Genomic DNA, 115,343 nt, shown 5'->3' on the forward strand with positions numbered 1-115,343 from the left:
CCAGTATTCGATCGTCTCGGTTTCCACCCGCGTGCCGCGCAGATAGAGTACCGTGGTATCGAACCCCGCCTCGGCCAGCATGATCGCCAGCGCGCCATAAGTATTGCCGATGCCGCCGTTGCGCACCGGGCCCATCACCTGTTCGGTGGCGATGCAGATGCGCGCGCGACCGGCGCCGTCGGGCCAGGCAGCATGCAGGTCGAGCCCCGGCAACTGCATCGTCCACGCGCCCGACTGGCGCGGCAACAGGCGCTCGATCGCGCCTTCGCTGCGGCCGGCGCACAGCAGCCGCTCGACATCGCTGATCCTGGGCTTGCGCCGCTTCTGCTTCGACAAGAACCTGGCCCATGAACAAGGGGCACGGCAGGCCACGCGCGCACAGGCACGCGCCGGCTGCCGGGCCGGTTGGCAATCATGCTGTTTCGGTCAGTTTCGGGTTCGCCCCCCCGGACGATTCACCCCTTCCCCATTGGCTTGCCGTAGATGACAAGGGTTGCACATTTGTGTCGGTTTGTTTCTTTTTGCCGCTCCCTTCAGGTCGGCTTGCAGGTGGGATCGCTGGCGTTCGCGGGATCATCGCATGGATTGCTGCCGGCAAAGCCCTTGATGTCGACCGTGATGATCGAGCGCTTGTCGGCATTGCCATTGCCGGCCTGCCCCCTGCCCTGCGCGGCCACGGCGGCATTGGCCCCGGCCGGCGTGGAAACCGGCGTGGGCGCATTGGAGGGCACGCCCGAAATCGACCCGCTGGACGAACTGATGGCGTCGGCATTGCTGACGCGCGCGGCAATCACCACCACATCGCCCGAGGCACGCACCCCGGCATCCCCGGCGTCCACCGTGCCGACCGGCGCAATCAGGCTGACCGACGAAGCGGGTGCATCCGGGCTGGCCTTGAACGCACCGATGCCCGCGCCCGAAACCGATCCCGCGCTGTCCACTTCGGCATAGCCATCCAGGTTGAAACGCACCGTGACGGGCGGGAAGTTCGACGCGCTGCGCGGCCCCTGCCCGGCGTTGAGATCGCCGTTGGACGAGAACATCACGATGTCCCCCCCGGCAATGGAGAACACGCGGCTCTGGTTCACCAGGAAACTGCCGTCGGTGAAGCTGAAGATCTTGCCCCCGCGCAAGGTCAGCACGCCTTCATAGCCGATCGGGATGGTGTCGATCGCGCGCACGTTGGTGTTGTTGAGCTGGCCATAGCTGAGGCTGGAGGTTGCCCCCACGCCAAAGCGCGTCACGCGGCGCGCGGCCTGTTCGGAGGTGCGCACCACCGATCCGCCGATGAAATTGCCGCCCGGCCCCAGGATGGTGATATCCCCGCCGCGCGTGGTTTCCAGCGTGGCCAGGCGCAAGTCGATGCTGCCGGTCACCACTTGCGTCGCTTTCTTGGGCTGGCCATCGACCAGCACACGCACCGGCTGCCCCAGCGGATGATCGGCGTTTACCGTGGCCGCGTCGGTGGTGAACTCGGCCAGGTTGTCGGTATAGCCCCAGGTTGCCGGGAACAGCGTATCCACCGCGCGATAGGCGCGGATCGAGGGCGTTTTCTGCAGCTCGTTGAAATAGAGCTGCTTGATCAGGAAGCCATGCTGCAACAGCGGATCGAGCGCCTTGAACGCGGCATAGAGATCGCCCATGCGGCCATAGGCGGCCTGGGTTAGCGCGGCATTGCCGGCATCGGTATCGGGATAGCTCGCCGTGCCGAACAGCGCGGCAAAGGCATCGGGCGCGTGGGTGCGCAGCCACGCGGCCAGGATCGGCGCGTAGATCGGCTTGCTGCGATCGGGGTGATCGTTGCCCAGCACATCGGTGACCTGTTCGAACAGCGCGCCATCCAGCTTGGCCGCGTTGGCGGGATCGAGGTAAGTGGAGGCCAGGCCGTCGTAGTTGATGCCCTTGCTCACCCCGAACAGCACGGTAAGATCAGCACCGGTGGGGTCGAGCCAGGGGTTGGCATCGTTGCCCACCGTCTGGATGCCGCCGGCATAGCTGACATTGTCGACCGTGGCGGAATTGAGGAACGGCCCGATATTGCGCCCGGCCTGCACCTGGAACGTGCCGGGGCCGCCCAGCATGAAATTGCCGCTGACGATATAGGGCAGGTTCGCCGTGGCCGATGCCGTCGTCGTGCCCAGGATGTCGCGCCCGGCAGTGATCGTGGTGGTATCGCTCGCCGCCACGTTCTGGCCGGTGAAATAGAGGTTCGCAATGTCGCGTCCGGCGGCGATGCGCGCCTGCTTGGCCACATTGATCAGCGAATTCGACAAGTCATTGCCGGCATAGATCTCCACCGGCGCGCTGTCGCCCGCGTGGGTGGTCGCCTCGTTGTGATAGAGGCGCAGCAGATGATCGCTGGTGGTCACGTCCACGCCGGGAATGCCAAAGCCCATGCCCGCCAGCGCGGTGACGTTGCCTGCGCCCGATGCGGTCACCGAATCGAGATTGATCTGCGCGGCGGAAAAGGCACCGGGCAAAAGCGAGGGATCGGCATCGCTCATCGCAATGACCAGCGACGAGAGATTGCCCGCGCTCATCAGCTGCAAGTTGCCCTTGGCCGAAGGATAGAGCAACAGCGGCAGCGTAGGCATCGTCAGCGTGCCTTCCAGCGCGGCCAGCGACAGCGTCGGGGTCAGCACGTGGCCGCCGAAAATGCCGCCATTGCCCGCGCCCACCTGGAACGGCACGGTCTGATCGACGCGATTGCCCACATAGGTGAGATCGCCCGTGGCCACGGCGGTCAGCCCGGCTTCGGGCATGAAGAACCCGGCGGCGCTGTATTTCGTGGGTGCATCGCCCTGCCGCCAGGCGCCCAGCGCAGAAACCCCGGCCAGCGCAATGGAACCCTGGGCGCTGAGCAGCACTGCTGCCCCCGTGGTGCGCAGGCGCAAGTATTGCGTGGCATCGCTCGTCGTCGGGTTGCGCTCGGTGCCATAGCCCAGCACACTACCGCCCACGGCGATGGTGGCGCGGCCCGTGGCCACGTCGAACTGGCCTGCCAGCAGATTGCCGCCGATCACCGCATCCAGATTGCCGCGCCCCAGCGTGAGCATGACCGGCGCGCTGGCGCCGTCTGCCGTGGTGCCGGCGCTGGTCGTCACCGCGCTGTCGAGCGCCACGGTGAGATCCCGCACGTTGCCGCCCGCCCGGATCGTCACGTCGCCACCCGCCAGCGCGCCGACGCCGCTGGTGAAATACTTGGACGCAATGGCGATTTCGGTATCTTGGCCCACGCTGCCCGGCCGCCAGCGCTGCGACGCATCGCCGATCTGCGCGGCATCGAAGCTGGTCAGCTGGTTCTTGCCATAGCTGGCGCCCGAGCCGAGATAGACCTCGCTCCACACGTCGCGCCGGCCCAGCACATCGCCGCCCGCTGCCAGGCTCACCGCGCCGCCGCCCGTCGCGAGCACCGCCGCCTGGTCGTCCAGCCCCTTGGGCGAGGGATGAAGGCACTGTCTTGCGCTGCAATCGCCTGATAGGGGCTTTGCGGCGTCACCTGCATCAGCGCGCCGGTGCCCACCACGTTGGCCAGCAGGGCCGAAGACGCCACGCGGTGCCCGGCGGTGTAGATCGCCGTGCCGCCCACTTGGGCATTGGTGGACCGGCTCACCGTGCCGGTCACGCCCTTTTCGGTACGATAGATCGCATCGACGCCGTTGCGCAGATCGATGTCTCCGGCCGCTGCCACGTCGATGCTGCCGTCCCCGGTGCGCACCATGGTGCGGGTATAGGCCACCTGGTCTCCGAAATTGGCCACCGTCGGCGTCTTGAGCTGGCCGGTGGGATAGCCGCTGGCAAAGCTGGCGATGCCGCTGGTGATCGCCTGCTGCTGCGCCGTGAGGAAGGCGATCATCTCGCCCAGCGGCGCGGTAACGCCGGTGATCGTGCCCGCGCCATTGCGCGTGAAGGTGGCGCTGCGCCCGGCGAAGAATTGCTCGGCGGCCTGGCGCAAGTCTGCCGCCGCGCCGCTGCTGGCATTGCCCCAGGCGATGGCGGTGAGCGTATCGGCATTGAGCGCCGCAGCATGGGCGGCGGTATCGTTGGTGTCGATCAGCCCGGCCAGAGTATAGAGCGGCCCGGCCCCCGCCGCCGTGCCGGACACGGCCAGCGACAGGTTCAGCGCCTTGCCCAGGCTGGCCGAACCGGTGCTGGCGGTCAGTCCGTAGGACCGCTCGCCCTCCACGATCACGTTGGCATGGGTGGCCAGATCGACCTGAAGGGGATTGGCCGAGGAAGTGGCGCCTGCCGCCAGCCGCAAACTGGTGGAGCGGATTGCCGAGCCATCGGACAACAGCGGGAACAGTTGCGCAAAGCCCAGGGCATCGCCCGAATATTCGCCGCTGCCGGGATCGATGGCATAGCCGGTGGCCGTCACGCCATTGTTGCGCGCCACATAGGGCGCGGCAACCCCGGCATTGCCTTCCTGCAGGCCCTGGTAATATTTGGTGAGGCCGATGGTCAGCGTGTTGTCGGCACTCGCCGCCACAGTGCCGGCGGCCACGTCGGCATAGCTGGCCAGGCCGGCGCAATCGAGCGTGGTGCCGCAAGCGGCGAGCAGGGCGGCGTCATAAACGCGGTCACCGCCGCCCAGTTGATAGTTGATCCAGCCCGGATCGGACTTGTCGGCAAAGGTGAAGAACCCGTCGCTGATGCTCGCGGCAATGTCCAGCCCGCCGCCTGCGCGCAGCGAGAGCACGCCTGCCTCGCCGCTGGCCTTGCCGCCCACGCGATAGAGGAAGCTGGTATAATTTTGAAGGAGGTTGCCTTCCTGGCCGGATACCACGGCCAGATAGGGCAAGCGGCCCGGCCCGATGCCCAGCTCGGGAATCGTGACCATCACGCCATCGGCCAGGGCGCGCGCGGTGTCCACCGTGCCGGCGGCCAGGTTCCAGTTGGTGGTCAGCGCAATGTCGGTGGCCGAAACCAGGTCCACGCCCGGACGCAGGCGCATGCCCGCCAGGCTGCTGCCATCCACGGTGCTGACGCCGAAATGCTGGATGAACCAGGGGATCGAGGCCAGCCCATCGCTGCCCTTGAACACATCGGAGAGGATATTGGTGCCATCGGGTGTGGTATCGAGGAACACCGCCGTGGGCGTGGACGTCACCCCGCTGTAAAGGCCGCTTTGGCCGATGGCATCGAGGTCATAGGTCTTGTAGGCTTCCACGGTCACGCCCTGCGCGCCAGTGATCGTGCCGGCCAGGCGCAAGTCCACCTTGCTGTCATTGGCGCCCAGCACCGGGGCGCGCAGCGTCAGCGTGCCGCCGCTATCGGCCGCCACGAAATCATAGACGGTGGTGCTGACCAGCGTATCGGGATCTTTCACCGTGCGCGGCAGCAGGCGGTTGCCGGTCTGGCCCGCCGCCTGCGCCGCCACGGTGCGCCGCGCGGAAAGGTCGATGGTCGCACCCTTGGCAATGCTGATCGCCCCGCCCTTGTCACCGATCCCCAGCGTCACCGAACCCGCCGTGGCCTGCCGCGTATCGCTATCGGCATAACCGGTGGTGTGCGTGTCGATCCGCGCGCCCGACAGCAGGCTGACGCCGTTCATCCCCCACAGCGCAATGGCGCCGCCATCCACCCGTGCACTGGCAGCCTGCGCGGCAGTCAGCTTGCTCAGGTCCGCGCCCGAAGTATCGAGCGTGCCGGCCAGGCGGATCATGCCGCCATCGGCCGTCAGGGTGATCGCCTTGGCCGCCAGGGTGTGCCCGGCGCCCAGGGCCAGATCGCCCAGGCCGGTGCGAATGGCGATGTCTCCGCCAAACAGCGTGCCATAGCGGGCGGCAAAGCCATCGAGATCGAATGCCGCCGTGCCGCTGTCCAGGGTGAGCGAAGCCGTGCGCGTACCGCTCGCCGCAGGATTGAGCGAGGCGCCCAGCGTGACCGCCCCCCGGCTTGCCAGCAGGTTGAGCCGCCCGGCGCTGCCCGTGCCATTGTCCACGCTGATCGTGGCGCTGGAAGGCAAGACGATATCGCCGCCCAGCGAAACCAGGTTGACGGTGCCGGAACCCGCCGAAACCGTCGTGGACGTGGTGCTGTCGCCATAGCTGCGGGCAAAGCCCGGCGTAGCCAGGCTGGCCGCGCCAGCCAAAGTGATCGAACCTTGCGCGCGCACGTCGATCACCCCGGCGGTGGCCGTCACCGCCGCGCCGTCGATGGCCAGGCTGGCCACGGGCGCGCTGGCCGATCCGATGGTGAGATGGGCGCCGGGCGCGCGAATGCCCGCCGCCACCGGGGCAGTGGCGCCGCTCGCCAGGGTGGGCGCCACGATCCGCACCGCGCCCGTAGTGGCCAGGGCATAGGCCGGCGTTTCGGGAATGGTGTAATTCCCCGCAGGCACTGCCGTTTCGCTGGCGCTGGCCGAAGCCTTGGACAAATCGACCACGGCAGCACGGTCGATCACGAATGGCGTGGTCAGATTGAGCGCCGCCGCCCCCAGATCGAGCGAACCCGCGCCGCTGTAATATAGCCCCTTGCTCGCCGCGATATTGACCGCGCCGTCAAAGCTGTAGGTGCGGATCGTGCCGCTGCCCAGCGTGACCGTTGTGGCATTGAGATTGAGCACATTGCCGGTGGCCCCGCACAGCGGCGCAGAGATCGCACTGCAGGTGGCGGTCTTTTTCGCGGTATTGCGCAGGCGCAGCGCATCGGCATTGATCGTCAGGCTGTCGCCTTGGCCGGTTTCATAGGCCAGCGCCACCGCGGGCGCATCCAGCGTCAGATCGTGGAACGTGTGAGTCGATCCCGGATCGAACAGGATAGCGGAGGAAGACCGCAGCGTCAGGCTGCCGGCCGCGGCCAACTTGGCTTCCAGATTGGCGCCGATGCCCGCGCCCTGGGCAATGTTGCCAAAGCGCAGGGCGTCGGCCTCCAGCGCGATGGACTTGGTGCCCAAGTTGGCGCCATCGTCCACCACCAGGTTGCGGCTGGTTTCCAGCAGGAGCGAAGCGCCGCCGAACGTCGCCGCCCCCACGTTGAGCGTGGCCAGGCGATTGCTGTTGGCCTGGGCCACCGCGCCCACGCGCGTGACCAGCCGCTCTGCCCCGTTGGAGACCCGCAAGACCGCACCGATCCCGGTCTGGTCATAGGGGCCGCCGGTCGTGGTGCTGGACGAGATCAGATAATCGCCGCTGCGGCTGTCGGCCATGGTGCCCGTGGCCACCACGCTGGCGCCATCGGCCACGGTCAGCCGCGCACCCTGGCCGCCCACGGCAAAGATCACTTCGGGCAGCGCCAGCCGTGCCGTGGCGCCCACCGTGATGCGATTGGCGGTGATCGCCAGGGCCGTGGTGTCGTCGGCGTTTTCGGTGCGCGTGCCGCCGATCAGCAGGCTGTTGGCGCCAAGCTTGGCCAGCGTGGCATCGCCGATCACCAGTTGCGCCTGGTTGCTGCCGCTGCCCTCGCCCGAATGGTTGATCAGGATGTCGCTGCCCAGGATGTCCACTTCGGCCCCGCGCCCGCCGCTGGCCGCGCCCATGGCAAAAGTGCCATCCACCTTGAGCGAGGCAAGCGGCGCCAGAACCACCCGCGCGGCGTCTAGCGCCAGGTGTGAGGCCGTCTTCCCGGCCGAGGCGGCGGCATCGGTCGCCGTCTTGGTACCGCTGGTCGTCTTGATGTTGGAGTAGGTCAGCACCGTCTCGCGCGACATGATCGTGAACGAGCGGCGGGTCGATTCGGCCAGGTCAGTGCCGGCAGTGGAATAGGTGCCACCCATCACGATGCTGCCATCGCGCTGCACGGCGGAAAGCCCGGCAGCAGGTGCGCTCGCCCCGGTGTTTTCCACCACGCGATAGGCGCCGGGCAAGAGCGCATAGTGCGCCGGCATCAGCACGTATTGCCCGGCGGCAATGCCGTTGCCGCCATCCAGCGTCACCGCCAGGCCCGCCTGGCTGCCATAGAGATCGGTGGGCGAAGTGCCGCCCTGGTAATCGGCGGAATAGAGCGGATCGTAGAGCGCCACCTTGGCCGCCTGCTCGGCCGGCACCAGCGCATAGACCTGGCGGTGATCGGCATATTGATAGCCGCTGCCGGTGGTGGTGTCATAGTCGTTGGCGCTATAGGCGTCGGTGTTGAAGCGGCTGAGAATATCGCGCGAACCGCCCGTGCCCGAGACGAATTCATAGGCGAACACGTCGCCGCCGCCGCTGCCGTCGATCGTGCCGCCCGCGTCCACCGTGATCGCCCGCCCGGTCAGGCGGATTTCGCCCGCGGGCATCACCGTCAGCGGCGAAGACGTGCCGGGGGTGAAGTAATATTCGGTAAGGTCGGTGGTCGTACCATAGGGAATGGTCTTGCCCCCGGCCGAAACCGTGGTGACGCTGCCTGCGCCGAACGTCAGGGTCTCGACCGGGTTGTCGGCCGTGCCGAATTCGATCCGGCCCAGCGGCGTGGCCAAGAACCCACCCTGGGTCACGGTATGGGCGCTGATCCGCAGATAGGAACCCGCCGACAGCGGCGTGGTGGCGTTGATGTGATCGCCCAGCAGGGTGATCGACGCATTGCCCAGCGCGCTCAGCAGATAGGGCGAAAGGCCGGTGGTTGCCTTGCCCGCCGCCTCTGCCTCCAGAAAGCGCTGCAGATTGCCCGTGCCGGTGGTGGCATAGACGCGCGCGGCATCGAGCGTGAGATTGCCCGCCGAAACCAGGCTGCCATTTAGCACCGGCAGTTGCGTGGTATCGGTGCGGTCGTCCACCCCGATCAGGCGAATGTCCGCCGCGCTGTCCAGCCGGGTCTGCGCGATGGAGGCATCGAACAGCACCCCGCCCCGGAAATCCATGCCCGATGCCCCGGCCACGAAGCGCACGGAAGCATCGCCGGTCGCCACGCCCGAGGTGGCCGTGCTGCCGCTTCGGCTGGAAAAGGCGATATGCGGCGCCGCCACGGTCACATTGCTGCCCGCCGTGGCCGAAATGGTGACGGCGGCATTGCTGCCCACCAGATCCTCGTTCAGCCGGGGGGCGGACTGCACCAGCAGCGCCTTGTTGAGCGTGAGCGTGAACGTGCCATCCAGCGTCAAGCCGCCATCGGCCAGCAGCGTGGAAAAGCCCGCCTTGGCGATCTGGTCGGCATCGGCAGCGCGGATCGTGGGCGTCAGCCATTCCAGCGTGCCGCCGGTGGCCTTGGCATTGCCGCCGCCCGCGCGGATCGTCGCGCCCGAGAGCGAGCCACCGCCGCGCAAGGCCAGCGTGCCGCCATCGCTCCATTGCAGGCTGGGCTGATAATCCGTGGCCGTCACCGCCACGTCGAGCGTGGCCGATGTGCCGCTGATGTCGATCGTCGCGCCCGAGGTGGCCACCACGGTGCGCGCGGCCACTTGCGCCAGCTGCGGCGGCGGCGTCGGCGATCCGCTGGCAGGATCGGGATAGGCGGGAAAGCCGTAGGCCGGATTGGCGAAGAGGGCATAGGCCGTGTCGGTCTGCGGCTTGTAGGCCGCCGCGCTCACCAGCGATCCGCCCGCGACCACCGTGCCAAAGCGATAGCGCGTGCCATCGCTGCGCAAGGGCGCGGTGGGATCGTAGAGCACGGTGCCGGAAAGATCGGTCAGGCTGCCCTGGTCCAGCAAGACCCCTGCCCCGGCGTCCATCCGGCCCAGGAAATAGAGGAAATGCTCGTTGCCCGGCGTCGTGAAGATCTGTTCGTTGGTCTGCACCGTGCCGTCGGCATTGGTCAGCCCCGCCGTGTTCGCCCCGCCCAGGCGATAGTGCCCCTCGGCGTCCGCCGCGCCGAACACCGCGTCGAACCCGCTGCCGCCCTGGCCCGCGTCCTTCAGCCCGATGCCCGTGGCATTGAGCACGCCGGGCAGCCGCGCTTCCTGGGTGATCGTGCCGCCGTGCAACACGATGGTTCCTGCGTTGTAGAGCTTGGGCGTGACGATGCTCGCCCTGGCCGCGCCGGTGATCGTGCCCCCGGCCAGCACGTCCAGCTCGATCAGCCCGCCCAGTTCGAGATTGGCCGCCTTGCGGAACCAGGCATCGGCCGGCACCACCGGCGTCAGCACCGACAGCACGCTGCTGCCGCTGGCGAGGTTCGCCAGCTTCTGCTGCCCCGCCGCATCGAGGATCGCCGGCAGGGTCACTTGCGTGAGGTCGAGCGTCTCGCCCGCGCCCACGGTAAAGCTGGTGGTGTCGAAGAACGCGGAAAGGCCGGTGCTGCCGTTATCGAACAGCCCCGCCACCGTGCGGGTGTGATAGCTGGTCACCGCCAGCGTGCCGAACCCGGTCCGCTGCAGGAAATCGAGGCCGATATGCGTGGCATTGGCATCGCCCGTGGCACTGCCAAAGGCCACGTCCGGGCTGACCAGCGTGAACGTGCCGCCGCCGGCAAAGCCGAAACCCTTGAGCGAACCGGCATCGAACTTGACCACGCTGGTCTGTGCCACCGGCACCAGGGCCGGCGTCACCCCCACGGTAGTGGGCGTGGCATCCAACGGGGTAAAGGCCACGCCCTGCCCCTGCACCACCGCCCCGGCGCTGTCGGTCGCATCGGCCAGGATCGGGACCACGGTGGCATAGGTGGTTTCGTTGCGCAGCGTGATGTCCCCGCCGCGCGCTGTCAGGTTCAGCGCGCGCTGGGCGGAGACATAGCCGCCCGCGCTCACATCCAGCAGCGCCCCGCGCGCCACCGTCAGACTGCCTGACAGGTCGACCGCCACGCTCGCCGTCCCCGCGCTCGCCCCCACGGGGGCAAAGACGCGCGGCGCCACGGTCAGGCTGATCGAACCGCCGTCGATCCAGGCAGCGCCGAGCGGGGCATTGCCCGCCAGATAATCGTTGCTCCAGCGGCCCGCGGTGGAGAGGGTGCCGGTCACCGTCAGGTCGAACGGGCGCGGCGCCAGGCTAGCCTCGGCATAGACCAGCGCAATGTCGTCGTCACTGCGGAACGGATTGCCCACCGTGCCGATCCCGGCCGTCGCCACGCTCGACAAGGCATAAGTGCGCGCGGCGATGCGCCCCCCGGCAATGCGCACATCGCCATCGAGAGCCACGCTGCGGCCCGCGTCGATTTCCAGAATGCCGCCATCGGCCAGCGTCAGCCGGTTGGCCCCGGCCACCCCGCGATCGAGCGTGATCGCCCCGCTGGTCTGCAGCATCAGCGCCGAAAGCCCGGCGTTCGACAGCATCCCGGCATCGAGCGCCAGCGTTGCCGTGCTGCTCCCGGAACCGCCCAAATTGACTGTGATGTCCTGCCCCAGGCCGATATCGGAACTGCCGCTGAACGCGCCGATGCGCATCAAGCCGCCACTGGGCAACTGATAGCGGGTATATTGCAACTTGCGCGGATCGCCCGCGATGCCACTGGCGGCCGAGCCGACCGTAGCCGAGGTCACCTGATACGCGCCGGAAAAGGCATCGCCCTTCACCGTGGCGCCGAACTGGATCTGGCTGCCCACCACCATCAGGGCGCCGGCATCGCGCCCTTCGTCATAGCCGGCCTCGTAATGCGTGCCGCTGACCAGCGCGTTGAGAAAGGTCTGCGTCGTGCCGGTGCGCGGCTGGGTGGAGACGAAGCCGTCGGCCACGCCCACGTAACTGTCGTTGGGATCGGCGGTGGCGATGCTGACGATGCGCCCGTCGCTGGTGATCAGGCGCGTGGAGGAGATATAGCCCGCGCTATAGGATACCCAGCCGCCCGAAATATCCAGCAGCGCATTGCGGGCGATGGTGATCGCGCCCACGGTGCTGGCATCCAGGTTGGTGCTGGCCGAAACAGCGCCGATATCGATGCTGATCGTGCCGCCCTTGGTCATCAGTTCGGCCGCCGTCACCGGCGTCTGGCTGACGGCAGAGGCTGCCTCCAGCAGGGGCGAACCCACCCAGGCCACGCCATCGCTGCGCACGCCGGAAAGGCGCGGATCGACGGTCAGCGTCTCGCCATTAAGCGTGAAGCTGCCGTCGGACGACAGTTCCCGGTAATTGGGCGTGTCGCGCAACTCGTTGCGCTTGGCCGGGCTGATCGTGACCATGTTGCGCGTGGCATCGACGGCCACGTCCTTCAGGCCCGAAACGTCGATGATCGCGCCCGCCGCAATATCGACCGAGGCCTTGACCGCCGAATTGATGGCGAAATTGCCGGTGGTGGCATCGTGGCCGATCACCACATTGGCGCTGGGCGCAAAGATGAAGGCGTTCTGCCCCATGCGGAACACCGAAGGCAGCAGGGCCACGTCGCCCGATCCATCGCCCGAGAGATAGCTGGAAATCGAAGCGCCGATGGTCAGTTGCGAGGTCTTGAAGGTGGCCGGGCTGGATGCGCTGCCCTGCGGGATGGTTTCGCCATTGTCGTCGGCGGTGATCGTGATGCCGCTGGCATGTGCGGCATCGGCATCGCCCGTCAGCGTCACCGTGCCTGCGGTCAGCGCGATCTTGCCATTGCGCGAAACGCTGGTCGTCGCCGTCAGCAGGCCGGTGTTCTCCACCGTGCCGAACACGCCCGCGCCCAGCGAGAGATAGCCGCGCCGCGAGGAAATCAGCCCCAGGTTCACCACCACGCCCTGGTCGGGCACGGAATCGCTGGGCGAAACCGGCGCCGATGGCGTCTGCGTGGACAGGATCAGGCCGCGCACATACTGGTCCACCGATCCGGCCGCCCCGGTCGAGGTGGTCGCGCCGATGAACCGGCCGCCCTGCAGGCTGACCTGGCCATCGCTGGCGCTGATGCTGCCGGCGTTGATCACCTGCGGCCCGGCAAGCACCACCATCCCGCCCGAATTGGCCGTGATCTGCGCCCCGCCATAGACCAGCACATCGCCTTCCAGCGTGGTGGGCACCGGCAGCGGCGCGGTCACGTCGTAAAGCCCGGTGGGCAAAAGCGCCGAAAGGAACTGCGGCTTGTAGGTGGAAACGCCGGAAACCAGCAGGCCGTTCTGCAGGAAGGCGGTGTTGCGATCCTTGATCGTCGAGGCGATGAAATACTGCTTCTGCCCCACCGCGCTCACGCCCGAGGCAAAGTTGCCCAGCTCAAGACTGCTCGCCACCAGCGAATGCAGGTTGACCTGCGACGTCGGTCCGAACAGCACGCCCGATCCGTTGAGGATCAGCACCGTGCCATCGGCCTTGATCGAGCCCAGGATGACGCTGGGATTGGTGGCATTGACCACGCGGTTCACCACGGTCCAGCTCTGCTGGGCCACGCCGTTCTGCTTCTGGTTAAAGACCAGCGCGGTATTGGCCGAAACGTCGAAATTGTTCCAGCTGAGCAGGGCGCGGGCCTGCGTCTGGTCGATGGTGACCGTCACCTTGCCGCTGCTGTCGGTGGCCTGGACCGGCGCCTTGGCCCCTTCCCAGGTGGCGAGGCCGGTGGGATCGTTGGCCGCGCGCACCGCATCGGGCACGTCGTTGGCGGCAACGCTGGTGCTGCTGGCCGCTGCCGCCACATAAAGCGTGGCTGCGCGCACTTTGGCGATGGGGTTGAGGCCGTGGTCGGAAATGCCGTCGGTCGGCACGGTCTTGATCGCCGCCAGCGCCGCGCTGCGCGCCGATGTGACATAGCCGGCCAGCGCCCGCGCGCGATCCTGCAGCGCCTGCTGCCGGGCCACCGCCTCGCGCATCGTTGTGCTGCGCACCGTGCCCGCTGCACTGCCCGCCGCCACGGTGCCGGTCGTCACCGTGCCGGCCGCGCTGCGCATCTGCGCCAACTGGGCATGGGCCGGATCGGGCATGGCCAGGCCCAGCAACAGCGCGCCGGTGCTGGCGCCGGCAAGCAGCGTTCGGATCGAACCATGGCGCGGGCGCAGCGAGCGAACAAGGCAGGTGGACATGGCGGATGGTCCCGGTGCGGATCAGGGCTGCGAGGGAGCGGGAGCGGGAGCGGGAGCGGGTGCGGGATCGGCGGCAGGCGCAGGATCGGCGGCAGGTGCAGCAGGCTTTTCCGGCACCTCGCTCTGCGCATCATAGACCGCTTCCGACAGCGCCTGCATTTCGAACTCGAAACGGCGGCGGCCCAGCTGGAACGGGTCCTTGTGGGTCTGGCGGTAGCGCGCCATGTAGCCTTCCACCATCTGCCGGCCGATCCGCACCAGGCGCCCGTTCTTCACCCGGCAACGGTCGAGCGCCACGGCGCGGTTCTTCTCTTCGGCCAGTTCGCGCTCCAGCGTGGCAATGGTCTGCTGGCTGGCGAGCAGGCGCTGCTGCAAGGCCTCGATCTTCGCCTCGGGCGTGGCCGGCGCCTTCGCCGCGTCTTGTGCCAAGGCGTGGATCGGCATGCCTTCGATCGGCAGGGCGAACGCCAGCCCGGCGGCAAGGAACAGCGCGCGCATCAGAACCGCGCCGTCAGGTCAAGCTGCACCACGTCGATCGCCAGCGGCTCGCCGGTGATCTCGTTGGCGCTGTACCAGCGCAGCATGACGTTGGTGTTATGGAACAGGCCCGCCTGCGCGCCCAGGATGAAGCCGCGCGCATTGGTGCCGCCCAGGTGGAAATCGTCGTTGTTGAACGCGTCGAGCACCGCGTCGCTCTGCAGATAGCGCCAATCGGCAAAGGCGCGCCATTCACCGAAATTCCATGGTTCGCGCCGGCCCAGTTCGGCCGAAAGGCTGTATCCCACGTTGCCTGCCACATAGGGCGTGCGCTTGGTCGGGTCGGCGTCGCAGATATTGCCGCTGCCGCCGCTGCCGCCGTTGTTGACCGGCTGCCCGGCCAGGCCGAAACGGCAGGCATAGGACCGGCGGAACGCGATGTTGCGCAAGTATTCCCCGCCCAGCCACACGCGGTTTTCGCCATAGAGCGGAAAGCTGATCTGCCCGCGCAGGTCGATCACGGTGAACCGCTGCGTCAGGCCCAGCAGCTGCGGCTGCGCCTGCACCGTGGTGGAGGGCAGCGAGGGATCGAGCACGATGCGGCGGATGAACGAAAGCGAATTGCCCTTCTGCACGAAGAACGCCGCCGTCGGATCGCTGGAGCACTGCGTCGCGCCCAGATAGATCGCGCAGGGTTGCGACGGCCGCCCGACGATGTTGAGGAACTTGTTCCAGCCTGCGGCAAAGGTCAGTTCGGTGCGGCCCGCCAGGTGCAGATCGCCCTGCAATTGCCCGGCAAACAGCCACTTTTGCGGGCTAGTCTGCTTGGCGGTGGCCGTATCGGGGAAATTCTGCCCGCCGAAATCGAGCGGGAAGGCACCACCACGCACGGTCCAGTCCAACGCGCCGAACAGGCGCTGGCTGAACTTCGCCTCGCTCGCCACACCGTCGAACATCAGGTCGTTGTCATAGAGCGCCTCGGTCGTCCAGAACGGGTTCTCGAACCGTCCCGCCAGGATCTTCCAGTTGGCCTTGGGCCGCGCGTCGATGAAGGCCTGCTGCAGATAGATGCCGCGTTTGAACGATCCGCCGGCAAAGTTGGCATTGGTCGTCACCGGCGAAGCGTCGTTGCCGCTGGCCAGTTCCACCCCCACCTTGATGCCTTCGGCCACCTTGGCTTCGGCCCCCAGGCGCAGGCGCAGGCGCAAGTTGTTGATGCGGTTGACCGTCGTATCCAGAAACGGGATCTGGCTGTTGATCAGGTCCAGCGGACCGGACGCCACGATCGCCTGGAAATTGGGAATCTGGTCGGAATTGAACTTGCTGAACAGGTTGGATTGCGTACGCACCCGCATGTCGCCGAACAGGCGGATGCGCTGGGTCCATTCCGGCGCGGCCTGGCCGGGGCTGGCCCAGCCTTCGGCCTTGGCCTGCTTCATGATGTCGCTGCGCAGTTCCTCGCGGATCTGCGCCCGCACGCCTTCGGGCACATAGGGCACGCGGATCGTGCCACTGGGCGGCGGGGCCAAGGCCGGGGCTGTATTTTGCGCCACCTGCGCGGCGGGCGCAGCGCTGGTTGGCGCCGCAGGGGCCGCCTGCGCCAGCTGTGCCGCGCGCGCCTCGTCCGCTTCGCGCACCGCCTGGGCGATCAGCTTGTCGCCGTTTTCGCGCGTGATCGTGCCTTGCGCCACGAGCAGGCGCACCAGGTTGACCATGGCATTGCTCGATGGCTGGGCCGCCGCGCCCGCAGCGTCAACGGCAGAACCGGAGGCCGGCGCCGCCTGCGCCAGGGCCACCGGCCCGCCCAGCACGGTGCCCGCCTGGAAACCGGCCACAATCAGGGCAAGCCTTGCCCAATTGGCCCTGTTCGCGCGCATGTTTGCTTGTCCTTCCTGCATGATGGTCATCCGCCCGGCCGTCACAGCGCGCGCTTACCGCGCACGGTGATGCGCTGGGGAAAGCGCACGCCCGAAGGCGGCGGATCGAGATTGCCGATGGCCAGCAGCACGCTGCGCAAATCCTGGTCGCGGTCGTCGCGCCCGCTGGACTTGAGCACGCTGGCCTGGGTGATGCGACCCGAAGGCGAAATGGTGATTGCAAAATCGGCGGTGAACACCAGCCGGTTGAGCCGGTCGCTGCGCGAAATGCGCTCCTGCAACACCGCGCTCAGATAGCGGCGATAGAACATCTCGCCCATACCACCGCCGGCCACCTGGCCGCAGTTGATTCCGGTGCAGGTGCCCGCGCTGGACGGTGCGCCCGCGCCGCTGCCGCTGCCCGATTGCAGGCCGAAGGAATCCGACCCCGCCTGCGCCGGGCCGTTGATCGTCACCGGCGCAGCCGCCGGCTTGGGCGGCTCGGCATTGGGCACGGGGGCTGGGTCGGGCTTGGCCTGCGGCTCTGGCGGGTGGGGCTGCGGCGGCGGGGGCGGCGGCGGGGGCGGCGGAGGCAGCATTTCCACCGCCTGGGGCGGCGGCGCTTCCACTTTCACGCCGCTGGTGGCGGTCAACTGCCCGATCACGAACCAGGCCAGCGCCAGCAGGGCCAGACCGCCCAGCGCGAAGGGCAACCAGCGCATCACGCCGCCCTCGTCCTCGGGCTCGTCTTCGCCCCGCCTGTCAGCCGATCTGCTCGCCACCGCCCAAGCGCCCCTTACGACGCCGTCGGCTTGCCGGTGACCAGGCCAACCTTGTTCAGGTCAAGCTGGCGGCACAGGTCGAGCACTTCGGTGATCTTGCCGTATTGCGCAGTCTGGTCGCCTTTCAGCACGATCGGCACATCCGGGTTCGATGCCTTGGCATTGCGCAGGCGCGTTTCCAGGTCCGCCAGCGTGACGGGAAAGGCATCCATGAAGATCTGCCCCTGGTTGTTGACGGTTATGGCAATGGTCTTGGGTTGTTCCAGGCTCTTGGCCGAACTGGCCTTGGGCAGGTCCACCTTGATGCCCTGGACCGAAGCCGTGGCCATCAGGATGAAGATCACCAACAGCACATAGGCCAGGTCGAGCATCGGGGTGATGTTGATGTCGTCATAGGCCTTGCGGCCGCCACCGATATCCATGGACGTTCTCCTCGAAAGGCCGCGCGGATCAGGCCGCGCCCATCAGTTCGGCTTCGGTTGCTTCGTCGCGGGCCATTTCGGCCAGGCGGGTGATCAGCCGTTCCACGAAAATGGCCATTTCGCTGGCAATCGGCGTCACGCGCGAGTTCAGATAGTTGTATCCGAACAGCGACGGGATGGCGCAGGCCAGGCCCGAAATGGTGGCGAGCAGCGCCGCCGCGATGCCCGGCGCAATGGCATTGACGTTCACGTCACCGGCCATGGCCACGCCGCCGAAGGTGTTCATCACCCCCATCACCGTGCCCAGCAGGCCGATGAACGGCCCCCCGGAAATGGCGATGGTCAAGACCACCATCCAGCGGTCGAGCTTCTCGTTCTCTTCCACCACCACGGCCTGGGCCGCCGCGCGCATGGCATCGACCGCTTCGCTGGTCAGCGGCTGCGTGCCCCAGCGCGCCTTGCGGATGTTGAGTTCCTCGATCCCCACTTCATAGATGCGCCCCAACGGCGAAGCGGCGATGCGCCGCGCTTCGGCCGGGGCAATGCCCGGAACCTGCGCCACGGGCACCAGATCGTCTTCCATCGCGCGGAACCGGCGCAGGAACGCGGCATTGGCCTTGCCCGCGCGAGCCAGATAGCGGCCCTTGGACACCATCACCGTCGCCGCCAGCGCCAGCAGGATCATGCACAGCCCGATGACCACGGCGTCCACCGTTTCCACCTTGCTGACGATGAAGAACAGCACCCCGCCGCCCGAGCTTTGCTTTTCGGCCGTCTCGCTCACCGAAACCAGCTTACCGCCGGGGCCTTCGGCCTGGGCCATGGCCAGGATCATCGCCGCCGGGCGCGCGGTCTTGGCCAGGCGCACTTCGTCGAGTTCGCCGGTGAACGGCTGGCCCGGCGCGCCGCCGAGGAAGGCAGAACCGTCGACCGCGCCCAGCGCGCCGGCGGCGGTGCCCTGCTCCACGCCGTTGACATAGACCTTGCCGGCCTGGCCATCGGCCACGAAGGCCAGATGGCTCCATTCGCCCTGCTTGAGCGCAACCTTGCCCTGCACCGCCAAGCCCGGCCCCTGCACGAAGGGCACCCCGGCGTTCAGGCCGATGGTCAGCCCGCCGCGCGAGAACAGCGCCTGCGCGCCGGCCAGGTTCTCCGGCTTGACCCAGGCCGTGAAGGTAAACGGCGCGCCGGCCGGCATGGCCAGCGAACCCGAAGCCGCCACTTCGATCTGCCCCTGCCCGGGGAAGCGCGCGGCGCGGCCGATGATGCCGCCATCGTCGATCCCGGCCGGCGCCGCCTTGGCGTTGTTGCCGTTGGCGGTGCTGTCGGCGCTGGGCTGGCCGGGGTTTTCGGCAAAGTGCAACGCGATCATCGTGTCGGGGTCGAACGTGCCTTTCTCGTCCGATCCCACCGGGGCGCTCTTGTTGCCGAAATAGAGCCAGATGGCGCGCTTTTCCCCGCCGTTCAGGTTGGGCACCGAAACCCAGGCCACGGCAATGCCGGTGGTGGCGTCGTAATGCTCGATGTGAAACGGCAGCGGCGTCTTGTTGTCGCTGTCGACAAAGCGGATGTCCGCGCCGTTGGGCATGGCATCGGTAAAGGTGAAATTGCCCGAATGCAGGCGCACCAGCACCACCGTGCGCCCCACCGGCCCGCTGACGTTCACGCCCGAGGGCGAAAGATCGACGCTGACCGCCTTGCGATAGCTCCATTCCTTGTTCCACCAGGCGTCGCTCGCCGCCTGCGCGGGCGTCGCGGCGCCCAGCAGGGCCATGACCATGGCCAGAACGGCCAGCATGGCGGCCGGAATGGAGCGGCCCCAGGGCCTGCCTCGCTGCATCATCGTCACGTCAGAAATCCCCCCTCACCTGGAAGCTCACGCGCGGATCGCCCCTGCGGGTCACCGCGCCCCTGGTCAGCGGCACCGCGCCGACCACTTCGCCCGAGATCATGTTGAAGATGCGCCAGCGCAGCCCGGCCCCCACGCCCACCAGGCGAAAATCGGCCGTCTGGCCGGAAGAGGCATTGCGCACATGCAGAAACGCCGCATCGGCAAAGGCGAAAAAGCGCGCGTCATCGAACCAGCGCAGCCACTTGCCCCGGTCGGACAGCCAGTTGGCCAAGCTCGGCGCGCGCAGTTCCAGGCTGGGCGCGGCGCCATCGTCGCCCACCGCTTCGGCCGAATAATAGCCGCGCACCGAATGCAATCCGCCCGCGGCGAACTGCTCGTTGGTGATCAGGTGCGAATCCGCCAGCTGCGCCGCCAGGCGAAACTCCGCCTCCACTTCGCCCGGCAGGTTGCGCGTGTAATCGAGGTTGAGATTGGCGTGGACGAAGTTCTCGTATGAGAACTGTTCACGGTTCTGAAATCCGTCGTAGACCGTACAGACGCCTGCCACCTCGACGCAGACCGTGCCCTTGATCGTGCGCAGGCCGGCGGTGACGACGAGGCCGGCCGAATAGCTGGCGTGCTCGCCCGCACCCGCCAGATTATAACCTACCTCCAGCGGCACGTAGCGCACCGGGGCCGAACTGGCGAGTGCCGAACCGACCGAGATCTTTTGCTGGAAGTTCTTGAAATCAGGACCGAAGCTGATGGTTTGCAGGGTCTTTTTGGCCGGTAGCTGCCAGATCGCGCGCAGCCCCACCTGATAGCCCTTGCCCAGCACGGCCGAACCGCCGGCCGAGGCAACGTTGCTGTTGGAATGATAGCCCGAAACCGAGAAGCTCCACGGCGAAGCGAACAGCGGCAGGGTGTAAGAGGCCGAGATCACTTCGGTTTGCGAGCGATGCGCCGGCGCGACGATATAGGTCAGCGCCAGCGTATGCCCGGCCTGCCACAGGTTGGTATATCGAACGCTGGCCGAGGCGCGCAGCGGCGTGGTCGAGGGGCTGGCATCGTTGTTGAACTCAAGGCCGGCATGGAGTGGCCGCTCGTCGGTCACGTGCAGATCAACGTCCACGGTTCCGGGCACGCGGCCGGGCTTGAATTCGGGATTGATCGTGCGATCGGGAAAGCGGTTGGCCAGTGTCAAATCCGCCTGCAACGCCTTGAAATCGATCGGCTGCCCTTGCTGGAGCGAGGGCACCTGCTGGCGCGCCACCCACAGCGAGTGGTATTTCATGCCGGTTACCCGGACCAGCCCGGTCGGAGCCTCGGCCACGGCGATCTGCACCACGCCCTGGGCAAAGGTATCGTGGTCCTGCACCGGCACGTCCACGATCACCGCCTCGAGGCCCTTGGCGGCATAGAGATCCTGCAGCGCCTTGCGCGCGGCCTCCACATCGTCCTTGGTGCGGCCCGGCCCGGCAAAGGGATAGACCGTCCGCTCCACTTCGGACTGGGTCAACCGCGTGACGCCGGCCACGTCGAACGCCTGGATGAAGAAGCTGTCGGGGGCAGCCTGTGCCGATGCGGCCGGGTCGGACGCAGCAGGCGGCGGCGTGGCCGCATCGGCGGCAAAAGCCACCGGTGCTGCGGCCACGGCCTGCACGCCGGCACACGACGCCAGCAACAGCGCACGAAAATTCCCCATGCTCAGAAATGCCCCCTATTCCCCGACGGCTTCTATTGCGACGAAGTGTGTAACTAGTGTGACGGATTGTTAATGATTGCTGCCTTTTGCTTCAGGCAACCGAAGCCAAGGTTTATTTATTTGAAAAGGGCCGCGAATTTGAATTCGCGGCCCAGTTCATGGCATTACTGTTACAGTTCGCCGATCAGGCGCCGGTCAGGCCCGAGCAGGTCGGGTTCGGATTCGACGTCGGAGTCGGATTGGTGCGGGTGGACTTGGCCAGTTCCGTCACGTCCTGGATCCACAGGTTCTTCGCGGCGAGATCGGCGCTGAGCGTCGACTTCGACAGGAAGGTCTGGATCAGCGCGGTCTGCCAGGGCAGCGGCACGATGCCGATGTTGCCCTGCGAGAAGATGCCGAAGTTGGCCGCACCCGCACCCTTGAAGGTGTTGGGATTGATCGCGCCGTACTGCGAATTCTTCTTCACGCCACCCAGGGCCAGGCCCAGAATGTTGACGATCGCCTGGCGATTGCTGGCGGTGTAGCAGGTATACCCGAAGAACTGGGTGGTGCCCACCATCGGATAGCCATCGGCCGGGGCCGCCAGCGAGTTGCTGCCGCTGTAGAGCACGTCGGTCCAGGCGATCGGGTTGCTGCGCGTGGCGGCAACCGAGGCGCCGGCCGCGTTGCGCACCAGGCGCGTGTCGCCCGGCACATAGGCGCCAGTCGAGTCCGATTCAGGCGGCAGGATCTGCGTGGCGCCGGTACCGAACGCCTGCAGGGCCTTGGCCACCGAAGGCTGGGCATAGAGCGTGGTGGTACCAACCTGCAGCGAGGCACCGACCAGCGCGCCGACCGTGGCGGGCGTGGCATCGGGCGAAGGCACGATCGCATCGGCCGAAACGTAGCCGATCTTGCCATTGAGCGTGACGCCGTTCAGCGCATAGTCGGGGGCGAGGTTGATCAGCTTGGCCACGTTGCCGCCACCGTTGGTGACGATGTAGAGACCCGAGCCGAGGTTGCCCGAAGGCGCACCCGAAGGCGTGCTGGTCCCGCCGATGTGCTGGATCGCGGTGCCATCGAAATAGTCGCCCGACACCAGGTTGGTGTCGCCGGCAAACTTCGACTGGGCAGTGCTCGGCTTGTAGTTCGTGTCTTCACGCACCACGGTGAAATCGAGGTTGCCGTTGGCCGAAGCCTTGTAAGGCAGGTTTTCCGCGGCGCGGGCAAACACGTTGGTGGCGCCGGTGGGCATGTTGCCGGTCAGGCTGCACACGGCGGCCAGGTGGCGCGAGAACACGTCGGTCGAACCCGAGTTGTCGAGTCGGCCGACCAGGCGGATCGGGGCGCCATCGGCGGCCCAGCGCGTGGCGGTGTCGTTGACGGTGTCGAACAGCGCAATCCGCTTGTTCAGCGCCTTGAGGATGGGGTCGTTCCAGTTCTTGATGGCACCATTGAAGATGCCGCAATAGGCCTGGCGATTAAGGCGCAGCGACTTGTAGGTCGTGCCATTGAACGTGGCATCGAACTGGGCGTTGAACGTCATGTTCGCGCCGCTGGCGTTCTTGCCATAAACGGTGTTGTAGGCCACCGCGATGGGCAGCACGAACAGCGGGAACGAAACCGCCGCACCGGCCGACGATGCCGCGCCGGGGAACGTGCCGGTCACGCTGTCGGTGCCGCCGTTGTTGTATTCGGTGAGGTCCGACGGTGCGATCGGCGTGTCGGAGAACGCATACTGGAGGTGGCTCCAGCGCGCATCGGGCGACGCGGTGTTTTCACCCACGGTGTTGAACGGGTTGAACACGTGGGTCGTGCCGTTGGTCGGCGAACCGTCGAAGTTGTCCTTGTACTGGCGCCACATCTTGCGGCCAAAGCCCGAGCCGGCGCCAACATACTTGCCCTGGAACAGGGGCTGGATGTTGGTGGAGCTGGCCGAGCTGTCGGCCACCGAGCAATCGAGCACGGCGTTGGTCGCCGAAGGGGCAGCCGGCGTATACTTGCCGGCCGGAACCGACTTGAGCGATCCGGTGCTGCCGGCAGCGCCCGACTGGCCGGGCTGGCCGTCGCCCCGCTTGTGATCGATGCCGACGCAGTTGAATTCGCGAACCAGCAGGTTCTGGATCGAAGTTGCGCCCGCGCCATGCAGGGCGTTGTCGCCATCGTTGGGCCCGGCAGCGGGCAGAACGGGCATGACCTGGGTGAACGGCGGCAGCGCGGCGTGGGCGGGCGAGGCCACCAGGCCGGTGGTGACAGTCGCTGCCAGCAGCGAATACTTCAGTTTCATCATTGGACAATCCTTCCAAGGGTGAACGCAATGGTGATGGGCTGATCGCAGCCACCGATCGCAAGCCGCCGGCATCGTTTCGAAATGTTGCCAGGTGCGGGATCGCGCAGTGGACCGAAAATTTCAGATTTTTTCATGCAGGTGACGCGCAAACACCTTTCGTCCCAGACTATTCGCCTGAGACTCTTGAGTCTTTTACAAGTCATCTTGAATGAAAGTTCTGACCCCCTTCAGCCAAGGCCCCCCAATGGCCTCGGCATCCCTCAAATAGTCTGGTTAAATGACAGAAATATGATTCAATTCATTGCAGGTCATAACTTCTTGATACCCCATACAGACTTGTCAAAGAATCTCAAAAATCCAGATTTATTGTAGAAAAACAGGATATTGCGCTAGCTTTCTTGATTTTATCATTTTGTAACATCGTTGTCTAAATCTGCACATAGAACAGCCCTGGGGATCATGGCGCAGCAAAGCCATGCGTTTTGGCAGCGACGCTGCCTGGGGGTAAGTTCATTGCGTTTGAACGGGATAGCGCGCACCGCCGGGCGGAGTGCCGGCAGCCCTGTGCTGCCCGATGAGGCATCGCCTGCCGTGCGCGCAGGCATGGCTGATTTTCTCGCTTCCAGTGGCCTCGTTCCGCGCGAAACGCTCGGGCGGGCGCAAGCCGTGCAGCGAGAAAGCGGCGAGCGACTCGAATCGGTGATCACCCGTCTTGGCCTGGTCAGCGAGCAGACCCTGGTGGCCGCCCTGGCGCAAGCATGCGGCCTGGCCCCGGCGACGGACCTGCCAGACGCCGCGATCAATGCAGCGCCGCCCATGGCCCTTGCCTTTTTGCAAGACGTCCGCGCCGCCGCCATCGCTGCCGATGCCACGCACGTGCGGGTTGCCGTGGCCGATCCCTTCGATCCTTTCGTGGAGCAAGCCTTTGCCGCGGCCTGGCAGCGGCGGGTGGAACGCGTCGTTGCGCGCCCCAGCGACATCGACGCGCTGCTGGAACGCCTGGCCCTGGGCACGGCCGCTGCATCCGGCGACAGCGAAGACGACGGGGTGGAAACCGCCGTCGATGGGGAGGCGATGGAACGCCTGCGCGACATGGTCAGCGATGCGCCGGCGATCCGCGCCGTCAATCGCCTCATCGCCCAGGCCGTGGACGAGCGGGCTTCCGACATTCACCTCGAGCCGGCCGACGATGCACTGATCGTGCGCCTGCGCATTGATGGCATGCTGCGCGAAATACCGGCCCTGCCCGCCGCGCTGAAGGCCAGCGTGGTGGCGCGCATCAAGGTCATGGCCGGGCTCGACATCGCGGAAAAGCGCCTGCCGCAGGATGGCCGGCTGCGTCTGGCGGTGCGCGGCCATGCCATCGATCTGCGCGTGGCGACCGCGCCTTCGATCCAGGGCGAAAGCGTCGTGCTGCGCATTCTCGACCGCAGCAATCTGTCGCTCGATTTCGCCGCGCTGGGTTTCGACGCGGACCTGGCCGAAGCGGTGCGCCAGGCCGTCCACCGCCCGCACGGCATCATGCTGGTGACCGGCCCGACCGGCAGCGGCAAGACCACCACGCTCTATGCTGCGCTCGCTTGCCTCAACGGCGTGGAGCGCAAGCTGCTGACCGTGGAAGACCCGATCGAATACCGGCTGCCGAGCGTGGTCCAGGCCCAGGTGCAGCCGGCCATCGGCTTTACCTTTGCCGCCGCGCTGCGCTCGTTCCTGCGCCAGGACCCCGACGTGATCATGGTGGGCGAGATCCGCGATGGCGAAACCGCACGCATCGCGGTGCAGGCCGCACTGACCGGGCACATGATACTGTCCACGCTGCATACCAACACCGCAGCTGGCGCGGTTACCCGCCTGGCGGACATGGGGGTGGAGCCGTTCCTGCTCGCCTCGGTGCTGGCAGGTGTGCTGTCGCAACGCCTGGTGCGCCGGCTGTGCAGCGCCTGCGCCGTGCCCTATCCCGCCGATGCCGCGCTTTGCGCACGCCTCGGCCTGCCGGCGGGCACCACACTGAAGCGCCCCACGGGTTGCGAGCGCTGCCGTGGCAGTGGCTATGCCGGGCGCGTGGCGCTGTTCGAATACCTGCCCGTCACCCCGGCGCTGGAACGCCTGATCCTGCAGAGCGCCGACACCACGGCGATGGAAGCCTGCGCCGATGCGCAAGGGCGGCGCTCGCTGCTGGCCGATGGCGGGCGCAAGGCGGCGCTGGGGCTGACCTCGGCCGAAGAAGTGCTGCGCGTGGGCCTGGGCGAATGAGCGCGGCGCTCACCTATCGCTATCGCGCCGTGCGCGCCGACGGGTCCGGCCACGAAGGCACCGTGGCGGCGGCGGATCGAGAGGCCGCCGTGCGCGCCCTGCGCCAGCGCGGCCTGCTGGTCATGGCGGTGGACAAAGCGAGCGGCGCGGCCGGCGACACAACGCCGGCACCACGCCGTGTGGCCCGCGATGCGGCGCGGCAACTGGTTGGCGAGCTGGCCGTGCTGCTCAAGGCCGGGCTGCCGCTCGACCGCGCGCTGGCGCTCGCCATCGACAATATCGAGGACAGCAGCGCCGCGCGCACCATGGCCACCCTGCTCGGCGCGGTGCGCGAAGGCGCCACGCTGTCTCAGGCCATGGCCGACAACCCGGCGCTGTTCACCCCGGCCGATGCCGCCATGGCCGAAGCGGGCGAAGCCAGCGGGCAGCTTGCCGCTGCGCTGGAGCGGCTATCCGGAATGCTGGAACAGGCCGCTGCGCTGCGGCGCATGATCGGCACGGCGATGATCTATCCGGTGGCGCTGTTGATCATTGCCACCGGGGTGATCACGCTGATGCTGCTGTTCGTGGTGCCGCAGTTCGAACGCCTGCTCGATACCAGCCATGGCGATCTGCCTGCCGCCTCGCTGGCGGTAATCGGCGCCAGCCGCTGGCTGCGCAACGATTGGCCCTGGCTGCTGCTGGCGCTCGGCGCGGTGGGCGCGGCGGCGATCCAGGTGCGGCGGGCACCGGCGGCGCGGGCGCTGCTCGATCGTGCCGTGCTGGCAACGCCGATGCTGGGCGAGCTGGTGCGCCGCCTGGAAACCGCGCGCATGGCCCATACGCTGGGCGCGCTGGTGGAAGGCGGCGTGCCCCTGCCCCATGCCCTGGCACTGGCGCAACGCACGATCGGCAACAGCGTGATGTCTGCCGCCGTGGGCACGGTGGCGACCGGGTTGCGCCAGGGCGGCGGCCTGGCCGGCCCGCTGGCGCAGACCGGCGTGTTGCCCCGCGTGGCCGTGGCATTCCTGCGCACGGGCGAGGAATCTTCGCAACTGGCGCTGATGCTCGGCCGCCTGGCCCACGTGCTGGATCGCGACGTGCGCACCCGGCTGGAGCGGCTGGTGGCCATTCTTACCCCGACCATCACGGTGATCCTGGGCGCCAGCGTCGCCGGGATCATTGCCGCGATCATGTCGGCCATCCTCGGTTTCAACGATCTGGCAGTGGCGCAACCATGACAAGCACACCCGATGCATCCGGCAGCGATGCCGCACCGTCTCCCGCCCTTGCGCGACCGCGCAACGGCTTCACGCTGCTGGAACTGCTGGTGGTGCTGGCGATCCTGGGCCTGCTCGCCGCCATCGTCGGCCCGCAGGTGATCCGCTATCTCGGCTCGTCCCGCAGCCAGACCGCGCATGTCCAGGCGCGCAACATTGCCGCCGCGATGGAACTCTATCGCCTGGATATCGGGCGCTATCCCACGCCGGAGGAAGGGCTGAAGGCGCTGAACCAGGCGCCGGCGGGCAATCCCGCCTGGAATGGTCCCTACATTGCCGATGCCGGTGCGCTCAACGATCCCTGGGGAAAGCCCTATCAGTTCAAGACGCCCGGCGAGCATGGCGAGATCGACGTGTTCAGCCTGGGCTCCGACGGCGCCGTGGGCGGCAGCGGAGAGGCCAAAGATGTCGGCAACTGGTGAGCCCCGCGCCGCACCGCACGAGGCCGGCTTCACGCTGATCGAAATGCTGGTGACGATAGGGATCATGGCGCTGGGCGCGGGGCTTGCGTTCCCGCTGCTGCAACACCGCCTGGCCCGGCAGGGGCTGGACACAGCGACGCATGACGTGGTGCTGGCCCTGGCGAAGGCGCGCGCGCAGGCACTGGCCAGTGGCGCTCCGGTGCGGCTGGACCGTGACCAGGTGGCCGTGCCGGGCGGCGTGACGATCACCTGGCCGCGCCCTGATACAATGTTCTATCCCGATGGCTCGTCCAGCCAGGGCGCAATCACGCTCAGCGCCGGGGCGACCGTGCGCCGACTGCCGATCGGCGTGCAGCCATGACCGCACGCCACGAACAGGGCTTTTCATTGGTCGAGGCGATCGTCGCGCTGGCCATCGTTGCGGCGCTGACCAGCGCTTTCCTCGCCAGCCTGGCCCATGCCGCGCGCCTGGAAAGCGCGGCCAACCTGCGCGCCCGCGCCGTGCTGCTGGCCCAATCGGCGCTGGATCGCGCCGTGGCGGGGGAACCCGCGCGTTCGGGCCGGGCGCAGGACCTGGGCTGGCAAGTGAGCACCAAGCCTTATGGCCAGAACGACCCGCTCGACCGCGCCAGGCTGGAAGAGATCGCGGTGGCGGTGGGCACCGATCCCGCCCACCCGCTGGTGCAATTGCGCACTATCCGGGTGCGGCCATGAATTGCCACGCGGTGCCCCGTCGGGAGGCCGGGTTCTCCCTGGCGGAAATGCTCGTGGCCCTGGCGGTGACCGGCCTGGTTGCGCTGGTCTTGGCCACCGGCATCGCGCGGATCGGCCAGGCGGCCAGGCGCAGCGCAACCGTGGAAAGCAATGCGGCGCGCGTGGCGCAGGCACAAGTGCGCCTGCGCCAGCAGATCGAGCGGGCCATGCCGCTGTCCGATCCGCAGAACCCCGGCTCTGCCGTGGATTTTCGCGGCACGGCGGCGATGGCCGAATGGATCGGCGCGCCCGGCGATGCCGCCGCGCCCGATGCGGCCTGGCGCTATCGCCTGGCGCGCGGCGCCGATGGCACCGTGGCGCTCTATCATCGCAACAGCCTCGATCCCGGCGCCGCGGACCGAGCGCCTTCGCTGGCGGGGTGGCAGGCCGAACCGCTGCTGGGCGATACCGCCGGGCTGGAACTGTCCTATTTCGGGCCGGCTGGCGGTAGCGCGCCAGGCTGGCAGGACGGCTGGACCGCGCGTGCCAACCTGCCGCTGCTGGTGCGGATTGCCGTGCGTTTTCCCGCCGGGGATCGCCGCGTGTGGCCCGATCTGCTGATTCGTCCCCGCGCAGCGGCGGCCACGCCCTGCCCGCCGCTGGCCCCGGCAGACGCCTGTGGAGACAGGACATGAGCGGGCGCGGCATTCTCGATGCCGACATGCGCACGCTGGCGCACTGGCTGGCGCAGGCCTGGCAATGGTGGCTCGCGCAATTGCGCGACATGACTCCGGGCTGGCTGGCGCAGGGCCTGGCCGGGGCCGCGCCGGCCTGCCGTTACGATCCGCACGCCGGCACGTTTGGCCCCGAACCGGGGGCACGGCGCTGGTGCGCGATGCTGCCATCCGGGCTGGCCCTGGTGCGCCACATCGCCTTGCCGCGCATGTCCGCCGCCGCGCTCGATCGCATGGTGGCGCTGGAGGCAGACCGCTTGCTGCCCTTTGCCGATCCGCAGGCGGTTGTCGCGGCGCGGGCCATGATGCGCGACAGCGACGATCCCGCCCGGCCGACCGTGGCGGTTGCCGGTCTTTCGGCAACAGCCGCGCGTGCATTGGCCGAGGCAATCGGTGCGCAGCGTGTCCTGCCCCTGCAGGTTCTCGTCCCGCTCGAACCGGGTGCGGCGGTGGATATTCTGCCGGCCATGGTGCGCGTGGGCCTGCTGCCCGACGCGCGCGCGCGGGCACATCGCTGGTGGGCGGCGGCATTGGCGCTTTTCGCGCTCAACCTGGGCCTGATCGTATGGCGCGACGTGGCAGCCCTGGACCAGGTGAACGAAGGGGTTGCCACGCAGCAGCCAGCGCTCATGGTGGCGCGGCGCATCACCGCGCGCATCCGGGCAGACGATCGCGTGGCGCTGGCCGTGATCGAGGATCGCGCACGGGCCGAACCCTTGCAGATGATGGGCCGCGTCGGCGCGGCGCTGCCGCCCGGCGTGTGGCTGCAACGCTGGGGCTGGCAGGGCGATACGCTGCATCTGGTCGGGCTGCGCCCGGCGCAGGCCGATGTTTCGGGCGCCCTGCGCGCCGCCGGTTTTGCCACGCTGCGCTATGCCGACAGTGCGGGTGATGCCACCACGCAGGAAGGCGCCACGGCAGCGGCCACCCCGCTGGGCACACCGTTCGACATCATCGTGCGCCTGCCGCAGGGGCCGAACCCATGACCCGGCGCCCGCTTTCCCCGCGTGAGGCAAAGCTCGTCGCCGGGGCGATCCTGCTCGCGGCCATGGGGTTGGCCTGGCTGGGCGTGGTCCAGCCGATCATCGCCGGCTTTGCCGATCGCGCCGCGCAGCGCGAGCAGTTGCTGGCGCGCCAGGCGGCCAACGACCGGATGATCGCGGCCGTGCCCCGCCTGCGCCGCGCCGCGCAAGAGCACCAGCGCGCGCTGGGCGCCTATGCGCTCAAGGCCGGCGATGCGCCGGCAGCCACCGGGCAGTTGCGCGCGGCGCTGCAAGCCGCGCTGATCGCTGCGGGCGGCACGTTTCGCGGCGCGGAAGACCTGCCGCCACCGCCCGGCCGCGTTGCCTGCCGCCTGTCTGCCCGTCTCTCGCCCGATCAGCTCGGCCGGTTCCTGGCGCTGGCCCAGAACCACCGCCCGGCCCTGGTCATCACCGCGCTGGCGATCAATGCCGAGGATGCCCTCGTCACCGGCCGCGCCACTGCCCTGGATGTTCAACTTGAAGCCTCTGCCCCGGTTTTCCTGGCCGCGTCGCGGTAGCCCGGCCCGCGTGCCGGCGCTGGCCGTACCGCTGCTCGCCCTGCTGGCGGCGGCACAGCTGGCCCTGCCCGCAGCGCCGGCAGACCGGCCGGTGGCGCGCGTCGCGCGCCTGGCGCTGCCGCCCGTGCCGCAGGCGCCCGGCCTGGTCGAGGTGCCGCCGCTGCTGCTGCAACGCTCGCTGTTTTCGCCCGCTGGCGGCGCGCCCGCCAACCCCGTGGCGGGCGCGCCGCCGGTCGATCCGCTTGGCGGCATGCGGATTGCCGGATCGGTGCGGCTCGGCCCCGCACTGCGGGCCGTGGTCCAACACCCCGATGGCACCGTCGGTTACCTCCCCATGGGGGGCCGGATCGGCCAGTGGCGGCTTGTCGGGCTCGATGCCCAGGGCGCGCGGCTGGCTGGCCCGGGCGGCGCCACACTTGCTCTTCCCTTTGGCACGCGGGCGGCCATCGCCCCGCCCACGCCCGGCTCGGATGACAATCAATGAAACGCTTGGCTATCACGCTTGCCCTGCCGCTGCTGCCCACGGCGGCGGCACTGGCCCAGCCACCGGTGGACATTCCCGCCACCCCCGCCCTGGCGACAGGGGGCGATGGCACGATCCGCACCACCATCGTGCCGGGCGAAAGCGCAATGCCCGTCGCCACCCGCCCTCCGGCCCGGCCCCCGGCGCGCGGGTCGATCACGCTCAACCTGCCCAATGCCGATGTTGCCGTGGTGGCGCGGGCCGTGCTGGGCGATCTGCTGCATCGCAACTATGTGCTGGCGCAGGGAGTAAGCGGCACGGTCTCGTTCGTCACACCCTATCCCGTGGCGCGCCATGCCTTGCAGCCCATGCTGGAAGACGCGCTGCGCCAGGCGGGCCTCGCCCTGGTGCCGGTGGCCGGCGGGTTCGAGATCCAACCCGTCGCCCAGGCACGCGGCGTGGTGGCCGCCGAAGCAACCGGGTTCGGCAGCGAGGCGATCACCTTGCGCTTCATCAACGCCGATGAAGTGCGCAAGGTGCTCGATTCCCTGCTGCCCGGTGTGGTCACCGCCACCGATCCGGCCACCGGCACGATCACCATTGCCGGCACCACCGGCCAGCGCAGCAGCGCCCGCGACCTGTTGCGCCAGTTCGACGTGGACTGGCTGCGCAACACCAGCTTTGCCCTCTATGTGCCGCGCCGCACCGATGCGCGATTGATCGTGCCCGCGCTCGACAAGCTGATCAACGCGCCCGATGCGCCCACGCGGGGCCTGGTGCGGCTCCTGGCGATGGACCAGATCAACGGCATCCTGGCGATCAGCGCCCAGGCGGCCTACCTGCAGGATGTGGCCCGCTGGGTGGAAATCCTTGATCGCGAGGGCGAAAGCAGCGAGGCGCGCATCTATGTCTATCGCGTGCAGAACGGCCGCGCGCGCGACCTGACGCGCACGATCAACATGGCGTTCGGCGGCAATGGAGGCGGGACCGATCCTGCGAGCCCGCCCGGCGATCCGGCCGCCGCGTCTCCACAGCCGCAGCCGACGCCGACGCCACGCACGGATACCGCCGCCCCCGCCGGCGGAACCGCCACGCCGGGTGGCGCCGCTCCCGCAGCCATGGCCAGCCGCGTCACCGCCGATGAAGTGAACAATGCCGTGCTGGTCTATGCCACGCCCCGCCAATATGCCGTGATCGAAGACGCGCTGCGCAAGCTCGACATTCCCCCCACCCAAGTGCTGATCGAGGCGGCGATCACCGAAGTGGGGCTGAGCGACGACCTTGGCTATGGCGTGCAGTGGAATTTCAACAGCAATGGCAACACCCTGGGCGTGGGCACCGCGACCACGGCACCTGGCGGCGCGACCACGTTCACTTATGCCTATACCGGCAGCAGCATTGCCGCCTCGCTCAAGGCGCTGGAAGCCCGCACCAACGTGAAAGTGGTCTCGGCGCCCAAGCTCTTGGTGCTCAACAACCAGACCGCCGCGTTGCAAGTGGGGGACCAGGTGCCGATCTCCACCGGCTCTGCCACCAACCTGACAAATTCCAATTCGATCGTGAACACCATCGAATACCGTGACACCGGCGTCATCCTGAAGATCACGCCACGGGTGAACGCCAGCGGGGTGATCCAGCTCGACGTGAGCCAGGAAGTGAGCGACATCAGCACCGCCGCGCCCTCGGCCCAGACGCAGCAGCAGAGCCCGACGATTTCGACCCGGCGCATCGCCACGACCGTGGCCGTGGCCGACAACCAGGTGATCGCGCTCGGCGGCCTGTTCCGCGACAACACGCAGCTGTTGCGCAACGGCATTCCGCTGATCTCGCGCATCCCGGTGCTCGGTGGCCTGTTCGGCACGCAGCAGAAAGTGCAGAAACGCACCGAATTGATCGTTCTGCTCAAGCCCCATGTGCTGCATGACCCCGAAGAAGGCCGCGCCGCGACCGAGGAATTGCGCGAGAAACTACGGATGGTGCGCCCGTTCGGCTCTGGCGGGCAAATTCCCTGACCGTGTCCCGCCCGGCCAGCCACGAGGAAGGCTATGCGCTGGTCGCCGCGCTGGCCGCCATGGCGCTGTTCGCCGCCTTGAGCCTGGCGCTGATCCAGGCCGCGCACGTGGGCCTGGTGCAGGCCGGGGGGCTGGCTGCCCGCGCCCAGGCCAGCGCGGCGGCCGATGCCGGGCTGGCGCTGGCCCTGCACGATCTGATCGATGGCGATTTGCGCCGCCAGGGCCTGCGCGATGGTCGCCCGCTGCAGGTGGAATTCCACGAGGCGCATATCACCATCCGCCTGGTGGACGAACGCGGCAAAGTGCCGATCAACGCGCTCGATGAAACCCTGCTGACCCGCGTGCTGGAACGACAGGGCCTGACCGGGCGCGATCTGGCGGTGGCGCGCGATTCGCTGCTCGATTGGCTGGACGACGATGACCAGGCGCGGGCCGACGGCGCGGAAGCCCCGGCCTATGCCGCAAGCGGCATCGCGCCGCGCAACGGGCCGTTGTGGAGTGCGGCGGAACTTGCGCGGGTGCGCGGCTTCGGCCCGGTGCTGGCGGCAAGGCTGGCGCCGTTCATCACCACCGATCCCGATGCCCGCACGTTCGATGCAGACCATGCCGACCCGCGCGCGCTGGCGGCGCTCGACGAAAACGGGGGCGCCGTCACCGCGCTGATCCGTGCCCGCGAACTGGCCGGAAACCAGACCGCGCTGGCCCCTGGCGACTCCGCCGCGCTGGCAGGCCGGCCGTTTACCGTGATCATCGACGCCGACGTGCCTGGTGGCCATGCCCACCGCGAAGCCGTGGTGGAGCGCGTCGGGGGAACCATTCACCCGTGGCGGGTGCGGGCTTGGAACTGAAACGCTGAATCAGGGCCGTGCCGGTGGCTGCGCCATGACCGGCAGGCCCCAGGGCGAAAACAGCTGCCCCGCTGCCACGCTACGCGGCATGGGTACACGCTGGTTGGCCGGCGCACGATAGGTCACTGGCGTGGGCAAATCGAGCAGCGCAAGCCCGCTTTCACCCTGCGTGCGCACAGGAGACATGGCGCCTGGCCCGCCATCGCCGGGCATGCGATAGAACAGGTGCGCCCCGATCCGCGCCGTCATCATGCCCGACGAGGCCCAATAGGGATTGACGTAATTGGCATGGTAATGCGTGGCCCCGGCAACGCGATCGGGCGTGAGGCCGTCGATGGCCGAAACCGCGACGGCGCGCGCGCGGTCCATGATCGCGGGGCGCAGACGGCGGGCCAGCGAACCATCGCAGGTGAACGTGAACTGGCACCCCGTGCGGCGATAGGAACCATCGAACACCACGCCGCACACCGTCTTGGGAAAACGCGGGTGGCGCACGCGGTTGAGGATGACTTGCGCCACGGCTTCCTGCCCGGCCAGCGGCTCGTATCCCGCTTCATAGGCAATCGCGGCGGTCATGCAGTCGATCGCGCGCGCCCGGTCCGCGCCGGGCATGATGGCCGAAGCAGCGAGCGGCGTCGAAAAGCCAAACGGGTGCTGGCGGGCCGAGGGTAGCGCGACGGCCAGATCCGCTTCGGCCAGAGGCTCGTCCGCGTCTGCAACGGCAGCGTTGTCGGGCTGGCTGTTCCACGGCGCGGAAAACGGCGTGCCGTCCTGCGCGGCGGCTGGCTGCCCCAGCAGCGCCATACCCGCCACGGCCCATGCCACAGCGCCCTTGCCCCAAGGGCGCGCCCCTAGCGATGCCATCGTGAAATCCCCCTTGGCTTTACCATGGCCGGGCATTGTTTCACCCGCTTGACACAATTTGCAGCAAAGAGAGCGGCAGGGACACGATCGGGGGCATTCGAACGATGACGATTTTGCGCGCGATGACGCTGCTGATGGCAGTGGCCGGCCTGGGCCCGGCTGCGGGGCGGGCGGCCCCGGAAAGGCCCGTCATGCTGCCCAACCGCGTGTTTACCTGCACGATGGGCCACATCACCAATTTCGATGCCCACAAGGCGCAGACCCCGGCAGACCTGACCTTCGACAGCCACCATCGGCTGGTCTTTGCCCTACCCGCCGGCCCGGCCCGCACGCGCCCCGCCCCCGATGTCAACGATCCACCCGAAAAGGTACCGGCAGGCGCACGCATCCTGGAAGACCCGGACGCCATCGCCCCGCAGCGCAGAGCCGCGTTCGACCAGGTGGTGGACTATTGGCCCCGGCGCGTGGAAACCATGGGCATGATCGACACGCACATGCGCAATGCCATGGTCATCGAAGGCCTATCGCCCGACAGCGCGAACGTGTTCATGCTGCGGGCCAGCGAACTGACGCACTTCGATCCGCAGCATCTTTACCAGGGGCATTGCCGCGTGAGCCATCCGGCGTCCCTTCCAGTTTCGCAGCGTTAGCGGTATTCGATCGGCCCGTCAGGCCATGGCCACTAGCGTTTGACGTGCCCGCGCCGCCTGGATCACCGCATCCCAGATCATGCGGCGCGTATCGAGATCAAGATCCCGGAAGGCAGGATCCTTGAGAAGCGCGATGGCCTGATCCAGCTTGGACAAGCGCGATTGGTGAATCGAATGCTCTTGCACCAGGGCCACTCCTGATTGGCAGCTCATCGTATACCGAGCGGGTGTTGCCGACAACTCAGCATAGAACTTCCGGTGACGATGCCACGGTTCCCTGAGGCAAACGGCGTTCCAGCGGGTAACGATCATCACAGCGGAATTCGGCTAACCAAACTACATCACCCGAGAAATTTTTCGTAGGACATCATCCGGGGCAGGCAACAACAATAGGTGCAGTAATCTCACACAATATCAAAAAATTACGCGAAAAAAATCGAATCCCTCCCGCTCCGCCAAGCCCCTGTTTGCCCACGCCGAATATACCGAGATGGGAACTCTTTGGCGCCCGTTTCCGATAGAGAGCCGGACACGCGCGCTAGGGACGCGCTTTGCCGTTTCCGAGTGATCTGCCGAACGGCATGTCCCGTCGGGACCCAACGACCAGCGTTTACTCAACCGGTATGTGCGCCCGCAGCGCGGTTGCGCCTCCGCGCTGCTTTTCCGAGCGGCGAGCTATGCAACGCTCACCAAGGCAGTTCTTCATCGAAGCGGTCAACATAGCGCAAACCCGGCTTGCCGCGACTTGCTGCGATCATATCAACGACAAGAGGGATGCTTTCCTCGATCGAAAGGGTCGCTTCGCTGCCGCCCATTTCAGTCCGAACCCAGCCCGGCGCGACGAGCAGCAGCGTGTGCCCGTCGGCGGCGTTTTTCGCAGCATAGCCCTTCATGAGCATGTTGAGCGCGGCTTTGCTGGACGAGTAGAGTTGCCAGCCCCCGTTGGCGTTCGCAATGCTGCCGAGTTCGGATGTCATGATCGCAATCGTCCCTCCTTCGGATACCACGTCGCGTAGCATCTCGGCCGCGCGTACCGGCGAGAAGGCGTTGGTCAGCATCATGTCGAGGAAATCGCGCTCACTTGCAGTTGCGGGGCTCTCCTCGATCGCGCGAGCAATGCCCGCGTTGATGAAGAGGACGTCCAGACGACGGCCGTCCAACCGATTGCGCAAGGCCCGCACGCCGTCAGCGTCATTGATGTCGACTGTCTCAATCTCGAACCTGTCGTCATGGCGCTCCGCGAGTGCGGCCAGTTCGTCCGACCTGCCGCGTGCCGTTGCAATGACGTGCCAGCCGCGGTCGAGCCATTCGTCGGCGAGAGCGAAGCCCAGCCCGCGGGAAGCGCCAACGACGAGGACAGTTTGAACGGTCATATTTTCGATCTCCATATTGGGTGTCGCCGTCAGAAGGCAGCTTTGCCGATCGAGGCTCCGCCATCGACGTGCAGGGTTTGGCCGGTGATGAAGCCGGCTCTCTCGGACAAGAGGAAGGCGATCGCGGCGGCAATCTCGTCGGGCTGGCCGAAGCGGCCCATCGGCACGCCGGACAAGTAGCGACGCTCGCCATCGCTGCCGGGCGGGTTGTTGGCGCGAAAGAGTTCAGTCTCGGTCGGACCGGGCGACACCGCATTGACGGTGATACCGGTGGTCGCCAGTTCCAGCGCCCAGGATCGGCTGAAGCTGACCAGCGCAGCCTTCGCCGCGGCATAGGCAGTGCGCTCGACCGAGCCGAGGACGGTGAGGCTGGAAATGTTGATGATCCGCCCCCAGCGTCGCTCGGCCATGCCCGGAAGTAGCGCCTGAACGGTTTGAAGCGCCGGATGAAGATTGACACGCATGACCTCGTCCAGCGCGGGCAGTTCCACCGCGCCGAGCCGTTGCGGCCGGACGAGGCCGACATTGTTGATCACGCCGTCGAAGCGAAAGCGGGCCGTAAGATCCATCAGCGCGTCATCGGTCGCCTGTGCGTCGGCGAGGTCGACAGGCAGAAGCACGCCAGGAAAGTCTGGCACAGTATGGCGTGCAAGACCGACGACCTGATGCCCGTCGCGTGTCAGCCAATGCGCGAGCGCCAGGCCGATGCCTTTGCTGGCGCCGGTGATGAGGAAGGTTCGAGACATCAGGCACCTCGTCAAGAAAGGCCCCGGCCGCAAACAGCAGCCGGGGTCAATGTTCAGGCAGAGACGGTCGCGGCGCGACGCAGCGCCGGGAGCATGTCCTCGGGCTCGGGGCGGCGGGTATAGTCCGGGTTCACCTCGGCGTAGAGGATCACGCCATCCCGGGCGATGACGAAGCGACCGGGCATCGGCAGCGTCCAGCTCGGGTCACCGTTGAACGCCGGCAAGTCGTTCTTCAGGCCCTTATAGAGTTCGACCAGATAGTCGGGCAGCTCGAAGCGCAGGCCGAAGGCGGCCGCGACGTCGTTGTGCGCGTCGGACAGGATCGGAAAGCCGAGTTGGTTCTGGCGGACCGATTTGCGACTGTTCACCGCAGTCTGGGGCGAGATCGCGACCAGGCTGGCGCCAAGTTTCTCGAACTCGGGAAGCGCCGCCTGGAGCGCCTGTAGCTCCATGTTGCAATAAGGGCACCAAACCCCGCGGTAGAAGCTCACCACAAGCGGCCCTTTGGCGAGGAGGTCCTCTGACGAGACGGAATTGCCGTCCGGGTCGCTCAGCGTGAACGATGGCGCCTTGTCGCCGGCCTTGAGCACGCGGGTAGTGGCGCCACTAGCGATCAATTCAGCGGTTGCGCGGTGCATCGTTTCGATGACGGCCGGCGGAACATTGTAGGGCGGCTTGCCCGCTTCAAAATCGGTCTTGAAGGCGTCGAGTTTGGCTTGAAGGGTCATGTCAGGTCTCCGTGTATCGGGTAGCAGGGGGAAGATGCGTCAGTCCGGTCGGGACTGGCAGCCGCGTGAAAGGACTATCGCTCATTCCGAGACGGAATGACGTTCAGGCGGCGGCGTGGGCGTGAAACGGGTAATCGGTGTAGCCGCGCGCATCGCCGCCGTAGAAGGTCGCCCGGTCGTAAGGCGTGAGCAGCAGGCCGAGGCGGAGCCGCTCGGGCAAATCGGGGTTGGCGATGAAGGCTCGACCGAACGCCACGGCATCCGCGTCGCCTGTTTCGAGCACGGCGTCAGCCCCTGCTCGGTCAAAGCCGCCGGCGGCGATTATCGTGCCGCCAAAGAGCGGACGCAGGTGACGCACAGCGATCGGCTCGCCTTCCGCGATCAGCTCCGTTCCCTTGATGCGGGGTTCGACGACATGGAGATAGGCGATACCCAGCCCGTCGAGCTTGCGTGCCACATAACCAAAGGTCGCTTGCGGGTCGCTGTCCGACATCGAACCATAAGTGCCGCTCGGGCTCAGGCGCACGCCGACCCGATCGGCGCCGAAAGCGGCGATCGCGGCCTGGGTGACCTCGAGCAGAAAGCGTGCCCGGTTCTCGATCGGCCCGCCATAATCGTCTGTGCGCTTGTTGGTGCCGTCCTGCAAAAACTGGTCGGGCAGATAGCCGTTGGCACCGTGGATCTCGACGCCGTCGAATCCGGCGGCCCTGGCACGCGCGGCGCCTGCACCGAATTCGGCGATGATGCCGGCAATCTCGGCGCGCTCCAGGGCACGTGGCATCGTAAAAGGCACCGGCCCATGTGCGGCATAGCCATAGCCCTCTGCCGCGATAGCCGATGGCGCGACCGGAGCCTCGCCATCAGGCTGGATGTCTGGATGCGACTGGCGCCCGACATGCCAGAGCTGCATGACGATCTGGCCGCCCCGCTCATGCACGGCATCGGTGATCGCCCGCCAACCCGCGATCTGCGCGTCATCGTAGATGCCAGGTGCGCCGGCATAACCATAGCCCTGGCGCGAAATCGGGTCGCCTCCGAGATGATGAGGCCACCGCGCGAGGCCCGCTGCGCGTAATAGTCGCGCATCAGCGCGTTCGGCCGATCACCCGGATCGGACCGCATCCGCGTAAGCGGAGCCATGACGACGCGGTGCTCGAGAGAGAGCGCACCGGCCGCAACCGGCGTGAACAACTTGGACATGACCATTACTCCTAGATTGGCGCTCAAGCGGCAGGGATCAGTGCATTCAAGCGGGCGATGGCGCGCAGAACCGCGGGGCGAGCCTCGATTTCGGTGTACCAGCGGGCGACATTGGGCGTGTCGTCGAGCCCGACGCCGGCGAATTCGCGGCGCCACAGCCAGCCGAAATGGGCGATGTCGGCGATCGTGAATGCATCCCCGGCAACGAAGCGGTGCTTGGCCAGCAGGCCATCGACAACGGCGACCGTGCGCCTGGCTTCGCTCGAAAAGCGCTCGATGGCGATCGGCTGCGGCTCGGTGGCAAAGCGCTGGAAGAAGCCGGACTGACCGAAGGCCGGGCTGAGAGCCGAGGCGTGGAAGAAAAGCTGCTCGAAGACACGCGCCCGGCCCTCACCCGAGGTGGGCAGCAGGCGACCGGTCTTCTCGGCGAGATAGACGAGGATGGCGGCGGACTCGGTCAGGACGAACCGTCCGTTCTCCGCGTCGGGGTCGACCAGCACCGGCACCTTGGCGTTCGGGTTAAGCGTCAGGAAGTCGGAAGCCTTCTGTTCGCCCTTGCGTACGTTGACGGTGTGGAGGGCATAATCGAGGCCCAGCTCTTCAAGCGCGATCGGTACCTTGATGCTGTTGGGCGTGGCGAAGGCGTAGACGTCAAACATGATCATTTTCCTTGAGAGGCAGACGGGAGTGCAGGATCGGTGCCGCCAGCACGAGGAGCGCCGGAACCGGGCTGCCGGTGATCTGAAAGACGAGGAGGCTGTCGAGCACGGACGACCCCGCAGCAGCCCGCATCAGCCACGTCATCATGTTCTGGCGCTCCCATCGCTTCGGCCCATCCGAAGGCGTAAAAGACAAATGCCTCTATTCCGCTCGACACGGCAGCAGGGCCTGAGCGATAACGCTCATTCCAAGGAGGAATGGCATGGACCGGTATCAGGCAATGTTGACTCTTGTCCGAGTGGTGGAAACCGGGTCATTCTCGGCTGCCGCACGCCAGCTCAATGTCGGCCAGCCCGCCGTCTCCAAGACGATCGCGCAGCTCGAAGGCAGGCTTCAGGTCAGCCTGTTGATCCGCTCCACTCACGGATTGACGCCGACCGAGGCCGGCCAACGCTTCTACGAGCGTGCCAAGGCCGCGCTTCAGGAGGCGGACGAAGCCGAGCTTGCCGCGCGCGGTGCCGGCGCCGGATTGTCAGGGTGCCTGCGCGTTTCAGCGGCGACAACCTTTGCGCGGCTTCACGTCATACCGCTGCTGCCGCACTTCCTCGAACACCATCCCGAACTGGAGATCGACGTCATCCTGGACGATCGCGTCATCGATCTGGTCGCGGAGGGCATCGACATCTCGCTGCGTATGGGGTCGCTGCCGGATTCCGCCGCAGTCGCCCGCAGGCTGGCGACGGGCGGTCGCTCCGTGTTCGCCACACCCAGCTACCTCGCGCGCGCCGGAGAACCGCGCACCCCCGCCGATCTCGCCGAGCACGAGACGATCGTGTACAGTCAGCTGTCGAACACGTGGTCGTTCACACGGGAGGGGACGGTTGCATCGGTTACGGTGCGCGGCCGTGTGCGGGTAAGCGCGGCGGAGGGATTGCGCGCTGCGGTCTTGGCCGACATCGGCCTGACGATCGGCTCGGATTGGATGTTCGTGCCCGAACTGGCGAGCGGCGCGGTCAAACGGGTGCTCACCGACTGGGCGCTTCCGCCGATCGATCTTTGGGCCGTGTTCCCGGCCGGGAGGATGGCGAGTGCCAAGGCACGCCAGTTCGCGAGCTTTGTGGAAGCGGCAATAACGGGCAGCTATTCCGGCAAGGCATAAGCCTTATCGCCCTGCACTATCGTCCGTCGCGGCCTTGAACCGCCTAGCTGATGCTCACGCCGCCGCTTCCGGGCGGTCTACCCAAGAGGATCAGCATCATGGCAAAGTTCGAGACCTATCGCGACGCATTCCCCAACGCCCACCTCACCCGCAAGGACAATGGCGTGCTCGAAGTGGCGCTGCACACCGACGGCGGAAAGCTCGTGTTTAACGGCCACACGCATGAGCAGTTCGTCGAACTGTTCCACCAGATCGGTGAGGACCGCGAGAACCGCGCGGTGATCCTGACGGGCTCGGGGGATGCCTTCATGGACACGATCGACGCCGACGGTTTCGACTTCTTTACGCCCCTAGGCTACGACAAGATACTGCGCGAAGGCCGCAAGGTGCTGTCGAACATCCTCGACATCGAGGTGCCAATGATCACCGCGCTGAATGGGCCGGTGCTCCTCCACAGCGAATATGCGCTGCTTACCGACATCATCCTCGCCGCGCCCCAGACCGTGTTCCAGGACAAGCCGCATTTCGAGTTCGGCATCGTCCCGGGCGACGGCGTACACGTCCTGTGGCCACACGTGATCGGATCGGTGCGCGGCCGCTACTTCCTGCTGACCCGGCAGGTGCTCGATGCCGAAACCGCGAAGGACTACGGCGTCGTGAACGAGATCGTGCCTGCCGATCGCCTGCTCGCCCGCGCCCATGAGATCGCCGACGGCATCGCCGCGCTGCCGCCGCTCACCGGCCGCTACACCCGCATCGCGCTGACCCAGACGCTCCGACGGCTGATCGATGAAGGGACCGCCTACGGGCTCGCGCTAGAGGGCATAAGCGCCGCTGACGTGGCCCGCACTTTGGCCGCCCAAGCGTGATCGAACGCACCGCCCGGTCCTGCTGGGCGGTGCATTCAAACGGCAGCTCATGTTCGAAGGAGACATTCAGAGGAAATCGCTCGCATGACCGGCTTTGGTCGGTTTTACCTGCGGCGAACGCCGCGTCGTTGGACATTCCCGTCATTCAGGAGGCCAACAGCGAATGGCCGTTTTCAGAGAAGCCGCCGTTCATGCGGCGACCTTCTGCATTCACATGGTGCTCTGCCCAGCGAGGCTGGTGTCGGTGCGTTACGAAATGCGCCAGGCTGCGCGGCGACAATTACGATGGCCGGTTCGGGCTACCTCACGAAGGAATGTTCCCGAACGCCGCGATCAGTTGCCCTACGGCAAGGCCGCCGGCGGGTTTGCCGCTGCACCTGCATCCGATCGACGCTTTAGCGTGAACTTGATGCTGGCCTCGGCTCCAGCCTCGGCGATGAACAGCAACTCGCCCTTGGCGCTCAGCGTCAATCCAACCTCGATCTCGTCGATCGTCCATTCCTTCGAGCGATTGGCGATAGTCGAGCTCAACTTCATCAACGCATCGACGGTCCGCATCCATTGCGCCTGGATCTCGACCGCGCCGACCCGCGTGACCCGCTTGGCGCCAGAGAGCAAATCTCGCAGCGAATGTTCGCCAACCGCGTCATCAGGCGTGACTTCGATTGCAGTCGTGTCCTCCGGAACAAAGATCGAGAGTTCCCAGTCTTCTCGCGATTCATCGGCCATCGGCCTGCTCCTCAAAGGTAAGGGGTGACGTCGAGCGCGTAAACTGCTTGCTCGAAATTCTGGGCGTGGCCGCGCACGCCAGGTGGTGGTCCCGGCACCTTCATGTCGCCAGTGTAGATGCCGACCGCATCGCCGTTGGCGACGGTCACCAACGCGCCGGAATCTCCTGGGCTCGCCGGACGGTCGATGCAGAAGCGAATCCCAATCTTGCGCGTGTGGGTGACGCCGCAATTGGTGGTCACATCGACGATCGTGCGCGTCGTGCTGCCGCCCTGGCAATGCACTGTCACCGTCATGGTCATTGCCGGGAATGACAAAACGCCGAGTTGATAGGTCGCCCCGGTCGGCGCGGCAGTCTTCACGAACGCCGCATCGACCGGTTGATAGTAGGTCCTGGCCACGCTCGCGGATCCCCCCGTCACCATGGGCACCGATCCACCGGGTCGAGTCGAGACCGCGTGCCCCGCCGTCAGCACACCCCAGACAGAGCTGTTCCGATTGCATTTGGCCCAGCAAGCACTGGTCGCGCCCTGCGGGTGCGCAACGTGTAGGTCGAGTTCGGAGTAACGAATAGCGAGCGGGAACTTCTGGTGGTTGAGGCGCGGGAACAGAAGGTAATCGACGATTTCAAACCTGCGGTCCCGCATTCCCGGCACATCGATGATTATGCCGAGGCCCGCTGCCTCGCTCTTCTCGTCGAACAGCCCGAACGACACAGCTTCGAAAGGACTCGAGGACAGCGCAACGGACGGCCAGAAGAGCGGAAAGTCCCGCTCGAACAGGAAGCGACCAAGGTCAAGCTCGGCGAACACCGCATAGGTCCAGCGAGTCGCCCTCGCGGTCAGTTCGACATCGCCATCCTTGATCACATCACGCCAGCGCGCGATCTCGTTTACAACATCGCGCGGCACTCGCTCGAGCGGCGGGTCCTCGGGTGGCAGATGCTTCCGAACATAATCGATGGAATAGTCCATGGCACGCCTCCTCCTTGCTTCACGCATCCGCAATGTGAAACTGGGATTACATCAGCGGCCCGACATTAGATCGGCTTTAGTGTCAGCGAAAGTATTTGGTTCTTGTGCAAAGGGCGGCCTTCGTCGGGAGGAGATGTTCACACGCCGAACCTGGAAGATCTCCAAGTGGTCAGAAATTGCTGATCGCGCTAGGCGGCGTGGACAAATTCCACAACGCCACGGTTGCCCTGTAAAAGGCCCTGGCGAGGCGCGAAGCCGCAGGAAGAGTGGGCCTCTTTCAAGGCAGAGCAACGCTGCCAGGGCCTTTTACAGGGCAACCCCTGCGGGGCTGGACCAAAAACCGCCATTTCCACGTCGGCTCGGCTAGCAATAGGCCCACTATTGCTTCACCTCGCCTCCTTGAACTGGCGGTTTTTGCCTCCAGCCGTGGCGCTGTGGAATTTGTCCACGCCGCCTAGCCATTCGGGAACGCAATAACCGTGGCGCAGCCCTGAAAACGGGCCCCGTCCGTTTTGCCGCTGCAACCCGGCCGCAAGCGATGAAAATCACACGCGGCCGTTGTCGAGGTCGGGGCCGGATGGATCCGGCGCGGCGAGATGTCCGGCCGCGACTATGTATCGCTGTCGCTCGCCGCCCCCGAATTCGGTCCGCGCCGACTCTACGCCAACGTCGGCCGCCGCCGGGCAGGATGACGAGGACGCCTTCGCGATCATCTGGAACCCTGCCGACTGAACGGACCGCCCCGCGCCCGAACCGGGCGCGGGGCATCAAGCGGTGCGCTCGATCGCATAGCGCGCGAGGGACTCTGCCGGCGGGGACCTTCCGCTCCGCCAGGCCCGGGCCAAAGGCCTGCAAACTGGTGGGCACACACCAGCTCGATTTCTACCGGTCGAGCCAGGGTTCCGCGCTCTCGCGGCTGAAGTTCAAATCCGACGGGAACCAGAAAACGATCTCGATCGTCGATCGCGCAGCGCCGCCTAGGCGCGATAAATCCAGACTATCTGGGCGATGGGGACCTGTGGAAGGCACGCTGCGCACGGTGGCGCGCATGCCGTCCGCCATCCAGCGCTGGAGCATGGGCGACAGCGCCCGATCCTGCTCGGAAAGCAGATAGTGGCCTGGGACGCCGTGGCGTGCAGCGTCTCGCGTGCAAAAGCCGATGGTGGGGTTACCGCCTTCCATCGGGCCGTCCACGCGAACCGATCGTGCCGGTGCCGATCGGCCATGCGGTTTTCCGGTTATCGCCGCAATGGATGAATACGCTCCCAAATAATCGATAAACGGATTTTGCACACCTGTGCAAAGACAGGCGCAAGCGTGGCCTTTGACCACGCAGAGAGAGGATTGGATCGATGCGCCTTGGTTTCCATTTGCTCGCCGGAGCGGCATTGCTTTACGCCCCCGGCGCATGGGCGCAGGACGCCCAAGTGTCTGCCGGGAGCGGAGGCGCTTCGGCCGCGGGGGACATCATCGTTACCGCGCAACGCCATAGCGAGTCCGTGCAAAAGGCAGCCGTTGCCATCACCGCGTTCAGCGGCGGCGATTTGCTCAACCAAGCGCGTAACAGCGTGGCCGATGCCATCGCGACCGTGCCTTCGGTGCAAGTGCAAGGCAATGCCAACGGCGCCCAGATCTACATTCGTGGCGTTGGGTCGAACGCCGACGCGCAACTGGGCGACCCGGCGGTCAATCTCAACGTCGATGGCGTCTATCAGCAGCAGACCGAGGTGCCGACAAGCCTGATGTTTGACGTCAATCGCGTCGAGGTGCTGCGCGGGCCGCAAGGAACGCTCTATGGCCGCAACGCCACGGCGGGCGCGGTCAACATCGTCACCAACGATCCGGTGCTCGGGCGCTTCGAGGGCTATGCCACGGCCCAGGTCGGCAACTACGATGCCGTTCATGCCGAAGGCGCCATCAACGCCCCGATCGGCGAAGACACGGCCGTGCGCGCGGCCATCGCCACGGAAAATCACAGCGGCTATCTATCCAACGGCAACAACGACGCCAGGATGACGGCCGGCCGGCTCAAGCTGTTGACCAAGCCGACGGATTCGCTGCGCATCCTGATCGCCGGCGATTACCTGCATTCAGGCGGCCACGATGTCGGCAGCGTCGAGGCGCCGCTCTCTTCGCATGGCGATGCGTGGTATAGCGACAAGCCGAAGGGCTTGCTCGATATCGATTCCTGGAACGCTCGCGCGCAGATCGATTATACCACCTCGATCGCCAATCTCACGCTGCTCGCCTCGCACAACGATTTCAGCAAGAACGAGGCAAACGTCCTGCTTTCGCCTACAGCAGTGTCGGTGCATCGCGAGGGGCGCCAGAATTCCGTCGAGTTGCGCGCGAGTTCACCCGATGGCTCTGCCATCAAGTGGGTCACCGGCCTGTTCTATTACCACGACCAGGAATTGCGCCAGGTGGTCGATAGCCCGATCGACGCCACGGCGGCGGCCGCTTCCAACCCGGAACTGCGTACGGCCACGGCAAAGTCTTATGCCGCCTTTGCAAATGTGACCGTGCCGCTGACACGAACCCTGCGCCTGACCGGCGGCCTGCGCTATACGCGCGACAGCAAGGACGCGCGTTTTGTCTATACCGATGGCAGCGGGGCGCCTGACGCCATTGCCAGCCGGGCGTGGAATTCGCTGACCTATAAAGCGGGCGTGGAGGCCGATCTCGCGGCGGCCTCGCTGCTTTATGCGCAAGTTGCCAGCGGGTTCAAGGCTGGCGGTTTTGCGCAGCAGTTCCCGGCCGCATCTTACAATCCCGAAAAGATAACTTCGGTCGAAATCGGCAGCAAGAACCGCCTCTTCGGCAATCTGCTTACGCTGAACCTTGCAGCCTTCCACTACAGCTATCGCGACTATCAGGCGCAATATCCCGATCTCGTCGACGGTTCCTTTGCGCTGGTAACGGCCAACGCTGCCACGGCCAAGATTTATGGTGCCGAAGCAGAGGCCAGCCTGCGCTTGTCTGCCGACGATAGGTTGATGGTCAATGCCACGTACCTGCACACCCGTTTCGGGGCATTCCGCTATACCTCGGTGCTGGCTGGCAGCGTGGATCATACGGCCGAGGAAATGCCGAACTCGCCGACGGCCGCGTTCGACGTTGCCTATGATCACGACTTCCATCTCGGCAATGGCGGCACGGTGACGTTCCATGCCAACACGCATATCAGCAGCGGCTATTGGACGACCGTCGAGCGATCGACCGATTCCTACCAGGGCAGCTTCACCCGCAGCGATGCATTCCTACGCTATGAGGCGGGCACCAAGGCCTGGGATGTGCGCGCGTTTGTGCGCAATATCGAGAACCGGGCGGTGCGTACCCTGGGCGCGAGCAATCCCATCGACAGCGTGCTGTTGATCGCCCCGCCGCGCACCTATGGCGTGGCCGCCACCGTGCGGTTCTAGGGCGCGCCAGGATGCCAGCCGCGTTCGCCATCGGCGTAGGTGAAGATGCCGTGGGCCGGCTGGCGTGCGGTGTCGCGCACGACAAGGCGGCCGGGCACGCGATGCTCGGTCGTATCATCCGCCTTGCCTGCCATCAGCGCCACGAGCACTTCGACAACTTTGGCGCCCAGGGCATCGACCGGTTGGGAATAGGTGGTCAGCGCCAGGTCGGGCCAACCGCTGATCGCGACATTGTCGAACCCGACGATGGAAATGTCCCGCCCCGGGGCCAGGCCATTTTGCCGGGCCACCTGCAGCGCGGCAAAGGCCATGTTGTCGTTGGCGCAGAACAGTGCATCGGGCCGCGCGGGACCGCGCAGCACATCGCTGGCAGCCGCGAAGGCACGCTCGAATTCGAAGCCGGCGTCGACCACCAGCGGCGCGTCCCTGCCGCCTTCGGCCAGCGCGGCGGCATATCCTGCCAGCCGTTCTTCGGAGCTCGAAACCCCGCGATCACCGGCAAGGTAGGCGAAACGGCGGTGTTCTCCGGCGATCAGGAAGCGCGCCAGGGCGGCCCCGCCGCGATAATTGTCGCCCACCACCATGACGCCGTGCGAAGCCGGGCTGGCATTGTTGAGCATGACCACCGGCAACCCGGCCAGGTCGCATTCGGCCAGCAGTTCCGGCGCAAAGCCGCGCGATGCCAGGATCAGGGCATCGACCCCGAAATGGCGCAGTTCCCCCAGCAGCGGCTCGTGGCTTTCCTCGCCATGGGTGACGTAAAGCAGCAGGCGATAGCCAAGCGGCGCCAATTGCTCGGAAATGCGCTGCACGATCGCCGGGTAGAACTGGTTGTCGAGATGGCTGACGGCGATGGCCACGATCATGGAGCGCCGCGTGATCAGCGATCGCGCCGCCAGGTTGGGCCGATATCGCAGGGCCTTGGCCGCTTCCATCACCCGCGCCCGTGTTTCCGGGGCGACGCTGGCCCCCTGGGTGAAGGTGCGGGAGACCGCCGAGCGCGAAACGCCGGCAAGCCGCGCGACATCGAAAGAGGTTGCCGCCTTGGTTCGGATTCGCCGTTGATCGTCGGTCATGGCGGTCAAATTGCCGCCCTTGCACGCGTGCGCAAGCACAAAGCGGCATGAATTTGTTGCCTTCCTACTGGAGACTACCGACGATGCGCCTCTCGCTTCGACACTTGCTCTGCTCTGCCATGCTTGCATCTGCGCCGGCGGTTCACGCCGAACCGGCCGGCACTGCCTGCAGCCGCGCTTGCCTGGCCCAGGCGGCGGACCAGGTGCTCGCCTCCATCGTCGCGCACGATCCCGGCGCGGTGCCGTTGGCGCGCCATTATCGCGCTACCGAAAACGGCGTTCCGGCCGCGTTGGCGATGATGACGATCTGGCACACCGCCACGCGCGCCAGTGACAAATTCTATGTCATCGACCCGGAAACCCAGAACCTGTTCCTCCTGGCGAACATCGCCGAGGGCACGCACCAGGCCCTGCTGTTCGGCCGCATCAGGCTCGCGGATCGCAAGATCACCGAGATCGAGTTCTATGTCGACCGATCGCGCAGCGATGGCGGCTTCATGTTCAACCCCAACGGGCTTGCGCATCTGCCCGCTGCGTGGACGCAGAATGTCACCCCCAACCGGCTGCCCGACCGCGCGACATTGCTGCGGGCCGGACGTTCCATTTTCGACACCGCGATCGAAGGTCCGCCCCCGGCGGAAAGCTGCCGCATGATGGAGAACGGCGGCCCCGTTGCCGAAGACGCCGAAGTGCTCAAGGTCATTGGCGGAGACGCTCCGCAGCTTCCGGCCAATCCCGACGGTTCGGTGCCGATTCCTTGCGGCGCGCCGCCGATCCGCCCGACCGACCCGGATGCACGCACCGACATCGTCGATGTGCAGCAGGGGATCGTCGTCAGCATCGGCACCATGTCGGGGCTGGTGCAGCCTTACCTCATTACGCACCCCACCATCTCGGCGTTCGTGCCGACCTCGTTGGGCCAGCCTTATCTCGATCTGCTGGCAGCGCAGCACCGCACCGGCCGATACGAGATGCAGCCCGAGCTTCTGCCCACCCCCGCCTCGATCACCGTGGCGCAGATGCATCGTTATTACGATGGCAAGTTGCAGGGCATGCACTTGCTGGAAAAGCTGGGCCCGATCGGCGCACGTTCGCCCTGGGTTGCCGCGCGATGAAGCTGATCCGCCAGCGCGTCAGGGTGGAACGCGAACCGTTGGCAGGCAGGTGATGCACCAAAGGCCCGCTATGATTTCGAATATGCGCGCCTTTTCGAAGGTTTGCGTGCGAAAGCCAGGTCGTTCGACAAGGCGCGTCGCTTCGCCCCATGGCTATGCACCGGCATCATCGTGCGTGTTTTCCAGGGCCAAACCTCTCACGCGGTTGGTAAATTCGGCGCGGGTCGCTATCGGCCGGTAGCGCGCGGCATGGCCTTGATCCAAATTGTCGCCCAAGGATGGGACCGGGGGGCGATGGCCAGGCAGCGAGGCATGAACTGGATGGCGGTGTTCTCGCCTTGCCGCGCTGGCCGCTCGTGGCTGGCGCGCGGGCAGCATCCGCTTCGCTCATCGATTGGTGCGTGGTTGGGCATGGGCACAAGCCTGGCGCTCGGGACCTGGGCAATGGGGGCGTTTGGAGCGTCGGCGGCGCTGGTCGCGCCGATCGGCGCATCGGCGGTGCTGGTGTTTGCGGTTCCGGCCAGCCCGCTTGCCCAGCCGCGCGCCGTCTTGGGCGGCAATCTCGTCTCGGCCCTGATCGGGATGCTGCTGGCCAGGGTCGGGCTGGGGCCGTGGCTGGTCTTGCCGCTCGCGGTGGGCCTGGCCATTCTGGCCATGCATGCATTGCGATGCCTGCATCCGCCGGGCGGGGCGATGGCGCTGGTCGCGGCGATGGGGACGCATGGCGCGCCCTGGCCCTGGACATTCCTGCTGTCGCCCGCGGCGAGCAATACGCTGGCGCTGCTGGCGGCGGGGTGGCTGTTCAACAACTGCACCGGCAGCCGCTATCCGCATCACAACGAAACTCTGCCCGAACATGGCCTGCCGATGGCGATCGACTATGATCCTGCCGACCTGGCCGCGGTCCTCGATGAATTGGAAGACCGGCCCGATATCAGCACCGAGGATCTCGATTCCATCGTTCGGGCGGTTTTCGTCCGCCATGCCATGCGCCAACCCTGAGGCCGCCTGCGGACCGGGTTCAATTCCGTCCATTTTGGCGGTAGGGCGCGATCATGTCCGCCGTTGCCCCCGACGAATTTGCCCGTGCCGCGCGTTTCCTGGCGGAAAGCGACGACTATCGCGTGCTGCGGCGCCTGCGCCCGGTGCGCCGGTTCCACCAGGCCGATCCCGGCGCGCCGCTCAGGATCGGGGTCGTGCTCGACGTGGAGACCACCGGGCTCGACGCGCAGAGCGACAAGATCATCGAACTGGCGATCCAGCGTTTTCGTTATGATGCGGCGGGGCATATCGTGGAAGTGGGCCAGCCGCGCGTCTGGCGCGAAGACCCTGGGTTTCCGCTCGATCCGCGGATCACCGCGCTGACCGGCCTCACCGATGCCGTGCTCAAGGACCAGGCGATCGACGAAGCCATGGCGCTCGAACTGCTCGCCTCGGCCGACCTGGTGATTGCCCACAACGCGCGGTTCGACCGTCCCTTCGTCGACAAGCGCCTGCCCGCCGCCACCGGCAAGGCCTGGGCCTGCTCCATGGCCGAACTGGATTGGCTGGCGCTGGGGTTCGACGGGCGGGCGCTGGCCCATCTCGTCGCGCAATGCGGTTGGTTCTACGAGGGGCACCGCGCCGAAAACGACATTCTCGCGCTGCTCACCCTGCTCGCGCATCGGCTGGACGACGACAGCACCGTCCTCTCGCACCTACTCGCCGCGTCGGCGCGCGACAGCTTTCGCGTCAACGCCGTGGATGCGCCGTTCGAAGCCAAGGACCGCCTCAAGGCGCGCGCCTATCGCTGGAACGCAACCCTGCGGTTCTGGACGCGCGACATTGCCGCCGACGAAGCCGAGGCGGAAAGCCTCTGGCTGCGCCAGGAAGTCTATGCCGGGCACGGCGCGGCAGCGTTTCAGCCGCTGACCGCGATCGAGCGCTATCGCTGACCAGGGCACGCGCCGGCAGGGCGGCTGGATCGGCTAGATGCGGTCTGCCTGCGCCACCGCATCGCTGGCGCGCAAGGCGCTGACGATCCGCGTCAGATGGGCCAGGTCGCGCACTTCCAGATCGACCAGATAAGTGTGGAACGGGTTTTCACGCTGGGTCATTTCCAGGTTGACCACGTTGGCGTGGTTCTTGGCAAAGATCCCGGCCATTTCCGCCAGCGTGCCCGGGCGGTTGTAGAGCTCTGCCCGCAGGCGGCCCACGGCGCCGTCGGTGCGCTTGTCCCATGACAGGTCGATCCAATCGGCATCGACGCCATCGGCCAGGCGCTCGCAATCGATCGAGTGGACTTCCACGCCCTTGCCCGGCCGGCGCAAGCCGACGATGCGATCGCCCGGCACCGGGTGGCAGCATTCGGCGAGCTTGAACGCCATGCCCGGCGTCAATCCGCGCACGGCGATGGCGCGCTGCTGGCGCGGCCAGTCTTCCGGGTTGGGCAAGTTCGCGGTGCTACCGGGAACCAGCGCTTCCATCACCTGCCGATCGTCCAGCTTGGCGGTGCCGATGGCCACCATCAGGTCTTCCTCACCGTTCATTTTCAGCCGCTTGATCGCATCGGCCAGGGCTTTCTTGCCCACTTGCGTGGGCAGCCGCTCGGTGATTTCCTCATAGAGCTTGCGCCCGATCAGGGCCACTTCGGCGCGTTCCTTCTGCCGCACGGCGCGGCGGATGGCGGCGCGCGCCTTGCCCGTGACGGCAAAGCCCAGCCAGGAAAGCTGCGGCTCGGAATTGCGGCTCTTGATGATTTCCACCACGTCGCCATTGCCCAGCGGCGTGCGCAGCGGCACGTGGCGGCCATTGATCTTGGCCCCCACCGCCTGCGCCCCCAGGTTGGTGTGCACGGCAAAGGCAAAGTCGATCGGCGTGGCGCCCTTGGGCAGCTGGAACAACGAGCCCTTGGGGGTGAAGGCAAAGATGCGATCCTGGTAGATCGCCATCTTGGTGTTTTCCAGCAGCTCGTCGGGATCGTGGCTGGCATCGAGAATCTCGACCAGGTCGCGCAGCCAGCCCACCTGGGCATCGGGCTCCCCGCCCTGCTTGTAGGCCCAATGGGCGGCCAGGCCGTATTCGTTGCGATGGTGCATCTCGCGCGTCTTGAGCTGAACTTCCACGCGGCGGGCGTTGTTGTAGATCAGCGAGGTATGCAGGCTTTTATAGCCGTTGATCTTGGGCGTGGAGATATAGTCCTTGAACCGCCCGGGGATCATCTGCCAGGTCTGGTGCAGGATACCGAGCGCGCGATAGCAATCGCCCACATCGTCCACCAGCACGCGGAACGCCATGATATCGGTGATCTGCTCGAACGAGACGTGCCGTTCGGCCATCTTCTTCCAGATCGAATAGGGGTGCTTCTCGCGCCCCGCCACTTCCACCCGCATGCCCGCTTCGGCCAGGGCCTGCTTGATCGACAGGGCAATGTCGCCCACCTCGCCCCCGCCCTCGCTGCGGATCGCCGAAAGGCGCCCGGTGATCGTGGCATAGGCTTCGGGTTCCAGTTGCTCGAACGCCAGCAACTGCATTTCCCGCATGTATTCGTACATGCCCACGCGCTGGGCCAGCGGGGCATAGATCTCCATCGTCTCGCGCGCGATGCGGCGGCGCTTGTCCTCGCTCTTGATGAAATGGAGCGTGCGCATGTTGTGCAGCCGGTCCGCCAGCTTGACCAGCAGCACGCGCAAGTCCTCGCTCATCGCCAGCAGGAACTTGCGCAGGTTCTCCGCCGCGCGCTCGCTTTCCGTCATCGTCTCGATCTTGGAAAGCTTGGTCACCCCATCGACCAGCCGCGCCACGTCGGGGCCGAACAGGCGCTCGATTTCCTCGACCGTGGCCAGCGTATCCTCCACCGTATCGTGGAGCAGCGCGGTAACGATGGTTTCCTGGTCGAGCTTGAGCTCGGTCATCAACCCGGCCACTTCGACCGGATGCGAGAAATAGGGATCCCCGCTGGCGCGCTTCTGCGTCCCGTGTTTCTGCACGGTATAGACATAGGCACGGTTGAGCATGGCCTCGTCCGCCTGGGGAGCATAGGCCAGCACACGTTCGACAAGTTCATATTGGCGGAGCATTATCCGCCCTAGATGGGGGAAAGGAGTGGCCCAGGGCAAGGGGAAAGGCTGGGGGATTTTGGCGATAAGTGTGATTTGGGGGGTGGGGGCTGGGAAAGGGGATGGATCGGAAAGGCAGGACAGGTGGCCCGCCAAACGGTAGCTGTAAGCGTCCATCGAATGCGCATACCGCCCCACGGGTCTCGGTCGCGAGCATTCCCATGCATTCCACCCCTGGAATTTTAGATGCAAATTTGAAACGAAGCCCCCAAAGTTAGATTAATTTAAATTCTCACATTTTAAGTAACATACTATGCTTAACCTCCACAGGCGGAAACGATATTAAATCAAATTTTTCTAAAAATCCATGGATTGGGCGCCATTTTAATGAAGCACTTTCAATTGCTTCGCTAAAATTCGAAATTTTGGTAAATAGCGTAACATGTGGAATCCAGCAGTTTTCGTTAAATGCATCATATACATTTATACCATCGAGTAATTTACATAACTCCCTCTGCATTTTTATCAATATATAGTTGGCGGCAGGAGCGGCCCAGACCACCGGACGAACACCCGGAAATATACCAAGGCCGGACAACGTTATCGGTATGCGCGACCAACGAGCGGCGAAATCTTCCAGACCACGCCAAAGATCGCCCGGTTGCACTTCTGCGTCAAACGCTGCCAAAGTGACGTGGGTTGAGTAAGAATCATGGATGGATGCACTAGCAGATAATTGCGCACGAAACTCATGAAGGCTCCTATCCGTTGCGCAGTCCAACCTCAGAGTTATCGCAAATTTCACCGGAATCCTCTCAAAACCTGCGCTTGATTACCACCTTCTCCTAGCCACCCAAAGAAGTGATTTGCGAGCCATCGCTAACGCCCTATCGCTTTCCATGAATGACTAGGATATCATCAGCCAATGCGGAAATTGTGGAACCCTTTCAGCAAGCGCGAGATCGTAGACAACCGGACAGCTAGCGGAGGCGCTTGGCGACCAACGGGCCACATCGGCAACCGGCGTCATACATGCTTTTGGGAGCCTATCTATAATCCGGGATTTGAGCTTGAGCCAGCAGCCTGGGATTGGGATTTAAAAAGGGATTCCGGACCGGTTAATCGTCTTATTTATGGACCTACATTACAAAAATGCGCAGTTGCCGGCAATACCTTTACTATTCAAGATATGACCTTCAGAAATTGCGACTTTCAAGGTTCATTTCATCATGAAGCAATTTTAATATTTGATAATTGCAATTTTTTGCTGTGTGATTTTGCTTATTCAAAATGGCAATATGCTCATTTCAAAAATTGCACCTTTCTCCAGTGCTCACTTTCGCTTTCCATTTTTTCAAGTTGCGAATTCGGGGGGTGCACTTGGCGTGAAATCGGCATGGCCAGCAAAACGGATCTAAAGCGAACGGTTATCAGCAATCCAAAGCCCCTCATTCAGAGTATGGTGAGCAGGTCAAATCCGAGCACCCCCAACCCAAGGCATGCCCTCAACCAATGGTACCGCCTACAGGGTACTCGCGCGCACGTTTTGCGCAACATTATGCTCAGCCATCAGTCAGCAGGTGACGAGCATAATTTTTACGAAACCGTAAAACTTCATGAACTTCAACGCGCAAAAGCTCGAATTTCAAAAGATATTTTCGATATAATTTTCGGAAGCTTTAAATTAAAACTGATTTCTTCATTGCGATTTTTTCTACATTTTGTTGATTATTATATTCTCCGAATTTTTGGCTTTATAAATAATTGGGGAGGATCCGCAAGCCAGCCGCTAATTTTCCTTTTTTGCTGCTTCTTTTTATTTGGCTTCTTATACAAATACATAAATCTTGACTCAATAGTAAACCATCCATTTCAAAAAAGCTTCGATATAACGTTTTTGGTTGGCTATACAGATCAGACAAAAGATATTTCAGATAAATTGAGATTATTTCAAGATTTCCATGTAATCTGCTCAGTATCAATATATTCCATTTTCTTTGCCACCATTGTTTCAAAACTTTCAAGATCTCGTTGACATGGCAAACTCTCTATTATTATATGGTAGTCGTGCACGGGGCGATGCTCACATGGGGTCTGATACCGACCTTATTTTGGCCATAGACAATTGCATTTTTGGACCACCTGTGGCGCACAAGGGTGTCAGCCTTCACCGATATCCAAAGTCTTGGCTTGTCGAGCAGGCGAAAGATGGTAATCTTTTTGTCCGTCACATTGCATTTGAAGGAGTTGGGCTTGACGATCCAGATCGATTTCTAACCCACCTCCGCGCGAGCTTTCATGCAAAGCCATCATATATTGAGGATATGAATGTTGCTTTGTTGATCATGAAAATGCTTATTGAGCGCGATTGGGCTGATAACTGTGAAGCACGCCGTCGATTTTTCTGGGCTGTAAGGACAGTTTTCATTTGCCAGTCAGCTGATCTTGGACGTCCCACATTTTCATCATCGGCCTTAGAAACGTTGAGTGGCATTGCTGGATTGGCGAAAATAATAGAAGATAGATCTCAGCGTGCCTTTTCTGATTGTCGCTCACTTGGAAATCAAATTCTTAAGAAATTTCCCTTTATGGAGAGCATCCATCTACAGGGTAGCGATTTGCGGGCGAACCTAGAAAGTTTGGGGGGAGTTGCGCGAGACTCTGTTCGCGTTGTGGAAGAACGGGAGGCCTCGGAAGAAGGCGGGCTTCGCTTGTATCTTTGAATTCCGGGGACAGGGGAAATTCCCGAGACAGCAAATTTAATTCCCAGCCCTTCCCTCACCCCAAAACCGGCACCTGCGGCGCTTCATCCCCCAGCAGGCCCAGCCCGCGCGGGTCGGGAAAGACTTCCACGAAGCGCGCATAGGGCACAAACCCCTGCCCCATGTAGAACGGCAGCGCGCTCGGCCCGTCGAGCGTGCAGGTGTGCACCCATACGCGGCCCACGCCTTCGTGGCTCCACGCCTTTTGCAGGGCGCGGCGCATCAGCCATTTGCCGAAGCCTTTGCCGGTAGCGCCGGGGGTCAGGCCGAAGAAGGCGATTTCCGCTTCGCCGGCCTTGCGGAAATCGAGTTCCAGCATGCCCACTTCCACCCCGGCGCGGTCGGCCACGGCGTAAAGCTCCACCTGGGGATCGTGGATGATCGCGGCGAGCGCGGCGTCCTCGAGCGCCAGGCGCGACCACCACAGCCACTTGGCGCCCACGCGGCGGTAGAGTAGCCGATACTTGGCCGGATCGGCCGCTTTCCAGCGCACCAGTTGCAGCGGCACGTCGGCTTCGGGCACCAGGCGCTTGAGGCTGGCGGGTGGTTCGCGCATGTCCAGCGCGGTCACCACGGCGGCCAGGTCGCCCGGCGCCAGCGCGTGAAAGCCCTGCCCCAGCGGCGCGGCAACGTCGGCTATCGCCATGGCGTCAGCTCCACACCGCGCGCGGCGGCAGGCTCATCAGGATGGCATCGATATTGCCGCCGGTCTTGAGGCCGAACAGCGTGCCCCGGTCATAGACCAGGTTGAATTCGGCATAGCGGCCGCGCCATTCCAGCATCTGCTGCTCGTCCTGCGCGGTAAACGCCTGGCCCATGCGCCGCCGCACCAGGCGGGGATAGACATCGAGGAACGCCTCGCCCACGTCGCGCGTCAGGGCAAAGTTCGCCTCGAACGCGGCGTCGCTATCGCATTCCAGGTGATCGTAGAAAATGCCGCCCACGCCGCGATGCACCTTGCGGTGGGGGATGAAGAAATAGTCGTCGGCCCAGGCCTTGAACCGGGGGTAATAGGCCGGATCGTGCGCATCGCAGGCCGCCTGGAAGCGGGCGTGGAAATCGGCGGTGTCTTCGTCATAGGGCAAGGGCGGGTTGAGATCGCCGCCGCCGCCAAACCAGGCCTTGCGCGTGGTGAGGAAGCGCGTGTTCATGTGCACGGCCGGCACATGGGGATTGGCCATGTGTGCCACCAGGCTGATGCCGGTGGCGGTGAACGTGGGGTTTTCCGGGTCCGCGCCGTTGATGGTGCGGGCAAATTCCGGGCTGAACGCGCCGTGCACGGTGGAGACGTTGACGCCCACTTTCTCGAACACCTGGCCTTTCATCAGGCCCTGCACGCCGCCGCCGCCGTTTTCCACCGGCTCGCCCTCGTGCTCGCGGTTCCACGGGCGATAGGTAAAGCGCGCGTCACTGCCCGCCTCCCGCTCGATCGCCTCGAATTCCGCGCAGATCCGGTCGCGCAGGCTTTCGAACCAGGCGCGGGCGCGGGCGGTGTGGGTGGTCCAGTCGGTCATGCCATCTCCTTGGGTACCAGCGCTTGCCAAATCGGCGGGGCTGCGGCAAGGGAAAGCCATGGTTCCCCTTTCGTTCGCCCCCTTCCCCTTTGCCGGCCAGGAATGGCTGCTCGGCCCGGCGCGCGCGCTGGTGTGGCCGGCGCAGCAGGCGCTGCTGGTGGCCGACCTCCACCTGGAAAAGGCCAGCTGGTTTGCGCGAACCGGCCAGATGCTGCCCCCCTATGACAGCCGCGAAACGCTGGACCGGCTGTCTGCGCTGATCAGCCACACCGGCGCGCGGCGTGTGTTCTGCCTGGGGGACAATTTCCACGATGCCCATGGCCCTGCCCGGCTGGAGCCGCGCGCGGCAGAGCGGCTGGCGGCACTGGCCGCGCGGGTAGACTGGGTGTGGATCACCGGCAACCATGACGAAAAGGATGGGGCGGCATCAGGGACAATGCTGGCCGAACTGGAAGTGGACGGGATCGTGCTGCGCCACGAAGCGCAGGCCAGCGAAACCCGGCCCGAGCTTTCCGGCCACTTCCACCCCTGCCTGCGCCTGGCCACGCGCGGCCGCCGGGTCAGCCGCCCCTGCGCGGTGATGAGCGAACGCAAGCTGATCCTGCCGGCATTCGGCGCGCTGACCGGCGGCCTCGATGCTGCGCATCCCGCGCTGCTCAAGGCAATGCAACCGGCGCGCAGCATCACGGCACTGGTGCCCACGGCCGCACGTGTGGCCCAATTCCCACTGTGGCAGGCCGCTGCGGCTTGAAAGACACCGATTGCAGGCCCACATTCGCCCGAAGGCCCTTTATCTACCGCGCTGTTGTGATATGAGCGCGCCTTGAGTCCTTTCCATGACTCGCACCCGGATCAACTTCAGGAGATAGCACTATAGCTCCCCCGCCCCGGCGCATGTTGGCGCCCCCCGTCAAGAGCGGCCCTCGCTACAACCAGATGATCAACGTGCCCAAGGTGCGCGTGATCGACGAAAACGGCGAGAATCTTGGCGTGATGTACACGCGTGAAGCGATCGATCAGGCAGCCGAAGTCGGCTTGGACCTGGTCGAAGTCTCGCCCAACGCCGATCCGCCGGTGTGCAAGTTCCTCGACGTGGGCAAGTTCCGCTACGAGGCGCAGAAAAAGGCCAACGCCGCCCGCAAGAGCCAGAAGACGCAGGAGATCAAGGAGATCAAGATGCGTCCGAACATCGATGATCACGACTATGACGTGAAGATGCGCAATGTGCATCGCTTCATCGAGGATGGGGACAAGGTGAAGGTCACCCTGCGCTTCCGCGGCCGCGAGCTTTCGCACCAGCAGCTGGGCATGAACCTGCTCAAGCGCGTGCAGGAAGATGTCGCTGAAATCGCCAAGATCGAGGCGTTCCCCCGCATGGAAGGCCGCCAGATGCTGATGGTGCTCGCCCCCAAGGGCTGAACCCATCGGCCCCGGTCGAGCCGGAAAAGCCCAAACCAAAAAAGGCGCGCCCTTGCCGGGTGCGCCTTTTTTGTGGCGTGTGTGAGAAGCGGTTTTGCAAGGCGGCAAACCGTTGGACAAAATACGCAATTATCCTTATACATTTCCGCAATAAAACGCTTGCCAGACAAAGCAACGCATCGGGTCGCACCGCATGCCGCCGCCAGGCGGTTCAAGGTTTCATCTTCGGACCAGGTGCCCCTTTGACCCAATCTCCTCGCTTTCCCGCCTTGCTGATGGCCGCCACCATGCTGGCCACGCCCGCGCTTGGCACCCCGGCCTTTGCCAGCCCGGCGGCGGCAGACAATGCTGCCAAGGCGCCCGACGACCCGCAAAAAGCGCTGGAAGCGCGCATTGCGCGGATCGAAGCGCAGATGGCGCAGATGCAGGACGACCTGGCCGCAGCACGCCAGGAACTGGCCGCCGCGCGCGCCACACCCCAAGGCGGCCCCGCACCTGCTGTTGTAGCGCCAGCGCCAACGGCCTTGGCTGCCGCCTCGGCACCCACAGCGGAACGGGCACCTGGTGCAATCACTCCCGATCGCCCGGCACCGCCGCGCGATGAGGGCCAGCCGGCGATACGCCTGGGCGGCACGATCAAGATGGTGGCGTCGATCGCACGGGTGGAATCCACCAGCCTGGCCAACAATGCGCTGGGGCGCGACATCTATGTGCCCACCATGATCCCATCGCCAACCGGCAGCGGCCGGCGGTTTACCAATACCAGCCTGCGCCAGACCGAGCTGCACCTGTCCACCCACCACATCGTGGCCGGCCACACCATCGACGGCTATGTCGAGGTGGATTTCCAACCACTGCCGGGGCCCGATGCCGATCTGACGGTGCCCAACCGCGAAACGCCCTATCTGCGCCGCGCGTTCGTGAAAGTCGATCGCTGGACGGTGGGCCAGGACTGGACCACGTTCCAGTTCACCGGGGCACTGCCGGAATCGACCGACTATATCGGCGCCACCGAAGGACTGGTTTTCGTGCGCCAGCCCCTGGTGCGCTATTCCCAGCCGCTGGGCGATGGCCTGGCGCTGCATGTTGCGCTGGAAAAGCCGGAAAGCCATGTGGCGGAAACCAGCAGCAACGGCTGGGCAGATAACCATCGCTCGCAAAAGCCGGATCTGGCCGCGCGGCTGGGCTGGAGCGGGCGCCAAGGCGAACTCTCGCTGGCCGGGCTGGCCCGCGAGATCCACGGTGAAGCCGGCAACTTCCGCCGGCTGGGCGTTGGCGGGAGCCTGGGTGGCAAGATCTGGCTGGATGAAGACCAGGGCGCGGACTTGCGGTTCATGATCACCTATGGCCGCAACATCGGGCGCTATGTCGGCCTGGGCTCGACCGATCTAGGCCAGGAATATCAAATGGTGGGCAACGGCGTGCGCGCCAGGGGCTATGGCAATATCGACACCGCGGCCGTCATGGCGGCGCTGCACGTGCCGCTGGGGTCGACGCTCCGCGCCAACCTGATCGGCGCCTGGCAGAACAACCATTACGAGATGCTGCCCGGCATGAACCAGGTCTATGCCAACGGCAATACCCACACGGTGTGGAGCACCGCGTTCAACCTGTTCTGGTCGCCGCTTCCCGCCATCGACATCGGCTATGAATATCGCCACGCCCGCAAGACCTTCATAACCGCGGCGCCGGCCGGCACGCTCGACAAGCTGGAACTGGCCGGCAAGTACCACTTCTGACGCGCGAAAAGGGGCCGGGCGGCGCGGCGTTTCATCTGTTTGCGGATCATCACCGGCATCGGCGCGTTATGGGCCGATGAATGCGCGAGCCAACGTGGGTTCAGGCTGCTGCGAGCATCGTGGCAGACAACACCGCGCGATCGGCGCAACAGGATGAAACGCCATGTCGAAATGCCAGACAACGCTCAACATCGCCCTGGCCAGTGCCATGGCGCTAGCTCTGACCGCCTGCAACAAGGCTGACACGCCCGAAGCGAGCCCTTCGGCCCAGGCCAGCGGCGCGCTGCCGGCATTGCCGGCGGCGGTGCCGCTGCAACCGGGCGCCGCCACCGCAATGGCCCCCGCGCCGGCGGCCCAGGCCCTGCCGGTGCAGCAGCGCGTGCGCGTGGCGCAGGTGCAAAACCGCAGCGATGCCTATGCCTATCTCGATCGCGCCCAGGGCGTGACCCAGGCGATCGGCGATGCGCCGCCGGATTACACCTATGACGATGGCGGCGTCAGCCCATGGGTCTGGCAGACCAGCCAGGGCGATCGCCGCTATGCCGAACCGATCGATGGCGGCTATCGCTATTACTATTACCAACCGGGCGCCGATACGCCCTACCTCGTGCGCGACCCACAATACAGCTACGCCTATTCGGGGCCGCAACTGGTGGCTGTATATGACCAGCGCGGCGGCCTGTTGCCGTCCGATGTCTATGAACGCCGCGCCGATTATGCCTCGCGCTATTATGATCGCGCCAATTATCTCTATCGCCTTTCGCGCGAGCGCGAGCATCGCGGGGTGATTGCCGCGAACTGGGCCGCGCGCCGCGCCGAAATCGCGGCTTCGCGCGCGCAATGGGCGCAAGACATGGCCGAGCAGGACCAGTGGCGCGCCTATCACCAGGCGCACGAGGCGCAGGAGCGCGCGCACTGGCAGGAAGAAAGCCAGCGCCGCGCGGCCGAGGCACAGCGTTTCGACCAATGGCAGCGCGTGGGCTTCCGCTCTGCGCCGCCGCAGCCGGTCAACTATGCACCGCCGCAGCGCGAGCCGCGCTCGTCCAGTTGGATGCCTAGCTGGCTTGGTGGCGACCGCCAGGCGCAGCAGGATGCCCAGCGCCGCCAAGACCTGCAGCGCCAACAACAGCAGCAACAGCAACAGCAACAGCAACAGCAGCGCGACCAGGCCCGGCGCCAGCAGGACCAGCAGGCGGCAATCCAGCGCACGCAGCGGCAAATCGCCGCGCAGCAAGCCCAGCAGAATGCGCGGCAACAGAAGATCGCCCAGGAACAGGCCCGCCTGTCGCAGCAACAGGCCAGGCTCCAGGCGGCACGCCAGCAGACCATGCAGCGCCAGGCAGAACAGCAGCGCAAGGCGGCCATGCAGCAGCAGGCCCGCGCTGCGGCGCAGGCCAAGGCCCTGGCCCACGCCAACGCCGTACAGGCGGCCCGTACCCAGGCCCAGCAACGCGCGGCGCAACAGCGCGCAGCACAGCAGCAAAAGCAAGCGCAGCAGCGCCAGATGCAGCAAGACCGCGCGCGCCAGCAGGCGATCCAGCGCCAGGCCGCCCAGGCGCAGCGCCAAGCCGCCCAGGCAAAGCGCGAAGCCGCGGCCGCACGCCAGCAGGCGCAGCAAGCGCAGCATCAGGCGCAGGCGGCAGCCAAGCGCCAGGAAGCCCAGGCCCGCGCCGCGGCGCAGCGCGCCGCCCACGCGCAGCGCCCGCATCCCGAGGGTGGGGAGCGGCATCCGGGCTGAGGCGGCAGGGCGGGCAGCGTCTCTTCCCGCGCCCGCCCGCGCCAAGGCTTAGCCGCCGCGCATGAGCGATACGGCGATGCTGATCCTGACGTCATCGCCCACGAACGGCGCATACTTGGTCATGCCGAATTCGGAACGATGGACCACGCCGGTCGCGTTGACTGCTAGGGCCCCGCCATCCGCCTGGTTGCCTTCGGCAAACGTGGCCTCCAGCAGCAACGGCCGCGTGACGCCATGCATCGTCACTTCCCCCTCGATCCGCGCGGTGCGCGGGCCGGTGGCGATCAACTTGCGCCCCTGGAAACGGATGGTGGGAAAGCGCGCCACGTCGAACAGGCCCGGCCCCTTGAGTTCATCGTCGAATTCGCCGTCCTGCGTGGCGATGGCCGTGGCCGGCATCACCACGTCGAGCGCAAGGGCATCGAGGTTTGCCGGATCGATAGTGATCGTGCCCGTCGCCCCAGGCACAGTGCCCTCGATGTGGTTGACGCCCAGATAGCGCACGCGGAAACGCGCCATGGTCTGCGCGGGATTGACGGTGTAGCGCCCGGCCGGAAGACCCTGGAGCATGGCGGGCACGGCCGGCGCCTGGGCCAGGGCCGGCGCATTCGCGGCCACCGGCAAAGTGGCAGCGGCAAGCGAGCCAGCGAACAAAGTTTTCCAACGGCGTGACATGGCAGACGCACTCCCGGCCGGTGACCGTCTGGCGGCACAATAATCGGCCCATGGCTGGTGCCAAGTGTATCATGACTGCCCGATGTATGACGGCAGGCGCGGTGGCCCCAGCCAAGCGCAAGATGCCCCCTCTCGCCCAGCGCGAGAGAGGGCATTCTCGCTTCAGGCTTCGGCCGGTTCCTCGCTCGGCGCCGATTGCGCAGCCATGTCGCCCAGCGTGACATAGTCCACCTTGCCCGTGCCCAGCACCGGCAGTTCGCCCAATACGCGGATTTCGCGCGGGATCGACAGCTCCGCCGCACCCGCCTGGCGGCCCCATTGCTGCAGCGCGCGCAGGGTGGCGTCGGCCTGGGTGGTGAACAGCACGAGTTGCTCGCCCTTCTTGGCGTCGGGCCGCGTCACGACAGCGTGGGCGCCCTGCGGCCACAGGCCGCCGGCCAACGCTTCCACCGCTGGCAGCGAGACCATTTCGCCGCCGATCTTGGCAAAGCGCTTGGCCCGGCCGCGAATGGTGACGAAGCCGGCGGCGTCGATCGTGACGATATCGCCGGTGTCGTGCCAACCATCGGCGGGCGGTTGCAGCACGGCCGGCTCCCCTGGCAGGAAATACCCGGCCATCACGTTCGGTCCGCGCACATAAAGCCGCGCCCCTTCGACAATGCCGGGCACGGGTTCCAGCCGCGCCTCGATGCCGGGCAGCAGGCGGCCCACGGTGCCGGCGGCAAAGTGCATCGGCGTATTGACCGCGATCACCGGCGCGCATTCGGTGGCGCCATAGCCTTCCAGGATGCGCAGGCCGAACTTGTCGGCCCAAGTGCGGCGTGTCTCGTCCTTCACCTTTTCCGCCCCGGCAAAAACATAGCGCAAGGCATAGAAATCATAGCCATGGGCCATGCGGGCATAGCCCGAAAGGAACGTGTCGGTGCCGAACAGGATCGTGGCATTGGCATCATAGGCGAGCGCGGGCACGATGCGGTAGTGCAAGGGGCTGGGATACATGACCACGCGAATGCCGTTGAGCAGCGGCAACAGGGTGCCCCCGGTCAGCCCGAACGAGTGGAACACCGGCAACGCGTTCAAGACCACATCGGCGCTGTTGAAATCGATCCGCGCCGAAAGCTGCGCGCAATTGGCCAAGAGATTGCCGTGCGAGAGGACGACACCCTTGGGCAGGCCTTCCGATCCACTGGTGAACAGGATCACCGCCGGGGCATCGGCCGCGATCCGTCGCCGGGCATGGGCGCGCGCCAGGCTGCCCACGCGCAGCAGGGCCCACAATTTTTCCCCGGTGCCGATGGTGGCGCCAATGTCTTCCAGATAGCGCACCGCGATGCCATCGCTTTCCAGCGCGGCGATCACGCTGCCCAGCTTTGCCTGTTCCACGAACGCACGCGCCGTCACCACCGTGCGCACCGCCGCCGTGGCGCAGGCCGAACGCATGGCCGCCGCGCCCACGGTGAAATTCAGCATGGCCGGCACCCGGCCGATGGCCTGCAGGGCAAAGAACGCCGCCATGGCCCCGTTCACGTTGGGCATCAGCAGGCCTACCGCCTCGCCCACGTGCGTGCCCTGCTCCAGCCGCTTGCCCAGAAGGCCGGCAGCCACCAGCAGCCTGTCATAGCTGAGCGGCACGCGCTTCACGTCTTCGAGCACGCGGGTCTTGCCGCCATGCAGGTTGCGCGCATCGGTGAGTGCGGCAAACAGCGTGCGCTGCGTGTCCGACGTGGCAAAGATCATGCCGCTCATCTCGTCATAGAGCTTGCGGCCGGCCTCTGCCCGGCGGGCGCGCGCGGTCATTTCGCCTTCGATGGCAAAGCGGCGCGGTGGCAGCACGGTGAGCGAAACCTTGGGGAACCAGCGCAGTTTCACTTTGCCCTTGAGATAGGAAAAGGGCGAGAACTGCGGGCCATCGAGGCGCACCGGGATGATCGGCGCATCGGCCTTGTCCGCCACCATGCCCGGTCCGTCGAACACTTTCATGAGCGCGCCGGTGACGGTGATGCGGCCTTCGGGGAAGATCACCAGGCAGGCGCCGCCGCGCACGGTGCGCACCATCGCCTTGGCCGCCATGGGATTGGTGGGATCGACCGGGAAAGCCTTGAACAGCTTGAGGAACGGCTTGATCCACCACGATTTGGCAATGGCGGTGTGCACGGCAAAGGTCGGCTTGCCCGGCAGGAACGCACCCAACAGCACGCCATCGAGGAACGAGAGGTGGTTGACCACCACCACCGCGCCCTGCCCTTCGCGCGGCATGTTTTCCAGGCCATGCACCTCCACGCGATAGAGCACGCGGAGCGTCAGGCGGATCACGTCCTTGAACAGGGTTTCGGGCAGCAGCCATACGCTGGCCAGCGCCACGGCCAGCGTGGCAAAGCCCAGCACGCCGATCAGATCGGGCACGTCCAGCCCCAGCGCGAGCAGGCCGGTAACGGCCAGCACCACCGCCACGGTGAGCGCGGCATTGACCACGTTGTTGGCGGCGATCAGGCGAGAGCACTGATCCACCGGGCTTTTCACCTGGATGATCGCATAGAGCGGCACGATGAACATGCCGCCCGAAAAGGCGATCACGCCCAAGTCGAACAGGATGTGCCACGCCCCATCGGTGGCGAGAAACTGCGGGATGGAGGCACCGGCCACGCCCACGGCAAAGCCGCTGGTGGCGATCCACAGGTCGATCAGGCCCGCCGCCAGCCCCAGCGCGGAGAGCGGCACCCAGCGTGCCGAAACTTCACCCTTGAGCAGCAGGTTGACGCAGACCGACCCGGCCGCGATCGCCAGCGAGAACACGATCAGGAACAGCGTCGCCACATCCTGCGTGGCGGCCAGTGTGCCGCTGACCAGCGGGGCGAATTCGGAAACCAGCACGGCCCCGGCGGCAAAGAACCAGCTGGTGCCCAGGATCGCGCCCCACACCGGGCGGATGGCGCGGGCATCGTCCAAAATGGCCATGGTGCCGCGCCACAGGTTCCAGTCGAGCTTTTCGCTTGGCCCGGCCGGGGGTGCCGCCGGCACCATAAGGCTGGCAAGGAAACCGACCAGCGCGAGCGCGGTCAGCGCCAGGCCCGCCAGGTGCGACGGGACCACGCCGGCCAGCAATTGCCCGCCCAGGATCGCCAGGAACGTGCCGCCCTCGATCAGGCCGGTGCCTCCCATGATTTCGTCCGCGCCCAAGTGCTGGGGCAGGATCGAATACTTGACCGGGCCAAACAGCGTGGAATGCAGCCCCATGCAGAACAGCGCGGCGAGCAGCAGCGGCACGGAAAGCAACCAGAAGCCGGCCATGGCCAGCGCCATGATCGCCAGTTCCGCGCCCTTGATCCAGCGCACCAGCCGCGCCTTGTCCATGCCATCGGCCAATTGCCCGGCCAGCGCGGAAAACAGGAAATAGGGCAGGATGAACAGGCCCGTGGCCACCGCCGCCAACATCTTGGCCTTTTCCGGCGCGGCGGCATAGAGGCCGAAGTTGGCAAGGAACAGCAGCGCGAATTTCAGCAGGTTATCGTTGAACGCGCCCAGGAACTGCACCAGGAAAATCGGCCCGAAGCGGCGTTTTCCCAGCAATGCAAGATCAGATTTTGCCACGCGATTTGCCCCCAATTGCGCTGCCCGACCCCGCTCATGAGGCCGAGAGCCTTAAGGATTGCCGAATGTTGCACACCCGGCCTTGCGACTCAGCGGCCGCATCGCCGATGTCGCACGGAAATATACACCGTTCAATTAAAAAATTAGACGGCGTTCATTTTCTGCGCTAGAGCCGCGCCATGGGCCGCCGATCAGACCACACCCGTGAGGAATTGCACGCCATGATCGTGCGCGAAGGGCATCGCCAGTTGTCGGAGGTGGGCTTTGCCCGCTTTTCCGCGCGCGAAGTGGCCAAGCAGATCGGCTATTCGATCGGCACGATCTACAACGTGATGGGCAGCCTCGATGCGCTGATGCTGGCGATCAACGGCCACACGCTCGATCTGTGGCGCGCCGCGCTGGAACAACGGCTTGAAGGGCAAAGCGAGAACCGCCTGGCCCAGGCGATTGCCGCCTATTTCGATTTCGCCGCACAGCACCGCAATGCCTGGACCGCGCTCTACGATTTCCGCCTGCCGGAAAATGAAACCCCGCCGGCCGATTACACCGCGCGCGTCACCGCGATCACCGATGTGGTGGTGCGCGAAGTGGCCGCCGCCCTGCCCACCGGCCGCCGCGACCAGGCACAGGCGCTGGCGCGCTCGCTGCTGGCCACGGTGCACGGGCACTGTTTCTTTGCCATGAACGGCACGTTCCGCCTGCTGGGTGAAACCGATCCGCTGGCCGCCGCCCTCGCCCGCGTGGAAGACGCCGTAAACGCGGCATAGGCATCATGCCGGCGCTGGACAGCGCCGGCAGCGCCCGTCACAGTCGCCCCTGGACGGGGACCCATGGCCGAGCAGAGACCGGGAAGCGAATCAGCCTTTTCGCAAGGCGCCAACAGCGTGCTGGGTTCGCCCTTGCGCCTGCTGGCGGGCACGCTGCTCTATGTCGTGGCGCTGTTTGCGGTGTCCACCATGGGCTATGTCCGCGCCGGGTGGCCGCTGGGCGATGCGGCCTACATGGTGCTGCTCACCATCTTCTCGGTCGGCTATGGCGAAGTGCGGCCGATCGACGGCACGTTCCTGCGGCTGTGGACGACCATGACCATCGTGCTGGGCTGCACCGGCATGATCGTGCTGACCGGCGCGCTCGTCCAGGTGTTCACGCTGTTCCAGTTTCGCCGCCTGTTGGGACTTGATCGCATGCAAACCGAAATCGAACGCCTGACCGGGCACACCATCATCTGTGGCTATGGCCGCATCGGCGTGCAACTGGCCAAGGCCCTGGCCGACGCGGGCCATCCGTTCCTGGTGCTGGAACGCTCTCCGGCCAAGGCGGAGGAGGCCCGCGCCCACGGCTTCCTCACCCTGGTGGGCGAGGCGACTCACGAGGAGACGCTGAAAGAGGCAGGCATCACCCGTGCACGCGTGCTGGCCACGGTGCTGCCCGATGACGCCGCCAACGTGTTCATCACGCTTTCGGCGCGCAACCTCAATCCCCAGGTGGAGATCATCGCGCGCGGCGAGGCACCCACCACCGAAAGCAAGCTGTTCCACGCCGGGGCCGACAAGGTCGTGCTGCCCACCCATATCGGCGCCGAGCGCATCACCGAACTGATCCTCTATCCCGCCACCGGCGCGGCTGTGGGCGAAAGCAGCCCGATGGGCGAAGTGAAGCGCAAGCTGCACGATTTCGGGCTCGACCTGGAAGTCGTCACCTGCCCAGCCAAGGGCGCGCTGACCGGCGCCAGCGTGGGCGAGGCAGAGCGGCGCGGCAATGGCGCGTTCTTCATCGTGCAGATCGACCGCGCCAATGGCCAGCAGATCCAGCATCCTGGCGAAGACGTGCGGATCGAAGCGGAAGACCGCATCCTGCTGGTGGTGCGCGGCAGCCGCCTTTCGGCCGGCGCCGTGTTCACCGCCCCGGCCCGCCCGATCAAGCACGGCCGCACGCTGGTTCGGTGAGGTCCGCGCAACTGCACAGGGCAAAAATGCAATTGCCGCCCGGCACGCGCGGCGGCACGAGCCGGCGCCAGCCATGCACGCCTTGCCCGCCGCCAGCCCTTCTCTTGCGCTCCCTGTGAAGCGGCGCCCAGACAGCATCGTGCGCTGGGCGGCGCGCCGGCTCGAACTGCGCTCGTTCGGCCTGGTGCCGGAGCATTTCGACAAGGCCGAAGGGCTGCGCGCTGCCCTTGCCGTGGGTGCGCCGCTGGCGCTCGCCCTGGCCAGCGACATCACCGTGCTGGGCTGGGCGGTGTTTGCCGCTTTCTGGACCTGCCTGTGCGATGCCCCGGCGCCCGATGCCGTGCGGCGCCGCATCCTGGCGCTGTTCATGGGCGTGGGCACGGTGATCGCGTTTGCCGGCAGCGCACTGGCTGCCTTGTGGCCGATGGCGGGCATGGCGATCGGCCCGATCGCCGTGTTTGCGGCTGTCCTGGCCAGCGCGCGGATTGCCTATGGCGGGTTGCTGGGCACGCTTTTGGGGGTGGTGGCCGTGGTCGCCGTGGGCTTCCCGCAGCCGGTGTCTCTCGCCGCCGCGCAGGCCGCTGCGTTCATGGGCGGCGCGGCCTGGGCCTATCTGCTGATCACCCTGCTCTGGCCGATCGATGCCGCGCGGCCGCTGGTGCGCGCCAGCGATGCGGTGATCGTGCGCCTGCTCGACATGGCCGAAAGCCTGGTTGCCCAGGGCGATGGGCCGCACCGCGATGGATCTTGGCACAGTGAGCACGCTGAACACCGCCGCACGGTGCGCCTTGCCATCGAGCGCCTGCGCAGCCTGCTCGATCGCTATGCCGGGCAGGCCGGCATGCTGGAAGCGCATCACGCCACCTTGGCCACGGCCGAAACCCTGTTCGGCGCGCTGATTGCGCTGGACCAGGGCTTTATCGAACGGGTGGGCCCGGCGCACGAGCGGCTGGCGGTGGCGCGCGCCTGCCGCACCGCTCTGCTGGCCTGGATGATCGATCGTGCGAATGCGCACTGCCCCGACCAGCCGTCCGCCCTGCCCTGGGCCGTCACCCGGCTGCGGCGGCTGGTCCCCACTCTGCACGAAGACCTGTGCGCCGGTTGCGCATTGGCCCTGGCGCAAGCGCTTGCCGCCCCCCTGCCCAATCCTTGCGCCAATCCGGCGCGCGATGCGTTGCGCGGGCCGTTGCGCCTGCGGCCGCTGTCGCGCAGCGCGGTGCAGCAGGCCCTGCGACAGACGGCGGGCCTGGTGGCGGTCTATGCCGCCGCGCTCGCGTTTGACCTGGGCTATCCGTATTGGGCGGCAATGGCGGTTGTCGTGGTGCTGCAAGGCGGCGTGCGGATTACCTGGGCACGCTGTCTTGAGCGGATCCTGGGCAGCGTGCTGGGCGGCGTGCTGGCGTTCGGGCTGCTGCTGGCCGGCGATGCCACCATCACCCTGGCCGTGCTGGCCACGGCGCTGGCCGGCGCGGCGATTGCCCTGCGCGCGGTCAACTACACCGTCTTCGTCGTGTTCCTGACCATGCTGTTCGTGATCGTCACGGCCATGCTCCATCCCGGCGAGGGCATCGTGGCCGCGCGCATGGTGGACAACGTGATCGGCAGCCTGGCCGCGCTGCTCGCCGTGCTGGCGCTGTGGCCCGATTTCGGGGCATCGCTGCAGGGGCGCATTGCCGAAGGCATCGCCGCCAACCGCGCCTATTTCGAAGCGGTGGAGGCCGCCCTGCCCTTTGCCGAAATCGAGGCGGTGCGCCGAGCGGCGGGCCTTGCCAGCATCGAGGCAGAAACCGCGCTCCACGATCTTGGCGGCTTGATCAACCGCACCAACGGCGCAGTGGCCCATGCCGCCGGGCTGGGCACCCTGCGCACCCTGGCGGGCAGTGCGGCGATGGCCTGGCACCGCCGCCTGGGCCAGGGCGCGCGTGGCTGAACCGCGCTATTTCGGCATGCGGTTCCACGCGTCGAGCGCGGCGATCTTGTAGGCTTCGGCCAGGGTCGGGAAATTGAACGTGTTCTCGATGAAATAGTCGAGCGTGCCCTTCAGGTTGAGCACCGCCTGGCCGATATGGATCAGCTCGGTCGCCCCCTCGCCCAGGATGTGCACGCCCAGCAGGCGCCGGGTTTTCAGCGAAAACAGCATCTTCATCATGCCAGAATGCAAGCCCATGATGTGCCCGCGGGAAGTTTCGCGAAAGCGGGCAATGCCCACTTCGTAGGCGATGCCCCGGCTTTTCAGTTCCTGCTCGTTCAGCCCCACGGTGGAGATTTCCGGCACGGCATAGATGCCATAGGGAAAGTATTGCGGCGCGGGCGGCAGCGGCAGGCCAAAGGCGTGGCAGGCGGCAATCCTCCCCTGCTCCATCGAGGTGGAGGCGAGGCTGGGAAAACCGATCACGTCACCGGCGGCATAGATGTGCGGAACGGCGGTCTGGAAGGTCTTGGGGTCCACCGTGATGCGGCCCCGGCTGTCGGTGGCAAGGCCACAATGTTCCAGCCCCAGGTCGGCCGTCGCGCCGCTGCGCCCGGCAGCATGCAGCAGCATTTCGGTGCGCACCGTGCGCCCGTCGGCCAGCGTCGTCGTCACCCAGCCATCGGGCCCGCGCTCCACTTTCTCCACCCCCACGCCCAGGCGGATCGACATGCCCCGGTCGCGCAAGTCGTGGATGAATTCGTCGATGATCTCGCGATCCACGAAATCGAGGATCGTTTCGCGCGGTTCGATCACGGTAACCGGCACATCGAGCGCGGAAAAGATCGTGGCATATTCGATGCCGATCACCCCCGCACCGATCACGCAAAGGCTGCGCGGCACGCGCGGCACTTCCACCATGGCGTCGCTGTCCACCACGCTTACCCCGTCGAACGGCACGTTGTCCGGGTGATGCGGGACGGTGCCCACGCAGATCAGGATGCGCTCGGCACTCACCACCACGTCGCTGCCATCGGTCCGGCGCACGCAGATCTCGTGGGGACCGACGAAACGCCCGGCACCGACCATGGTGCGGATCTTGTTGCGGTGGAACTGGTGCTCCAGCACCGTCACTTCGTGTTCCAGGGTCTTGGCCAGGCGGATATTCAGGTCTTCGCCGCCGATATCCTGCTTCACGCGATAGGAATGGCCATAGAACCCGCGCTCGCGCCAACCAGACAGATTGAGCGCGGTTTCACGCAGGGTCTTGGAGGGGATTGTGCCGGTGTGCACCGAAACCCCGCCCACCCGGCGGCGGCCTTCCACCACCAGCACGCTGCGCCCCAGCTTGGCCGCCTGCACCGCCGCGCGCCGCCCGGCCGGGCCGGACCCAATGACGATAAGATCGAACTTGTCCATGCCGCCCCCCTGAAAGCCGCGCCCCCCGGCGCGGTGCCATGCGGGGCCGCCAGCATCAGAGCGCCCCCGGCCTTTCAGAAGACTTCCTCTCCACCCTAGGACATCATCCTATCGTCTGGTGCGGGGCTGGCAATGGGGATTGGGTGGGGCGTGGGAATGCGTGGCGCAAGGGTTCACACCGCGCCCCGGCCCTTCCGCTAAAGAGCAGGGGAGAGTATCGCCATCCCCGTTCGTGCTGAGCCAGTCGAAGCCCCCGCCCGCAACCGTCAGCCGTGGGCGCCGAAGTAATTCGCCACGGCCACGGCCACACGCAGGTTCAAGGCATGGGCGCGCTCGATCGGGTCGATAAAGCGGGCGCGGATCGCGCCATAGTCTTCGCCTTCGTGATCGGGGAAATCGCTGGCTTCATCCACGCTGAAATCGCCCACGTGCGGCATGGCCACGGGATAGGCGCGGCGCAATTGCGCCAGGGCATCGTCAACCCGCAGCGACAGCACCATTTCCAGCACGTCGTCCCGGCTCACGTCGTTGGAGCGCGAGAACGGCGGCACCTGCACCGCGCGCAGGAACATGTGCATCAGCAGCGACAGGCGCACGGCCTGGAGCAGGCCGATATTGCGGCGTTCGGCATCGACCACCGGATCGCGGCCCGAAGGCAGGCCGGGCACCAGCGCCAGCAAGCGGTGCAGCTTCATCCAGTCCACCCGCAGGCGCGAAGTGAGGCGGCGGAAAACGCCCGAGCGATCGTCCTTGGTGAGGTATTCGGCCAGCGCCATGCAGGCCGATTCCAGCGCGGTTTCGGTGCCGCGATAAGGCCGGCTGGCCCAATAGGCCGAATTGAACAGTTCGCCATAGGCGGCCACCGTCTTGATCGAGGCCAGGCCATTGGCCGCGCGCAACAGGCGCACCAACTGGTTGCCACGTTCCGACTGGCCGAGCAGTTCGGCAATCGCCTCCATCTCGTCACCGGCGGCCGTGCCGGCCCCGGCGATCACGTTCACCGGATAGCCGATCTGTTGCAGGATGGCGTTGTGCGGGATCGCGCGGATCTGGCGCAAGCTCATCGAGCGGTCGGCCGAAATGTCGGACTGGCGGCGCGAGACGCGGCTGCCCGTGGCGGTCAGCATGCCGAGGCCAAACGCCGTAACGGCGCGGGCATACGTCGCGCTTTTCAGGTGATCGCGCTGCACGCGGCGAATGGCGCGATAGAAATCGAGGCTGAGATCGGTGCGCGCGTAGAACGGATCGCGTTCGGCGGGCGCGGTAAAGGCCACTTCCGCCTCGGCAATGCGCGAGAGCGTGGCCAGCGCCAGTTCGTCGTTGCGGAAGAACAGATAGCCATCGCCGCCCTGGAAGCTGGCTTCGGCCTCCAGCGCGATGCCGGCCTTGGCGAAGCGGCGGCGTGCCCAGCGGCTCAATGGCCAGGTCAGGCGATCGGCAAAACCGGCCGGGTGCGCACCGCGGCCCATCGATTCCCCGTGCGTGTCGAACACCAGCGCGGCCACGTCGGCCAGGCCATTGTTGGTCATCGCCTCGGCCAGGCGGCCCTGCAGGCGCTCGATGGCAAGGGCGGCGGGCAATTGGCCGATGAAACGGCCGGCATCGGAAAAGCCGGTCTGGATCGAGACCCGCCCGCGCTTGCGCACATAGTCGCGATAAGCTTCCTCGGCCAGCAAGGCTTCCAGGAAGCGGCCACCGTGTTCCAGCGCGGTTTCGGTTTCGAACAAGGGCGAAACGTCCACCTTGTCCTCGATGCCGAACAACTTGGCGAAATAGAGCGCGGCCAGCACGGTCTGCGGCTGTTCGCATTCGGCGATCAGCATGCGGATCGGCGCATCGGCATCGATGTGGTGTAGGATCTGCGCCATGGCCAGGAACTGGCGGATCGCGGTGCTGGTCTCGATCGCCAGCGCGGCAAAGTTGACGCGCAGCGGCTTCACTTCGGCAAGCAGTTCGCGCAGCCGCGAAATCGCGCTCTTGCTGGCAATGTCGAGCGTGCCCTCCGGGTCGATCCGGCGGCGCAAGGCGTTGTGAAGCTGCGAGGAATTGACGCGGAAATGGATCCAGCCCATGCCCAGGCCATCGGCGCGCATGGCGCCCGCCAGCGTGGCAAGGCCCACCGCCACGTCGCCATCTTCGGCAGCGGCGGCATCGGCTTCGAGCGTGGCGATGATCGGCGCCAGGGTCAGCAGCTTGGCCGGATCGTCGGCGGTCATGCGGTTGGCGGCGGCGGCAAGCCCCTCGGGCGTGTCCAGCGGGCGTGAAAACAGCTCCGCCATTTCCGAGGCATGGGCTTGCGCCGCTTCGAGCGTGGCGAGCAGCGCGTGATCGGGCGCCAGGCTGGCAAGGCCACTGGCGTAGGTGCGCAGGCGCCGCGCCTTTTCGCGCAGGCGAAACGCGATGGAGGTGTGCCAGCCGATGTCGGTGCGGCCATCCATGTCATAGCCGACCCAGGTGGCAAAGCGGAACGGCAGCGGGCGGAAATCGAGCCAGCGGCCCGGCCAGCGCTGGCGGGCGTGGGCCAGCAGCGTGGCATTGATGCGATCGCGCGCATGGCCGGCACGCTCGATCGCGTTGCACACCTCAAGGTGTTCGAATTCCAGCGTGATCTTGGGGCCATTCGCCGGCAGGGTGCACACCGTGGAGGCCAGCGGATCTTCGGCCAGGGCGGCGGTGGCAACGGCATCGGCCTGCGCGGGATTGAGCAAGAACGTGGGGTGCGCGGTGAACACCGCGTGCAGCAGCGGCTTTTCCCAGCGGGCGCGGAACTGGCTGAAGCCGTCCTCCTCGTCCAGCAGGGCAGACACGCGCGCCAGGTTCTCGTCCGGGTCGGTCGGCGCGATCAGGCGCGCCAAGCGCCCCGCGCGGTTTTGCAGCGCCTCGCATTCCAGCTCGGCGACCAGGCCTTCCATGTCATCGAGCGAAAGAGCGCCGGTTTCCAGCTCGCGCGAGAGATCGTGGCTCAGCTGGAAAACGGGATTGAACAGCGGCGTTTCGGCGGTGCGCTCGTGCAGCTTACGCAAACGGTCCCTGAGCTTTGCGACGGTCTTCATCTGCCGTTTCCCCCCTGCTGGCTTACGTATCGAGCGAACCTTGCCTTGGCCTGCCACCCGCGTGCTGGCCCCTCAGCCCTTGGAAAGGGCCGAGGCTTCGCGCGCGAGGCGTTCGATCTCTGCCTCGTCGGGCACGCCCTTGGGCACGACCCAGCTGCCACCCACGCACAACACGCGGTCGAATGCCAGCCATTCCGGCGCGCTGGCCGGGGTGATCCCGCCGGTGGGGCAGAACCGCGCCTGATAGAACGGCGCGGCCAGCGCCTTGAGCGCGGGCAACCCGCCCGAAGTGGAGGCGGGGAAGAACTTGAAGTGGGTGAGCCCCAGATCGAGCCCGCGCATGATATCGGCCGCGCTGGCGGTGCCGGGCAGGAACGGAATACCCGAATCAACGGCGGCCTGGCCCAGGCGATCGGTCAGGCCGGGCGAAACGATGAATTCGGCGCCGGCGTCGATCGCGGCTTTCAATTCACCCGGATTGGTCACCGTGCCGGCACCCACGATGGCGCCTTCGACGCTCTTCATCGCAGTGATCGCTTCCAGGGCGGCAGGCGTGCGCAGCGTCACTTCCAGAACACGCAGGCCACCGGCCACCAGGGCGCGCGCCACAGGCAGGGCATGGGCCACATCATCGATCACCAGCACCGGAATGACAGGCGCCGTGCGCATGATGGCTTCGATCGGCTTCATGAACTCTCCCCGCATTTGGCAGGAGAAAAGCCTAGCCTTTCAGCGCGCGGTTGTGCACCCGCTAACAGGACCGGTGCATAGCTATTTCCTCAAACCGTGGGAAATCCGCATCAAACGGCCGAACTGAACTGGTGCCCGCCGCCGCGATAGGCATCGAACAGCACCGCGATCGAGCGGTGATAGGGCGCGCTGTGCGGCGCCAGCACCAGCCGCTGCCCTTCGATTCGGGCCAGGCCGCGCGCAACGAACGGGGCCAGTCCCTCGCGCGCATCCTCCAGCAGGTCATCGGGCAGGTCCACCGCTTCCTGGCAAAGCAGCGTTTCGATCAGGGCGGCGCGGCGGCAGTCATCGGCACTTTGCACCAGGCCGCGCGTACCGGCCATCTGCCCGCCTTCCACCCTCTGGCGATAGCGCCCCGCGTTCTTCTCGTTCTGCACGAGCAAGCCAGGGAACATGCCCACCGACGACGCGCCCAGCCCGATCAGCGCACCGGCGGTATCATCGGTAAAGCCCTGGAAATTGCGCCGCAGCGTGCCGTTGTGGCGCGCCTTGGCCAGGTCATCGCCGGGCAAGGCAAAGTGATCGAAGCCGATCGCCTCATAGCCCGCCCCGCGCAGCCGCGCCGATCCTTGCGCCGCCATGGCAAAGCGGGTGCGCTGCCCCGGCAGCGCGCCCACGTCGATCCGCCGTTGGCGCGGCACCACGTGGGGCACATGGGCATAGCCGAACAGCGCCACGCGATCGGGCGCCATGGCCATCGCGGTGTCCAGCGTCTGGTCCAGCACCGCCTCGTCCTGATGGGGCAAGCCATACATCAGGTCGAAGTTGATCGAATCCACGCCCGCCCGGCGCAAACCCTCCATCGCACGGGCGATATCATCCTGCGGCTGCACCCGGCCGATGGCGGCCTGCACGCGCGGATCGAATGTCTGCACGCCCAGGCTGGCCTTGATCACGCCGATGCCGGCAATCGCGGTGAACCACTGCGGCACCAGGCTGCGCGGATCGAGTTCCAGCGAGATCACCGGCCGCGCCAGGCGGAAATTGAGCGTGAGCGTATCGATCAGCCGCACGAAATCGGTGGGCGAAATGGCATTGGGGCTGCCCCCGCCAAACGCGATGCGGGTGATCCGCGCCTGCGGCCCGATGACCTGGGCCACCAGTTCAATCTCCCGATGCAAGGCCGCGAGATAGCCGGCCAGGCGCTGGCTGCGGTTGGCCGCCCCGGTGTTGCAGCCGCAATACCAGCAGATCTCCTGGCAATAGGGGATATGCAGATAGAGCGAGACCGGGCCTTTCAACGCGGCCAGCGCATCGCGCTGAGCATCGGCCAGATCGGCATCGGCAAATTCCGCCGCCGTGGGATAGCTGGTATAGCGCGGCACCGGCCGCGCCAGCAGTTCGGGATACCACGTCCAATCGGCAAAGCGTTCGCCCGATCCGGGCGGGGGCGCCGCCGTGATCATCGTGGCGGCGGTGTTCAGTTGGGCAGCTGGGCCTGCTTCAAGCGACATCGTCGTCGTCCTCCTCGCCACAGCAGCTAGGCTCTCCGGCGCGCTTGCGCATTGCGCTATGGCAAATCGCGCAGCACGGCGCGGTGCCATCGCCCGACGGCTTGCGCTGCGGCGCATGGCCGGGAATGCGGATCAGCAGGACATGGCCCGCTTCCCCGCAGATCGGCACCGCAAGCGCCGCGCCACCACCGGCCGCCACCGCCGGCGCGGGCAGCGACAGACGCAGCACTGCGGCCGCCGAACACAGCGCTACCAGCCGCAGGCGGCCCTGGCGCGTCATGGCACGTCGTCCGTCTCGTCGATCAGGATGCGCGCGGCGGCGCCATCCAGATCCACGAACTGCCCCCGGCGCAGCGCCCAGAAAAAGGCGCAGAGCCCGATCAACCCCATGCCCAGCGCAATGGGGATGAGCACCGCGATCGAGGTCATGCCCCCCTCCCCCCGATCCAGGAAAGCCGCAGCGAATTGGCCACCACGATCAGCGACGAGGTGGACATCGCCACGGCCGCGATCAGCGGCGTGACAAGGCCCGCCATGGCCAGCGGCACCGCCAGCAGGTTGTAGGCGATCGCCAGCGTGAAGTTCTGCCGCACCACGCGCATCGTCGCCCGCGCCATGCGCACGGCGAACGGCAGGGCCATGAGCGAAGGCGTGGTGAACACCACGTCTGCCGCCTGGCGCCCCACGTCGCTGGCGCTGCCCGGCGCGATCGAGGCGTGCGCGGCGGCGAGCGCCGGCCCATCGTTGAGCCCGTCCCCCACCATCAGCACACGCCGCCCACCGGCCGCCAGGCGCCCGATCGCATCGTGCTTGTCTTGTGGCGAGGCGCTGGCCTGCGCGGTCAATCCGGTCTGCCGTGCCACCTGGGCTACGGCCTCGACATTGTCGCCCGACAGGATCGAGGCTTCCAACCCCTGCCCGCGCAGCGCCGCCAATGCGGGCAGGGCATCGGGCCGCAAGGCATCGGCAAAGCCGATCAGCCGCACCGGATCGGCCCCCACGGCCAGGGCCGCCGCCATGCCGCCGGTGGGCGAAGACGGACGGCCCAGCGAAACGGGAATTTCGCGCCACAACGCGATCACCCCGCGCCCCGGCACTTCCTCCACCGCGTCAAGCGGCAACGCTTTCACGCCGCGCGCGGCCAGTGCCTCGGCCAGGCCCAGCGAGAGCGGATGGCGGCTGTGGCTGGCTAGCGCCAGGGCCACGCCGGCTTCATCGCTCGTCAGCGCATCGAGCGCAGCCACGTCGGGCACCGGGCGGCCCAGCGTGAGCGTGCCGGTCTTGTCGATCAGCATGCGGTCGACCTCAGCCAGCCGTTCCAGCGCGGAACCATCCTTGATCAGCACCCCGCGCTTCATCAGGGCGCCAGCCGCCACCACTTGCGCCACCGGCACCGCCAGCCCGAGCGCGCAAGGGCAAGTGATGATCAGCACGGCAATGGCGATCACCAGCGCATGATAGAGCCCCACCCCGGCCAGCATCCAGCCGGCAAAGGTGAGCGCAGCCAGGCTGTGCACCGCCGGGGCATAAAGCCGCGAGGCGCGATCGGCGATCCGCACATAGCGCGAGCGGGACTGGCCGGCCGCCTCCATCAGGCGCGCGATTTCGGCCAGGGCCGTATCCTCGCCAATGGCGCGCACTTCCACGTCGAGCGGGGCATCCTGGTTGAGCGTGCCGGCCAACACCAGATCGCCCACGGCGGCGGGCACGGCGGCGCTTTCGCCGGTCAGCAGCGAACGGTCGAGCCGGCTCGCGCCGCACCGCACCACGCCATCGGCGGCCAGGCGTTCGCCCGCGGCCACGCGCATCATCATGCCTGGTGCCAGGTCTGCCACCGCGCGCCAGGTGGTGGTGCCATCGGCGGCCACCACCAGCGCGCCCGGTGCGGCCTGGCGCAGCAGCGCGTCCACCCCGGCGCGCGCGCGATCGCGCATCATCGCGTCCAGCGCACGGCCCGCCAGCAGGAACAGCAGCAGCATCAGCGTTCCGTCGAACCACGCCTCTGCCCCGTGGGTGAGCGTTTCATAGAACGACAGGCCGGTCGCCAGCGTGACGCCGATGGAAATCGGTACGTCCATGTTGGTGCGCCCATGCTTGAGCGCGCCCCAGGCGGACGTGAAGAACGGCCGCCCGGCATAGGCGATGGCCGGCACGCCGATCAGCGCGGAAAGCCAGTGGAACAGATCGCGCGTGGTGCCATCCGCGCCGGACCAGACGCTGACCGACAGCAGCATGACGTTCATGCAGGCAAAGGCCGCCACGGCCAGCGGCGCCAACAGCGGGCGCACCGCCGATGGCGCCTGCTCCAGCACGGTTTCGCGCGGCTGCGCGGCGAAGCCTGCCCCCGCCAGCGCCGCCACCAGATCGGGCACGGCCACGCTGTCATCATGATCGACGCCCACGCTGCGCGCGGTCAGGTTGGCGCGTGCATGGGCAACGCCGGGCACGGCGGCCAGCGCGCGTTCCACTTTGCCCATGCACCCTGCGCAATGCATGGCCGGAACATTGAGCGCTGTGTGCAGCGGCACTTTCGCTGCCGGGCGCGCAAGAGTTTGTGCGGCCTGGCTCATCCCACATCCCCCATCATGCGCCAGGTGGCGCCGTGCCGCGCCACCCGCAGCTTGATCCTCCAGCGGCCCGCCGGCAGCGCGGCGCGATACTGGCCCGGCGCCGTTTCGTGCAGCGTCAGGGCAAGGTCGTCGCGCAGGCCCAGCGGGTGCTCGGCCACGGCGGTCACTTGTGCACCGGAAAGCGCGTAGCCTTGGGCATCGTTCAGTGTCACGGCCAGGGCGCCGTCGCTGCCCCGCGCCACCGCCCCTGCCCAGCCCAGCGCGCGCTCGGTGCGCGCCTCGCCCAGCCAGCGGTTGAAGTTCTGGCTGGCGACATAGGAATTTTCCACCACCGCCCCGCCAAAGGTGGACGTGGCCAGCCGCGCCATCACCACGTTGACGGCAATGACCACGCCAAAAAAGCTGATCAGGATGGCGGCCATGTGGCGGCCGGTGAACGGACGTGCAGGGCGATGCTGGGTCATCGGCGTGATCCTTCTATGGCGCGGCTGGCGCGGAAAATTCGGTCTTCACGCGGTCTTCCGCCGGCTTCTCGCCAGGGCGCGCCGCGGCGGCCAGGTGAAAGGCAAAGGGCTGCGGCCGGGCGGCATGGCCCGGCACCACGGCATAGACACGCAAACGCTGCGTGGTATCGGCCGGCACGGTAAAGCGCAGCGCGGGCTTGGCCGCCGATGCGTCCATCTCGTCGGTATAGATCGCCCCATCGGGCAACCCTTCGAGCGACAGCACGGTTTCGCGCGGGCGATCTTCCATGTTGCGCAGCTTGATGGTGAAGCCATCGCGCACCGCGCCGTTGGAAAGCTGCACGAATTCGGGATTGCGATCGCGCGCCACCGACAGATCGAGCCGGGTGCGTTCACCCAGCATGAACAGCAGCGCGGCGCCGATCGCGCTCCACATGCCCAGATAGACCAGCGTGCGCGGGCGGAAGATCGCCTTGATCAGCGGCTTGGGCGCGCCGCCCTTGCGCTCCACCTCGGCATCGTCGAGCGTGCAATAATCGATCAGGCCACGGTCGCGGCCCACTTGCCCCATCACGCGGTCGCAGGCGTCGATGCACAGGCCACAGGTGATGCAGCCGATCTGCGCGCCTTCGCGGATGTCGATCCCGGTGGGGCACACCGCGACGCACTGCTTGCAGTCGATGCAATCCCCAATGGCGCCGGGCAGGCGCTTGGCCTGCTTGAGCGAGCCACGCGGCTCCCCACGCCAGTCCTTGTAGGTGACGATCAGCGACTTTTCATCGAGCATGGCCGACTGGATGCGCGGCCAGGGGCACATATAGACGCAGACCTGCTCGCGCATGAAACCGCCCAGCCAGAACGTGGTGAAGGTGAGCACGGCCACACAGGCATAGGCCACGCCGGGCGCTGCACCGGTCCAGAATTCACGCTGGAGCGTGGGCGCATCGGCGAAATAGAAAATCCACGCGCCACCCGTGGCAAAACTGATACCCAGGAACACCGCCCACTTGGCCAGCCGCTTGGCGGTCTTGCGCGCGGTCCATGGCGCGCGGTCCAGCGCCAGTTGAGCATTGCGATCGCCATCGATCAGCCGGTCGACATGCTGGAACAGATCGGTCCACACCGTTTGCGGGCAGGCATAGCCGCACCAGGCCCGGCCCACCGCCGATGTCACCAGAAACAGGCCGACCCCGGCCATGATCAGCAGGCCCGCCACGAAATAGAACTCGTGCGGCCAGATTTCGATGCCGAACATGTAGAACCGGCGATGGGCCAGATCGATCAACACCGCCTGATGCGGCGCCCAGGGCCCGCGATCCCACCGCAGCCACGGCGTGCCCCAATAGACCGCCAGGCAAAACGCCATGACCGCCCATTTGAAGCGCCGGAACCGCCCGTCGATCTTGCTGGGGCAAACGGGTTCGCGGCGGGCATAGAGCGCCGGTTCTTGTGGTGCGGGTGGCTGGCCACCCCCACCTTGCGGTGCGGGGGTAGATGCCACGAGCTTGAGCCTGGGATCGGCGGGCATGGCGGCTTACCTTGTTGCCGGCACGGGCGCTGGCGCGGCCGCTTCCGACGCGGCGGGCAGCGCTTCACCGCCCCCGCGCGAATGGACATAGGCCGCCAGCATCTTGACCGTGACCGGATCGAGCCGCTGGCCCCAGGCCGGCATCACGCCCTGGCGGGCGTAAGTGACGGTTTCGGTCAGCGTGGCGCGGTCCCCGCCATAGAGCCAGATCTTGTCGTTGAGGCGCGGGGCGCCGACGGTGCGGTTGCCTTCGCCATTGGCGCCGTGGCAGACGCTGCAATTGTCGGCAAAGACCTGCGCGCCACGGGTGGAAGAGGCGCTGGCCTTTTCCTGCCCGCTGATCACCCGCACATGGCTGACCACGTCCTGCACCTGGGCCGGCGTGAGTATGCCATCACGGCCAAACGCAGGCATCTGGCTGGAGCGGGTCTGCTCGTCACCGGGATAGCGGATGCCGTGTTCCAGCGTCTGGTGAATGGTGGCGATGTCACCGCCCCACAGCCAGTCGTCGTCGTTGAGGTTGGGATAGCCCTTGGACCCGGCGGCGCCAGACCCGTGGCACTGCACGCAGTTCTGCTTGAACGCGGCAGAGCCACCTTCGATCGCGGCGCGCAGCAGCTGCGGATTGCCGGCCAGCTTTTCCACCGGCGTCGCGGCAATGGCGGCGCGGGTCTGGGCGCGGGCGGCATCGGCCGCTTTCAGATCCTTGGCCAGCGCACCACGGCTGGTCCAGCCGGCGGTACCGGCCGTTGCCGCATGGCGCCCTGGAATGGCCGGATAGACCACCACATAGCCGATCGCGAAAACGATCGTGGCATAAAAGGTCCACAGCCACCAGCGCGGCAACGGCGTGTTGAGTTCTTCGATTCCGTCCCATTCGTGTCCGACGGTTTCAACGCCGGTGGGTTCGTCGATGCGCTTGTCAGCCATCGTGATCCTCCGTGAAGATCGAGTTGGCGGCTTCCGCGCCCGAGGATTTGCCCCCGCTGCGGAACGGCCAGATGCACAGGGCCAGGAAAATCGCGCCCATCACCACCAGCGCCCAGCTATCGGCAAAGTGGCGCAAGACGTCGTACGTGCTCATCGCCCCTTCTCCTTGGCCAGGTCTTCCTGCGCGGCAGGCGCATTCACATCCACCAGCGTGCCCAGCATCTGGAGATAGGCGACCAGCGCATCCATCTCGGTCAGCTTCTTGGGATCGCCATCGAAATCGCGAACCTGGGCCTTGGGCCAGCGCGTCTTGAATTCGGTGGCGTTTTCGGGGTCTGCCTGGGCCTTCAAGTCATCGTTGGCCTGGGCGATCTGGTCCTTCGTGTAAGGTACCCCGGTGGTGTAGAGCGTTTGCAGCTCGGCCGTCATGTCCCCCTGGTTGAGCGGACGCTCCGCCAGGAACTGATAGGTCGGCATGATCGACTCCGGCACGACCGAGCGCGGGTCTTTCAGATGCTGGACATGCCATTCATCCGAATACTTGCCGCCCACGCGGGCAAGGTCTGGCCCGGTGCGCTTCGATCCCCATTGGAACGGGTGATCGTACATCGATTCCGCGGCCAGGCTGTAATGGCCATAGCGTTCGGTCTCGTCGCGGAACGGACGGATCATCTGGCTGTGGCAGACATAGCAGCCTTCGCGCACATAGATGTCGCGCCCGGCCTGTTCGAGCGGGGTGTAGGGGCGCATCCCCTCCACCTTCTCGATGGTGTTGTCGATCCAGAACAGCGGGGCGATTTCCACGATCCCGCCGATCGTCACCGCGGCAAAGGCAAGGACTGCCAGCAGGGTGACATTGCGCTCCAGCGTCTTGTGACGCTCAACAATGCTGGACATTGTTCGGGTTTCCTTATCAGGCGGGCTGGGCGACGATCGGACGATCCTTTTCGGGATCGAACGCGGCATCGTGCATCGGCGCTTCGTTGCGGTACTGGCCCAGGATGGTCTTGGTCACGTTGATCACCATGATCACCGCACCCGAAAGGTAGAGCAGCCCGCCAAAGGCACGCAGGGCATACATCGGGTGCAGCGCGGCCACGGTTTCGGCAAAGCTGTTCACCAGATAGCCGTCAGGCCCATATTCGCGCCACATTAGCCCCTGGGTGATGCCCGCCACCCACATCGAGGCGGCATAGAACACGATACCCAGCGTGGCGCACCAGAAGTGCCAGTTGACCATGCGCAGCGAATAGAGCCGTTCACGGTTCCACAGGCGCGGCACCAGGTAATAGAGCGCCCCGAACGTCACCATGCCGTTCCAGCCCAGCGCGCCCGAGTGCACGTGGCCGATGGTCCAGTCGGTATAGTGCGAGAGCGAATTGACGCTCTTCACGCTCATCATCGGGCCTTCGAACGTGCTCATGCCATAGAACGCCAGGCTCATTACCAGCATGCGCATGATCGGATCGGTGCGGATCTTGTCCCACGCGCCGTTCAGCGTCATCAACCCGTTGATCATGCCGCCCCAGCTGGGCATCCACAGCATGACCGAGAACACCATGCCCAGCGTCTGCGCCCAATCGGGCAGCGCGGTATAGTGCAGGTGGTGCGGACCGGCCCAGATATAGAGGAAGATCAGCGCCCAGAAGTGGATGATCGACAGGCGATAGGAATAGACCGGGCGTTCGGCCTGCTTGGGCACGAAGTAATACATCATGCCAAGGAAGCCGGCGGTCAGGAAAAAGCCCACCGCATTGTGGCCATACCACCATTCCACCAGCGCGCCCTGCACGCCGGCAAAGATGGGATAAGAGCGCGAACCGAACACGCTGACCGGAATGTTGAGGTTGTTGACGATGTGCAGCATCGCCACGGTCAGGATGAACGAAAGGTAGAACCAGTTCGCCACATAGATGTGTGGCTCGCTGCGCTTCACGATCGTGCCGACGAACACCGCCAGATAGGCCACCCACACGATGGTGAGCCACAAGTCGGTGTACCATTCCGGTTCGGCATATTCCTTGCCCTGGGTAATGCCCAGGAGATAGCCGGTCGCCGCGATGACGATGAACAGCTGGTATCCCCAGAACACGAAACGGGCGAGGCCGGGGAAGGCCAGCCTCGCCCGGCAGGTGCGCTGCACGACGTAGAACGACGTGGCGATCAGCGCATTGCCCCCGAAAGCGAAAATGACCGCCGAGGTGTGGAGCGGACGCAGGCGGCCGAAGTTGATCCACTGCAGCCCCAGGTTGAGCTGGGGCCAGGTCAGCTCCAGCGCAATCCACAGGCCGGCGGCAAACCCGGCGATACCCCAGAATACCGTGGCAATAACGCCCCAGCGAATCACGTCGTCGTCATAGCGGCCCGGATCGGGCATGCGCAGCACGCCCCGCACCGCATTGTCGACGCTCTTGCCGCTGATAGTCACCCACAGCGCGATGGCGGCGGCGATCCCGAAGATCGCCATGTGAATCGCAAAACCCTGGTCCACTGCCAGAGCACAGGCGACCACCGCCAGGACAAGCGCACCAAACCATAGGCCGGCGCGCATCAGAACCTGTTCCATGGACCCTTCCCTTCCATGCCCAACTACAGATTCTGCCCCTGCAACCTTTGTCCGCCCATCACATTGATACGAGTCAAATAACCCCTGCGGTGAACGATTTATTCAGCACCCCGCCATTTTTGCGTTGCGTCAATGTAGCGAATCGAGATCCCCGCCATTGACCGTGCCACGCCAGAGGGAACGGAGCCTGCGAGGGGCAGGCCGCCTGCGGCGCAGCCCGCAGTGGCCCAGTCCGCGGTAACTCAGTCCGCCAGCAATTAGGAAACGTGTGATGAAAAAGGTTCTTGGCAAAGCTCTTGGTGCCGCCGCCCTGGCGCTGGCCTTCGCTTCTCCCGCAATCGCGGCCGATGAAGCGCCGGCGGGCAAGTGGCAGGTCAAGTTGCTGGCCACGTCGGTTCTGGCCGATGGCAAGATCACCGCGGTTCGCAAGGACCTGATCGGCCTGCCCACCGGATCGCAGACCGATGCCAGCAACAACAGCTTCACCCCCACGCTGGCGATCGAATATTTCGCGCTGCCCAACGTGTCGGTGGAAACGATCTGCTGCTTTACCGCGCACCACGTCTCGGGCGCCGGCGCGCTCCAGGGCGCGGCGCTGGTCGATCATGCGCTGATCCTGCCCGCCACGGTCACGGCGAAGTACCACTTCACCCTGCCCGGCGGCATCAAGCCTTATGTGGGCGCGGGCGGCGCGTGGTTCTTCTATATCGACGAGCGTGCCGGTGCGACCGCGCAGACCCTGGGCGCCAAGCGGGTGAAGCTGGATAACGACGCCGGCGTCGTGGTGCAGGGCGGGATCGACATTCCGATCACGAAGACCGGCCTTGGCCTCACGCTCGATGCCAAGAAGTACTGGATCAGCACGACCGCGCATTTCTACACCGCCAACGGTACCGAAGCGCTGACCACGCGCCATCGCATGGACCCTTGGGTCCTGAGCGCGGGCGTCGCCTACCGCTTCTGATCACGGCGCACCGATAGCCCTGCATATCCGTCGTATGCAGGGCCGCGGGCGGGTCGATCCAGGGTCTGGGATCCCCTGGCATCGGTCCGCCCGTTTTCGTTTGTCTTTCGGGGAATACGCTTCCCCCAAACCCTCCCGCAGGCGGGAGGTGAGGCTATTGAAAAGCCCCCTCCTCTTCAGAGGAGGGGGTTGGGGGTGGTGCGAGGCCAAGCGCAAAGCGCGCAGCCAGGGCCCTTCGACGAGCTCAGGGCGAATGCTCATCCGAAAATTCTGCTGAAACCGCGTTCGGGCCGCGCTTGTCGAAGCCCGTGCCCGCCGCGCTTACCCCGCCAGCGAAACCAGCGAGGGGCGGTCGAGGATTTCCACGTCACGCCGCGCGGGCAGGTCGATCACGCCTTCGTTCTTGAGCTTGGTGAACTGGCGGCTGACGGTCTCGATCGTCAGGCCCAGCACATCGGCCACCTGCTGGCGCGAGAACGGCAGGGTGAAGCGCGTGGCCGGGCCGCGCGTGATCGGGGTGCAGCCGGTTTCGGCCAGGCGCTCCGACATTTCGAGCAGGAATGTGGCGATCTTTTCGGGCGCGGTCTTGCGGCCCAGCAGCATCATCCACGAGCGCGTGCGGTCCAGTTCGGCCAGCGTGCGTTCCAGCAGCTTGTGCTCCAGCCCCGGATGGCTGCGGGCAAAGCGATCGAAATCGTTGCGCGAGAACACGCAGACGCGGGCATCGGTCAGCGCGACGACACTGGCCTTGCTGGTCTGGCCAAACGGGCGGCCGATGAAATCGGACGGATAGGCCACGCCCACGATCTGTTCGCGGCCGTCTTCGGTGCTGGTGGTCAGCTTGAGCACGCCCTCGATCACGTTGGCGACGAGCAGCGAGTCATCGTCTTCCCAGATCAGCGGTTCCCCGGCCGAAACGTTGCGGCGGCGTCCGATCGCGTTGAGCGCGTTGATCTCCTGATTGTCGAGGCCGGCGCAGATGGCGCGGTTGCGGACGACGCAGGTTTCGCAAGAAGACATGGCCCCAATTACCATCTTGCGCCGTGAAAGACAACGACAAGACAGGGCCTTATCAGACCAAAGTATGATCACCCCACCCAGCAAAAAGGGGGGCGGCCTGCCAGGCATGCCGCCCGAGTTGGGGAGAAATCACGCGAAACGAACAGACTGTCCGGGTTGGAAAGACCTGTTCCCTTCGGCGCTTTCCGCTTTACCCCCAGCCTGGCGACGCGGCTTTGATCGGTGTCAATCGATCGGCAATTACAGCAGGAATGGTGCAATTTGGCGCAGGGCCAGCACCGTTGCAGCGGTTGTCACACCCCTTGGGCGATTTCCACGGCATCGTGATACTGCCCGCGGAAGAACAGCAGCGGCGTTCCTTCCTGGCGCGAATCCAGCGCTTCCACCGCGCCCACCACCAGCCAGTGATCGCCGATGTCATCAACCCGTTCGATCCGGCAATCGATCCAGGCCAGTGCGTTGTCGAGCCGCGGCAGGCCCGCCGGGCTGTGGCCATGGGCCAGTTCGGCAAACTTGTCATCGGCGCGGCTGGCAAAGCGGCGGCACAGGTCCAGCTGGTCGGCGCCCAGCACGTTGACGCAGAACCGCCCGGTGGCGGCAATGCGCGGCCACGAACCCGAGCGCTTGTCGGGGAAAAAGCCGACAAGCGGCGGATCGAGCGAGATCGAGGTGAACGAACCCACCACCAGCCCGGTGCGCAAGCCGGCCTCGTCAACCGACGTGATGACGCAGACACCCGTGGGATAGGCGCCAAGAACGGTGCGGAAATGCTTGGGATCGATCATGGTGTCCTCGGGGCAAGCAAAGAATGGGGGATCAGAATTTCGCTGCGCTGCGTCAATCGCCGATCCTGGCCACTTCCTCAAGCACCCGTTCGGACCATTCGCGGCGGCAGATCAACAAATCGGGCAGCCAGGTGTTGCGGTTGTTGTAGACCAGGGGCGAACCATCGATGCGCGAGACATGCAGGCCTGCCCCGGCCGCCACGGCCACCGGCGCGCAATTGTCCCATTCGTATTGCCCGCCCGAATGGAGGTAGATCTCGGCCTGCCCGCGCACCACGGCCATCGCCTTGGCCCCGGCGCTGCCCATCGGCAGCAATTCGCCACCGATCGCCTTGGCCACTTCCACCGCCTCGTGCGCGGGGCGCGAGCGGCTGACCAGGAGCCGCGGCGTGGGCGCCATGGGCGGCAGTGGTGCAATGCCGGCGCTGTCGAGCACCAGGTCTTCCCCCGGCAGCGCCACGGCGCCGAGCACGGCCTTGCCGTCCACGGCCAGGCCGACGTGCACGGCCCAGTCGCTGCGGCCTTCGCCATATTCGCGCGTGCCATCAAGCGGATCGATGATCCACACCCGGTTCTTGGCCAGCCGCGCGGGTGTGTCGGCGGTTTCCTCGCTCAGCACGCCATCATCGGGACGGTGCGCCGCCACTTCGGCCATGAGGAACGCGTTGGCGAGAACGTCACCTTGCGCCCCCAGCGCCTTGCCCTCGTGCGTGCCGGCGGCACGCAAATCCATCAGGATGCGCCCCGCCCCTGCGGCCAGATGCCGCGCCAGCGCCAGATCGTCCATCGCTTGCCCCCCTGCCTGTCCAATCAGATCACCGGCATCCACGCGCCGATCACCCGCTCGACAATCCGCTCGGCGGCGTCTTCGGGGCTTTCGCGGCGCGTGTCCACCCGGATTTCGGGGTTTTCGGGGCGCTCGTACGGGCTGTCGATCCCGGTGAAGTTCTGGAGCTGGCCGCTGCGCGCCTTTTTATAGAGGCCCTTCACGTCGCGCTTTTCGGCGTCTTCCAACGGGGTGTCGATGAACACTTCGATGAATTCGCCTTCGGGCAGCAGGCTGCGCACCAGCTCGCGCTCCGCACGGAACGGGCTGATGAACGCGGTCAGCACGATCAGGCCGGCGTCGGTCATCAGCTTGGCCACTTCGCCCACGCGGCGGATGTTCTCGATCCGGTCGGCGTCGGTAAAGCCCAGGTCCTTGTTCAACCCGTGGCGCACGTTGTCGCCGTCCAGCAGGAACGTGTGCTTGCCCAGCGCGTGCAGCTTCTTTTCCACCAGGTTGGCGATGGTCGATTTGCCCGAGCCGGACAGCCCGGTGAACCACAGCACGGCCGGCTGCTGCATCTTGAGCGCGGCATGGGCCTTGCGCGTCACGTCCAGCGCCTGCCAGTGCACGTTCTGCGCGCGGCGCAGGCTGAATTCCAGCATGCCGGCGCCAACGGTGGCATTGCTGATCTTGTCGATCAGGATGAACCCGCCCAATGTGCGGCTTTCCGTATAGGGCTCGAACACCAGCGGCTTGTCGGTCACCACTTCGGCCACGCCGATGGCGTTGAGTTCCAGCGTCTTGGCCGCCAGATGCTCCATGGTGTTGACGTTCACCACATATTCGGGCGTGCGCACGGTGGCCGAAACGGTTTGCGTGCCTAGCTTGAGCCAATAGGCGCGGCCCGGCGTCAACGCCTCGTCGGCCATCCACACGAGCGTGGCTTGGAACTGGTCGGCCACTTCGGGCGGAGCGTCGGCCAGGGCGAGCACGTCGCCGCGCGAGCAGTCGATCTCGTCGGCCAGGCACAGCGTGATCGCCTGCCCCGCCTGCGCCTGGTCAAGATCGCCTTCCAGCGTCACGATCCGGGTAACCGTGCTGGTCTTGCCCGAGGGCAGCACGCGCACGGCATCGCCCGGCTTGACGCTGCCGCTGGCGATCAGGCCGGAAAAGCCCCGGAAATCGAGGTTCGGGCGATTGACCCATTGCACCGGCATGCGGAACGGGCGGGCCAGATCGTCGGCCCCGCGCACCGGCACGGTTTCCAGGTGCGCAATCAGCGAGGGCCCGGTGTACCACGGCGTGTTGGCCGATGGCGCGGTCACGTTGTCGCCGGCAAAGCCCGAGATCGGCAGCGCGGTGAACGTGTCGATGCCGATGCTGGTGGCAAAGGCGCGGTAATCGGCCACGATCTCGTCAAAGCGGGCCTGGCTGTAATCGACCAGGTCCATCTTGTTGACCGCCAGCACGATGTTGCGGATGCCCAGCAGGTGGCAGAGGTAGGAATGGCGCCGCGTCTGCACCAGCACGCCCTTGCGCGCATCGATCAGGATCACGGCCAGATCGGCGGTGGAAGCGCCGGTCACCATGTTGCGGGTATACTGTTCATGGCCGGGGCAATCGGCCACGATGAACTTGCGCTTTTCGGTGTTGAAGAAGCGATAGGCCACGTCGATCGTGATGCCCTGCTCGCGCTCGGCCGCCAGGCCATCGACCAGCAGCGCGAAATCGATCGCCTGGCCTTGGGTGCCCTGCTTCTTGCTGTCGCTTTCCAGCGCGGCCAGCTGATCCTCGAAGATCATCTTGGAATCATACAGCAGCCGCCCGATCAGCGTGGACTTGCCATCGTCCACCGACCCGCAGGTGATGAAGCGCAGCATCGTCTTGTGCTGATGGGTTTCCAGATAGGCGTCGATATCCTGCGCGATCAGGGCATCGGTCTTGTAGATGACGTCGGCCACGTCGGTGATCGTTTCCGGCATCAGAAATACCCCTGCTGCTTCTTCACTTCCATGCCGGCGCCGCCGGCATCCTTGTCGATGGCGCGGCCCTGGCGCTCGCTGGTGGTGGTCAGCAGGGTTTCCTGGATCACTTCGGGCAAGGTCTTGGCCGTGCTTTCCACCGCGCCGGTCAACGGATAGCAGCCCAGCGTGCGGAAGCGGATCGAGCGCATCACCGGTTCTTCCCCGGCCCGCAGCGGGAAGCGATCGTCGTCCACCATCAACAGCATGCCGTCGCGCTCCACGGTGGGGCGTTCGTCGGCAAAATAGAGCGGCACGATCGGCACGTCGTTCAAGTGGATGTACTGCCAGATATCCAGCTCGGTCCAGTTGCTGATCGGGAACACGCGGATGCTCTCGCCCTTGTTCTTGCGGGCGTTATAGAGGTTCCACAGCTCGGGCCGCTGGTTCTTGGGGTCCCAGCCGTGGCTGGCCGTGCGGAACGAGAAGATGCGTTCCTTGGCGCGGCTCTTTTCCTCGTCGCGCCGCGCGCCGCCAAAGGCCGCGTCGAAGCCATGGAGATCGAGCGCCTGCTTGAGCCCTTCGGTCTTCCACATATCGGTGTGGAGCGCGCCATGATCGAACGGATTGATCCCGCGCGCCTTGGCTTCGGGGTTTTGATAGACCAGCAGTTCCATGCCGCTTTCGCGCGCCATGCGATCGCGCAGCTCGTACATCGCCTTGAATTTCCACGTGGTGTCCACGTGCAACAGCGGGAACGGCGGCGGTGAAGGATAGAACGCCTTGCGCGCGAGGTGCAGCATGACCGCGCTGTCCTTGCCCACCGAATAGAGCATGACCGGGGCCTGCGCCTCGGCCACGACTTCGCGCATGATGTGGATCGCCTCGGCCTCAAGGCGTTGCAGATGGGTGAGCGACGGCATGTTCATGGCGCCGCCTTTGGCACAGCCGCCCCCCGCAGCGACAGGGCGAATTGGTTAAGCGCCCCCAAGCCAAACTTTGGGCCCTTACCCCTCCCGCGTGCGAAAGGGGCTTTCGTCAATCGAAATAGGCGATGCAGCGCACTTCTATGCTGCTGCGGATTTGGGTGTCGGGCAGGCTGCTGTCGTGGAACGCGGTGTGCGGGCAGCGCCAGGTCACGCTTTCGTCGCTGTCGTTGAATTTGAACAGCAGCACGTCATCGGCCGCCATGTTGGCGAAATACCACCAGCGGTGCGCGGGGGAATAGCGGAAGATCGTGGCGGCGATCATGTCCTCCTCGCCCGGCACCGGGGCCGTCAGCGCGTCGCCCACCGGAAATTCGTCCACCACGAACAGCGTGTTGGAGGCCGTTTCCGCCTCGCCCACGCTGCGCCCGTCGCACACCGCCAGGGGCCAATCCTGCGGCCCGGGCGAAAACGTGCGCCACAGTGAAAAACAGATCGCGCGGGCATAGCCTGGCCGATCGGCAAAGCGCTGGTCATGCATGCGCTGCGCGGCACGGCGCGCGGTGGGGCGGTTGTAATCGACATGGGCCTCGCCGGCCGGCGGCTGAATACCGCCGTTGTGCTGGTAATTGGCCACCTTCTCTTGCGCGCGGGCGGAAAGATCGGCCGAAGTGCGGATCATCCAGCCTTGCGCCGCCACGCGATCGGCGCCGCACATCCGCGCCACCAGCGCTTCCACTTCGGCGAAGTAATGCGCGTCGACATCGGCCCGGTCATGGAAATCCCGCACGGCGGACTGGTGGCGACCCAGCATGAAACCATGGGTGTCGAGCGTGAAGTGATCGCGGATCGGCATGCCATCGCGCACCACCACGGCATGATCGGTATACGTGCCGGTGTTGATTTCGGCCCCCTGGCTCACATAGCGGCGGGTGACGAAATTCCCCTCCCCCAGATAGCGGATCAACGCGGGCGCCTGGCGCGCGGTTTCTTCGATGGGATCGATCGCCTCGGGGCGGGCTGACAACACGGTGTCCATGGCGCTTCCTCTCGCACGGATGAAGCGATCTGGCGCGCTCCACTCGTTTGCTTGCCTAACAATTTTGCGCATGCGAGTCCAGCGGTGGCCCCCAGGCCGGCCCGGCCCGGGGGCTGCGGCAGCGATCAGAACGCAGCCGAAAGCGTGGCCTGGAACGTGCGGCCCCAGCGCACGATCTGCGGCACCGCTTCGCTGGTGGCGCTCACCGTGCGATAATAGCTGATATCGTCAAAGATATTGCTCGCCTGAAGCGACAGGCGCACGTCCGGGCGCAGCGCATAGCCGACCGAGGCATCGACACTGTGGGTTGCCCGCTGGGTATCGTTCATCGCCGCGCCACCCCAGGTGCCAAAGCGATAGGCCGCCACCAGCGAACCGTTGTAGCGGTAAGCCAGGTTGGCCGACACTTTCTTCCCTTCGTAGAACACCGAGGCATTGGCCAGGAACGAGGGCACGCCCTGCATCGCCTGGGTGGCATCGGTGCCCGAATCGAGCAGGTGGGCCCAGGAGTGCTGGAACGTCACGTTGCCCGAAACGCCAAAGCCCGAAACCCAACCTTGCAAAGCGCTCAACTGGAACCGGCCGGCCAGTTCCAGGCCATAGAGCGCCGCGTTCCCGCCGTTCATCGGCTTGCTGATCGAACTGACGCCGGTGCTGGCGATTTCCTGGGCGCGATAGCTGGTGCCGCGATCATAGAGATAGTTGCCGATCGCCTTGTAGAACGCCGCGATCGAGCCGCTGAAGCCGTGGGACTCATGTTCCAGATTGAGGTCGAAGTTCCACGAGGTGACGGGGCGCAAATCGGGGTTGCCCTGGGTGATGCTCACCGATCCATCGCTGTTCAGCTCGGTCTGCGTGCCGCCAGCCAATTGGAAAAACGCCGGGCGGGTATAGCTGCGCCAGATCGCGCCACGCAGGATGCCACCCTGCCAGGGATGCCAATCGGCGTGCACGCTGGGCAGCAGGATGTCATAGCGGGTGCGGCTGGTGCCCCAACCCGATGACGTGGTGGCCGTGGCGCCATCGTCCACGCTCACCGTGTTCCAGAAACGGTTGTCGATCGTGGTGTGCTCGAACCGCAGCCCCGGCTGGATCGCCACGCCGCCCGCCTGCATGCGCGCCAGCACATAGGCCGACCACACGTTTTCATGGCCCGACAGGGTGTTGCCGTTGTAATCGTCGGGGCTGAGCGTCACGGCGGAAGCGGCCGATGCCGCCGCCCCGGTCAGCGCGTCCCCATCGAAGCGCACGAACGAATAGGGATAATACTTCTTGTCGATCGCGGCGATGGTGTTGCGGGCAAACGGGCTGGCGCTCAGCGGCGTGCCGGTGTCGATGAATTCCAGGCCGCTATAGTCGCGCGAATAGCTTGCCCGGCTGCTGCGCACGAACTTTACCCCGGCTTTCACCGCCTGCACCAGGCCGCCCCTTGCCAGTTCGGCATCCAGGCGCCCGCCCACTTTGTTGGCCGTGCTGCGCGAGGTGGTATATTCGCCGCTGCCGTCGGCCTTGAGGAACAGGCTGCTGTTGTTAAGCCGGGCAAGCTGCGCCGCGCTCAAGGCCGGGATCGGATAGCCATCGCGATAGGTCACGCTGAACGGGCCGCCAAGCTGGTTGGCTGCGCTGGTTTCGAACGAGACTTCGGCATGGTCGGGCGCGGCGCTCTTGGCCCAGCTCCAGAATGCGGCATAATCCAGGGTCAGCGGCCCGTCGCTGGTCTTGCCGCCCAGTTCGGCGGTATCGAGCGCGGATTCCGCCGGAGCCGTTTCCACCCAATAGTGATAGGCGGCATCGCTTTCCCCGTTCTGATAGAGCCCGTCGGGGCGCACCGTGGGCGAGGAATAGTGATCGGCCTGGATGCCCTTTTGATAGACGATCTGGCGGATGTTGGATTCGGCCACCGTTCCGCGCAGATAGAGCTTGGTGGCGCCCATGTCCCAATCCAGCGAGAGCGCGCCGCCAAAGCGGGTCTGGTGACCTTCGGTAAACTGCGCGTTGGTGCTGGTCAGCAGCAGGTTGTCGGCCTTGCTGAAGCCTGCCGGGTTGCTGCCCTGCTCCCCTTCCGAAACGGCATACTCCCACTGCCCCGCCTGGAAATCGACCATGGTCGAAGCGAAGTAGCGCTTGCCGTAATAGCCGGTGGCATAGATGCCGAACTGGTGATCGGCGCCAAAATGCGTGCTGTATTCGCCCTGGGCCAGGCCGCTGCCGGCCGGCACATGGTAATCCAGGCCATACTGGCTGACACCGCCCTGAAGCGTGAGGCCAAGATGGCCGTCCTTGAAATTGTCGGCGCTGGGCGTGCGGAAATCGATCGTACCGCCGATCGCGTCGCCATCCATGTCGGCCGTCGATGTCTTGCTCACGACCACGGCAGCAAGGCCGACCGGCGGCAGCAGATCGAGCTGGATCTCGCGCGAATAGGGCATGCCCTGGGCGGCATTGGCGCCGTTGACGAGGTTGACGTTATACGAACCCGATAGCCCGCGCACATAGACGAAGCTGGCGCCGCCGCGCGCCGCGCCATCCAGCCCGCCGTGATTGCCCGAAGACGGGGTGCCGAAGAAGTCGGTGGGTGAAACCGAAATCCCCGCCACCCGCGCCAGGGCATCTACCACGCTGACATTGGGCTGGCGCACCAGGTCTTCGGGGGCAAGCACGGCGGTGGTGCCGGGCGCTTCCAGCTTCACGGTGCGTGCCGCCTGCCCCGAAACGACGATGCTACGGGTGTTGCCGTCGGCATCGGCCTCGCTGCTGGGGGCGGGCAAGCCATCGGCGGGCGCGGTGGCGGTGGCATGGGCCACCAGCGGGGCGGCGAGCCCGCCCAGCGACATGGCAGCGAGCGCAGCGCCACGCAGCAAGCGCGCACGGCGGGGCATGCCGGAAAGGATCGGCAAATCGGTCATCGAAGGACTTCCCTGTTGCTGAGTTGTTGGCCTGTTGGCGAATTCTTGGCCTGGCGGCGAATCGTCGGCACCCGTCAAGACGGCGCCTTGTGCAGCGGCACCTAGGCGCACCGCACGACGATTCCATGACACATCCACATTTTCTGATGAGATGTTTTGCAATTTTGAGGATTTGCAAACATTGTCATCGAAATTTCATCAAAAACGCCAAATGGGTCAGCATGATCGAAAACCGCATTCCGGCCCGGCTGCGCGCCTTGGCCTTGCTGCTTGCCGCCAGCCTCTCCCCCCTGCCCGCATGGGCGGCACCGCCGCCCCGGCCGGCCGGCGCACTGCGGGTGATGAGCTTCAACGTTCGCTGGCCCTCACCCGATGACGGGATCAACATCTGGCCAAGGCGCCAGCCGCTGTTTCTCGCCACGATCCGGGCCGCCGATCCCGATGTGATCGGCACGCAGGAACTCTATCGCCGCCAGGGCGATGCCGTGGTGCGCCATCTGCCGCACTGGCGCTGGTTCGGCCCCGATCGCTTTGGCGGCCATGCCGACGAGCACATGGGCATCCTCTATCGCCATGACCGGCTGCACCTGCTGCGCCACGGCGTGTTCTGGCTTTCCCCCACGCCGGATGTGCCCGGCAGCCTGGGCTGGGGCGCGACGTTGCCGCGCATGGTACAATGGGCCGTGTTCCAGCGCCGGAGCGCGACCCGCACCACGTTCCTGATGATCGACACTCACCTGGCCAACCGCGACAAGGAAGACGAGACGGCCCGCGCGCAAAGTGCACGGATGATCGCCGCACGCCTGCCCGCGCTCGCCGGCGCGTTGCCGGTGGTATTGACCGCCGATCTCAACGCCACGCCAGACAGCGCCGCCTATGCCACGCTGACCGCAAACCTCGCCGATAGCCGCCAACGCGCCGCCAACCCGCTTGGCCCGGAAGCCACGTTCCATGATTTCACCGGCCAGGCGCAGGATCGCATCGATTACATCCTGGTGCGCGGCTGGCGGGTGCGCAATTATGCCGCGTTGACCGACCACCAGGATGCGGGCTGGCCTTCCGATCACTTCCCCATTCTGGCAGACCTGACGCTGGACCAACGGGAAAGCACACCGCAACGATGAGCATCAAGCGCCAGGATCGCCAGGACCGCCTGCTGGCACTGCTCGGTTCGGGCACGACACTGGCGATCACGGCCTTGGCCCGCGATCTCGACGTGTCGGACGAGACGATCCGCCGCGAACTGCGCGATCTCGAGGCGGCCGGACGGGTGGAACGCCTGCACGGCGCGGTGCGTCTTGCCCGGCGCGAAACCGAAGGCCCGCTCGACCGTCGCCTGCACGAAAATGTCGATGCCAAGAAGCGCATTGCGCAAGCCGCCGCGCGCTTCGTGGCCGATGGCGACATCATTTTCATCGATGCCGGCACCACCACGTTCCATATCGCCCAGGCACTGCGCCAGCACACCGACCTGACGGTGATCACCAATTCGCTCGGCGTCGCCACTGCGCTGGGCGGGATCAACGGCAACCGGCTGTTCCTGGCCGGCGGGCAGATGGACTATGAATACCGCGCCTTTTCCGATCGCCAGGCGCAGGATTACGTGGCCGGGTTCACGCCGCACCTTGCCCTGCTGTCCGTCGGCGCCGTCAGCGCCGATCGCGGGCTGATGGATTTTCACGCGGGCGAGGCAACGATGAGCCGGATCGCCTATGCCACGGCAGGGCGCGTGCTGCTGGCGGCAGATGCGTCAAAGTTCGGGCGCTATGGCCTGATGGCCACTGCGCCTTGCGCCAGCGTGAGTGTGCTGGTTACCGATCAACCGCTTGCGCCAGACATCGCCAGTGCCTTCGCCCATGCCGAAGTCGTCGTAACGGGTTAGGCGGCAGGCGGTTGCACCCACCAATCGCGCCCCTACCTTGGTGGGCATGATGCATTCTTTCCCCGGCCGCGCGGCCGACAGTGCCCGGCTTGCCGAAATCACCCGCATCCTGGCCCGCCACGGGCTGGGCTGGCTGGCGGCCCGGTTCCTGCCCAGCGGGGAAAGTGCCGATGCCGGGGACGGCGATCCCGCCACCACGCCCCGGCGCGTGCGGCTGGCGCTGGAAGAATTGGGGCCCGCCTGGATCAAGCTGGGTCAGATCCTGGCGACACGGGCCGACCTGCTGCCGCCCGAATGGATTGCCGAGTTGGAGCGCTTGCAAAGCCAGGCTCCCACCCTGCCCTTTGCCGCGCTGCGGCCCGATCTGGAGCAGGCGCTCGGCGCGCCGGTCGATGCGTGCTTTGCCAGCTTTGACGAAGCGCCGCTGGCCGCCGCCTCCATGGCGCAAGTACACCGCGCCACTCTCCACGATGGCCGCGCGGTGGTCGTCAAGATCCGCCGCCCCGGCATTGCCGCCCCCATGCTGGCCGATCTGCGCCTGATCGCCGGCGCCGCCGCGCTGGCCGAGCGGACCAACGCCCAGGCCCGCCGCCTGCGCGCCGGCGCGATGGCAGCCGAATTGGCCGACGCGCTGCGCCAGGAACTGGATTTCACCGTCGAAGGCCGCAATGCCGACAAGCTGCGCGCCGATTTTGCCCGCAACCCGCGCGTGATCGTGCCGGAAATCCACTGGCCCCTCAGCAGCGAAAGCGTGCTGGTGATGGACTATGTGGCCGGCGTTGCGCCAACCAGTGCCCAGGCCTTGCTGGAGGCGGGGATCGATCCGGCCAGCATCGCCGCACTGGGCGCCGACGTCGTGCTCGACATGGTGCTGATCAACGGCCGCTTTCATGGTGATCCGCACCCCGGCAACTTGCGCTGCACGCCCGGCAACGGCATCGCCCTGCTCGACCTGGGCCTCGTCGGCCAGGTCTCGCCCCGGCGGCGGGAGGAATTCATCCGCTTTACCCAGGCATTGATCACCGCTGATGATACCGCCATGGCCGATGTGCTGGCCACCTGGGACGAAAGCGGCAGCGCACCGCCCGCGGCCGTGGCGGCGGCGGCGCGCCGCCTGGTGGAAACCCATGGTGGGCAAAGCCTGCGCCTGGCGCCGATGGTCGCCGATTTCCTGCCGCTGCTGCGCGAAACCGGCATCGTCATGCCGTCAGACTTGCTGCTGATCTTCAAGGCCCTGGTCACCATCGATGGCGTGCTGACCCGCATCGAGCCGGGGTTCGACCTTGCCGCCGCGCTGCGCCGGTCAACCTTGCGCCTGGTGGCGGCGCGGCTTTCGCCCGATCATTGGCAGCCGATCGTGCGCGCGCTTGGCCTGGAACTGGCGCACATGGGCAACGATGCGCCGCGCCTGCTGCGCGCGGCCGTGCAACGGCTGACCCAGCCGCCGGCGCCGATCGAACCATCACCGCAATGGGCCGCGCTCGTTCGCCCGATCACGCGCGCCATCTGGGGGGCAGGAACGCTGGTTGCCATGGCCGTGGTGGCCGCCCGGCTGCTGGGTTGAACAGCAGCTTAGTTGACCGGCACATCCTCTGAAGTGGGCAAGGGGATGCCACCCTGCACCATGACCGATCGCGTCGGCTGGGCCAGCGCGATGCCGGCCGCTTCGAATTTTTCCATGATGGTCAACAGCACGTCCTGTCGCGCCAGCATCGCCTTGTTGTAATCCGGCCCGGCAAGATAGGACCACACTTCGATCGTCAGCGCGGTATCGGCAAAATTGGTGAAGGTGGCGCGGATGCCATCGTTGAGCACGCCGTCATGATCACGCAAGGCTTGCGTCACGATGTCCACCGCCTCGCGCACTTTGGCCACGGTCAGGCCATAGGCAATGCCGATTACCGGGTTGAACAGGAAGCGGTCGCGCGTGGCGAAATTCTCGATCTGCCGGGCGGCGAAATCACCATTGGGAATGGTCACCAGGGTGCGATCGTTGGTGCGGATGCGGGTAGAGCGGATGCCCACGTCCTCCACCGTGCCCGAAACATCGCCCACCTTGCAGAAATCGCCCACTTGCACCGGCTGGTCGGCAATCACCGTCACGCTGCCGACAAGGTTCTCCACCGTCTTTTGCGCGCCCAGCGCCAGGGCGATACCGCCGATGCCCAGCGCCGCGATCCCCGTGGTAACGTTGATACCAAACGTATCAAGCACGCCCACCACGGTGAAAGCCAGCAACAGCAGCTTGGCCCCGCGCCGCAGCAGGTTGACCACCGAAATCACCTGGCGGCGCTGGTAGTGGTGCAGGCGCCGCGTCGCCAGTTCGGCGATTGCATCGATCAGGCGCAGCGCGAACCACACCAGCGCGACCAGCGCCACCGTGCCGCCATAGCGCAGCAGGGTCTGCCGCGCGACGATCGCCACGGGCAGCCGGTTGGCCCACATGAAGAAGATCATGATCGACAGGAACAGGCTGAGCGGGGGCAGCGCGGCGGCAAGGAAGCGATAGACCGCGCTATCCTGACAACGCGGGATCACCTTGCGCACCACCAGCAAGACCAGCGCGGCAAGCAGGCGGAACACGGCAAAGCTGACCGCGGCAAGGCCCAGCAGCATCGCCCAATCGCTGACCGGCGCGCCACCGATCATCCAGTTATCGGGACTGGTGCTGGCTGCCGGCGCCTCCCGCGGGACATCGGCCTTGGCCAGGATCTGCAAGGTTTCGGGCGCCACGCGCCATACCACCACCTGGCCTTGCTGGCTGCTGGCCAGCATCACCGGCACTTTATCCTCGCCCACCTTCATCGTGCCGACCTGCTCGCGGTTGAACGGCAGATCGTCGGTCAGGTCGCCCACCGGCTGGTTCGACAGCGCGCCGAACGCGCGCAAGGTGCCACCCTTGTCGAGCAGCACTTGCAGGCGCCGCGCCAGTTCCTCGGCGCCGTTGGTCAACCGCGGGTTGTCCATGCGCACCGACATGAAATGTGCGGCGCGTTCATAGTCGCGCCCGGCCAGGGCTTGGATCAGGCCCGCTACCGAAGATCGCGGGGTTTCGCGGCCATAGGGGTCTGACGGTGCCGCGGCGCTGGAGGAAGCGGTCGGTGTCAGCTGGGCATGGGCAGCTGGCGCGGCCAGCATCAACAGCGCCAGCAAGGCAGAGCGGATCAGGCGAAAAATGGGCAAGCGTCCTCCGGTCGGGCGGCAAAAGCGGTTGGCTCGTGCCGTCTCAACCGGGTGGCGGCGCGTTCGGTTCCCCGCCGCGCCGCGCAGACGTCACTCCTCGCCCATGCGCAGTGCGGCGATGAAGGCTTCCTGCGGGATCTGCACGTTGCCGTACTCGCGCATCCGCTTCTTGCCTTCCTTCTGCTTTTCCAGAAGCTTCTTCTTGCGGCTGATGTCCCCGCCATAGCACTTGGCGGTCACGTCCTTGCGCATCGCGGCAATGGTCTCGCGCGCGATCACCTTGGCGCCGATCGCGGCCTGGATCGGGATCTTGAACAAGTGGCGCGGGATCAGGTCCTTGAGCCGCTCGCACAGCGCGCGGCCACGCGCTTCGGCCTGGCTGCGGTGCACGATCATGCTCAGCGCGTCGACCGGCTCGTTGTTGACCAGGATGTTCATCTTGACCAGATCGCCTTCGCGCAACCCGATCTGCTCATAGTCAAAGCTGGCATAGCCACGGCTGATCGACTTGAGCCGGTCATAGAAATCGAACACCACTTCGTTGAGCGGCAACTCGTAATTCACCTGCGCGCGCCCGCCGACATAGGTCAGGCCGGTCTGGATGCCGCGGCGGTCCTGGCACAGCTTGAGGATCGAGCCGAGGTGTTCGTCGGGCGTGTAGATCGTCGCCTTGATCCACGGCTCTTCCATCGTGTCGATCTTGACCACGTCGGGCATGTCGGCCGGGTTGTGCAGTTCCTGGGTGGAACCGTCGGTCATGCTCAGGCGATAGACCACCGAAGGCGCCGTGGTGATCAGGTCGAGGTCGTACTCGCGGCTCAGGCGCTCCTGGATGATTTCCAAGTGGAGCAGCCCAAGGAAGCCGCAGCGGAAGCCGAAGCCCAGCGCCGCGCTGGTTTCCATTTCAAAGCTGAACGAAGCGTCGTTCAAGCGCAGCTTCCCGATCGAATCGCGCAGCTTTTCAAAGTCGGCCGCGTCCGTCGGGAACAGCCCACAGAACACCACCGGCTGCACTTCCTTGAAGCCGGCTAGCGGCTCGGCCGCGCCGCCCTTGACCGTGGTGATCGTGTCACCCACGCGGGCCTGGGCCACTTCCTTGATCTGCGCGGTGATGAAGCCGATTTCGCCCGGCCCGAGTTCGGCCAGTTGTTCGATCTTGGGGCGCATGCAGCCCACGCGGTCGATCAGGTGCTCGGTCCCGCCGGCCATGAACTTGACCTGCAGGCCCTTCTTGATGACCCCGTCGATCACGCGCACCAGGATGACAACGCCCAGGTACGGATCGTACCAGGAATCAACCAGCATCGCCTTCAAGGGCGCATTGCGATCGCCGCCCGGCGGGGGAATGCGCGCCACCACGGCATCGAGCACTTCCTCGATGCCGATGCCGGCCTTGGCGCTGGTCAGCACGGCATCGCTGGCATCGATGCCGATCACTTCCTCGATCTCGGCCTTGACCTTTTCCGGCTCGGCGGCAGGCAGGTCGATCTTGTTGATCACCGGCACGATCTCGTGGTCATGCTCGATCGACTGATAGACGTTGGCGAGCGTCTGCGCTTCCACGCCCTGCGCCGCGTCCACCACCAAGAGCGCGCCTTCGCAGGCGGCCAGGCTCCGGCTCACTTCATAGGCGAAGTCGACGTGGCCGGGCGTGTCCATCAGGTTGAGCTGATAGGTCTGCCCGTCCTTGCCCTTGTAATCCAGGCGCACGGTCTGCGCCTTGATGGTGATCCCGCGCTCGCGCTCGATATCCATGTTGTCCAGCACCTGCGCGGTCATTTCGCGCTCGGCCAGGCCGCCGGTGTATTGAATCAGGCGGTCGGCCAGGGTGGATTTGCCATGGTCGATGTGGGCAATGATGGAAAAATTGCGGATCAGCGCGAGGTCGGTCATGCGCCGCCGTTAGCAGGCCCTTTGCGCCCTGTCATCAGGGGCGATGGGGGTGTTTGGCCGCAGGGAACATGCCCTGCCGTGGCCATCGCAACCTGCCTTCACCCCACCTTGCGCTGTACCGTGCGTTCGGGCAGCGGCATCGGCGCGCGCACCTGGACCACGGCGATGCGGCCATCCTCGTCGGCCTTGAGCGGGGCGGCGAATTCCACGCCCATGCGGTCGTCGTTGCTCCAGCGGCAGGTGCCCGTCACAGTATGGCCATCGGCCAGTTGGATGCGGAACACCGTGCCTGCCGGCACATTCCACAGTCCTTCGATCAGCGCGCCGGTCATCGAGATATTGCGAACCATGCCATTGTATTTGTGGCCGGCATGTTCCAGCACCACTTTGCGCAGCATAGACTGGCGGCTGGCGCGGGCAGAGCGTGGTCCCTGTGCCACCGCGACAAGGCCCGTGGAAAGCCGCGCCGCCGCGTTCACCGCCGAAAGCGGGCGCTCATAGATATAGCCCTGGACATGGCTGCAGCCCAGCATGCGCACCAGGTCCAGTTCGTCGAGCGTCTCGACGCCCTCGGCCGTGGTCTCCATGCCCAATGCTTCGGCCAGGCTGACGATCGAGGCGATGATCGCGCCGTTGCGGCTGCCCGGCTGGGTGGCGCCACGCACGAACGACTGGTCGATCTTGATCTTGTCGAACGGCGCGGAGCGCAGATAGCCAAGCGAGGAATAGCCAGTGCCGAAATCGTCGAGCGCCAGGCGCACACCGATCGATTTCAATTGCTTGAACATCTGGTCGGTGCCCTCGTCGTTGTTGAGGAACACGCTTTCGGTGATTTCCAGCTCAAGCCGCTCGGCATCCACGCCCGCGTGGGCCAACGCCGACGTGACGATCGTGGGCAGCGCCGGGTTGGCAAATTGCAGCGGCGACACGTTGACCGCCACGCGCACGTCTTGGGGCCATTGCGCCAAATCCTGGCAGGCCGTGCGCAGCGCCCATTCGCCGATCGCGGCGATCAGGCCGGTGTCTTCGGCAATGGGGATGAACTTGGCCGGCGAAATGAAGCCATGCTTGGGGTGGTGCCAGCGCAGCAGCGCCTCGAACCCGGTGATCCGCTCGGTCGCGGTCTGCACCACCGGCTGGTAATAGAGTTCCAGCCCGCCGTGGGCCACAGCATCGCGCAGTTCCTCTTCCAGCTGGCGCCGTTCCTCGGCATCGCTGTGCAGGTCTGCGGCATAGAAATGATAGCGCCCGCGCCCGCCATCCTTGGCGGCATAGAGCGCGAGGTCGGCGTTGCGAATCAGCGCCTCGCTGGTCACCCCGTCGTCGGGCGCGATGGCGATACCCACCGATGCGCCGATCATCACGCGATTGCCGTCGATGGCATAAGGCGCCGAAAGCTGCTCGATCACCTGCCCGGCGAGATAGGCAAGGTGGTCGCGCTCAATCTTGCCGGGCATGATCACCTGGAATTCATCGCCGCCCAGGCGCCCAACGCGGCCGACATTGCCGATCACGCCCTCCAGCCGCTGCGCCACCTGCTTGAGCAGCGCGTCGCCCGCCGGATGGCCCAGCGTATCGTTGACCTGCTTGAACCGGTCGAGATCGAGCAGGAACACGGCGCAGGCGCGGTGCTGCACTTGCGGCGCAACCAGGATCTTTTCCAGCGTCTGCGACATGCGCAGGCGGTTGGACAGGCCGGTCAGCGAATCGAACTGCGCCAGGCGCGAGGCATGTTCGGCCGAGCGGCGCTTTTCCGTCAGATCGGTGCCCGAACCGCGAAAGCCCTGGAAATTGTTAAAGGTGTCATAAGTCGGGCGGCCGTTGATCTGCCACCAGCGCTCTTCCAGATCGGTGGCTGCACGCACGGCCAGTTCGGAAAAGCTCGATCGCGCCGAAAGGTGGAACGCCAGGGTGCGCTCGCCTTCGCCAGCCTGGCTGGCCAGGTTGAACAGCTCGGGAAACGGGCGGCCGATCAATTCTTCCACGCTGCGGCCCAGGATCTGGGCCACGGGGCGGGACAGGTAAGTGATCTGGCCGCGTCGGTCGGTTTCCCAGAACCAGCCCTGGCCGGTTTCCTCGTAATCGGCCAGGATTTCCTGGGCCCGCGTCTGGATGCGGGTTTCGATTTCCATCTGTTCGCGCGTGCGCGCTTCGATCTCGCGTTGGCGGAAATAGGCGGCCACCGCCACGGCGAGGCCGATGCCCAGCGTGACCAGCCCGCCCAGACGGCTCGCCGCACAGGCAACGCCTGCCCAGATCGCCACTTGCGCCACCAGCACGCCGGCCAGTTGCCCGGATTCGAACACCGTGGCGAGCAGCGAGACGGTGACCAGCAGGGCCAGGGCCTCAAGCCAGGGCACGGCGCCGATGTCTGCCCAATGGCCCACCGTTGCGCCAAACAGGAACATCGGCATGCCCACGGCCAGCGCCATCAACATCATCCGCGGCGCAGTGCCCACCACGCCGGCGTTTTCAACCCGCACCGCCAGCGCGCCCAGCAGGGCCAGCACCACGGCGGTAATTCCCACCGAAAGCACCGTGCCATCAGGCACCGTGGCATTGAGCGCGCCCAAGCCGACCAGCCCCACGGCCATCGGCACGGCAATCTGCGGCCATTCGCGCGCGATCAGGCGGTTGCCGTGGCGCAGTGCCGGGGCGTGGCTCGATGGCACGCGTTCGCGCCGCCGCTGGGTGCGTGCATAGTCGCGGCGATCATCGCCACGTGCTTCAAGATCGGTCTGCTGAGCCCCGGATACGTCTGCCATGACACCGACTTGCCCGAACGGCTTTGAAAAACCGTTAAGCAGACCTGACGAAGGCGCTCGAAATCTGCCCACTTTTACCTCCGTAATGAACCTGCTAGGCCGCGCGCCGGGGCCGGAAGGGACGTTGCAGCGCAAAAGGACGGTTTCTGGCCGGCCTGTTCGTGCGGCACGGCCGGCAGGAGATGACGGGATCGTGGCGAGTTTAACCGCTGATTTTTCGATGGTTGGCGTGGCGGGGCGGCGGCTGAGGCTGGGGCAATGGCACGTTCGCGCGCAAGCGGCGCGTCCGCTCGTGCTGCTGAACGGCATTGGCATGAACATGGAGCTGATGGAGCCCGTGGCGCGTGCCTTGTCCTGCCGCCGGGTCATCAGCTTCGACGTGCCGGGCATCGGCAAGTCACCCGACCCGATCATTCCCTATACCATGCCGTGCATGGCGCTCACGCTCGCGGCGCTGCTCGATCGCCTGCATCTCGATGCGGTCGACGTGCTGGGCATCAGCTGGGGTGGCGCGGTGGCGCAGCAATTTGCATTCCAGCATCGCGCGCGCATCGGCCGGCTTGCCCTGGCGGCAACCGCGGCGGGCGTGGCCATGGTCCCCGGCAATCCCACGATCCTGAGCCACATGGCCGATCCGCGCGAATATACCGTGGCCCGCACCCTGCAACGCAATCTGGCCATGCTCTATAACGGCGGTGGCCGCCACGCGGTGTCGCTCAATGCCGCCATGCCGCCCTCGCCGGTGGGCTGGGCGTGCCAGTTGAGTGCTTTCTCCAGCTGGAGCAGCGCGCCGTTCCTGCCGCTGCTTTCGGTGCCCACGCTGGTTCTGCACGACGAGGAAGACCAGCTCATTCCACCCGCCAACGCCCATTTCCTGCATGGCGCCATTCCCGGCAGCCAGCTCGAATTGTTCAAGGGTGGCGGCCACTTGTTCATGCTGGCCGATCCCGAAGCCTTTGCCGCCACGCTGCGCGGGTTCCTCGACGCCGCCTGACGCGGAAAAGCACCCGCGCAGCCTTACGCTGGGCGGGCCTGTGCCCAGGCCGCTTCAGGCAGCCCGCCGCACCGCCGCCTGATGCCCCGACAATGCGTCCACCCGGAAATGCCCGACGAGGTCGGCCATGCGATCGGCCTCCCCCGCCAGGCTCCGCGATGCCGCGGTCGCTTGCTCCACCATCGCCGCGTTCTGCTGCGTCATCAGGTCCAGCTCGTTCACCGTGGCCTGGATCTGGCGGATATTGCCGGCCTGCGCCCGCGCGCCTTCGGCAATGTTGGCCGCCACGTCGGCAATCGCCCCCACGCGGTTGACGATGCGCTCGAACGTTTCCCCGGTCTGCCCGACCAGCGTAACGCCGCGTTCCACCTGGACCGAGCTTTCGCCGATGAGCTTCTTGATATCGAGCGCGGCTTCGGCCGAGCGCTGGGCAAGCGCGCGCACTTCGTTGGCCACCACGGCAAAGCCGCGCCCGGCGTCACCCGCGCGCGCCGCCTCGACCCCGGCATTCAGGGCGAGAAGATTGGTCTGGAACGCGATGCCGTCGATCACCGCGATGATCTTGCCGATTTCCGCGGCAGAGCGGTGGATGTCGTTCATCGCCTGGACCGCTTCGTCCAGCACGCCGCCACCCTGGCGCGCGTCGCCATGGGCCTGCTGGACGGCAGAATTGAGTTGCGTCGCCTCTTCCGCCGTGGTGCTCACCGTGCCGGCAAGCGTGGTGATCGAGGCCGAGGCCTCTTCCAGCGAGGCAGCCTGCTGTTCGGTACGGCGGGCCAGATCGTCTGACGCTTCGCGGATTTCCTTGGCCCCGGTATCGACCGCGCGCGAGGTTTGCGACACTTCGCCCAGCGCGCTGCTTACCTTCTTGCGCATCGTTTCCAGGTCGTTTTCCAGCGCGGCATAGGCTTCGGGCAGGCCCGACAGCGCCACGGTGAAATCGCCTTCGGTCATCTTGCGCACGGTGTGCCCCACCTGCGCCACGACGGCCTGGCGCTTGGCATCTTCCGCCTCGAAATAGGCGGACAGCGCCAATTCCATGTCCATCAGCGCCATTTTCACCAGCGTGGCCACGGCCTTGGCGCGGCTGCGCCCCATCGCGCCAAGCCCGCGCCCCAGGAACCGCACGATGACTTCATCCAGCACCGAGGCATAGGCCCCGATATACCAGCCCGGCGCCAGGCCGATGCGGGCGTGCACATCGCCGATGCGCTGGGCGCGTTCGGCCAGGTTGGTGCCCGGCGCGCCGCTAAACATGCCGCGCCAATGCTCGATCTGCTTGTCGCGCGCATGGCTCATCGCCTGTCGCGATGAAAAGAATCGCGCAGTGTCGGGCGTGCTTCCGATCCTATCGTAAAGCCGCTCCAGCGCGGGCGGCGCGAGGCTGTCCATCGCTCCGGCGATCTGGGCAAAGCGCGCCACATCATCCGCAGAAATGTTGAAGAATGCCAGCTTCTGATCGACGTCCTGCTGGGAGAGGGCCATGAGGTTTCCTTGACGGTATGAACGGCCAAGGGATACCGGCTTTGGTTCAATAGCGCGAAAACACCCACTAGGGGATCATCCGCAATCCCGTGCCTGCTGCGCCGCACCAACGAAAAGGGGCGGAAGTCGCATCGACCCCGCCCCATTCGCGTTCCATCGGCAACACGCCGCGCCGGTTACACCCGCATGGGCATCAGCACATAGAGCGCGGGAGACTTGTCGTCCTTGCGGATCAGCGTGGGAGCGCCGGCATCGGCCAGGTGCAACTCCACCGTGTCGCCATCGATCTGGCTGAGGATGTCCTTGAGGTAATTGGCGTTGAAGCCGATCTCGAAACCTTGGGCGGTATAGTCTGCCGGCAGTTCTTCGGCAGCGGTGCCGTTGTCAGGGCTGGTAACGGACAACGTCACGCGGTCGGTTTCCAGGGCCATCTTCACCGCGCGGGTCTTTTCCGTGGCGATCGTCGCCACGCGATCGACGCCTTCGTAGAAGCTGCGCGGATCAAGCTTGAGCAGCTTGTCGTTGGCGGTGGGAATGACCCGGCTGTAATCGGGGAACGTGCCGTCGATCAGCTTGCTGGTCAGCACCACGCCGTGCTCGCCGCCCAGGGTAAAGCGCACCTTGCTGGCCGAAAGATCAAGCAGCACGTTGGTATCGAGCACTTCTTCCAGCAGCTTGCGCAACTCGCCCACGCATTTGCGCGGCACGATCACATCGGGCATGCCCTCGGCACCCTCGGGGCGCGACAGGGTGTAGCGTGCCAGGCGGTGCCCGTCGGTGGCAGCGGCCTTGAGCACGTCGTCGGCCACGTGGAAAAAGATCCCGTTGAGGTAATACCGGGTTTCCTCGGTCGAGATTGCAAAGCGCGTGCGGTCGATCAGTTCGGCCAGCGTGCGCGCGGGGATTTCGAAGCTGGTCGGCAGATCGCCTTCCACGATCATCGGGAAATCGTCGCGTGGCAGCGTGGGCAACTGGAAGCGGCTGCGCCCGGCCTTCACGATCATGCGGTTGTCGCTGGTTTCCAGGCTGACCTGCGAGCCATCGGGCAGCTTGCGCGCGATGTCGAACAGCAAGTGGGCCGAAACGGTGATGGCACCGGCGCCTTCCACCGAAACGGCCGGCATCGATTCGACGATCTGCAGATCAAGGTCGGTCGCCATCAGGCGCACCGAATTGTTGGCCGAAGCCTCGATCAGCACGTTGGAGAGAATGGGAATGGTGTTGCGGCGTTCGACAACCGACTGGACGTGGGACAGGCAGCGCAGAAGAGTCGCGCGTTCGATGGTCGCCTTCATTCTCGTCTCGATCCCCAGTCTCGTTTACCCAGCCCGTTCAGACAGAATCTGACCCAGGCCGGACTGGACGGACAGGCGCCGTCCGGGTTGGCTGCACGCACAAAGGCCATGGAATCACAGCCCGCAGCGTTGCGTTTCGGACCACCTTTCTTAGCGTGGCGTGCCCCTTGGGCAAGGCTCGCCTTGCCTGCCCCCCGTGAAACTGTGCATAAATGGCCCGAAAACTCGAAAAAATCGTGGTTTCAGTCCAGATCGCGCTGCCCGTCGAACATCAGCGCGGTGGCCACGATCCAGCCGGTGATCAATTCCCACCCTTGCGCGGTCACGCTGGCCGGGGGCTTGCCGGCCTTGTCCAGCGCCTCGCCCACGATGCGCAAGTCGCCCTGCGTCACCTTGTCGGCCGGGTTGTTGGTGTTGCCCGGCCCGATATCGAGCGCCTGGTCGATCAGGCCCGAACGAATGCCCAGCGCCGCCAGCCGACCGTCAAGGGCGTCGCGACCCATGCGCCCCCAGGTATAGCTGAAATACGCCTCGCGCTGCTTGTCGTTGAGCAACTGGTCGGCGGCGCAAGCATCGGTGATGGCGCGCAGATCGGCCTGAGTGGCGTTGGCAGTGGGCGTGCCGGGCACCAGGATCGCATCGGCCACGCGGATATCCAGCCCCTCGGGCGCAGCCTTCACGCCGCAGGCCAGCGTCTCGGGCGGGCGCGCGCCGGCCGGCCATGGCACGCTCAGCGCCACGGCGGCCAGTGCCATCATCCACCCGGCTCGCATCAGGCGAACATCGCCATGCCGCCGTTCACATGCAGCGTCTGACCGGTCATGTAGCCGGCTTCCTTGCTGGCGAGATAGGCCACCGCCGCACCGATGTCCTGGCCTTCGCCCATGCGGCCCATGGGAATGCGGCCGTTGAGCGCGTCCTTCTGCGCATCGGGCAGCACGTCGGTCATCGCGGTGCGGATGAAGCCGGGCGCCACGCAGTTGACCGTCACGTTGCGGCTGGCCAGTTCCTGCGCCAGGCTCTTCGACATGCCGACCAGGCCTGCCTTGGCGGCGGCATAGTTGATCTGGCCCGGATTGCCGGTGGCGCCCACCACGCTGGTGACCGAGATGATGCGGCCAAAGCGTGCTTTCATCATCGGCTTGGTGGCGGCGCGCATCAGGCGGAACGCGGCTTCAAGGTTGACGCGGATCACCGCATCCCATTCCTCGTCCTTCATCCGCATCGCCAGGTTGTCACGCGTGATGCCGGCATTGTTGACCAGGATGTCGATCTTGCCCAGCGTGTCGAGCGCGGCGGGAACCAGGCGTTCCACCTGCTCGGCGTTGGACAGGTCGCAGGTCACCTCGACATGGTCGTGGCCATAGGTGTCGTTCAGTTCTTCGCGAAACGCCCGCAGCTTGGCAGGGTTGGTGCCCGAAAGCGCCAGGCGCGCGCCCTGGCGGGCCAGGGCATGGCTGATCGCCGAACCGATGCCACCGGCCGCGCCGGTCACCAGGGCGGTCATGCCGGTGAGGTCAAAAAGACGGTTTTCCATAAACTTGGCTCCACAATATGCTGGCCGCCGGTCCTGTTCACCGTCGCCCCGGATCGAATCCGGAGCCCTGCGCCACGTGGCGGGCACGGTGGACCCAAGCGGGACCCCGGATCAAGTCCGGGGCGACGAAGGGATGGACGAAGAAGCGGTGTCAGAGGTCTTTCGCCAGAGCCTCGATATCGGCCATGGTGATCACGCTGGTGACGGAAAGGTCTGCGCCGGCCGAGCGGGTGATCATCGGGGCAAGGACTTTGCCGCCCAGTTCCACGAAGCGTTCGACGCCCGCTTCCTTCATCGCGATCGCGCTTTCGCGCCAGCGCACGCGGCCGGTCACCTGCTCCACCAGCAACTGCTGCACTTGCGCCGGATCGGTGACGATCGCGGCGGTCACGTTGGCGAACAGCGGCACGCGGAAAGCCTGGGGCGGCGTGGCGGCCAGCGCATCGGCCATGGCATCGGCCGCGGGCTGCATCAGCGGGCAGTGGAACGGCGCGGAAACCGGCAGCAGCACGCCGCGCTTGATGCCATGCTCCTTGACCAGCGCCACCGCGCGCTCGATCGCTTCGCGATGGCCCGACAGCACGACCTGGGTGGGATCGTTGTCGTTGGCGACGGTGCAGACCTGGCCTTGCGCCGCAGCTTCCGCCAGCGCCGTCGCCTTGTCGATATCGGCCCCCAGCAGCGCGCACATCGCGCCTTCACCCACCGGCACGGCGGCCTGCATCGATTGGCCGCGCAGCTTGAGCAGGCGCGCGGTATCGGCCAGCGAAAAGGCCCCGGCAGCGCAGAGCGCGGTATATTCGCCCAGGCTGTGCCCGGCCACGAAATCGGCCTTGTCGGCCAGGGAAATGCCGCCTTCCTTTTCCAGCACGCGCAGCACGGCAATGGCATGAGCCATGATTGCCGGCTGGGCATTCTCGGTCAGCGTCAGCGCGTCGTCGGGGCCCTGGGTCATGATCTGGAACAGCTTCTGGCCGAGCGCGTCGTCCACTTCCTCGAACACTTCGCGCGCGGCGGCACTGGCGGCGGCGAGTTCGGTGCCCATGCCCACCTTCTGGCTGCCCTGCCCCGGAAAAACGAATGCCCGCATTGTTCAAAGCCTCCTGAAAACTGGCGCGCGCCCTATTGACCCTGCGGGGTTCCTGCAAGCCCGAACGGCACGATGCGATTGTCGGCGTCGTGCCCGATCTGGGCCCGGCCCAGGTATGGCACGCCGGCGCGCGCGCACCAGTGGCGCGCCATCTCTTCCACGGAAATGCCAAAAGGCCTATCGTTTTCAGGTACCTGGGTTACCCGGCCAAGCCGCAGCCCGGCTGCCTTCCCGGCTGCCAGGCCCGCCGTGACGTGGAACAGCAGGCGATCGACGGCATAGTCGTATTCGCTCACTTCCTCCACCATCACCACGTGCCCGGCCAGATCGGGCATGACCGGCGTGCCCATGATCATCGCCAGGGTCATGAGGTTGAACGCCACGGCCGGCACAGCGCCATCGAGCGAAGGTTCCAACCCGCAAACCTCGCCGCCCAGCCAGGCGAGCGTGCGCCGCACCGCCGCCTCGCCGCCTTCGCGGCGCACGTCCACCGGCATCGGCGCGTGAACCGGCCGGCCGATGCCCGCGCGATACAGCGCCGCCAGCATCACCCCGCCGTCGGAATAGCCAAGATAGGCCTTCCCGCGCGCGGCTGGTCCCAGCAGCCCGAGCGCATCCTGCGCAATCCGCCCCGCGCCATAGCCGCCGCGCGCAAACCACACTGCGTCAAAGCCGGGATCACTGGCGCATTCCACGAAAGCGGCCAGGCGCAGCGCATCCGGCCCGGCAAAATGCCCTTCCTGGGCAAAGCACTGGTCGTGAAAGACGATTTCCACGCCGGGATGATCCTGCGCCAAGGCGGCCACGCGCACGGCATCGTCGCGGTCAAACGGGGTGGACGGGGCACAGACGGCAACGCGCAACATGGCGGCTGTGTTAGGCTCTGCCGGGGCCTTCGTCCATCGCACTTGGTTAAGCAGATATTGCCCGAATACTTAGGGCGCGCGTTTCGGGAAAGGTTTTCGGGCCTGCCGCGTTGAGCAGATGACAGGGCCGAACGGGCACGCTGGACATGCAGCGTGGGCCGCTCCGGTGCTGTCGCCCCTTGCGCCTTTGCAATCGGGCGAAGGGCCGAAGATGGCTTGGCCGAACTTGTGCTCTCCACGGGGAGCCTGGCTCCGGTCTCGCCATTTTCCGGCCCGCACCCGGTCCTGGTGAAAGGGCCTGGCCGAACGATGCCGTCCACCCTGGCATTCGCTCCGGCCAGCCCTTTCCACCGCCAGCCCCCAATCGCCAGCCCCAAGCAATCTTGCCTCGGCGGCCATTTTCTGTAGTGCCTTGGCGCCATGGCCCACACCGTTTCCGCGCCCGATGATGCGCTCGTTGCCCATCCCTGGTTCTTTTGCGGCATCGGCGGATCGGGCATGTTGCCCCTGGCGCTGATCCTGAAAGGCGCCGGCGCGCAAGTGGCCGGGTCGGATCGCAGCCGCGACCAGGGCCGCACCCCGGAAAAGTTCGCCTGGCTGGAAAGCCTGGGCTTTGCCCTGTTCCCGCAGGATGGCAGCGGCATCACCTCGGCCGACCAGGCGCTGGTTGCCTCCGCCGCGGTGGAAGACACCGTGCCCGAAGTGGTGCGCGCGCGTGACCTGGGCTGTCCGCGCTTCACCCGCGCGCAATTGCTCGCGCGCCTGTTCAACGCCGCACCGGTGGGCATTGCCGTGGGCGGCACCAGCGGCAAATCGACCGTGACCGGCATGATCGGCTGGATCCTCACCGCCACCGGCCGCGATCCCACGATCATGAACGGCGCGGTGATGAAGAACTTCGCCACGCCCGATGCGCCGTTCGCCTCGGCGCGGGTTGGCCAGGGTGACCTGTTCGTTTCGGAAGTGGATGAAAGCGACGGCTCGATCGCGCTCTATCGCCCGCAGATCGCCGTGCTCAACAATGTCAGCCTCGATCACAAGAGCCTGGAAGAACTGCGCGAACTGTTTGGCAATTTTCTGGCCGCGGCGGCCGTGGCGGTGATCAACGCCGATGACGCAGAAAGCATGGGCCTGCGCCATCGTGCCCGCGCGGCGCTCACCTTCGGCTTCGCCGAAAGCGCCACGATCGGTGTGGTGCCGGCCAGCGTGGCCGAAAGCCCCACCGGCATTTCAGGCACGGTGATCGACCGGCGCGATGGCGCGCAATATCCACTCACCCTCGCCGTGCCGGGCCGCCACAACCTCGCCAATGCCCTGGCCGCGCTGGCCGCCGCCAGTGCCGCCGGCCTACCCTTGGCCGAGGCCGTGGCAGCGCTTGCCGGCTATGCCGGGCTTGCTCGCCGGTTCGATATAGTCGGCACCAGCGCCAGCGGCGTGACGGTGATCGACGATTTCGGCCACAACCCGGAAAAGGTGGCCGCCACGCTCGCCACGCTCAAGGCGCATCCGGGCCGCGTGCTCGCGCTGTTCCAGCCGCACGGCTATGGCCCGCTGCGCCAGATGGGCGAGGAACTGGCCCAAGTGCTGGCCACCCGGCTGGGCGCCGAAGACCATGTGATCCTGACCGACCCGGTCTATTTCGGTGGCACGGTGGATCGCACGCAAGGCTCCGAGCGCATCGTCGGCCTGATCAATGCACAGGGCGGCCAGGCCGAGCACGTGGCCGAGCGGGCCAAGGCGGGCGAAAGGCTTGCCGCCCTCGCCCGCCCCGGTGACCGGATCGTGATCATGGGCGCGCGCGACGATACCCTCTCGGCGTTCGCGCGCGATGTGCTGGCCAGCCTTCCCTGACCAGCCCTCTCACGCCAGCTTCTTTTCCAGCATGACCAGGTGCGGATCGCCCTCTACCCCGTGGGCGATGAAACCATAGTCCTTTTCCAGGTCGATCGCGGCCTGGTTGGCGCGGTCCTCGATGGCGATCACGCGGTCCAGTCCGCGGCGCTCGCCTTCATGGGCCAGCAGATCGAGCATGGCCCAGCCCACGCCCTGCCCGCGAAAGTCGCCGCGCACCGAAACCGCCACTTCGCCGGTGTCCATCGCGGCATCGCACGCCAGCATGCCCGAAGCGACAAGGTCGCCGCTCGCCTGGTCGAACGCGAGGAAGCTTTCGGTGCGCCAGTGGTCCACCCGCGTCAGCGGCAGGAGGCGCTGGTGATCGAGATGCCCCGCCGCCGCCAGGAAGCGGAAACGCCGGTCTTCGGGCAACACGGCATCAAAGAACGCGGCCAGCGCGTCTTCGTCTTCGGCAAAGGCCTGGCGCACGCTCAGCGTCACGCCATGGCGGGTGACGACCGTGGCCGCGCGGGCCAAGGCGGCCAGGGTGGGTGGGGTTTGGGTGGCAGTCATCGCGGCATCTCCCGTCGGCAGGAATTGATGCATCGCAGCTAGCCGCGTTTCGCCCCCCGGACCTTGACCTTGCGCAAAGCGGGCGTTTGCAAAACACGCGGTTTTGCTTGCATTTCACAAGGGGCAGGCCTAAGCGCGCGGTGTTCTGCCGGCCCTGCCGGAAGAATGCCTGCGCGGGCATCCGGCCCGCACGGGCGGATCGGCCCTTTTGGCCCATCATCCTGCATGGGGCAGGTGGTGGAGAAAAGACCGGCGGACCCAACCGCCTGGCCGGAAACATCGATACTAGGAAGACTTTCCATGTCTACCAACCCGACGCGCGACGATTTCGCCGCGCTGCTTGACGAATCGCTTGGCGCTGGCGCCACCGGTGGCTTTGAAGGCCGCGTCGTCAAGGGCACCGTTACCGCCATCGAAAACGACAAGGCCGTCATCGACGTGGGCCTGAAGAGCGAAGGCCGCGTGGCCCTGCGCGAATTCGCCGCCCCCGGCCAGCCGCACGGCCTCAAGGTCGGCGACGAAGTCGAAGTGTTCGTCGACCGCGTGGAAAACGCCGAAGGCGAAGCCATGCTCAGCCGCGACCGCGCCCGCCGCGAAGCCGCCTGGGACAAGCTTGAATCCGAATT

At 66.0% G+C, this 115,343-nt stretch carries 92 protein-coding genes and 1 pseudogene (2 of these 93 cut by a window edge); 35 read left to right on the forward strand and 58 right to left on the reverse strand.

Translation table 11 applies throughout. The annotated features are described in order from the left end of the window. The 10 genes from R9J51_RS16840 to R9J51_RS16885 all read right to left on the reverse strand — a co-directional run. Positions 1 to 336 carry the beginning of a glycosyltransferase gene (locus R9J51_RS16840; RefSeq protein ID WP_179505168.1) on the reverse strand. It extends 2,049 nt beyond the left edge of the window, so 336 of the gene's 2,385 nt are visible here — the first part of the coding sequence; its start codon is at positions 334 to 336; its stop codon lies beyond the left edge, outside the window. A gap of 197 nt (positions 337 to 533) precedes the next feature. Then, positions 534 to 3,413 carry a filamentous haemagglutinin family protein gene (locus tag R9J51_RS16845; protein ID WP_432787601.1) on the reverse strand — a complete coding sequence of 960 codons (2,880 nt, stop codon included), beginning with the start codon at positions 3,411 to 3,413 and terminating at the stop codon, positions 534 to 536. Beyond that, complete coding sequence (locus tag R9J51_RS16850) at positions 3,386 to 13,759, reverse strand: beta strand repeat-containing protein (protein ID WP_432787602.1); 10,374 nt, start codon at positions 13,757 to 13,759, stop codon at positions 3,386 to 3,388. The genes R9J51_RS16845 and R9J51_RS16850 overlap by 28 nt, the downstream gene beginning before the upstream one ends. A gap of 21 nt (positions 13,760 to 13,780) precedes the next feature. Continuing rightward, positions 13,781 to 14,257, reverse strand: a complete 477-nt coding sequence (locus R9J51_RS16855) for a hypothetical protein (RefSeq protein ID WP_179504170.1) — start codon at positions 14,255 to 14,257, stop codon at positions 13,781 to 13,783. Further along, on the reverse strand, positions 14,257 to 16,113 hold the full coding sequence (locus R9J51_RS16860; protein ID WP_179505170.1) for a putative porin: 1,857 nt from the start codon (positions 16,111 to 16,113) through the stop codon (positions 14,257 to 14,259). The genes R9J51_RS16855 and R9J51_RS16860 overlap by 1 nt, the downstream gene beginning before the upstream one ends. 41 nt (positions 16,114 to 16,154) lie before the next feature. Continuing rightward, complete coding sequence (locus R9J51_RS16865; RefSeq protein WP_179505171.1) at positions 16,155 to 16,874, reverse strand: TonB C-terminal domain-containing protein; 720 nt, start codon at positions 16,872 to 16,874, stop codon at positions 16,155 to 16,157. Positions 16,875 to 16,888: 14 nt separating this feature from the next. Continuing rightward, positions 16,889 to 17,296 (reverse strand): ExbD/TolR family protein, encoded by a 408-nt coding sequence (locus R9J51_RS16870; RefSeq protein ID WP_179505172.1) that lies wholly within the window; start codon positions 17,294 to 17,296, stop codon positions 16,889 to 16,891. Between the two features lie 28 nt (positions 17,297 to 17,324). Beyond that, on the reverse strand, positions 17,325 to 19,139 hold the full coding sequence (locus R9J51_RS16875; protein WP_432788005.1) for a DUF2341 domain-containing protein: 1,815 nt from the start codon (positions 19,137 to 19,139) through the stop codon (positions 17,325 to 17,327). Positions 19,140 to 19,146: 7 nt separating this feature from the next. Then, a complete protein-coding gene (locus R9J51_RS16880; RefSeq protein WP_179505174.1) occupies positions 19,147 to 20,832 on the reverse strand; it encodes a ShlB/FhaC/HecB family hemolysin secretion/activation protein in 1,686 nt (561 codons plus the stop codon). Between the two features lie 184 nt (positions 20,833 to 21,016). After that, positions 21,017 to 23,101 (reverse strand): substrate-binding domain-containing protein, encoded by a 2,085-nt coding sequence (locus R9J51_RS16885; protein WP_179505175.1) that lies wholly within the window; start codon positions 23,099 to 23,101, stop codon positions 21,017 to 21,019. Positions 23,102 to 23,704: 603 nt separating this feature from the next. On the opposite strand from R9J51_RS16885, the gene R9J51_RS16890 reads away from it, so the two are divergent. Genes R9J51_RS16890 through R9J51_RS16940 form a run of 11 tightly spaced genes read left to right on the forward strand, consistent with a single transcriptional unit; the run spans position 23,705 to position 33,325 of the window. Next, entirely contained in the window at positions 23,705 to 25,354 is a 1,650-nt protein-coding gene (locus R9J51_RS16890; RefSeq protein ID WP_179505176.1) for a type II/IV secretion system protein, read from the forward strand. Further along, on the forward strand, positions 25,351 to 26,574 hold the full coding sequence (locus R9J51_RS16895) for a type II secretion system F family protein (RefSeq protein ID WP_179505177.1): 1,224 nt from the start codon (positions 25,351 to 25,353) through the stop codon (positions 26,572 to 26,574). Before R9J51_RS16890 ends, R9J51_RS16895 begins: the two co-directional genes overlap by 4 nt. Then, complete coding sequence (gspG, locus tag R9J51_RS16900; protein ID WP_179505178.1) at positions 26,571 to 27,035, forward strand: type II secretion system major pseudopilin GspG; 465 nt, start codon at positions 26,571 to 26,573, stop codon at positions 27,033 to 27,035. The genes R9J51_RS16895 and gspG overlap by 4 nt, the downstream gene beginning before the upstream one ends. After that, positions 27,019 to 27,396 carry a prepilin-type N-terminal cleavage/methylation domain-containing protein gene (locus R9J51_RS16905; RefSeq protein WP_179505179.1) on the forward strand — a complete coding sequence of 126 codons (378 nt, stop codon included), beginning with the start codon at positions 27,019 to 27,021 and terminating at the stop codon, positions 27,394 to 27,396. Before gspG ends, R9J51_RS16905 begins: the two co-directional genes overlap by 17 nt. Next, a complete protein-coding gene (locus R9J51_RS16910; protein ID WP_179505180.1) occupies positions 27,393 to 27,749 on the forward strand; it encodes a prepilin-type N-terminal cleavage/methylation domain-containing protein in 357 nt (118 codons plus the stop codon). Before R9J51_RS16905 ends, R9J51_RS16910 begins: the two co-directional genes overlap by 4 nt. 11 nt (positions 27,750 to 27,760) lie before the next feature. Continuing rightward, positions 27,761 to 28,423 carry a prepilin-type N-terminal cleavage/methylation domain-containing protein gene (locus R9J51_RS16915; RefSeq protein WP_179505181.1) on the forward strand — a complete coding sequence of 221 codons (663 nt, stop codon included), beginning with the start codon at positions 27,761 to 27,763 and terminating at the stop codon, positions 28,421 to 28,423. Beyond that, on the forward strand, positions 28,420 to 29,448 hold the full coding sequence (locus R9J51_RS16920; RefSeq protein WP_179505182.1) for a hypothetical protein: 1,029 nt from the start codon (positions 28,420 to 28,422) through the stop codon (positions 29,446 to 29,448). The genes R9J51_RS16915 and R9J51_RS16920 overlap by 4 nt, the downstream gene beginning before the upstream one ends. Further along, positions 29,445 to 30,002 (forward strand): type II secretion system protein GspM, encoded by a 558-nt coding sequence (gspM, locus tag R9J51_RS16925; protein WP_179505183.1) that lies wholly within the window; start codon positions 29,445 to 29,447, stop codon positions 30,000 to 30,002. Before R9J51_RS16920 ends, gspM begins: the two co-directional genes overlap by 4 nt. After that, a complete protein-coding gene (locus R9J51_RS16930; protein ID WP_179562258.1) occupies positions 29,962 to 30,486 on the forward strand; it encodes a hypothetical protein in 525 nt (174 codons plus the stop codon). The genes gspM and R9J51_RS16930 overlap by 41 nt, the downstream gene beginning before the upstream one ends. Then, positions 30,483 to 32,477, forward strand: coding sequence for a type II secretion system secretin GspD (gene gspD / locus R9J51_RS16935; protein ID WP_179505185.1), 1,995 nt, complete (start codon positions 30,483 to 30,485; stop codon positions 32,475 to 32,477). The genes R9J51_RS16930 and gspD overlap by 4 nt, the downstream gene beginning before the upstream one ends. 2 nt (positions 32,478 to 32,479) lie before the next feature. Then, on the forward strand, positions 32,480 to 33,325 hold the full coding sequence (locus R9J51_RS16940) for a type II secretion system protein GspK (RefSeq protein WP_179505186.1): 846 nt from the start codon (positions 32,480 to 32,482) through the stop codon (positions 33,323 to 33,325). Between the two features lie 9 nt (positions 33,326 to 33,334). On the opposite strand, the gene R9J51_RS16945 is transcribed toward R9J51_RS16940, so the two are convergent. Continuing rightward, complete coding sequence (locus R9J51_RS16945; RefSeq protein ID WP_179505187.1) at positions 33,335 to 34,189, reverse strand: cell wall hydrolase; 855 nt, start codon at positions 34,187 to 34,189, stop codon at positions 33,335 to 33,337. 104 nt (positions 34,190 to 34,293) lie between these two features. Here R9J51_RS16945 and R9J51_RS16950 point away from each other — a divergent pair, with 104 nt between their 5' ends. Next, the gene (locus tag R9J51_RS16950) at positions 34,294 to 34,839 is read left to right on the forward strand and encodes a hypothetical protein (protein WP_179505188.1); all 546 of its coding nucleotides are present in this window, start codon (positions 34,294 to 34,296) and stop codon (positions 34,837 to 34,839) included. A gap of 18 nt (positions 34,840 to 34,857) precedes the next feature. On the opposite strand, the gene R9J51_RS16955 is transcribed toward R9J51_RS16950, so the two are convergent. The 7 genes and pseudogenes from R9J51_RS16955 to R9J51_RS16985 form a co-directional block, all read right to left on the reverse strand. Beyond that, a complete protein-coding gene (locus R9J51_RS16955; RefSeq protein WP_218847390.1) occupies positions 34,858 to 35,151 on the reverse strand; it encodes a hypothetical protein in 294 nt (97 codons plus the stop codon). A gap of 374 nt (positions 35,152 to 35,525) precedes the next feature. Beyond that, the gene (locus tag R9J51_RS16960) at positions 35,526 to 36,212 is read right to left on the reverse strand and encodes an SDR family NAD(P)-dependent oxidoreductase (protein WP_179505190.1); all 687 of its coding nucleotides are present in this window, start codon (positions 36,210 to 36,212) and stop codon (positions 35,526 to 35,528) included. A 29-nt stretch (positions 36,213 to 36,241) separates the two neighbouring features. Beyond that, the gene (locus tag R9J51_RS16965; protein WP_210425784.1) at positions 36,242 to 36,958 is read right to left on the reverse strand and encodes an SDR family oxidoreductase; all 717 of its coding nucleotides are present in this window, start codon (positions 36,956 to 36,958) and stop codon (positions 36,242 to 36,244) included. A gap of 53 nt (positions 36,959 to 37,011) precedes the next feature. Then, positions 37,012 to 37,686 carry a peroxiredoxin-like family protein gene (locus R9J51_RS16970; protein WP_179505191.1) on the reverse strand — a complete coding sequence of 225 codons (675 nt, stop codon included), beginning with the start codon at positions 37,684 to 37,686 and terminating at the stop codon, positions 37,012 to 37,014. Positions 37,687 to 37,789: 103 nt separating this feature from the next. Beyond that, positions 37,790 to 38,892: pseudogene (locus R9J51_RS16975) on the reverse strand (alkene reductase). Between the two features lie 17 nt (positions 38,893 to 38,909). Further along, the gene (locus R9J51_RS16980; RefSeq protein WP_179505193.1) at positions 38,910 to 39,545 is read right to left on the reverse strand and encodes a glutathione S-transferase N-terminal domain-containing protein; all 636 of its coding nucleotides are present in this window, start codon (positions 39,543 to 39,545) and stop codon (positions 38,910 to 38,912) included. Continuing rightward, positions 39,538 to 39,693, reverse strand: coding sequence for a hypothetical protein (locus R9J51_RS16985; RefSeq protein ID WP_168557677.1), 156 nt, complete (start codon positions 39,691 to 39,693; stop codon positions 39,538 to 39,540). Before R9J51_RS16985 ends, R9J51_RS16980 begins: the two co-directional genes overlap by 8 nt. A gap of 115 nt (positions 39,694 to 39,808) precedes the next feature. On the opposite strand from R9J51_RS16985, the gene R9J51_RS16990 reads away from it, so the two are divergent. Together R9J51_RS16990 and R9J51_RS16995 are read left to right on the forward strand one after the other, a co-directional pair. Then, entirely contained in the window at positions 39,809 to 40,705 is an 897-nt protein-coding gene (locus R9J51_RS16990; RefSeq protein WP_179505194.1) for a LysR family transcriptional regulator, read from the forward strand. A 98-nt stretch (positions 40,706 to 40,803) separates the two neighbouring features. Continuing rightward, entirely contained in the window at positions 40,804 to 41,574 is a 771-nt protein-coding gene (locus R9J51_RS16995; RefSeq protein WP_179505195.1) for an enoyl-CoA hydratase/isomerase family protein, read from the forward strand. A 342-nt stretch (positions 41,575 to 41,916) separates the two neighbouring features. Here R9J51_RS16995 and R9J51_RS17000 read toward each other — a convergent pair whose 3' ends face one another. Next, positions 41,917 to 42,303 (reverse strand): Pepco domain-containing protein, encoded by a 387-nt coding sequence (locus tag R9J51_RS17000; protein ID WP_179505196.1) that lies wholly within the window; start codon positions 42,301 to 42,303, stop codon positions 41,917 to 41,919. An 11-nt stretch (positions 42,304 to 42,314) separates the two neighbouring features. Then, a complete protein-coding gene (locus R9J51_RS17005) occupies positions 42,315 to 43,277 on the reverse strand; it encodes a hypothetical protein (RefSeq protein WP_179505197.1) in 963 nt (320 codons plus the stop codon). Positions 43,278 to 43,873: 596 nt separating this feature from the next. On the opposite strand from R9J51_RS17005, the gene R9J51_RS17010 reads away from it, so the two are divergent. Continuing rightward, a complete protein-coding gene (locus tag R9J51_RS17010; protein WP_432787604.1) occupies positions 43,874 to 43,969 on the forward strand; it encodes a hypothetical protein in 96 nt (31 codons plus the stop codon). A 190-nt stretch (positions 43,970 to 44,159) separates the two neighbouring features. Here R9J51_RS17010 and R9J51_RS17015 read toward each other — a convergent pair whose 3' ends face one another. Further along, positions 44,160 to 44,459 carry a hypothetical protein gene (locus R9J51_RS17015; protein ID WP_179562256.1) on the reverse strand — a complete coding sequence of 100 codons (300 nt, stop codon included), beginning with the start codon at positions 44,457 to 44,459 and terminating at the stop codon, positions 44,160 to 44,162. Between the two features lie 317 nt (positions 44,460 to 44,776). Here R9J51_RS17015 and R9J51_RS17020 point away from each other — a divergent pair, with 317 nt between their 5' ends. Then, on the forward strand, positions 44,777 to 46,699 hold the full coding sequence (locus R9J51_RS17020; RefSeq protein WP_432787606.1) for a TonB-dependent receptor: 1,923 nt from the start codon (positions 44,777 to 44,779) through the stop codon (positions 46,697 to 46,699). Here R9J51_RS17020 and R9J51_RS17025 read toward each other — a convergent pair. Then, entirely contained in the window at positions 46,696 to 47,775 is a 1,080-nt protein-coding gene (locus R9J51_RS17025; protein WP_179505200.1) for a LacI family DNA-binding transcriptional regulator, read from the reverse strand. The genes R9J51_RS17020 and R9J51_RS17025 overlap by 4 nt on opposite strands. Before the next feature lie 83 nt (positions 47,776 to 47,858). Here R9J51_RS17025 and R9J51_RS17030 point away from each other — a divergent pair, with 83 nt between their 5' ends. The 3 genes from R9J51_RS17030 to R9J51_RS17040 all read left to right on the forward strand — a co-directional run bounded on the left by R9J51_RS17030 (position 47,859) and on the right by R9J51_RS17040 (position 50,824). Then, a complete protein-coding gene (locus tag R9J51_RS17030) occupies positions 47,859 to 48,890 on the forward strand; it encodes a hypothetical protein (RefSeq protein WP_218847389.1) in 1,032 nt (343 codons plus the stop codon). A gap of 312 nt (positions 48,891 to 49,202) precedes the next feature. Then, positions 49,203 to 49,892 (forward strand): HPP family protein, encoded by a 690-nt coding sequence (locus tag R9J51_RS17035; RefSeq protein WP_432787607.1) that lies wholly within the window; start codon positions 49,203 to 49,205, stop codon positions 49,890 to 49,892. 53 nt (positions 49,893 to 49,945) lie between these two features. Further along, on the forward strand, positions 49,946 to 50,824 hold the full coding sequence (locus tag R9J51_RS17040) for a 3'-5' exonuclease (RefSeq protein ID WP_179505203.1): 879 nt from the start codon (positions 49,946 to 49,948) through the stop codon (positions 50,822 to 50,824). 33 nt (positions 50,825 to 50,857) lie between these two features. Here the strand turns inward: R9J51_RS17040 and R9J51_RS17045 are convergent, their stop codons facing one another. Further along, the gene (locus R9J51_RS17045) at positions 50,858 to 52,948 is read right to left on the reverse strand and encodes a RelA/SpoT family protein (protein WP_168557666.1); all 2,091 of its coding nucleotides are present in this window, start codon (positions 52,946 to 52,948) and stop codon (positions 50,858 to 50,860) included. Positions 52,949 to 53,219: 271 nt separating this feature from the next. After that, positions 53,220 to 53,732, reverse strand: a complete 513-nt coding sequence (locus tag R9J51_RS17050; protein WP_218847388.1) for a 2'-5' RNA ligase family protein — start codon at positions 53,730 to 53,732, stop codon at positions 53,220 to 53,222. 120 nt (positions 53,733 to 53,852) lie between these two features. On the opposite strand from R9J51_RS17050, the gene R9J51_RS17055 reads away from it, so the two are divergent. Next, positions 53,853 to 54,962, forward strand: coding sequence for a hypothetical protein (locus R9J51_RS17055; RefSeq protein ID WP_218847387.1), 1,110 nt, complete (start codon positions 53,853 to 53,855; stop codon positions 54,960 to 54,962). Between the two features lie 52 nt (positions 54,963 to 55,014). Beyond that, entirely contained in the window at positions 55,015 to 55,650 is a 636-nt protein-coding gene (locus tag R9J51_RS17060) for a hypothetical protein (RefSeq protein ID WP_218847386.1), read from the forward strand. Positions 55,651 to 55,705: 55 nt separating this feature from the next. Here the strand turns inward: R9J51_RS17060 and R9J51_RS17065 are convergent, their stop codons facing one another. Together R9J51_RS17065 and hemF are read right to left on the reverse strand one after the other, a co-directional pair. After that, a complete protein-coding gene (locus R9J51_RS17065; RefSeq protein WP_179505207.1) occupies positions 55,706 to 56,335 on the reverse strand; it encodes a GNAT family N-acetyltransferase in 630 nt (209 codons plus the stop codon). A 4-nt stretch (positions 56,336 to 56,339) separates the two neighbouring features. Then, positions 56,340 to 57,203: an oxygen-dependent coproporphyrinogen oxidase gene (gene hemF, locus R9J51_RS17070; protein ID WP_179505208.1), complete on the reverse strand. Its 864-nt coding sequence runs from the start codon at positions 57,201 to 57,203 to the stop codon at positions 56,340 to 56,342. A gap of 58 nt (positions 57,204 to 57,261) precedes the next feature. Here hemF and pdeM point away from each other — a divergent pair, with 58 nt between their 5' ends. From pdeM to R9J51_RS17090, 4 genes are all read left to right on the forward strand, one after another. Next, positions 57,262 to 57,954 carry a ligase-associated DNA damage response endonuclease PdeM gene (gene pdeM / locus R9J51_RS17075; protein ID WP_169476353.1) on the forward strand — a complete coding sequence of 231 codons (693 nt, stop codon included), beginning with the start codon at positions 57,262 to 57,264 and terminating at the stop codon, positions 57,952 to 57,954. Between the two features lie 143 nt (positions 57,955 to 58,097). Then, positions 58,098 to 58,622 carry a translation initiation factor IF-3 gene (infC, locus tag R9J51_RS17080; protein WP_168557660.1) on the forward strand — a complete coding sequence of 175 codons (525 nt, stop codon included), beginning with the start codon at positions 58,098 to 58,100 and terminating at the stop codon, positions 58,620 to 58,622. 242 nt (positions 58,623 to 58,864) lie between these two features. Beyond that, positions 58,865 to 60,361, forward strand: a complete 1,497-nt coding sequence (locus R9J51_RS17085; RefSeq protein ID WP_179505209.1) for a hypothetical protein — start codon at positions 58,865 to 58,867, stop codon at positions 60,359 to 60,361. Positions 60,362 to 60,524: 163 nt separating this feature from the next. Further along, the gene (locus tag R9J51_RS17090; protein ID WP_179505210.1) at positions 60,525 to 62,099 is read left to right on the forward strand and encodes a hypothetical protein; all 1,575 of its coding nucleotides are present in this window, start codon (positions 60,525 to 60,527) and stop codon (positions 62,097 to 62,099) included. 48 nt (positions 62,100 to 62,147) lie between these two features. Here the strand turns inward: R9J51_RS17090 and R9J51_RS17095 are convergent, their stop codons facing one another. Further along, complete coding sequence (locus R9J51_RS17095; protein WP_218847385.1) at positions 62,148 to 62,774, reverse strand: YceI family protein; 627 nt, start codon at positions 62,772 to 62,774, stop codon at positions 62,148 to 62,150. Between the two features lie 162 nt (positions 62,775 to 62,936). Next, positions 62,937 to 66,362: an acyl-[ACP]--phospholipid O-acyltransferase gene (locus R9J51_RS17100; RefSeq protein ID WP_432787609.1), complete on the reverse strand. Its 3,426-nt coding sequence runs from the start codon at positions 66,360 to 66,362 to the stop codon at positions 62,937 to 62,939. Between the two features lie 179 nt (positions 66,363 to 66,541). On the opposite strand from R9J51_RS17100, the gene R9J51_RS17105 reads away from it, so the two are divergent. The 3 genes from R9J51_RS17105 (at position 66,542) to R9J51_RS17115 (ending at position 70,238) form a co-directional block, all read left to right on the forward strand. Beyond that, positions 66,542 to 67,129 (forward strand): TetR/AcrR family transcriptional regulator, encoded by a 588-nt coding sequence (locus R9J51_RS17105; protein ID WP_169476357.1) that lies wholly within the window; start codon positions 66,542 to 66,544, stop codon positions 67,127 to 67,129. Positions 67,130 to 67,192: 63 nt separating this feature from the next. Next, complete coding sequence (locus tag R9J51_RS17110) at positions 67,193 to 68,308, forward strand: potassium channel family protein (protein ID WP_168557655.1); 1,116 nt, start codon at positions 67,193 to 67,195, stop codon at positions 68,306 to 68,308. Positions 68,309 to 68,423: 115 nt separating this feature from the next. Then, positions 68,424 to 70,238: an FUSC family protein gene (locus R9J51_RS17115; RefSeq protein WP_218843503.1), complete on the forward strand. Its 1,815-nt coding sequence runs from the start codon at positions 68,424 to 68,426 to the stop codon at positions 70,236 to 70,238. Positions 70,239 to 70,244: 6 nt separating this feature from the next. Here the strand turns inward: R9J51_RS17115 and sthA are convergent, their stop codons facing one another. The 13 genes from sthA to ccoN all read right to left on the reverse strand — a co-directional run bounded on the left by sthA (position 70,245) and on the right by ccoN (position 84,951). Further along, on the reverse strand, positions 70,245 to 71,636 hold the full coding sequence (gene sthA / locus R9J51_RS17120) for a Si-specific NAD(P)(+) transhydrogenase (protein ID WP_169476360.1): 1,392 nt from the start codon (positions 71,634 to 71,636) through the stop codon (positions 70,245 to 70,247). 266 nt (positions 71,637 to 71,902) lie between these two features. Beyond that, positions 71,903 to 74,689: a phosphoenolpyruvate carboxylase gene (locus R9J51_RS17125; protein ID WP_179505214.1), complete on the reverse strand. Its 2,787-nt coding sequence runs from the start codon at positions 74,687 to 74,689 to the stop codon at positions 71,903 to 71,905. Between the two features lie 72 nt (positions 74,690 to 74,761). Next, positions 74,762 to 75,379: a bifunctional 4-hydroxy-2-oxoglutarate aldolase/2-dehydro-3-deoxy-phosphogluconate aldolase gene (eda, locus tag R9J51_RS17130; protein ID WP_168557652.1), complete on the reverse strand. Its 618-nt coding sequence runs from the start codon at positions 75,377 to 75,379 to the stop codon at positions 74,762 to 74,764. Between the two features lie 110 nt (positions 75,380 to 75,489). Then, positions 75,490 to 76,845, reverse strand: coding sequence for an oxygen-independent coproporphyrinogen III oxidase (gene hemN / locus R9J51_RS17135; RefSeq protein WP_169476525.1), 1,356 nt, complete (start codon positions 76,843 to 76,845; stop codon positions 75,490 to 75,492). 37 nt (positions 76,846 to 76,882) lie between these two features. Further along, the gene (locus tag R9J51_RS17140; RefSeq protein ID WP_179505215.1) at positions 76,883 to 77,173 is read right to left on the reverse strand and encodes a hypothetical protein; all 291 of its coding nucleotides are present in this window, start codon (positions 77,171 to 77,173) and stop codon (positions 76,883 to 76,885) included. Then, complete coding sequence (gene ccoS / locus R9J51_RS17145) at positions 77,170 to 77,322, reverse strand: cbb3-type cytochrome oxidase assembly protein CcoS (RefSeq protein ID WP_168557650.1); 153 nt, start codon at positions 77,320 to 77,322, stop codon at positions 77,170 to 77,172. The genes R9J51_RS17140 and ccoS overlap by 4 nt, the downstream gene beginning before the upstream one ends. Further along, on the reverse strand, positions 77,319 to 79,463 hold the full coding sequence (locus R9J51_RS17150; protein ID WP_179505216.1) for a heavy metal translocating P-type ATPase: 2,145 nt from the start codon (positions 79,461 to 79,463) through the stop codon (positions 77,319 to 77,321). The genes ccoS and R9J51_RS17150 overlap by 4 nt, the downstream gene beginning before the upstream one ends. Beyond that, complete coding sequence (locus R9J51_RS17155) at positions 79,460 to 79,927, reverse strand: FixH family protein (RefSeq protein WP_179505217.1); 468 nt, start codon at positions 79,925 to 79,927, stop codon at positions 79,460 to 79,462. Before R9J51_RS17155 ends, R9J51_RS17150 begins: the two co-directional genes overlap by 4 nt. A 13-nt stretch (positions 79,928 to 79,940) precedes the next feature. After that, positions 79,941 to 81,455, reverse strand: a complete 1,515-nt coding sequence (gene ccoG / locus R9J51_RS17160; RefSeq protein ID WP_179505218.1) for a cytochrome c oxidase accessory protein CcoG — start codon at positions 81,453 to 81,455, stop codon at positions 79,941 to 79,943. Positions 81,456 to 81,461: 6 nt separating this feature from the next. Then, complete coding sequence (ccoP, locus tag R9J51_RS17165; protein ID WP_179505219.1) at positions 81,462 to 82,385, reverse strand: cytochrome-c oxidase, cbb3-type subunit III; 924 nt, start codon at positions 82,383 to 82,385, stop codon at positions 81,462 to 81,464. After that, positions 82,378 to 82,539 carry a cbb3-type cytochrome c oxidase subunit 3 gene (locus R9J51_RS17170; RefSeq protein ID WP_169476367.1) on the reverse strand — a complete coding sequence of 54 codons (162 nt, stop codon included), beginning with the start codon at positions 82,537 to 82,539 and terminating at the stop codon, positions 82,378 to 82,380. The genes ccoP and R9J51_RS17170 overlap by 8 nt, the downstream gene beginning before the upstream one ends. Then, positions 82,536 to 83,282, reverse strand: coding sequence for a cytochrome-c oxidase, cbb3-type subunit II (gene ccoO, locus R9J51_RS17175; RefSeq protein ID WP_168557644.1), 747 nt, complete (start codon positions 83,280 to 83,282; stop codon positions 82,536 to 82,538). The genes R9J51_RS17170 and ccoO overlap by 4 nt, the downstream gene beginning before the upstream one ends. Before the next feature lie 16 nt (positions 83,283 to 83,298). Continuing rightward, positions 83,299 to 84,951 carry a cytochrome-c oxidase, cbb3-type subunit I gene (ccoN, locus tag R9J51_RS17180; protein WP_179505220.1) on the reverse strand — a complete coding sequence of 551 codons (1,653 nt, stop codon included), beginning with the start codon at positions 84,949 to 84,951 and terminating at the stop codon, positions 83,299 to 83,301. Positions 84,952 to 85,222: 271 nt separating this feature from the next. Between ccoN and R9J51_RS17185 the strand changes: the two genes are divergently transcribed. Continuing rightward, entirely contained in the window at positions 85,223 to 85,915 is a 693-nt protein-coding gene (locus R9J51_RS17185) for an OmpW/AlkL family protein (RefSeq protein WP_169476370.1), read from the forward strand. A 321-nt stretch (positions 85,916 to 86,236) separates the two neighbouring features. On the opposite strand, the gene R9J51_RS17190 is transcribed toward R9J51_RS17185, so the two are convergent. The 7 genes from R9J51_RS17190 to R9J51_RS17220 all read right to left on the reverse strand — a co-directional run bounded on the left by R9J51_RS17190 (position 86,237) and on the right by R9J51_RS17220 (position 95,321). Next, complete coding sequence (locus R9J51_RS17190) at positions 86,237 to 86,935, reverse strand: Crp/Fnr family transcriptional regulator (RefSeq protein ID WP_168557641.1); 699 nt, start codon at positions 86,933 to 86,935, stop codon at positions 86,237 to 86,239. A gap of 293 nt (positions 86,936 to 87,228) precedes the next feature. Continuing rightward, positions 87,229 to 87,720 carry a flavin reductase family protein gene (locus R9J51_RS17195; RefSeq protein WP_168557640.1) on the reverse strand — a complete coding sequence of 164 codons (492 nt, stop codon included), beginning with the start codon at positions 87,718 to 87,720 and terminating at the stop codon, positions 87,229 to 87,231. Between the two features lie 52 nt (positions 87,721 to 87,772). Further along, on the reverse strand, positions 87,773 to 88,507 hold the full coding sequence (locus R9J51_RS17200; protein WP_179505221.1) for a 3'(2'),5'-bisphosphate nucleotidase CysQ: 735 nt from the start codon (positions 88,505 to 88,507) through the stop codon (positions 87,773 to 87,775). A 23-nt stretch (positions 88,508 to 88,530) separates the two neighbouring features. Beyond that, entirely contained in the window at positions 88,531 to 90,471 is a 1,941-nt protein-coding gene (gene cysN, locus R9J51_RS17205) for a sulfate adenylyltransferase subunit CysN (protein ID WP_168557638.1), read from the reverse strand. Further along, positions 90,471 to 91,373, reverse strand: a complete 903-nt coding sequence (gene cysD / locus R9J51_RS17210; protein WP_168557790.1) for a sulfate adenylyltransferase subunit CysD — start codon at positions 91,371 to 91,373, stop codon at positions 90,471 to 90,473. The genes cysN and cysD overlap by 1 nt, the downstream gene beginning before the upstream one ends. Positions 91,374 to 91,488: 115 nt before the next feature. After that, on the reverse strand, positions 91,489 to 92,415 hold the full coding sequence (locus tag R9J51_RS17215; protein WP_179505222.1) for a CmcJ/NvfI family oxidoreductase: 927 nt from the start codon (positions 92,413 to 92,415) through the stop codon (positions 91,489 to 91,491). Positions 92,416 to 92,540: 125 nt separating this feature from the next. Beyond that, a complete protein-coding gene (locus tag R9J51_RS17220; protein ID WP_179505223.1) occupies positions 92,541 to 95,321 on the reverse strand; it encodes a TonB-dependent receptor in 2,781 nt (926 codons plus the stop codon). 221 nt (positions 95,322 to 95,542) lie between these two features. Here R9J51_RS17220 and R9J51_RS17225 point away from each other — a divergent pair, with 221 nt between their 5' ends. From R9J51_RS17225 to R9J51_RS17235, 3 genes are read left to right on the forward strand one after another with little or no spacing between them, the layout of a single operon-like run. Beyond that, complete coding sequence (locus R9J51_RS17225; RefSeq protein ID WP_432787612.1) at positions 95,543 to 96,445, forward strand: endonuclease/exonuclease/phosphatase family protein; 903 nt, start codon at positions 95,543 to 95,545, stop codon at positions 96,443 to 96,445. After that, positions 96,442 to 97,203, forward strand: coding sequence for a DeoR/GlpR family DNA-binding transcription regulator (locus R9J51_RS17230; protein WP_179505224.1), 762 nt, complete (start codon positions 96,442 to 96,444; stop codon positions 97,201 to 97,203). Before R9J51_RS17225 ends, R9J51_RS17230 begins: the two co-directional genes overlap by 4 nt. 46 nt (positions 97,204 to 97,249) lie before the next feature. Continuing rightward, a complete protein-coding gene (locus R9J51_RS17235) occupies positions 97,250 to 98,767 on the forward strand; it encodes an AarF/UbiB family protein (protein WP_179505225.1) in 1,518 nt (505 codons plus the stop codon). Positions 98,768 to 98,775: 8 nt separating this feature from the next. Here the strand turns inward: R9J51_RS17235 and R9J51_RS17240 are convergent, their stop codons facing one another. The 3 genes from R9J51_RS17240 to R9J51_RS17250 form a co-directional block, all read right to left on the reverse strand. Continuing rightward, positions 98,776 to 100,386, reverse strand: coding sequence for a mechanosensitive ion channel family protein (locus R9J51_RS17240; RefSeq protein ID WP_218843504.1), 1,611 nt, complete (start codon positions 100,384 to 100,386; stop codon positions 98,776 to 98,778). A 90-nt stretch (positions 100,387 to 100,476) separates the two neighbouring features. Continuing rightward, complete coding sequence (gene lepA / locus R9J51_RS17245; RefSeq protein WP_168557632.1) at positions 100,477 to 102,279, reverse strand: translation elongation factor 4; 1,803 nt, start codon at positions 102,277 to 102,279, stop codon at positions 100,477 to 100,479. 98 nt (positions 102,280 to 102,377) lie between these two features. Next, a complete protein-coding gene (locus tag R9J51_RS17250) occupies positions 102,378 to 105,044 on the reverse strand; it encodes an EAL domain-containing protein (RefSeq protein WP_168557631.1) in 2,667 nt (888 codons plus the stop codon). Between the two features lie 193 nt (positions 105,045 to 105,237). On the opposite strand from R9J51_RS17250, the gene R9J51_RS17255 reads away from it, so the two are divergent. Continuing rightward, positions 105,238 to 106,038 carry an alpha/beta fold hydrolase gene (locus tag R9J51_RS17255; RefSeq protein ID WP_248290558.1) on the forward strand — a complete coding sequence of 267 codons (801 nt, stop codon included), beginning with the start codon at positions 105,238 to 105,240 and terminating at the stop codon, positions 106,036 to 106,038. A gap of 54 nt (positions 106,039 to 106,092) precedes the next feature. Here the strand turns inward: R9J51_RS17255 and R9J51_RS17260 are convergent, their stop codons facing one another. The 6 genes from R9J51_RS17260 to R9J51_RS17285 all read right to left on the reverse strand — a co-directional run bounded on the left by R9J51_RS17260 (position 106,093) and on the right by R9J51_RS17285 (position 112,311). After that, on the reverse strand, positions 106,093 to 107,523 hold the full coding sequence (locus R9J51_RS17260; protein ID WP_169476377.1) for a globin-coupled sensor protein: 1,431 nt from the start codon (positions 107,521 to 107,523) through the stop codon (positions 106,093 to 106,095). A 176-nt stretch (positions 107,524 to 107,699) separates the two neighbouring features. Continuing rightward, the gene (dnaN, locus tag R9J51_RS17265; RefSeq protein ID WP_168557629.1) at positions 107,700 to 108,818 is read right to left on the reverse strand and encodes a DNA polymerase III subunit beta; all 1,119 of its coding nucleotides are present in this window, start codon (positions 108,816 to 108,818) and stop codon (positions 107,700 to 107,702) included. 242 nt (positions 108,819 to 109,060) lie between these two features. Beyond that, positions 109,061 to 109,576, reverse strand: a complete 516-nt coding sequence (locus tag R9J51_RS17270; RefSeq protein WP_248291774.1) for a hypothetical protein — start codon at positions 109,574 to 109,576, stop codon at positions 109,061 to 109,063. 14 nt (positions 109,577 to 109,590) lie between these two features. After that, positions 109,591 to 110,355: a 3-oxoacyl-[acyl-carrier-protein] reductase gene (gene fabG, locus R9J51_RS17275; RefSeq protein ID WP_168557628.1), complete on the reverse strand. Its 765-nt coding sequence runs from the start codon at positions 110,353 to 110,355 to the stop codon at positions 109,591 to 109,593. Between the two features lie 151 nt (positions 110,356 to 110,506). After that, entirely contained in the window at positions 110,507 to 111,445 is a 939-nt protein-coding gene (gene fabD, locus R9J51_RS17280) for an ACP S-malonyltransferase (protein WP_179505226.1), read from the reverse strand. Between the two features lie 32 nt (positions 111,446 to 111,477). Further along, the gene (locus R9J51_RS17285; protein ID WP_179505227.1) at positions 111,478 to 112,311 is read right to left on the reverse strand and encodes an LD-carboxypeptidase; all 834 of its coding nucleotides are present in this window, start codon (positions 112,309 to 112,311) and stop codon (positions 111,478 to 111,480) included. 420 nt (positions 112,312 to 112,731) lie between these two features. Between R9J51_RS17285 and R9J51_RS17290 the strand changes: the two genes are divergently transcribed. Continuing rightward, complete coding sequence (locus R9J51_RS17290) at positions 112,732 to 114,162, forward strand: glutamate ligase domain-containing protein (protein ID WP_179505228.1); 1,431 nt, start codon at positions 112,732 to 112,734, stop codon at positions 114,160 to 114,162. 9 nt (positions 114,163 to 114,171) lie between these two features. Here the strand turns inward: R9J51_RS17290 and R9J51_RS17295 are convergent, their stop codons facing one another. Further along, positions 114,172 to 114,717 (reverse strand): GNAT family N-acetyltransferase, encoded by a 546-nt coding sequence (locus tag R9J51_RS17295; RefSeq protein ID WP_168557624.1) that lies wholly within the window; start codon positions 114,715 to 114,717, stop codon positions 114,172 to 114,174. 300 nt (positions 114,718 to 115,017) lie between these two features. Here R9J51_RS17295 and rpsA point away from each other — a divergent pair, with 300 nt between their 5' ends. After that, on the forward strand, positions 115,018 to 115,343 hold the 5' portion of the coding sequence (gene rpsA / locus R9J51_RS17300) for a 30S ribosomal protein S1 (protein ID WP_168557623.1). The gene runs 1,375 nt beyond the window's last position; 326 of the gene's 1,701 nt are visible here — the first part of the coding sequence; it begins with the start codon at positions 115,018 to 115,020; the stop codon falls past the right edge of the window.

It is taken from the genome of Novosphingobium rhizosphaerae (assembly GCF_050920675.1).
Lineage (GTDB): Bacteria > Pseudomonadota > Alphaproteobacteria > Sphingomonadales > Sphingomonadaceae > Novosphingobium > Novosphingobium rhizosphaerae.

Excerpts from the sequence above, each read along its gene's own strand:
- R9J51_RS16855 (WP_179504170.1), bottom strand. The coding sequence starts at position 14,257 with ATGCGCGCGCTGTTCCTTGCCGCCGGGCTGGCGTTCGCCCTGCCGATC.
- R9J51_RS17170 (WP_169476367.1), bottom strand. The coding sequence starts at position 82,539 with ATGAGCACGTACGACGTCTTGCGCCACTTTGCCGATAGCTGGGCGCTG.
- ccoN (WP_179505220.1), bottom strand. The coding sequence starts at position 84,951 with ATGGAACAGGTTCTGATGCGCGCCGGCCTATGGTTTGGTGCGCTTGTC.
- eda (WP_168557652.1), bottom strand. The coding sequence starts at position 75,379 with ATGAAGCCGATCGAAGCCATCATGCGCACGGCGCCTGTCATTCCGGTG.
- R9J51_RS17125 (WP_179505214.1), bottom strand. The coding sequence starts at position 74,689 with ATGAAGACCGTCGCAAAGCTCAGGGACCGTTTGCGTAAGCTGCACGAG.
- R9J51_RS17045 (WP_168557666.1), bottom strand. The coding sequence starts at position 52,948 with ATGCTCCGCCAATATGAACTTGTCGAACGTGTGCTGGCCTATGCTCCC.
- R9J51_RS16910 (WP_179505180.1), top strand. The coding sequence starts at position 27,393 with ATGACCGCACGCCACGAACAGGGCTTTTCATTGGTCGAGGCGATCGTC.
- R9J51_RS17140 (WP_179505215.1), bottom strand. The coding sequence starts at position 77,173 with ATGACGCGCCAGGGCCGCCTGCGGCTGGTAGCGCTGTGTTCGGCGGCC.
- fabD (WP_179505226.1), bottom strand. The coding sequence starts at position 111,445 with ATGCGGGCATTCGTTTTTCCGGGGCAGGGCAGCCAGAAGGTGGGCATG.
- R9J51_RS17260 (WP_169476377.1), bottom strand. The coding sequence starts at position 107,523 with ATGGCCCTCTCCCAGCAGGACGTCGATCAGAAGCTGGCATTCTTCAAC.
- R9J51_RS17095 (WP_218847385.1), bottom strand. The coding sequence starts at position 62,774 with ATGTCACGCCGTTGGAAAACTTTGTTCGCTGGCTCGCTTGCCGCTGCC.
- R9J51_RS17055 (WP_218847387.1), top strand. The coding sequence starts at position 53,853 with ATGCGGAAATTGTGGAACCCTTTCAGCAAGCGCGAGATCGTAGACAAC.
- R9J51_RS16885 (WP_179505175.1), bottom strand. The coding sequence starts at position 23,101 with ATGATGAAACTGAAGTATTCGCTGCTGGCAGCGACTGTCACCACCGGC.
- R9J51_RS17185 (WP_169476370.1), top strand. The coding sequence starts at position 85,223 with ATGAAAAAGGTTCTTGGCAAAGCTCTTGGTGCCGCCGCCCTGGCGCTG.
- hemF (WP_179505208.1), bottom strand. The coding sequence starts at position 57,203 with ATGACCGACTGGACCACCCACACCGCCCGCGCCCGCGCCTGGTTCGAA.
- R9J51_RS16970 (WP_179505191.1), bottom strand. The coding sequence starts at position 37,686 with ATGACCCTTCAAGCCAAACTCGACGCCTTCAAGACCGATTTTGAAGCG.
- R9J51_RS16860 (WP_179505170.1), bottom strand. The coding sequence starts at position 16,113 with ATGCGCGCGAACAGGGCCAATTGGGCAAGGCTTGCCCTGATTGTGGCC.
- ccoO (WP_168557644.1), bottom strand. The coding sequence starts at position 83,282 with ATGTCCAGCATTGTTGAGCGTCACAAGACGCTGGAGCGCAATGTCACC.
- R9J51_RS16985 (WP_168557677.1), bottom strand. The coding sequence starts at position 39,693 with ATGATGACGTGGCTGATGCGGGCTGCTGCGGGGTCGTCCGTGCTCGAC.
- R9J51_RS17065 (WP_179505207.1), bottom strand. The coding sequence starts at position 56,335 with ATGGCGATAGCCGACGTTGCCGCGCCGCTGGGGCAGGGCTTTCACGCG.
- cysN (WP_168557638.1), bottom strand. The coding sequence starts at position 90,471 with ATGCCGGAAACGATCACCGACGTGGCCGACGTCATCTACAAGACCGAT.
- R9J51_RS17200 (WP_179505221.1), bottom strand. The coding sequence starts at position 88,507 with ATGGACGATCTGGCGCTGGCGCGGCATCTGGCCGCAGGGGCGGGGCGC.
- R9J51_RS17030 (WP_218847389.1), top strand. The coding sequence starts at position 47,859 with ATGCGCCTCTCGCTTCGACACTTGCTCTGCTCTGCCATGCTTGCATCT.
- R9J51_RS16945 (WP_179505187.1), bottom strand. The coding sequence starts at position 34,189 with ATGGCATCGCTAGGGGCGCGCCCTTGGGGCAAGGGCGCTGTGGCATGG.
- R9J51_RS16875 (WP_432788005.1), bottom strand. The coding sequence starts at position 19,139 with ATGATGCAGCGAGGCAGGCCCTGGGGCCGCTCCATTCCGGCCGCCATG.
- R9J51_RS17110 (WP_168557655.1), top strand. The coding sequence starts at position 67,193 with ATGGCCGAGCAGAGACCGGGAAGCGAATCAGCCTTTTCGCAAGGCGCC.
- R9J51_RS17000 (WP_179505196.1), bottom strand. The coding sequence starts at position 42,303 with ATGGCCGATGAATCGCGAGAAGACTGGGAACTCTCGATCTTTGTTCCG.
- R9J51_RS17225 (WP_432787612.1), top strand. The coding sequence starts at position 95,543 with ATGATCGAAAACCGCATTCCGGCCCGGCTGCGCGCCTTGGCCTTGCTG.
- R9J51_RS16980 (WP_179505193.1), bottom strand. The coding sequence starts at position 39,545 with ATGTTTGACGTCTACGCCTTCGCCACGCCCAACAGCATCAAGGTACCG.
- R9J51_RS16850 (WP_432787602.1), bottom strand. The coding sequence starts at position 13,759 with ATGTCCACCTGCCTTGTTCGCTCGCTGCGCCCGCGCCATGGTTCGATC.
- R9J51_RS17105 (WP_169476357.1), top strand. The coding sequence starts at position 66,542 with ATGGGCCGCCGATCAGACCACACCCGTGAGGAATTGCACGCCATGATC.
- R9J51_RS17035 (WP_432787607.1), top strand. The coding sequence starts at position 49,203 with ATGAACTGGATGGCGGTGTTCTCGCCTTGCCGCGCTGGCCGCTCGTGG.
- R9J51_RS16995 (WP_179505195.1), top strand. The coding sequence starts at position 40,804 with ATGGCAAAGTTCGAGACCTATCGCGACGCATTCCCCAACGCCCACCTC.
- R9J51_RS17190 (WP_168557641.1), bottom strand. The coding sequence starts at position 86,935 with ATGTCTTCTTGCGAAACCTGCGTCGTCCGCAACCGCGCCATCTGCGCC.
- lepA (WP_168557632.1), bottom strand. The coding sequence starts at position 102,279 with ATGACCGACCTCGCGCTGATCCGCAATTTTTCCATCATTGCCCACATC.
- R9J51_RS16955 (WP_218847390.1), bottom strand. The coding sequence starts at position 35,151 with ATGATCGTTACCCGCTGGAACGCCGTTTGCCTCAGGGAACCGTGGCAT.
- R9J51_RS16890 (WP_179505176.1), top strand. The coding sequence starts at position 23,705 with ATGGCTGATTTTCTCGCTTCCAGTGGCCTCGTTCCGCGCGAAACGCTC.
- R9J51_RS17090 (WP_179505210.1), top strand. The coding sequence starts at position 60,525 with ATGTCGAAATGCCAGACAACGCTCAACATCGCCCTGGCCAGTGCCATG.
- R9J51_RS17270 (WP_248291774.1), bottom strand. The coding sequence starts at position 109,576 with ATGATGGCACTGGCCGCCGTGGCGCTGAGCGTGCCATGGCCGGCCGGC.
- hemN (WP_169476525.1), bottom strand. The coding sequence starts at position 76,845 with ATGATCACGGCGGCGCCCCCGCCCGGATCGGGCGAACGCTTTGCCGAT.
- R9J51_RS16870 (WP_179505172.1), bottom strand. The coding sequence starts at position 17,296 with ATGGATATCGGTGGCGGCCGCAAGGCCTATGACGACATCAACATCACC.
- R9J51_RS17040 (WP_179505203.1), top strand. The coding sequence starts at position 49,946 with ATGTCCGCCGTTGCCCCCGACGAATTTGCCCGTGCCGCGCGTTTCCTG.
- R9J51_RS17015 (WP_179562256.1), bottom strand. The coding sequence starts at position 44,459 with ATGGAAGGCGGTAACCCCACCATCGGCTTTTGCACGCGAGACGCTGCA.
- R9J51_RS17025 (WP_179505200.1), bottom strand. The coding sequence starts at position 47,775 with ATGACCGACGATCAACGGCGAATCCGAACCAAGGCGGCAACCTCTTTC.
- R9J51_RS17295 (WP_168557624.1), bottom strand. The coding sequence starts at position 114,717 with ATGACTGCCACCCAAACCCCACCCACCCTGGCCGCCTTGGCCCGCGCG.
- R9J51_RS17250 (WP_168557631.1), bottom strand. The coding sequence starts at position 105,044 with ATGGCAGACGTATCCGGGGCTCAGCAGACCGATCTTGAAGCACGTGGC.
- R9J51_RS17220 (WP_179505223.1), bottom strand. The coding sequence starts at position 95,321 with ATGACCGATTTGCCGATCCTTTCCGGCATGCCCCGCCGTGCGCGCTTG.
- R9J51_RS17005 (WP_179505197.1), bottom strand. The coding sequence starts at position 43,277 with ATGGACTATTCCATCGATTATGTTCGGAAGCATCTGCCACCCGAGGAC.
- R9J51_RS17215 (WP_179505222.1), bottom strand. The coding sequence starts at position 92,415 with ATGGACACCGTGTTGTCAGCCCGCCCCGAGGCGATCGATCCCATCGAA.
- R9J51_RS17155 (WP_179505217.1), bottom strand. The coding sequence starts at position 79,927 with ATGACCCAGCATCGCCCTGCACGTCCGTTCACCGGCCGCCACATGGCC.
- R9J51_RS16960 (WP_179505190.1), bottom strand. The coding sequence starts at position 36,212 with ATGACCGTTCAAACTGTCCTCGTCGTTGGCGCTTCCCGCGGGCTGGGC.
- fabG (WP_168557628.1), bottom strand. The coding sequence starts at position 110,355 with ATGGAAAACCGTCTTTTTGACCTCACCGGCATGACCGCCCTGGTGACC.
- pdeM (WP_169476353.1), top strand. The coding sequence starts at position 57,262 with ATGGTTCCCCTTTCGTTCGCCCCCTTCCCCTTTGCCGGCCAGGAATGG.
- R9J51_RS17285 (WP_179505227.1), bottom strand. The coding sequence starts at position 112,311 with ATGTTGCGCGTTGCCGTCTGTGCCCCGTCCACCCCGTTTGACCGCGAC.
- gspG (WP_179505178.1), top strand. The coding sequence starts at position 26,571 with ATGACAAGCACACCCGATGCATCCGGCAGCGATGCCGCACCGTCTCCC.
- ccoP (WP_179505219.1), bottom strand. The coding sequence starts at position 82,385 with ATGGCTGACAAGCGCATCGACGAACCCACCGGCGTTGAAACCGTCGGA.
- R9J51_RS17150 (WP_179505216.1), bottom strand. The coding sequence starts at position 79,463 with ATGAGCCAGGCCGCACAAACTCTTGCGCGCCCGGCAGCGAAAGTGCCG.
- R9J51_RS16965 (WP_210425784.1), bottom strand. The coding sequence starts at position 36,958 with ATGTCTCGAACCTTCCTCATCACCGGCGCCAGCAAAGGCATCGGCCTG.
- cysD (WP_168557790.1), bottom strand. The coding sequence starts at position 91,373 with ATGCCGTCGCTCACCCATCTGCAACGCCTTGAGGCCGAGGCGATCCAC.
- ccoG (WP_179505218.1), bottom strand. The coding sequence starts at position 81,455 with ATGCCCGCCGATCCCAGGCTCAAGCTCGTGGCATCTACCCCCGCACCG.
- R9J51_RS17060 (WP_218847386.1), top strand. The coding sequence starts at position 55,015 with ATGGGGTCTGATACCGACCTTATTTTGGCCATAGACAATTGCATTTTT.
- R9J51_RS17010 (WP_432787604.1), top strand. The coding sequence starts at position 43,874 with ATGTCCGGCCGCGACTATGTATCGCTGTCGCTCGCCGCCCCCGAATTC.
- R9J51_RS16880 (WP_179505174.1), bottom strand. The coding sequence starts at position 20,832 with ATGGGGAATTTTCGTGCGCTGTTGCTGGCGTCGTGTGCCGGCGTGCAG.
- gspD (WP_179505185.1), top strand. The coding sequence starts at position 30,483 with ATGAAACGCTTGGCTATCACGCTTGCCCTGCCGCTGCTGCCCACGGCG.
- sthA (WP_169476360.1), bottom strand. The coding sequence starts at position 71,636 with ATGGACAAGTTCGATCTTATCGTCATTGGGTCCGGCCCGGCCGGGCGG.
- R9J51_RS16950 (WP_179505188.1), top strand. The coding sequence starts at position 34,294 with ATGACGATTTTGCGCGCGATGACGCTGCTGATGGCAGTGGCCGGCCTG.
- R9J51_RS16920 (WP_179505182.1), top strand. The coding sequence starts at position 28,420 with ATGAGCGGGCGCGGCATTCTCGATGCCGACATGCGCACGCTGGCGCAC.
- R9J51_RS17235 (WP_179505225.1), top strand. The coding sequence starts at position 97,250 with ATGATGCATTCTTTCCCCGGCCGCGCGGCCGACAGTGCCCGGCTTGCC.
- dnaN (WP_168557629.1), bottom strand. The coding sequence starts at position 108,818 with ATGAAGGCGACCATCGAACGCGCGACTCTTCTGCGCTGCCTGTCCCAC.
- R9J51_RS17230 (WP_179505224.1), top strand. The coding sequence starts at position 96,442 with ATGAGCATCAAGCGCCAGGATCGCCAGGACCGCCTGCTGGCACTGCTC.
- R9J51_RS17290 (WP_179505228.1), top strand. The coding sequence starts at position 112,732 with ATGGCCCACACCGTTTCCGCGCCCGATGATGCGCTCGTTGCCCATCCC.
- R9J51_RS17195 (WP_168557640.1), bottom strand. The coding sequence starts at position 87,720 with ATGATCGATCCCAAGCATTTCCGCACCGTTCTTGGCGCCTATCCCACG.
- infC (WP_168557660.1), top strand. The coding sequence starts at position 58,098 with ATGTTGGCGCCCCCCGTCAAGAGCGGCCCTCGCTACAACCAGATGATC.
- ccoS (WP_168557650.1), bottom strand. The coding sequence starts at position 77,322 with ATGACCTCGATCGCGGTGCTCATCCCCATTGCGCTGGGCATGGGGTTG.
- gspM (WP_179505183.1), top strand. The coding sequence starts at position 29,445 with ATGACCCGGCGCCCGCTTTCCCCGCGTGAGGCAAAGCTCGTCGCCGGG.
- R9J51_RS16895 (WP_179505177.1), top strand. The coding sequence starts at position 25,351 with ATGAGCGCGGCGCTCACCTATCGCTATCGCGCCGTGCGCGCCGACGGG.
- R9J51_RS16905 (WP_179505179.1), top strand. The coding sequence starts at position 27,019 with ATGTCGGCAACTGGTGAGCCCCGCGCCGCACCGCACGAGGCCGGCTTC.
- R9J51_RS16990 (WP_179505194.1), top strand. The coding sequence starts at position 39,809 with ATGGACCGGTATCAGGCAATGTTGACTCTTGTCCGAGTGGTGGAAACC.